General features: G+C 66.6%; 77 protein-coding genes. 39 read left to right on the top strand and 38 right to left on the bottom strand.

Annotated elements, in window-relative coordinates:
• Window positions 1–425: 425 nt before the first annotated feature.
• Window positions 426–3,194 carry a [protein-PII] uridylyltransferase gene (locus tag C6W92_RS11120; RefSeq protein WP_129433077.1) on the bottom strand — a complete coding sequence of 923 codons (2,769 nt, stop codon included), beginning with the start codon at window positions 3,192–3,194 and terminating at the stop codon, window positions 426–428.
• A 16-nt stretch (window positions 3,195–3,210) separates the two neighbouring features.
• Entirely contained in the window at window positions 3,211–4,380 is a 1,170-nt protein-coding gene (locus C6W92_RS11115) for a penicillin-binding protein activator (RefSeq protein WP_129433088.1), read from the bottom strand.
• 83 nt (window positions 4,381–4,463) lie between these two features.
• Here C6W92_RS11115 and rsmI point away from each other — a divergent pair, with 83 nt between their 5' ends.
• From rsmI to C6W92_RS11095, 4 genes are read left to right on the top strand one after another with little or no spacing between them, the layout of a single operon-like run.
• Complete coding sequence (rsmI, locus tag C6W92_RS11110; RefSeq protein ID WP_129433075.1) at window positions 4,464–5,342, top strand: 16S rRNA (cytidine(1402)-2'-O)-methyltransferase; 879 nt, start codon at window positions 4,464–4,466, stop codon at window positions 5,340–5,342.
• A gap of 39 nt (window positions 5,343–5,381) precedes the next feature.
• Entirely contained in the window at window positions 5,382–5,834 is a 453-nt protein-coding gene (locus C6W92_RS11105; protein ID WP_241691138.1) for a YraN family protein, read from the top strand.
• Between the two features lie 60 nt (window positions 5,835–5,894).
• The gene (gshB, locus tag C6W92_RS11100) at window positions 5,895–6,830 is read left to right on the top strand and encodes a glutathione synthase (RefSeq protein ID WP_129433074.1); all 936 of its coding nucleotides are present in this window, start codon (window positions 5,895–5,897) and stop codon (window positions 6,828–6,830) included.
• Window positions 6,827–7,705 carry an alpha/beta hydrolase gene (locus tag C6W92_RS11095; protein WP_129433072.1) on the top strand — a complete coding sequence of 293 codons (879 nt, stop codon included), beginning with the start codon at window positions 6,827–6,829 and terminating at the stop codon, window positions 7,703–7,705. The genes gshB and C6W92_RS11095 overlap by 4 nt, the downstream gene beginning before the upstream one ends.
• On the opposite strand, the gene C6W92_RS11090 is transcribed toward C6W92_RS11095, so the two are convergent.
• The 4 genes from C6W92_RS11090 to C6W92_RS11075 all read right to left on the bottom strand — a co-directional run bounded on the left by C6W92_RS11090 (window position 7,692) and on the right by C6W92_RS11075 (window position 11,507).
• Window positions 7,692–9,206 carry a YifB family Mg chelatase-like AAA ATPase gene (locus tag C6W92_RS11090; RefSeq protein WP_104019837.1) on the bottom strand — a complete coding sequence of 505 codons (1,515 nt, stop codon included), beginning with the start codon at window positions 9,204–9,206 and terminating at the stop codon, window positions 7,692–7,694. The genes C6W92_RS11095 and C6W92_RS11090 overlap by 14 nt on opposite strands.
• A gap of 88 nt (window positions 9,207–9,294) precedes the next feature.
• Window positions 9,295–10,269 (bottom strand): calcium/sodium antiporter, encoded by a 975-nt coding sequence (locus tag C6W92_RS11085; protein WP_129433070.1) that lies wholly within the window; start codon window positions 10,267–10,269, stop codon window positions 9,295–9,297.
• A 90-nt stretch (window positions 10,270–10,359) separates the two neighbouring features.
• A complete protein-coding gene (locus tag C6W92_RS11080) occupies window positions 10,360–11,091 on the bottom strand; it encodes a 2-dehydro-3-deoxygalactonokinase (RefSeq protein WP_129433068.1) in 732 nt (243 codons plus the stop codon).
• Window positions 11,088–11,507 carry a TIGR01244 family sulfur transferase gene (locus tag C6W92_RS11075; protein WP_129433066.1) on the bottom strand — a complete coding sequence of 140 codons (420 nt, stop codon included), beginning with the start codon at window positions 11,505–11,507 and terminating at the stop codon, window positions 11,088–11,090. Before C6W92_RS11075 ends, C6W92_RS11080 begins: the two co-directional genes overlap by 4 nt.
• A gap of 132 nt (window positions 11,508–11,639) precedes the next feature.
• On the opposite strand from C6W92_RS11075, the gene dapB reads away from it, so the two are divergent.
• Together dapB and C6W92_RS11065 are read left to right on the top strand one after the other, a co-directional pair.
• Window positions 11,640–12,458 (top strand): 4-hydroxy-tetrahydrodipicolinate reductase, encoded by an 819-nt coding sequence (gene dapB, locus C6W92_RS11070; RefSeq protein WP_129433064.1) that lies wholly within the window; start codon window positions 11,640–11,642, stop codon window positions 12,456–12,458.
• Between the two features lie 60 nt (window positions 12,459–12,518).
• Window positions 12,519–12,869: a dihydrodipicolinate reductase gene (locus C6W92_RS11065; RefSeq protein ID WP_129433062.1), complete on the top strand. Its 351-nt coding sequence runs from the start codon at window positions 12,519–12,521 to the stop codon at window positions 12,867–12,869.
• A 6-nt stretch (window positions 12,870–12,875) separates the two neighbouring features.
• Here the strand turns inward: C6W92_RS11065 and C6W92_RS11060 are convergent, their stop codons facing one another.
• The 8 genes from C6W92_RS11060 to C6W92_RS11025 all read right to left on the bottom strand — a co-directional run bounded on the left by C6W92_RS11060 (window position 12,876) and on the right by C6W92_RS11025 (window position 20,880).
• Window positions 12,876–13,571, bottom strand: a complete 696-nt coding sequence (locus tag C6W92_RS11060; RefSeq protein WP_129433060.1) for an ABC transporter ATP-binding protein — start codon at window positions 13,569–13,571, stop codon at window positions 12,876–12,878.
• On the bottom strand, window positions 13,555–14,280 hold the full coding sequence (locus tag C6W92_RS11055; RefSeq protein ID WP_129433058.1) for an ABC transporter ATP-binding protein: 726 nt from the start codon (window positions 14,278–14,280) through the stop codon (window positions 13,555–13,557). The genes C6W92_RS11060 and C6W92_RS11055 overlap by 17 nt, the downstream gene beginning before the upstream one ends.
• Window positions 14,277–15,209 carry a branched-chain amino acid ABC transporter permease gene (locus tag C6W92_RS11050; RefSeq protein ID WP_129433056.1) on the bottom strand — a complete coding sequence of 311 codons (933 nt, stop codon included), beginning with the start codon at window positions 15,207–15,209 and terminating at the stop codon, window positions 14,277–14,279. Before C6W92_RS11050 ends, C6W92_RS11055 begins: the two co-directional genes overlap by 4 nt.
• Window positions 15,206–16,132, bottom strand: a complete 927-nt coding sequence (locus C6W92_RS11045; RefSeq protein WP_129433054.1) for a branched-chain amino acid ABC transporter permease — start codon at window positions 16,130–16,132, stop codon at window positions 15,206–15,208. The genes C6W92_RS11050 and C6W92_RS11045 overlap by 4 nt, the downstream gene beginning before the upstream one ends.
• Before the next feature lie 16 nt (window positions 16,133–16,148).
• Entirely contained in the window at window positions 16,149–16,742 is a 594-nt protein-coding gene (locus C6W92_RS11040; RefSeq protein WP_241691140.1) for a hypothetical protein, read from the bottom strand.
• Window positions 16,743–16,779: 37 nt separating this feature from the next.
• Window positions 16,780–18,024, bottom strand: a complete 1,245-nt coding sequence (locus tag C6W92_RS11035; RefSeq protein ID WP_241691139.1) for an ABC transporter substrate-binding protein — start codon at window positions 18,022–18,024, stop codon at window positions 16,780–16,782.
• A gap of 137 nt (window positions 18,025–18,161) precedes the next feature.
• Entirely contained in the window at window positions 18,162–19,526 is a 1,365-nt protein-coding gene (locus C6W92_RS11030; protein WP_129433051.1) for a hypothetical protein, read from the bottom strand.
• 4 nt (window positions 19,527–19,530) lie between these two features.
• Window positions 19,531–20,880 carry an aminotransferase class III-fold pyridoxal phosphate-dependent enzyme gene (locus C6W92_RS11025; RefSeq protein ID WP_129433049.1) on the bottom strand — a complete coding sequence of 450 codons (1,350 nt, stop codon included), beginning with the start codon at window positions 20,878–20,880 and terminating at the stop codon, window positions 19,531–19,533.
• A 182-nt stretch (window positions 20,881–21,062) separates the two neighbouring features.
• Here C6W92_RS11025 and C6W92_RS11020 point away from each other — a divergent pair, with 182 nt between their 5' ends.
• Window positions 21,063–21,917 carry an SDR family oxidoreductase gene (locus C6W92_RS11020; protein ID WP_129433047.1) on the top strand — a complete coding sequence of 285 codons (855 nt, stop codon included), beginning with the start codon at window positions 21,063–21,065 and terminating at the stop codon, window positions 21,915–21,917.
• 109 nt (window positions 21,918–22,026) lie between these two features.
• On the opposite strand, the gene groL is transcribed toward C6W92_RS11020, so the two are convergent.
• Both groL and groES read right to left on the bottom strand, forming a co-directional pair.
• Window positions 22,027–23,673, bottom strand: a complete 1,647-nt coding sequence (gene groL / locus C6W92_RS11015; RefSeq protein ID WP_129433045.1) for a chaperonin GroEL — start codon at window positions 23,671–23,673, stop codon at window positions 22,027–22,029.
• 52 nt (window positions 23,674–23,725) lie between these two features.
• A complete protein-coding gene (groES, locus tag C6W92_RS11010; RefSeq protein ID WP_129433043.1) occupies window positions 23,726–24,037 on the bottom strand; it encodes a co-chaperone GroES in 312 nt (103 codons plus the stop codon).
• A gap of 219 nt (window positions 24,038–24,256) precedes the next feature.
• Here groES and C6W92_RS11005 point away from each other — a divergent pair, with 219 nt between their 5' ends.
• Together C6W92_RS11005 and C6W92_RS11000 are read left to right on the top strand one after the other, a co-directional pair.
• The gene (locus C6W92_RS11005; RefSeq protein WP_129433041.1) at window positions 24,257–24,862 is read left to right on the top strand and encodes an exopolysaccharide biosynthesis protein; all 606 of its coding nucleotides are present in this window, start codon (window positions 24,257–24,259) and stop codon (window positions 24,860–24,862) included.
• Window positions 24,863–25,438: 576 nt separating this feature from the next.
• Complete coding sequence (locus C6W92_RS11000; protein ID WP_129433040.1) at window positions 25,439–26,359, top strand: manganese-dependent inorganic pyrophosphatase; 921 nt, start codon at window positions 25,439–25,441, stop codon at window positions 26,357–26,359.
• A 104-nt stretch (window positions 26,360–26,463) separates the two neighbouring features.
• Here C6W92_RS11000 and ccrA read toward each other — a convergent pair whose 3' ends face one another.
• Both ccrA and C6W92_RS10990 read right to left on the bottom strand, forming a co-directional pair.
• Window positions 26,464–27,753 (bottom strand): crotonyl-CoA carboxylase/reductase, encoded by a 1,290-nt coding sequence (gene ccrA, locus C6W92_RS10995; protein ID WP_104019854.1) that lies wholly within the window; start codon window positions 27,751–27,753, stop codon window positions 26,464–26,466.
• 139 nt (window positions 27,754–27,892) lie between these two features.
• Window positions 27,893–29,272, bottom strand: coding sequence for a 1-acyl-sn-glycerol-3-phosphate acyltransferase (locus C6W92_RS10990; protein WP_129433038.1), 1,380 nt, complete (start codon window positions 29,270–29,272; stop codon window positions 27,893–27,895).
• A 291-nt stretch (window positions 29,273–29,563) separates the two neighbouring features.
• Here C6W92_RS10990 and C6W92_RS10985 point away from each other — a divergent pair, with 291 nt between their 5' ends.
• A complete protein-coding gene (locus C6W92_RS10985; protein ID WP_129433082.1) occupies window positions 29,564–31,531 on the top strand; it encodes a protein meaA in 1,968 nt (655 codons plus the stop codon).
• A 27-nt stretch (window positions 31,532–31,558) separates the two neighbouring features.
• Here the strand turns inward: C6W92_RS10985 and C6W92_RS10980 are convergent, their stop codons facing one another.
• Window positions 31,559–31,936 (bottom strand): DUF4168 domain-containing protein, encoded by a 378-nt coding sequence (locus C6W92_RS10980; RefSeq protein WP_164989218.1) that lies wholly within the window; start codon window positions 31,934–31,936, stop codon window positions 31,559–31,561.
• Window positions 31,937–32,118: 182 nt separating this feature from the next.
• Between C6W92_RS10980 and C6W92_RS10975 the strand changes: the two genes are divergently transcribed.
• On the top strand, window positions 32,119–32,559 hold the full coding sequence (locus C6W92_RS10975; protein ID WP_129433035.1) for a GNAT family N-acetyltransferase: 441 nt from the start codon (window positions 32,119–32,121) through the stop codon (window positions 32,557–32,559).
• Between the two features lie 12 nt (window positions 32,560–32,571).
• Here C6W92_RS10975 and C6W92_RS10970 read toward each other — a convergent pair whose 3' ends face one another.
• Window positions 32,572–32,760, bottom strand: coding sequence for a DUF1674 domain-containing protein (locus C6W92_RS10970; protein WP_129433033.1), 189 nt, complete (start codon window positions 32,758–32,760; stop codon window positions 32,572–32,574).
• Window positions 32,761–32,828: 68 nt separating this feature from the next.
• Here C6W92_RS10970 and C6W92_RS10965 point away from each other — a divergent pair, with 68 nt between their 5' ends.
• From C6W92_RS10965 to C6W92_RS10935, 7 genes are all read left to right on the top strand, one after another.
• On the top strand, window positions 32,829–34,097 hold the full coding sequence (locus tag C6W92_RS10965; protein WP_129433031.1) for a transcription antitermination factor NusB: 1,269 nt from the start codon (window positions 32,829–32,831) through the stop codon (window positions 34,095–34,097).
• Between the two features lie 174 nt (window positions 34,098–34,271).
• On the top strand, window positions 34,272–36,014 hold the full coding sequence (locus C6W92_RS10960) for a heparinase II/III family protein (protein ID WP_129433029.1): 1,743 nt from the start codon (window positions 34,272–34,274) through the stop codon (window positions 36,012–36,014).
• Between the two features lie 47 nt (window positions 36,015–36,061).
• The gene (purH, locus tag C6W92_RS10955) at window positions 36,062–37,651 is read left to right on the top strand and encodes a bifunctional phosphoribosylaminoimidazolecarboxamide formyltransferase/IMP cyclohydrolase (RefSeq protein ID WP_129433027.1); all 1,590 of its coding nucleotides are present in this window, start codon (window positions 36,062–36,064) and stop codon (window positions 37,649–37,651) included.
• A 9-nt stretch (window positions 37,652–37,660) separates the two neighbouring features.
• The gene (lspA, locus tag C6W92_RS10950; RefSeq protein WP_129433025.1) at window positions 37,661–38,131 is read left to right on the top strand and encodes a signal peptidase II; all 471 of its coding nucleotides are present in this window, start codon (window positions 37,661–37,663) and stop codon (window positions 38,129–38,131) included.
• Between the two features lie 56 nt (window positions 38,132–38,187).
• On the top strand, window positions 38,188–38,721 hold the full coding sequence (locus C6W92_RS10945; protein WP_241691137.1) for a DUF3035 domain-containing protein: 534 nt from the start codon (window positions 38,188–38,190) through the stop codon (window positions 38,719–38,721).
• Window positions 38,722–38,790: 69 nt separating this feature from the next.
• Window positions 38,791–40,116 carry a pitrilysin family protein gene (locus C6W92_RS10940; protein WP_129433021.1) on the top strand — a complete coding sequence of 442 codons (1,326 nt, stop codon included), beginning with the start codon at window positions 38,791–38,793 and terminating at the stop codon, window positions 40,114–40,116.
• Window positions 40,113–41,426: a pitrilysin family protein gene (locus C6W92_RS10935; protein ID WP_129433019.1), complete on the top strand. Its 1,314-nt coding sequence runs from the start codon at window positions 40,113–40,115 to the stop codon at window positions 41,424–41,426. Before C6W92_RS10940 ends, C6W92_RS10935 begins: the two co-directional genes overlap by 4 nt.
• Before the next feature lie 143 nt (window positions 41,427–41,569).
• Here the strand turns inward: C6W92_RS10935 and C6W92_RS10930 are convergent, their stop codons facing one another.
• The gene (locus tag C6W92_RS10930; RefSeq protein ID WP_129433017.1) at window positions 41,570–43,624 is read right to left on the bottom strand and encodes a hypothetical protein; all 2,055 of its coding nucleotides are present in this window, start codon (window positions 43,622–43,624) and stop codon (window positions 41,570–41,572) included.
• Between the two features lie 219 nt (window positions 43,625–43,843).
• Between C6W92_RS10930 and C6W92_RS10925 the strand changes: the two genes are divergently transcribed.
• The 3 genes from C6W92_RS10925 to C6W92_RS10915 all read left to right on the top strand — a co-directional run bounded on the left by C6W92_RS10925 (window position 43,844) and on the right by C6W92_RS10915 (window position 48,602).
• Entirely contained in the window at window positions 43,844–45,022 is a 1,179-nt protein-coding gene (locus tag C6W92_RS10925; protein WP_129433015.1) for an aminotransferase class I/II-fold pyridoxal phosphate-dependent enzyme, read from the top strand.
• A gap of 17 nt (window positions 45,023–45,039) precedes the next feature.
• A complete protein-coding gene (locus C6W92_RS10920) occupies window positions 45,040–47,919 on the top strand; it encodes a DNA translocase FtsK (protein ID WP_129433080.1) in 2,880 nt (959 codons plus the stop codon).
• Between the two features lie 77 nt (window positions 47,920–47,996).
• Entirely contained in the window at window positions 47,997–48,602 is a 606-nt protein-coding gene (locus C6W92_RS10915; protein WP_129433013.1) for an outer membrane lipoprotein carrier protein LolA, read from the top strand.
• 19 nt (window positions 48,603–48,621) lie between these two features.
• Here the strand turns inward: C6W92_RS10915 and C6W92_RS10910 are convergent, their stop codons facing one another.
• A complete protein-coding gene (locus tag C6W92_RS10910; RefSeq protein ID WP_129433011.1) occupies window positions 48,622–49,218 on the bottom strand; it encodes a lytic transglycosylase in 597 nt (198 codons plus the stop codon).
• A gap of 185 nt (window positions 49,219–49,403) precedes the next feature.
• On the opposite strand from C6W92_RS10910, the gene hspQ reads away from it, so the two are divergent.
• Window positions 49,404–49,730, top strand: a complete 327-nt coding sequence (hspQ, locus tag C6W92_RS10905; RefSeq protein ID WP_104019936.1) for a heat shock protein HspQ — start codon at window positions 49,404–49,406, stop codon at window positions 49,728–49,730.
• Window positions 49,731–49,758: 28 nt separating this feature from the next.
• Here hspQ and C6W92_RS10900 read toward each other — a convergent pair whose 3' ends face one another.
• The 3 genes from C6W92_RS10900 to C6W92_RS10890 form a co-directional block, all read right to left on the bottom strand.
• Window positions 49,759–51,336: a gamma-glutamyltransferase family protein gene (locus tag C6W92_RS10900; protein WP_129433009.1), complete on the bottom strand. Its 1,578-nt coding sequence runs from the start codon at window positions 51,334–51,336 to the stop codon at window positions 49,759–49,761.
• Between the two features lie 257 nt (window positions 51,337–51,593).
• The gene (locus tag C6W92_RS10895; protein WP_164989216.1) at window positions 51,594–52,013 is read right to left on the bottom strand and encodes an ATP-binding protein; all 420 of its coding nucleotides are present in this window, start codon (window positions 52,011–52,013) and stop codon (window positions 51,594–51,596) included.
• Between the two features lie 66 nt (window positions 52,014–52,079).
• The gene (locus C6W92_RS10890) at window positions 52,080–52,418 is read right to left on the bottom strand and encodes an STAS domain-containing protein (protein ID WP_129433005.1); all 339 of its coding nucleotides are present in this window, start codon (window positions 52,416–52,418) and stop codon (window positions 52,080–52,082) included.
• A 97-nt stretch (window positions 52,419–52,515) separates the two neighbouring features.
• On the opposite strand from C6W92_RS10890, the gene C6W92_RS10885 reads away from it, so the two are divergent.
• Complete coding sequence (locus tag C6W92_RS10885) at window positions 52,516–53,688, top strand: acetyl-CoA C-acyltransferase (protein ID WP_129433003.1); 1,173 nt, start codon at window positions 52,516–52,518, stop codon at window positions 53,686–53,688.
• Here C6W92_RS10885 and C6W92_RS10880 read toward each other — a convergent pair.
• The gene (locus C6W92_RS10880) at window positions 53,685–54,146 is read right to left on the bottom strand and encodes a GNAT family N-acetyltransferase (RefSeq protein WP_129433001.1); all 462 of its coding nucleotides are present in this window, start codon (window positions 54,144–54,146) and stop codon (window positions 53,685–53,687) included. The genes C6W92_RS10885 and C6W92_RS10880 overlap by 4 nt on opposite strands.
• A 116-nt stretch (window positions 54,147–54,262) precedes the next feature.
• Here C6W92_RS10880 and C6W92_RS10875 point away from each other — a divergent pair, with 116 nt between their 5' ends.
• Window positions 54,263–54,724 carry a GAF domain-containing protein gene (locus C6W92_RS10875; protein WP_129432999.1) on the top strand — a complete coding sequence of 154 codons (462 nt, stop codon included), beginning with the start codon at window positions 54,263–54,265 and terminating at the stop codon, window positions 54,722–54,724.
• Here the strand turns inward: C6W92_RS10875 and C6W92_RS10870 are convergent.
• Both C6W92_RS10870 and dapE read right to left on the bottom strand, forming a co-directional pair.
• Entirely contained in the window at window positions 54,657–55,292 is a 636-nt protein-coding gene (locus C6W92_RS10870; RefSeq protein ID WP_129432997.1) for a TIGR04282 family arsenosugar biosynthesis glycosyltransferase, read from the bottom strand. The genes C6W92_RS10875 and C6W92_RS10870 overlap by 68 nt on opposite strands.
• Window positions 55,289–56,440 (bottom strand): succinyl-diaminopimelate desuccinylase, encoded by a 1,152-nt coding sequence (dapE, locus tag C6W92_RS10865; protein WP_129432995.1) that lies wholly within the window; start codon window positions 56,438–56,440, stop codon window positions 55,289–55,291. Before dapE ends, C6W92_RS10870 begins: the two co-directional genes overlap by 4 nt.
• Window positions 56,441–56,728: 288 nt before the next feature.
• On the opposite strand from dapE, the gene C6W92_RS10860 reads away from it, so the two are divergent.
• Both C6W92_RS10860 and C6W92_RS10855 read left to right on the top strand, forming a co-directional pair.
• Window positions 56,729–58,309 carry a Hint domain-containing protein gene (locus tag C6W92_RS10860; RefSeq protein ID WP_129432993.1) on the top strand — a complete coding sequence of 527 codons (1,581 nt, stop codon included), beginning with the start codon at window positions 56,729–56,731 and terminating at the stop codon, window positions 58,307–58,309.
• 1 nt (window position 58,310) lies between these two features.
• Window positions 58,311–59,402 carry a Hint domain-containing protein gene (locus C6W92_RS10855; RefSeq protein ID WP_129432991.1) on the top strand — a complete coding sequence of 364 codons (1,092 nt, stop codon included), beginning with the start codon at window positions 58,311–58,313 and terminating at the stop codon, window positions 59,400–59,402.
• A gap of 176 nt (window positions 59,403–59,578) precedes the next feature.
• On the opposite strand, the gene C6W92_RS10850 is transcribed toward C6W92_RS10855, so the two are convergent.
• Window positions 59,579–60,280 (bottom strand): response regulator, encoded by a 702-nt coding sequence (locus tag C6W92_RS10850; RefSeq protein WP_129432989.1) that lies wholly within the window; start codon window positions 60,278–60,280, stop codon window positions 59,579–59,581.
• Window positions 60,281–60,434: 154 nt separating this feature from the next.
• Here C6W92_RS10850 and mce point away from each other — a divergent pair, with 154 nt between their 5' ends.
• Window positions 60,435–60,839 (top strand): methylmalonyl-CoA epimerase, encoded by a 405-nt coding sequence (gene mce / locus C6W92_RS10845; protein WP_129432987.1) that lies wholly within the window; start codon window positions 60,435–60,437, stop codon window positions 60,837–60,839.
• Window positions 60,839–61,120, top strand: a complete 282-nt coding sequence (locus C6W92_RS10840; RefSeq protein WP_104019883.1) for a DUF1467 family protein — start codon at window positions 60,839–60,841, stop codon at window positions 61,118–61,120. The genes mce and C6W92_RS10840 overlap by 1 nt, the downstream gene beginning before the upstream one ends.
• Here C6W92_RS10840 and C6W92_RS10835 read toward each other — a convergent pair.
• On the bottom strand, window positions 61,089–61,793 hold the full coding sequence (locus tag C6W92_RS10835; RefSeq protein ID WP_129432985.1) for an EI24 domain-containing protein: 705 nt from the start codon (window positions 61,791–61,793) through the stop codon (window positions 61,089–61,091). The two genes, C6W92_RS10840 and C6W92_RS10835, sit on opposite strands and share 32 nt — an antisense overlap.
• A complete protein-coding gene (locus C6W92_RS10830) occupies window positions 61,790–62,368 on the bottom strand; it encodes a nitroreductase (RefSeq protein ID WP_129432983.1) in 579 nt (192 codons plus the stop codon). The genes C6W92_RS10835 and C6W92_RS10830 overlap by 4 nt, the downstream gene beginning before the upstream one ends.
• A gap of 135 nt (window positions 62,369–62,503) precedes the next feature.
• Between C6W92_RS10830 and C6W92_RS10825 the strand changes: the two genes are divergently transcribed.
• Entirely contained in the window at window positions 62,504–62,947 is a 444-nt protein-coding gene (locus C6W92_RS10825; protein WP_129432981.1) for an NUDIX hydrolase, read from the top strand.
• On the opposite strand, the gene C6W92_RS10820 is transcribed toward C6W92_RS10825, so the two are convergent.
• Window positions 62,937–63,785 carry a DMT family transporter gene (locus C6W92_RS10820; RefSeq protein WP_129432979.1) on the bottom strand — a complete coding sequence of 283 codons (849 nt, stop codon included), beginning with the start codon at window positions 63,783–63,785 and terminating at the stop codon, window positions 62,937–62,939. The two genes, C6W92_RS10825 and C6W92_RS10820, sit on opposite strands and share 11 nt — an antisense overlap.
• Before the next feature lie 135 nt (window positions 63,786–63,920).
• Between C6W92_RS10820 and C6W92_RS10815 the strand changes: the two genes are divergently transcribed.
• The 7 genes from C6W92_RS10815 (at window position 63,921) to C6W92_RS10785 (ending at window position 70,473) form a co-directional block, all read left to right on the top strand.
• Window positions 63,921–64,403, top strand: a complete 483-nt coding sequence (locus tag C6W92_RS10815) for an RNA pyrophosphohydrolase (RefSeq protein ID WP_129432977.1) — start codon at window positions 63,921–63,923, stop codon at window positions 64,401–64,403.
• A gap of 153 nt (window positions 64,404–64,556) precedes the next feature.
• Entirely contained in the window at window positions 64,557–67,439 is a 2,883-nt protein-coding gene (locus C6W92_RS10810; RefSeq protein ID WP_129432975.1) for a monovalent cation/H+ antiporter subunit A, read from the top strand.
• A 1-nt stretch (window position 67,440) separates the two neighbouring features.
• Window positions 67,441–67,791 (top strand): Na+/H+ antiporter subunit C, encoded by a 351-nt coding sequence (locus C6W92_RS10805; RefSeq protein ID WP_129432974.1) that lies wholly within the window; start codon window positions 67,441–67,443, stop codon window positions 67,789–67,791.
• Entirely contained in the window at window positions 67,788–69,296 is a 1,509-nt protein-coding gene (locus C6W92_RS10800; protein ID WP_129432973.1) for a monovalent cation/H+ antiporter subunit D, read from the top strand. Before C6W92_RS10805 ends, C6W92_RS10800 begins: the two co-directional genes overlap by 4 nt.
• Before the next feature lie 13 nt (window positions 69,297–69,309).
• A complete protein-coding gene (locus C6W92_RS10795; RefSeq protein WP_129432972.1) occupies window positions 69,310–69,801 on the top strand; it encodes a Na+/H+ antiporter subunit E in 492 nt (163 codons plus the stop codon).
• Window positions 69,798–70,067: a K+/H+ antiporter subunit F gene (locus tag C6W92_RS10790; RefSeq protein WP_129432971.1), complete on the top strand. Its 270-nt coding sequence runs from the start codon at window positions 69,798–69,800 to the stop codon at window positions 70,065–70,067. Before C6W92_RS10795 ends, C6W92_RS10790 begins: the two co-directional genes overlap by 4 nt.
• Before the next feature lie 10 nt (window positions 70,068–70,077).
• The gene (locus C6W92_RS10785) at window positions 70,078–70,473 is read left to right on the top strand and encodes a Na+/H+ antiporter subunit G (protein ID WP_129432970.1); all 396 of its coding nucleotides are present in this window, start codon (window positions 70,078–70,080) and stop codon (window positions 70,471–70,473) included.
• Window positions 70,474–70,532: 59 nt separating this feature from the next.
• On the opposite strand, the gene ugpC is transcribed toward C6W92_RS10785, so the two are convergent.
• From ugpC to ugpB, 4 genes are read right to left on the bottom strand one after another with little or no spacing between them, the layout of a single operon-like run.
• Window positions 70,533–71,582 carry a sn-glycerol-3-phosphate ABC transporter ATP-binding protein UgpC gene (gene ugpC, locus C6W92_RS10780; RefSeq protein ID WP_129432969.1) on the bottom strand — a complete coding sequence of 350 codons (1,050 nt, stop codon included), beginning with the start codon at window positions 71,580–71,582 and terminating at the stop codon, window positions 70,533–70,535.
• A 5-nt stretch (window positions 71,583–71,587) separates the two neighbouring features.
• On the bottom strand, window positions 71,588–72,424 hold the full coding sequence (ugpE, locus tag C6W92_RS10775) for a sn-glycerol-3-phosphate ABC transporter permease UgpE (protein WP_129433079.1): 837 nt from the start codon (window positions 72,422–72,424) through the stop codon (window positions 71,588–71,590).
• A 20-nt stretch (window positions 72,425–72,444) separates the two neighbouring features.
• Complete coding sequence (ugpA, locus tag C6W92_RS10770; RefSeq protein WP_129432968.1) at window positions 72,445–73,326, bottom strand: sn-glycerol-3-phosphate ABC transporter permease UgpA; 882 nt, start codon at window positions 73,324–73,326, stop codon at window positions 72,445–72,447.
• A 42-nt stretch (window positions 73,327–73,368) separates the two neighbouring features.
• Window positions 73,369–74,682 (bottom strand): sn-glycerol-3-phosphate ABC transporter substrate-binding protein UgpB, encoded by a 1,314-nt coding sequence (ugpB, locus tag C6W92_RS10765; protein WP_129432967.1) that lies wholly within the window; start codon window positions 74,680–74,682, stop codon window positions 73,369–73,371.
• A 188-nt stretch (window positions 74,683–74,870) separates the two neighbouring features.
• On the opposite strand from ugpB, the gene C6W92_RS10760 reads away from it, so the two are divergent.
• Window positions 74,871–75,782 (top strand): LysR substrate-binding domain-containing protein, encoded by a 912-nt coding sequence (locus C6W92_RS10760; RefSeq protein WP_129432966.1) that lies wholly within the window; start codon window positions 74,871–74,873, stop codon window positions 75,780–75,782.
• On the opposite strand, the gene pdeM is transcribed toward C6W92_RS10760, so the two are convergent.
• Window positions 75,727–76,431, bottom strand: coding sequence for a ligase-associated DNA damage response endonuclease PdeM (gene pdeM / locus C6W92_RS10755; RefSeq protein WP_129432965.1), 705 nt, complete (start codon window positions 76,429–76,431; stop codon window positions 75,727–75,729). The two genes, C6W92_RS10760 and pdeM, sit on opposite strands and share 56 nt — an antisense overlap.
• 45 nt (window positions 76,432–76,476) lie before the next feature.
• On the bottom strand, window positions 76,477–78,165 hold the full coding sequence (locus C6W92_RS10750) for an acyl-CoA dehydrogenase family protein (protein ID WP_129432964.1): 1,689 nt from the start codon (window positions 78,163–78,165) through the stop codon (window positions 76,477–76,479).
• Between the two features lie 144 nt (window positions 78,166–78,309).
• Between C6W92_RS10750 and C6W92_RS10745 the strand changes: the two genes are divergently transcribed.
• Both C6W92_RS10745 and C6W92_RS10740 read left to right on the top strand, forming a co-directional pair.
• Entirely contained in the window at window positions 78,310–79,083 is a 774-nt protein-coding gene (locus tag C6W92_RS10745; RefSeq protein ID WP_129432963.1) for a sulfite exporter TauE/SafE family protein, read from the top strand.
• A 536-nt stretch (window positions 79,084–79,619) separates the two neighbouring features.
• Window positions 79,620–80,786 carry a HEPN/Toprim-associated domain-containing protein gene (locus tag C6W92_RS10740; RefSeq protein ID WP_129432962.1) on the top strand — a complete coding sequence of 389 codons (1,167 nt, stop codon included), beginning with the start codon at window positions 79,620–79,622 and terminating at the stop codon, window positions 80,784–80,786.
• The last annotated feature ends 87 nt before the right edge of the window (window positions 80,787–80,873 follow it).

Below are 80,873 nucleotides of genomic sequence, written 5' to 3'. Positions count from 1 at the left end.
CTTCTTCTTCATCGCATCACGCAGGCTGGGAAAGGCGGGCTGTTTCGGCATCGGCAGGACTCCTCTGGCGGACGCCCCAAACCTATCAGATTAGGCAGAAAGTCGCAGGTTTTTCAGACGTTCCTTGGCTAGGCGACCTCTAAGACTTCAGTACGCTGCACGAATGTCCGTAATGCGTGTTGCTACCGCAGCAATTTGAAGGAGGAACGAAGTCCGCTCAGGGCCGGTCACGTCATCAAGAACGCCGAGCGTTCACAACTTTGCACCGGCAGCCAGCGTAGCGTGGCCACCTCTGCCCACCGTTTCGGCGGGGGGTCACTCCCTTGCCGCCGCCCCGACGCACTTCCCAAACCCTTTTCTCTGCCGCGAAACATCGCCGTCGCCCATGGTGGGCAATATTGCCCACCCTACGGCGCCGATCCCCTTCACTCCCGCGCCCGCTCCACCCCCTCGTCGATGGCGGTGCGGAGTTTTTTCTCCAGCGCCACGCGCTTGCTCTCGGTGTGGAATTTCAGGCCGAACATGTCCTTGACGTAGAAGGTATCGACCACCTGTTCGCCATAGGTCGCGATCACCGCCGAGGCGATATAGACATTGGCGGCGGCAAGCGTTCGGGTCAGATCGTAGAGCAGGCCCGGGCGGTCGCGGGTATCGACCTCGATGATCGTGTAAATCTCGGACCCTTCATTGTCGAAGGTGATATGGGTTGGCACGCGGAAGGCGCGTTCACGCTTGCGCAGCTTGTCGCGGGACTTGATCGCGTCGCGCGGGACGACCTCGCCCTTGAGCGTTTTCTGGATCATCTGGCGCAGGCGGGGCAGGCGGCTTTCCTCGAACGGGTGGCCGTCGGCATCCTGTATCCAGAACACCGCGGTGGCAAAGCCGTCCTTGGATGTATAGGTGCGTGCATCGACCACGTTGGCCCCGACCAGCGCCAGCGCGCCCGCCAGCCGCGAAAAGATGCCGGGGTGATCGGCCAGCGCGAAACAGGCGCGGGTGGCGTCGCGGTCCGCATCGATGGCGAGATCAATGGCAATCTCGTCGGCATGCAGGTCGCGCAGGAGCCGGGCAAAGACCACGTGGGCGGTGACGTGCAGCCCCTGCCAGTAGGGGGCATAGTGGCGTGCGGTCTCGGCCTTGAGGTCGCGCGCGTCCCAATCGGGCAGCGCCTCGCGCAGGTTGCGCTTGGCGTCCGCGCCGCGCTGTTCGCGGGTGAGCGCCTCCATCCCGTCTTCCAGCACGCGCCGCGTCTGGCGATAAAGCGCGCGCAGCAGTGATGCCTTCCAGTTGTTCCAGGTCCCGGGGCCGACGCCGCGAATATCGCAGACGGTGAGCAGCAACAGCAGGTCGAGCCGCTCGCGGCTCTGAACCGCCTTGGCAAAGTCGCGCACGGTGCGCGGATCGGCGATGTCGCGCTTCTGGGCGGTGTCGGACATCAGCAGGTGATGGCGCACCAGCCATTCGGCGGTATCGACCTCGCGCGGCTTCAGCCCGAGGCGTGGCGCCACCTTGCGCGTGATGCGCGCGCCGAGGATCGAGTGGTCCTCGGGCCGTCCCTTGCCGATATCGTGCAACAGCAGCGCCACGTAGAGCACGCGGCGATTGATCCCCTCCTTGAGGATCGAGGACGACACCGGCAACTCCTCGATCAACTCGCGCCGCTCGATCCGGGCAAGGTGCGAGATACACTGGATGATGTGTTCGTCCACCGTGTAGTGATGATACATGTTGAATTGCATCATCGCGCGGATCGGCTCGAATTCGGGGATGAAGGCCGACAACACGCCAAGCTCGTTCATCCGCCGCAGCGCACGCTCGGGGTTGCCGTGTTTCAGCAGCAGGTCGAGAAACAGCTTCTGCGCCCGCGCGTCGTTGCGAAAGTCCTCGTCGATCAGCCCGAGATGGTTTGTGACCAGCAGCATCGCCTCGGGGTGGATGAGCAGCCCGGTGCGCAGCCCCTCCTCGAACAGCCGCAACAGGTTCAGCGGGTCGGAGAGGAAGTTGACCTCGTCGGCGATGGCGAGGCGACCGTTCACCTGCGCATAGCCACGGCGCAGCTTCTTGCGGCGCTTGAGCAGGCGTTGCAGCAGCGGCTCGGCCTTTTGCTGCGCGGCCTCGAGCTTGGTGAGGAAGATGCGCGTGAGGTCGCCCACGGCGGTGGCGTGGCGGAAATAGTCCTGCATGAAGATTTCCACGCCGCGTCGCCCGCCGCGGTCGGTATAGCCCATGCGCTCGGCCACCTCGACCTGCATGTCGAAGGTGAGTTGATCGTTGGCGCGGTTGGCGATCAGGTGCAGGTGACAGCGCACCGCCCAGAGGAAATTCTCGGCGCGGATGAAGGTGCCAAGCTCGTCGCCGGTAAAGGTGCCGAGCGCCACAAGCTCGCCCACCTCGCGCACGTGGTGGATGTACTTGGCAATCCAGAACAGTGATTGCAGGTCGCGAAGGCCCCCCTTGCCCTCCTTGACGTTGGGCTCGACCATGTAGCGCTCGCCCTGCTTCTCGTGGCGGCTGTCGCGCTCGGCGAGCTTGGCCTCGGTGAATTCCCGCTCGGTGCCGGTGAACAGCTCGTCGCGCAGGCGGCTGTCGAGCCGGGCGGCAAGCTCCGCGTCGCCGCCGAGGAAGCGGTTTTCCAGCAGCGCGGTGCGGATGGTGAAATCCTGCGCACCGAGCCGCAGGCAATCGCGCACGGTGCGGCTTGCGTGGCCCACCTTGAGGCGCAGGTCCCAAAGGATGTAGAGCATCGATTCGATCACGCTCTCGGCCCAGGGCGTGATCTTGTAGGGGGTGAGAAACAGCAGGTCCACGTCCGAGAAGGGGGCCATCTCGCCGCGTCCGTAGCCGCCGACGGCACAGACCGCGACCCGCTCTGATTCGGTGGGGTTGGAGAGCGGGTGCATCGTCTTGGTGGCCAGGTCGAGCGCGGCAAGCACCACGCTGTCGGTGAGCCAGCACCATGCGCGCGTGGCCGGGCGCGCGTCGAACGGGCGGGTGGCAAAGGCCGCGGCGATGGCCCGGCGACCGCCCTGCATCGCCTCGGTGAGAATCGGCACGGCGGCGCGCCGCAGGTCAGCGGCGTTCTCCGCGTGTGCGGCGGCGGCGGCGAGATCGTGGGCGAGCGCCTCCGCGTCGAGTATCTGCTCTTGCGGCAGGATCAGGTCGTCGGGTCGCGCGGGTGTATCCAGGAGTGTCATGCCAGGGCGGGGCGGCTCAGAAGCCCGCGCCGCCAAAGCTCTGTGGAGCGGGCGACAGGATGTTGACGGTACCGTCGGTTATCGTCGCCACCGCGAGGCCGCGCGCGTTGCTGCCATCGGGCAACAGCCGGAACACGCCGTTCACGCCCTGAAAGCCCGCCGGTTGCGTGAGATCGCCGCGTGTCAGCCCGCGCCCGGCCTTGGCCAGCGCGCCGACCGCGGCGATGCCGTCATAGGCCAGTCCGGCGATCGGGTGCGGTGGGTTGCCCTGCGCGGCCTCGAACCGGCGGGCAAACTGCGCCGAGCGGGCCGGGTCGGGCAGCGCGAACCAGCCGCCCTGCACCCCCGGCAATTCCAGCGTTTGCGGCGGCGTGTCCCAGCGCGTCAGGCCGATATACTGTACCCGGTCGGGGCCGAGCCCCGCTTCGGGCAGCATCTGCGAAAACAGCGGCAGCGCGCCCGCGGTATTGGCGGTGAGAAAGATCGCGTCGGCGGCGTTGGTTTCGGCGACGGTGCGGATCTCGGGCACGGCGTTTACCACGCCATCCTGCGAGAATTCGTAGGAAACACTGCCCGCGAGCGTGGCCCCCTCGGCCTGCACGGCGTTTGCGATCGCGTCGCGACCGAGGCGGCCAGCGAGGTTGTCGGAATGGACCGTCATGATCCGGCTCTTGCCCTGCCTGACCGCGTAGCTTGCGAGCCGGTCGGCGGTGGTGCGGAAGGTCTGGCCGAGCACGAACAGGTTGCCGCCCGCGATGGTCGGGTTGTTGGAGAAGGCCAGCACGTTGATGTTGCGATCGGCTGTGGCGACGGCGACGGCATTGGCCGAGGAGGCGTGCAGCGGCCCGATGATGATGCGCGCGCCGTCGGCGACGGCGTTGAGCGCGGCCTGCTGCGCCTGCGCGGGCTGTCCGGCGGTGCCGTAGACGCGCAGGTCGATCTCGACGCCCCCGAGATCGCTCACCGCGAGCCGCGCGGCGGCTTCCAGATCGCGCGCGAGGCTGGCCACCTGCGCGTCCGCCGTGCCATGCGGCACCAGAAGTGCCACCGGCACCGCCCCGCCGCGGCTCACCCCTCCGCCGGTATTGGCCAGCGGCACCGGCGCGCAGGCGGCGGCAGCCACGAGCACCACCAGTGCCGCGAGGCGGGCGATCGGCTTGCGAAGGGCGGCAGGAACGGCGAACATGGCAATCTCTCTCCGTGTTGTGGGCACCGGCGACAGGATACCTGTCGCCTCGATCATAGCCGTCATGTGAAAAGGGTCCAGAGATGATTGCCGAAACGCGCAAACCGGCGGCGGGTCTCCACCTGATCGCCACGCCGATCGGGACGGCGCGCGATATCACCCTGCGTGCGCTTGACCTGCTGGCGTCGGCGGACGTGCTTGTGGCCGAGGACACCCGCAGCCTGCGACGGCTGATGGAGATCCACGGCATCGGCTTGGGCGACCGTCCGCTCTGGGCCTATCACGACCATAACGGCGCGCGGATGCGTCCGCGCATCCTGGCGGCGCTGGCTGCCGGGCAGTCGGTGGTCTATGCCGCCGAAGCGGGCACGCCGATGGTGGCCGATCCCGGCTTTGATCTGGCGCGGGCGGCGGTGGCCGAGGGCTATCCGCTGGTCTCGGCGCCGGGGCCTTCGGCGGCAGTCACGGCGCTGACGCTGTCGGGGCTACCCACCGACCGGTTTCTCTTTGCTGGCTTCCTGCCCGCGACCGCCGGGCGGCGGCGAAAGGTGCTGGAGGAGCTTGCCGCCGTGCCCGCGACGCTCATTTTCTACGAATCGCCAAGGCGCGTCGCGGCGATGCTGGAGGATGCGGCCAAGGTGTTGGGCGGCGGGCGACAGGCGGCGCTGTGCCGGGAAATCACCAAGAAATTCGAGGAGATACGCCGCGACACGCTGTCCGGTCTCGCGACCCGATGCGCCGGGACGACCCTCAAGGGCGAGATCGTGGTGGTGATCGATCGCGGGGATCAGTCAAATGTTAAGGAAACGGATTTAGACAGTGCGCTGGAAGAGGCATTAAAAGAGGGATCGGTGCGCGATGCCGCCGATCTGGTGGCGGCGCGCCTCGGGCTGCCAAGGCGCACGGTCTATCAGCGCGCCTTGGTTCTGGCGGCACCCGGTGCCCGGTCGGATCGTGACTGAGCGCGCGGTCGCGGGGTGCTGGATCGAGAGGTGACGAGGATGGAAAGGGTGCGCAGGATGGAGACGCGGCAACTGGCATTCGATTTCGAGGGGGCACCACCATCGGTGTCGGCGCCTGGGCTGTCGCGCCGGCAAGAGCGCGGCCTGCGTGCCTGGCTGAGCGGGCAGGCCGCCGAGGAGAGCGTGGCGCGCCATTACGAGGCGCGCGGTGTGCGGGTCCTCGCCCGGCGCTGGCGGGGCGAGAGCGGCGAGATCGACCTCGTGCTGCGCGCGCCCGATACCTATGTCTTTTGCGAGGTCAAGCGCGCGGCGAGTTTCGACGTGGCGCTGAACCGGCTGCGCCACGGGCAGATGGAGCGCATTTATCACGCGGCCTCGGAATATATCGGTCTCACGCCCGAGGGGCAGCTTGCCCCGGTGCGGTTCGACGTGGCGGCGGTGGACGCGACCGGGGCCGTGCACCTGCTCGAGGCGGCCTTCGGTCATTTCTGAATTGCGCCCCGGAACGCGTTGGCCCATGAAAGGAAAGGACGCACAACCACGGGGAACGGGATGAAGGTCGCCTTTCAGATGGACCCGATCGGGCCGGTCGATATCGAAGCGGACAGCACGTTCAGGCTCGCGCTGGAGGCGCAGGAGCGCGGCCACGAGTTGTTCTACTACACGCCGGAGCGGCTGGCCTACGAGGACGGGCGGGTGACGGCGCGCGGCTGGCCGCTCCATGTGCAGCGGGTTGCCGGCGATCACTTCAGCCTTGGCGAAGAGAAGACCGTCGACCTGGGCGATTTCGACGTGGTCTGGCTGCGGCAGGACCCGCCGTTCGACATGTTCTACATCACCACCACGCACCTCCTGCAGCGGCTGGCGCCGGGCACGCTGGTGGTCAACGATCCGTTCTGGGTGCGCAATTACCCCGAGAAGCTCCTGATTCTCGATTTCCCCGACCTGATGCCGCCCACCGCCATCGCGCGGGATATCGGGACAATCCGCGATTTCCGTGCACGCCACGGCGACGTGATCCTCAAGCCGCTCTACGGCAATGGCGGGGCGGGTGTCTTTCACCTGCCAGAATCCGACCGCAACCTCGCGAGCCTGCACGAGATGTTCACCGGCTTCTCGCGAGAACCGCTGATCGTGCAGAAATACCTGTCCGATGTCAGCCGCGGCGACAAGCGGGTGATCCTGGTGGATGGCACGCCCATCGGCGCGATCAACCGGGTGCCGGCAGTGGGCGAGACGCGCTCGAACATGCATGTGGGCGGGCGCGCCGAGAAGGTCGAGATGACCGCGCGTGACCGCGAGATCTGTGACCGGATCGGCCCGCTTCTGCGCGAGAAGGGGCAGGTTTTCGTGGGAATCGACGTGATCGGCGATTACCTGACCGAGATCAACGTGACCTCGCCCACGGGCCTGCAGGAGCTGGAACGCTTCGATGGCACCAACGGGGCGGGCCTCATCTGGGACGCGATCGAGGTGCGGCGGCGGTGAGCTGGCAACTGGCGCTGCTCAACCGGCACCTGCGCTGGTTCGAGAAACCGGCGCTGGCCCGGCACCCGGTCGAGCGATTGCGGCGCTCCTTCGAACTGAAGTCGAAAGTCTATTTTCACGGCCCGTGGGGGCGCGTCTATCGTCGCGACACGCTCGCAGGCGTGCCGGTGCAATGGGCACAGGCGCGCGATGCCCGCGAGGAACCGGTCATCCTGTACCTGCATGGCGGGGCCTATGTGTTCGGCTCGTCGGACACGCATCGGGCAATGCTGGCGCGGCTCTCGGCGCTGACAGGCCTGCGCGCCTGCCTGCCGGATTATCGCCTTGCCCCCGAGCATCCCTTTCCCGCGCAGATCAAGGATGCGCTGGCTGTCTACCGCGCGCTCAGGACCGGGCACGAGGTCATCATCGGGGGCGATAGCGCGGGGGGCGCGCTGTCCTTCGCGCTCCTGCACGAGATACTGGCGAAGGACATCGCGCCGCCCAAGGGTGTCTTTGCCCTGTCGCCGCTTACCGACATGACGTTTTCGGGCGCGTCGATCACGGAGAATGCCGAACGCGACGTGGTGCTCGCCCCCGGCCGGATCGGGGAAATGTGCGAGATGTTTCTCGCGGGGCATGACCCGGACGATCCGCGCGCTTCGCCGCTCCGGGGGCAATACGACGGCGCGCCACCGGTGTGGATGGTGGTGGGCGATACCGAATTCCTGCGCGATGACGCGGTGCGGATGCAGGCCCGGCTGCGTGCGCAGGGGGTGTCGAGCGTGCTGCATGTCGCGCCCGATCATCCGCATGTCTGGCCGTTGTTTCACAATGTCCTGCCCGAGGCAAAGGCCACCCTGAACGACCTTGCGGACTGGATCAGGGCTCTTTGAGGGTGCTGATGCGAAAGCTTACCGCCTCGGCCACATGGGGGTGGCGGACGGTCTCGTCGCCGTCGAGATCGGCGATGGTGCGCGCCACGCGCAGCACCCGGTGATAGCCGCGCGCGGTGAGCCCGAAGCGGTCGGCCACGCGGGTGAGCAGCGCGCGGCCCTCGGCGTCGGGCGTGGCGATCTCTTCCAGGGCCTCGCCTTCGGCATCGGCATTGAGGCGCATGTCGGGCCGGCCCTCAAAGCGCGCCCGTTGCACCGCCCGCGCCGCCGCCACCCGCTCGGCCGCCTGCGCCGAGGTGGCACCCGAGGCGGGCAGGTCGAGATCGGAAAACGCCACCGGCGGCACCTCGATGCGCAGGTCGAACCGGTCCATCAGCGGCCCCGAGACGCGGCCCATGTAGTCCTCGCCGCAATTGGGCGCGCGCGCGCAGGCACGGGCCGGATCGGTGAGGTGGCCACATTTGCACGGGTTGGCCGCGGCCACCAGCAGGAAGCGGCACGGGTAGCTGACATGGGCATTGGCGCGGGCGATCATCACCTCGCCGGTCTCGAGCGGCTGTCGCAGGGTTTCGAGCACGGGGCGGGGAAACTCGGGAAACTCGTCCATGAACAGCACGCCGTTATGGGCAAGGCTGATCTCACCCGGCTTGGCGCTGCGCCCGCCGCCGGTGATGGCGGCCATCGAGGCGGTGTGGTGCGGCTCGCGAAAGGGCCGGGTGCGGCTGATCCCGCCCTCCGAGATGAGCCCGGCGACTGAGTGGATCATCGAGGTCTCGAGCGCCTCGGCGGCGCTGAGCGGCGGCAGGATGCCCGGCAGGCGCGCCGCGAGCATGGATTTGCCCGAGCCGGGCGGACCGGACATCAGCAGGTGATGGCGCCCGGCGGCGGCGATTTCCAGCGCGCGCTTGGCGCGTTCCTGCCCCTTGACGTCGCGCAGGTCGCGCCCGGGCGGCGGGGCCGTCACCTCGCCGGGCGTGGCCGGGGCGAGAGGGCGCTCGCCGGTAAAGTGGCGCACCACTTCCGCCAGCGAGGCCGCGCCGATCACCTGCGCCGCGTCCACCCACGCCGCTTCGGGCCCCGAGGCGCGGGGGCAAAGCAGCATCCGGTCCTCGGCGGCGGCGGCCATCGCCGCGGGCAACGCGCCCACCACCGGGATGAGCGAGCCGTCGAGCGACAATTCCCCGAGTGCGGTGGTGCTCTCGGCGGCGTCAGAGGGGATGATCTCGAGCGCGGCAAGCAGGGCGAGCGCGATGGGCAGGTCGAAATGGCTGCCCTCCTTGGGCAGGTCCGCGGGCGAGAGGTTGACCGAGATGCGCCGCGAGGGCAGCGCGATGGCGAGCGCCGAGAGCGCCGCGCGCACCCGCTCGCGCGCCTCCGACACCGCTTTGTCGGGCAGGCCCACGAGCGAAAAGCCCGGCAGGCCCGGCAGGACCGCGCATTGCACCTCGACATGGCGCGCCTCGACCCCTTCGAAGGCCACGGTGTAGGCGCGTGCGACCATGTGCTCCCCGCGAATGTGACGACAGGGTTAACGCCTAGCGCAACAGGCGTTTAGGAATGGTTAACGCTGGGCTTCGCGGGACGGCGGGTCAGGGCCAGAGCACCGCGAGATAGGCGACGTAACCCATCAGAAGCAGCGCCCCTTCCCGCCGCGAGACGCGCAGCCCGGTGGCCGCGAGCAGCACCATCAGAACCGTCGCCGCCAGCATCACCGGCGCGTCGAACCCGGCGATGGCGGCGGGCACGGGCACCGGCGCGATGAGCGCCGTCACCCCGCCGATCCCGAGGATGTTGACGATGTTGGAGCCGACGATATTGCCAAAGGCCACGTCGCCCTGCCGCCGGATCGCGGCCATCACCGAGGTCACCAGTTCGGGCATCGAGGTGCCGACGGCGACGATGGTCAGGCCGATCACCGTCTCCGGGATGGCAAGCGTCTGCGCCAGCGCCACCGCCCCGCGCACCAGCGCCGCGCCGCCGCCGATCACCAGCGCAAGCCCGCCCAGCGCGATCAGGAGCGGGACCATCAGGCCCCCGGTCCGCGCGGGCAGGGGCGCGAGCGCAGGGTCGAGCGCGGCGAGCGCGGCCTGTTTGTCGTGCAGCGCGCCGGCGGTGGCGGCGCGGTCGTTCCGGATGGTCAGGATCACGTAGACGGCGAGCGCCAGCAAAAGCGCCGCGCCGATCCCGCGCCCCATCGGGGAGAACGCCGCCAACCCGGAAAAGACCGCGGCCACCGCCAGCATCACCATCGCGTCGCGGCGCAGCGCGGGTTCGGTGACGGCGATGGGAAAAAGCAGCGCCGAGGCCCCGGCGATGAGCAGGATATTGGCGATGTTGGAGCCGACGATGTTGCCCCACGCGATACCCGGCGCGCCCGAAAGCGCGGCCTGTACCGAGGTCACCAGCTCGGGCGTGGAGGTGCCAAAGCCCACCAGCGTGAGGCCGATCACGAGCGGCGAGATGCCGAGCCGTTCGGCCACGCGCACCGCGCCCCGCACCAGCAGGTCTCCGCCGACGATGAGCAGCGCGAGTCCGCCCGCGAGGGGAAGCCAAATGTCGATCATCCTGCCGTCCTTTCGATGAGCGGGGCCGCCGATATCTGGCTCCGCGCCGAGGCGCGTTCAATGGACGGCGACGGAATATTTCCGGCGTGCTCAGGCGGTTCCGTCGCGCCGGGCGGCAAGCGCGGCGACAGCCGGGGCCAGCAGGTCGTCGGGGTCGTGCCGCGTGACCGGCACGCCCTGCGCTTCGAGCGCCGCGGCCCGCGCGCCGGTTGCCGCCTCGGGGCCGATAAGGTTGACCTCCTGCCCCAGCCAATAGGGCCGCGCGGCGGCCAGTTCGGCCCCCAGAAGGTGGCCGGTGAGGGCGGCGGGCGCACCCCGCACTTCGGCCACGCGCAGATGTGCGGCAAGGCGCTCGGGGCGGCTCAGCGTGTCGGCGAGCGCCTCCGCGTCGGCCTCTTCGGCGGCGCCGAGGGCGGTGGCGAGGCGGGGGGTGAGGAAGCTTTGGCAACTCACCGCCTCGCCCGCGCTCAGGTGCACCCAATGCGCGAGCGTGGGGGTCGCGACGCAGGCGATGCCGTCATGGTGCGGCGGCGTGCCGGCGAGGCCAATGAGCATCAGCCGCGTCCAGCCGTCGAGGCAGTCTGGCGGGGTCTCCTGCGTCAGGCCGGGCAGGCCGCTGCCCACGGTGTCGGGCAGCAGCGCGGCGGGCAGCGGCACGGCCACGCCGTCGCCGATGCGAAACACGGGGCCAGAGGTGGACCCGAGCGCGGCAAGCGCCGCCTCTGCCGTCTCGCCCCAGGCCTCGTCCCGGATGCGCGCGCCATCGAGCGTCAGCGCACGGCCCCCGGTGCCGTCATGGCCGCACAGGCGCCACGGGCTCATCGCCGGGCCTGAAGCTGCGCCACGAGGCCCGACATGTCGTAGCCTGCCGCCGATGTCGCGCGCAGGATGGCCTCGGCGCCGAGCGTGTCGTAATTGACAAGGCTCCACATCATCGTGCAGCGCGTACCGGTGCGGCAATAGGCGAGCATGGGCTTGGGCATGTCGTCGAGCGCCGCGCGAAAGGCCGCGACATCGGCCTCTGTCATGGTGGCCGAGGAAAACGGTACGCAGCACGTCTCGAGCCCGGCGGCGCGGGCCGCCTCGGTGACCGCGGACTCGTGGGGCTGGCCCGGCTCTTCGTCATCGGGGCGGTTGCACATGATCGAGCGGAACCCCGCGGCGGCGATAGCGGGGATGTCCTCGGGCGTGATCTGCGGCGCGACGGAGAAGTCTTCGGTGATCTGGCGCGGCTCCATTGGTGGTCCTTCTGGCTTGGGCGTGTGGCGCGGACTATGCGCGCAAGGACGGGGCGAGATCAATGCCATCCGCTTGCCGGTTGCGGGGGCGCGGGCTATGCAAGGGGCCAACGCAGGACAGGAGCGGGCGGCATGGGTGAACTTCCAGGCATTGTCATCAACGGCGCATCGGGACGGATGGGGCGGATGCTGGCCCGCGTGGTGGGCGAGAGTACCAAGGCGCGGCTCATCGGCGCGCTGGAGCGACCGGGCCACGACTGGATCGGGCAGGATCTCGGCCACGCGATGGGCGAGGCCGAGATGGGCGTCACGGTGAGCGACGATCCGCTGGAGCTGGTGGCGCAAGCGCATGCGGTCATTGATTTCACCGCGCCCGCGGCAAGCGTCGAGATGGCGACGCTGACCGCGCAGGCGCGGGTTGTGCACGTGATCGGCACGACCGGGTTCGACGACGCCGACCTAAAGCGCCTGACGGCCGCGGCGCGGCACGCGGTGATCGTGCGCGCGGGTAACATGAGCCTCGGAGTCAACCTGCTGGTGCAGATGACGAAAAAGGTGGCCGCCGCCCTCGATGAGGCGTTCGATATCGAGATCGTCGAGGCCCATCACAACCAGAAGGTCGATGCGCCCTCGGGCACCGCGCTGATGCTGGGCGAGGCGGCGGCCGAGGGGCGCGGCGTGATGCTGGACCGGGTGGCGGATCGCGGTCGCGACGGCATCACCGGGCGGCGCGAGCAGGGCCATATCGGCTTTGCCGCGATCCGTGGCGGCGACGTCGTGGGCGAGCATGACGTGATCTTTGCCGGCACGGGCGAGCGGATCATCCTGCGCCATGTCGCCACTGACCGGGCGATCTTCGCGCGTGGTGCGCTGCGCGCCGCGCTCTGGGGGCAGGGGAAAAAGCCTGGCGAGTATGACATGATCGACGTGCTCGGCCTTTCGCGCGAGTGATCCGGGCGGCACGCGCCCGCGTATCATGACCGGACACAGGAATGTGGAGGGTCGTGAGAGATGCGTCTGGTGTTTGTCCTGCTGGGTCTGCTCGTCGCGCCGATGGCGGCGCAGGCCGAATTCGCGCAGGTGACCGAGCGTGACCGATTCGTGTCGCTGATCGAGGGGCGCGACCTGACGCGCTTTGGCATCCGGCTGGAGGTGACGCCCGATGGCCGCATCCGGGGCCGCGCCTTTGGTCGTGACGTGTCGGGCGCGTGGCGCTGGGCGCAGGGGCACTTCTGCCGCGATCTCTACTGGGGCAGCATGGAACTTGGGGCAAATTGCCAGGCGGTGCGGCAGCGCGGCGATACCCTGCGCTTCATCTCGGACCAGGGAACCGGGCGGTACGCCGATCTTTACCTGCGCTGACGAGGGTCACACGCCCAGATAGCGATCGGCCACCGAGCGGTCGGCGCGCAGGGCGCCCGCGCTCACCACCGGGCCCATGCGCCCGTTTTCAAGGAACGCGACCCGGTCCGCGACCGGCAGCACCGCGTCGAGCCGCTGTTCGACCAGCAGCACCGCTACCCCCGCGTCGCGCCTGGCCGCGACCACCTCGCGGATGGCGGCGATCATCGAAGGCTGCAGGCCCTCGGTCGGCTCGTCGAGGAGCAGCACATCGGGGCGCAGGCACAGCGCCCGCGCCAGCGCGAGCATCTGTTGCTCACCGCCCGACAGCGTCTCGGCCCGCTGACCCAACCGCGCGGCAAGGCGCGGGAACAGGCCCAGCACCTCGTCGCGCAAGCCGCTGTCACCGCCGCGCGCCATCAGCCCGATCTCCAGGTTCTCGGCCACGCTCAGCCCCGCGAAGAGCCGCCGCCCCTGCGGCACATAGCCCAGCCCCGCACGCGGCACCCGGTGCGCGGGCAACCGGTCGAGCCGCTCATCTCCCAGCGTGATCGCCCCGCCCGACAGAGGCACCAGCCCCATGATCGCGCGCAAAAGCGTGGTCTTGCCCGCGCCGTTACGCCCCATGAGGCACAGGATTTCGCCCCGCTCCAGCGACAGCGATACCCCGTGCAGCACCTGCGACCGGCCATAGCCCGCCACGATCTCATCCAGCCGCAGCATCGCCCCCGCCCCCCAGATAGGCCGCCTGCACCGCGCGGTTGGCATGGATTTCCCCCGGCGTGCCCTCGGCCAGCACCCGGCCCGCGTCCATCACGGTGATCCGCCCGGCCAGCGCCATGACCACGTCCATGTTGTGCTCGATCAGCAGGATCGTCGTCTCGCCCGCCAAATCGCGCACCAGCCGTCCGAAACCCGCGATCTCGCCCTTGGCCAGACCCTGCGTCGGCTCGTCGAGGATCAGGAGGCGCGGGCGCTGCGCGATGCCCATGGCGATCTCCAGCAATCGCTGATGACCGTAGGCCAGGTCGCCCGCCATCTCGGCCCCGCGATCCCCGAGGCCGACCCGGTCGAGCGCCGCTGCCACCGCGGACCCGACCGCCGCACCCCGCGCCCGCCGCCGGGCGGCGAGCGCCACGTTCTCGACCACGGACAGCCCGGCAAAGACCGACGTGATCTGGAACGTGTAGGCCATACCCAGCCGCATCCGCCGGTGCGCGGGCATATGCGTTATGTCGCGCCCGTCGAACGTCACCCGCCCCGCGCTTGGTGCGATGCGCCCCGCGATCATGCCCACCAGCGTGGTCTTGCCCGCGCCGTTGGGGCCGATGAGCGCGCGTACCTCGCCCTCGACGATGTCGAGATCGACGCCATCCACTGCCCTCAGCCCGTCGAAATCGCGGGTCAGCCCCCGCACGCGCAGCAGGCTCATGGCAGCCCCCGCCACAGCCTGCGCCGCACCTCGCCCATCAGGCCCTGCGGCGCGTAAAGCGTGAGCAGAACCAGCGCCACCCCGGCGATCAGCATGTACGCGCTCGTCACCCCCGAGGCGAGGTCGATCAGGTAGAACATGAACAGCGCGCCGACGAACGGCCCCAGCACCGTGCCCGCCCCGCCCAGCAGCACCCATAGAAGCGGCAGGATCGAGTATTGCACCTCGGCAAAGCTTGCGCCGACATAGCCGAACAGGATCGCATAGGCCGCCCCCGCCGCCCCCGAGATCGCCCCCGACAGGATCATCGCCCCGCGCTTGTGCGCCTGCGTGTCATAGCCCAGCATCCGCGCGCGCTCCTCGTTTTCGCGGATCGCCACCAGCACCCGCCCGAACGGTGCGCGCGCCAGCGCGAGGCTCCCCACCAAGCAGCCCGAGAACAGCGCCAGCGCCGCGAGGTACCGCGCATTGGCGGTGCCAAGGTCGAGGCCCAGCAGCATCCGGCCCGCCTGCGGCAAAACGAAGCCCTCGTCGCCGCCGGTCCAGTCCCCGAAATACAGGATCGTCAGGTATCCCGCCTGCGCGAACATCAGCGTCACGATCATGAACGCGACGCCGCGCGTGCGCAACGCCACCAGCGCCAGCGCCGCCGCGACCACCGCCGCCGCCACCGTCCCGGCCAGCATCGCGGCTCCCGCGCCCGCGCCTCCATGCTGTACCAGAAGCCCCGCGCCATACATGCCCGAGGCAAAGAACAGTGCATGTCCGAGGCTCAGTAGTCCGGCATAGCCGAACAGCAGGTTGTAGCCGATGCCATAGCTTGCCAGCACCATCACCCGCGCGAGATTGCCGTGGTGATAGGCGGGCAGGGTGAAATGCAGCGCGCCCAGCACCGCCAGCAGGCCCAGGTGCAGCGCCAGAACCCTCATGGCGCGCGTGTCCCGAACAGGCCCTGTGGCCGGAACACCAGCACCAGCGCCACCATCAGCGTGGCGACGATCTTGGCCAGCGTCGGCGAGAAGAACACCGAGATGATCCCGTCCGACAACCCGATCAGTACCGCCGCAAGCAGCGTGCCGGGCAGGCTGCCAAGCCCGCCGATGATGACCACCACGAAAGACAGGAGCAGCGGATCGCCCCCCATCAGGTAATGCGCTTGCCGGATCGGCACGATCAGCACCGCGGCCAGTGCCGCCAGCCCCGCGCCCAGCCCGAAGGTGAGCGCGTAGACCCGCTCGACGGGGATGCCGAAGGCGGTGGCCATCTCGCGGTCGGCCTGCGTGGCGCGCAGCACGAGCCCCGCCCGCGTGCGCGACATGAACAGCCACAGCGCCCCCACCATTGCCGCCGCCGCGCCGATCACCGCCAGTTTCCAGGCGGTGGTACTGAGCCCCCAAGGCCAGCCGATCTGCCAACCCTCCGCGCCCCGCTCGGGCCAGGGCAGCGCGATGCGCGCGTCGAACGGGGCCACCACCGGTCGCGCCTCGGGGCCGTAGGTCATCAGTGTGAGTTGCTGGATGATGTAGAGCAGGCCGATGGTGGCCACGATGGTGCGCTCTGGATCGTAGGACAGTCGCCGCAGCACCGTGAGGTCCGCCGCCACCGCCAGCGCCCCCACCATCAGCGGCGCCGCCACCATTGCGGCGGCGAAGCCCCAACCGGGATGCCCGCCGATGCCTTGCGTGATCCACCACGCAATCACCGCGCCCAGCATGAAGAACTCGCCATGCGCGATGTTGACCACCCGCATCACCCCGAAGACGAGGCTCAGCCCCGATGCCGTCAGCGCCAGCACCGCCGCCGTTACCGCGCCTTCGATAAGCGCGAGTACGAGGTGAGGCCCGAATTCCATCAGCGGCGCGCCACGGTCATTCCGGGACGAACTCCGCGCCGCCCATCAGGATGCGCTGATCGTCGGTCAGCGTCACGATCTGCCCGTGCTTGCGCTCCAGCGCGCGCGCGACCACCGCGTTGCGCGGCTCCCAGTTATAGGCGTCGTCCTCGCGTACCGGCATCCATGTCAGCCGTCCGCCCTTGCGCCACGGATCGAGGATGATCCCGTCGTCATAATCTGCGCCCTTCGCGCTCACGATGGCGGTGGAGTGTTCCAGCCGAAAGGCGTTGTCGGCGTTGGCCACCGCGCGGTGCAGGTCGAGCGTGGCAAACCGCTCCTGCGCGAGCCGCTTTTCCATGTCATGCGCCCAGTGCCAGCACAGGCCGCGCGGCTTGATGCCGAGATTGACCTTGGTGTTGTGGATGATCGGCGGGTCGGTGATCTCGTATTCGAGGGCAAGGCGGTGGCTGTGCGCGTAGGAAATCTCCGCCGCACGTCGCGCCTCGTCGCGATCCACTTCCGGCCCGAGCGACGCGATTGCGGCGGCGAGCCGCGACACCTCGTCCGGCGTGGCGGCGGGTGGCGGCCCGCCGCAGGCGGTCAGCGCCACCAGCGCCAGCGCCCCCATCATGCGCAGGATGCCCGCCGTCACGCTCGGCCCTCCCTCAGAATGGCTGTGTCGTGTAATCCACCATGTCGGGATAGAGTGTATCCTCGATCGAGGTGCGATGCACGCGAATGAGCCGCCCGCCCTCGACCCGGCTGATGTTCTGGTGGCCAAATACCTGGTGCGTGCGCCCGTTGAAACGCTTGGCCCCCTGCGGGTGGGCGAGGCTCTCGGGCATGTCTTCCATCGCCTCCACCGCCTCGATCAGCGCGGCACGATCCTGCGGGCCAGCGTATCCCGCCGCCTCCATCCCCGCCTTGATGACGTGCAGCGTCTCCCAGCAGCCGAACATGTGGCCATAGGTGGACACGTCGCGCGCATCGCTCAGCGCCGCGCCGCGGTCGTCCACGCCCACCGCCGCGCGATAGGCCGCCGCGTGCTCGCTGTCGTCGGGCTGCGCGTGGCGGCACATGCCTTCCCAGAAGTGACTGCCCTCCAGGAATTCGAGGCCGGGGCTGTCGATCGCCACCGCTTCGAGGCTGTCGATGAAACCGAACAACTCCGGTCCCTGCCCGCCAAAGAACTCGCCCAGCTCCTTGACGAAGGTCAGCACGCCGGGGCCGACCATGACATGATACAGCACCTCGGTGTCGCGCGGGATGCGCGGGAAATAGCGGGTGAACGAGGTCTCGGTCGGCGGAATCGCGATCCGCTCTAGTATCTCGCCACCCTGCGCCTCGATGGCGGGGCCGAGCGCGTCGCGGTGGTCATAGCCGAACCCGTAATCGGGAAAGATCATCGTGACCTTCTTGCCCAGCGTTTCGGTGATGAAGGGCGCCATCGAGATCACCTGGCTCCTCACATCCGTGATGCCGGGCTGGAGCGTGTATCGGTTGAGCATCCCCGAGGAGACATGCGTGCCCTCCGAGACCACGAAATACGGCAGCTTCAGCTCGCCCGCGCGCGGGGCAGAGCCGATGACGACATGGGAAAACAGCGTGCCAAAACCCACGTCCACCTTGTGCTGATTGGCGAATTTCTCGACCACCTCGGCGCCGCGCTTGGGATCGGTGCCGTCATCCTCGGCGACGATCTCCACGGGCCGTCCGTTGATGCCGCCGCCCTCGTTGATGAGCTGGACCGCCGCCTCGGTCGCCCGACCGTACCAGCGCCCATAGGCCGCGCCGATGCCGGTGCGGTGCTGCTGAAACCCGATGCGGATGGGGGCCGCGCTCTGGGCTTGGGTGTAGCGCGCCCACATCGGCAGGCTCGCCGCGGCGATGCCGCCTGTCAGCGCGCGCATGGCGCCGCGCCGCGTGGTGGTGGCTTTGGTCTTGACGGTCATTGGCGGGTCTCCGCTTCGGTCTTTCGCACTTGCGGCAAGGATCACCGCGCGCGCAACATGCGCAAGCCCGCCCCCCCTGTCCAGCCTCTTTCGCCTCAGGCACCGCGCGGCGTGGCCAACAGCCACAGGCCGAATATCGTATAGCCCACCATGAACAGCGCCAGCGGTGCCTGCCCCAGCGTGGCCCGCCACGCCGACTGCCCGGCGCGCAGCGCGATCACATGCGCCAGCATCAGCGCGATGACATGCCCCACCACCACGGCTCCCGCCTGCACCAGCCAGATCGCGCGCACCGGGCCGGGGCTGCTCATGAACCCGGCAGTGACGTGGGGATGGCCGAGGTGCAGCGCCTCGGCGATCCCGGCCCACACGTACTGCCCGTCGAGCAGCAGCGACGGCAGGTAATGCGCGATGTGATAGGCCAGCGCGATCGGCAGCAGCGTGGGCGCAAACCGGCAAAACAGCGCGGCCACCCCCTCGCGCATGCCCGCCAGCCGCGCGCCCAGCCACAGCGCGCCGCTGAACACCAAAAGCAACGCGGCATTGGCCAGCGCGAGCCCGGCGAGATTGGGACCGATCACCGCCGACCGCCCCGGAAATTCCAGCGGGTTGATCGCCAGCAGGTCGAGCCACAGGAAGGTCTCGTTGAGCCCGTCGAAACTGCCGCTGCCCAGCAACAGCAACAGCAGTACGGCGTGACCCGGCGCAGGCCGCCGCCCCCGCGCGATCCGCCAGCCCGGCAGACCCAGCGCGCGCCGCCCGTCCCATCGGCCCACGGCGGCCACCCGCGCATAGGCTCGCATCAACAGCGTAAGCGCCTCGCCGCGCACCAGCCAGCGCCGCCCGAGCAGCACCACGCCGGCCAGCATCGCCAGCGCGTAGCCCCCCGCCACCAGCGCCAGCCGCGCCGGATCGGCGGGCGCGGGATCGGCCAGCAGGAACCCGGCAAAGCCGAGAAAGCCGATGACCCCCGGCCAGTGACCCATCGCGCGCGGATAGTGCAGCGGCGCGCGCCGGCGGACCCGCGCCAGCAGCAGCGCCGCACCGCCCCACGGGTTGATCCGCGCCCACAGGTCGCCGACCACACCTTGCGCGCTCACCAGCGCCATCCAGAACACCACCCACACCGCCAGCGTCAGCGGATTGCCCAGCGGGTCGCGCGATCCGGCCCAGCCCTGCCAGACTAGCCAGACCAGCAGCGGCACCGCCAGCACGCGGCCCGCCTGACCGGCCAGCCCCTTGCCCCGCGTGCGCCACAGCGTCACGGGCCGGAACGCCGCCGCCGCCACGCGCCCCGGCAGCACCGCCAGCAGCACCACGGTCAGCACCACCACCGCGCCACCGGCGGCGATGTAGATATCGGTGGGCAACAACAGCACAAAGCCCTGCTCGGTCGCATGGGCCTGCGCCGCCCGCGCCGTGGCGGTCCAGAGCACGACCGCTGCCAGAAGATGTTTCACCGCGTCAGGCCGCCGAGAACCCGGCATCGAGCGCCGAGAGGATCACGTCGATCTCGGCCTCGCTGATCACCAGTGGCGGCGACATCAGGATGTTGTGCGCGCCCAGCCGCACCATCGCGCCCGCCTCATAGGTGGCGGTGTGGATGCGTTGCATCGTCTCGGCGTCCATCGGTGTCTTGGCGTCGCGGTCCGACACGATCTCGATCCCGGTCAACAACCCGTGCCCGCCGCGCACATCGCCGATGATGTCGTACTTTTCGGCCAGTCGCCGCACGCCCTCGTAAAGCTGCGTGCCACGCTGGCCTGCGTTGGTCCTGGTATCCAGACGCAGCGTTTCGGACAGGCACGCCACCACCGCCGCCGACCCGACCGGATGGGCGGAATAGGTATAGCCAGTCCACAGCGTGCCGCGCGCATCCGCTGCTTCGAACACCTCGGCCACATCGCCCGAGACGAGCACACCGCCCACGGGGAAATAGCCCGAGGTCACGCCCTTGGCCATCGTCACCATGTCGGGCTGCACACCCCAGTGCCGCGCGCCGGTCCAGTCGCCGGTGCGCCCGAAGCCGCAGATCACCTCGTCGGAAATCATCACGATACCGTAGCGGTCGCAGATGTCGCGCATGCGGCCCATGAACGACGCGTCCGGCACGATCACCCCGCCCGCGCCGAGGATCGGCTCCATGATGAAGGCGGCGATGGTCGATGGATCCTGGAACTCGATCTCGTCCACCATCGCGGCGGCGATCTTCTCGGTCAGCCGCGCCGGATCGCTTTCGTCAAACGGATTGCGATAGGGGTAGGGCGCGGGGATGTGGAAACAGCCGGGCAGCAACGGCTCGTAATTGATACGAAAGCGATTGTTGCCGTTGACGCTCGCCCCGCCCCAATGGGTGCCGTGATAGCCCTTCTTGAGGCTGAGGAACTTGGTGCGCGTGGGCTCTCCGCGCAGGCGGTGGTATTGCCGCGCCAGCCGCAGCGCCGTGTCGACGCTGTCCGACCCGCCCGAGGTGAAAAACACCCGCTCCATCCCGTCATCAGCAAAGAATTCGCGCACAGCATAGGCGGCCTCGATCGAGGCCGGGTTGGTGGTGCCGCCAAAGCCCGAGTAATAGGGCAACTGCCAAAGCTGATCGGCGATCGCCTGCTTCACCGCGTCGTTGGAATAGCCCAGGTTCACGCACCACAGCCCGCCCACGGCATCGACCACCGAATGCCCGTCGATATCCGTCAGCCGCACGCCCTCGGCGCTCTTGATGATGCGTGGCGGGTTGGATCGCGCGTCGCCCGGGTGGCCCATCGGCTGCCACATGTCGCGGCCATTCATCTCGCGCAGGAAATTGTCGTCCTTCATGGGGCTGTCTCCGGCAAGGGTTACACGTTTGATCAAACCGTGCCACCGCCGCCGGGGGCTGTCCAGAGGCCGCGTCACCGGAACCGACGGACGGGCGAGGGCGTGCGCCCGGCGCGCTGCGGCCGCGGCGCAAGCGGGCGCCGCCTCTTGCCAATCGCGCCGCGCCGGGCGATGAACCGGGCATGGGCAAGGTGCTTCTCTCCTTTGGTCACGGCTATTCGGCGCGGGCGCTGGCACGGCGGCTCTTGCCGCGGGGCTGGCGCGTCTTGGGCACCACCCGCGACCCGGCCAGGGCCGATACCCTGCGCGCCGAGGGGGTCACGCCGCTCCTGTGGGACCGGGACGATGTGACCACCGCGTTGGGCGAGGCCACCCACCTGCTCAGTTCCGCAGGCCCGACCGAGGCGGGCGATCCGGTGCTGGCACGCCACCGCGACGCCATCGCCGCAGCCGCGCCCGGTCTGGAATGGGCGGGCTACCTCTCGACCACCGGCGTCTACGGCGACCATCAGGGCGGCTGGGTGGACGAGACCACCCCGCTCACCCCCTCCACCACCCGCGGGCAGCGGCGCGTCGCGGCAGAGGCCGAATGGCAATCCATTCCCGGCCTGCCGCTGCACATCTTCCGCCTCGCGGGTATCTACGGCCCCGGGCGCGGCCCGTTCGAAAAGGTGCGACAAGGCACCGCCCGGCGGATCGTCAAGCCGGGGCAGGTGTTCAGTCGCATCCACGTCGACGATATCGCTCAGGTGCTCGAAGCCTCCGTCGACCGCCCCCGCCCTGGCGCCGTCTACAATCTTTGCGACGACGACCCGGCTCCGCCCGAGGACGTGATCGCCCACGCCGCCGACTTGCTGGGCCTGCCGGTGCCCGAGGCAATCCCGTTTGACGAGGCCGAGATGACGCCGATGGCGCGTTCGTTCTATGCCGAATCGAAACGCGTCTCGAACCGGCGCATCAAGGAGGAACTCGGCGTGCGCCTCCTCCACCCCGATTACCGCAGCGGGCTGCGCGCGCTGCTGGCCGAAGAGGGCTGATCCGCCCCCTTCATCTTTCCTCAAATACTCAAACACGCCACGGCCCGAACAAAAAAAGGGCCGCGCACTGCGCGACCCTTTCCCTTGGCTTCAAAGGCCGGGGGCTGACTTACATCATGCCGCCCATGCCGCCCATGTCGGGCATGCCGCCGCCGCCGCCACCGGCGCCTTCTTTCTGCGGCTTGTCGGCCACCATCGCCTCGGTGGTGATCAGCAGGCCAGCGATCGAGGCTGCATCCTCGAGCGCGGTGCGGACCACCTTGGCCGGGTCGATCACGCCGAACTTGAACATGTCGCCATATTCGTCGGTCTGCGCGTTGTAGCCGAACTTGAGATCGTCGCTCTCGCGGATCTTGCCCGCGACAACCGATCCGTCCACGCCCGCGTTCTCGGCGATCTGGCGCAGCGGCGATTCGAGCGCCTTGCGCACGATCATGATCCCGGCGTTCTGATCGGTGTTGGCCCCGGTCAGCCCGTCGAGCGCCTTGGCGCCCTGCACGAGGGACACGCCGCCGCCGACGACGATGCCTTCCTGCACCGCGGCGCGGGTCGCGTTGAGCGCGTCATCGACGCGGTCCTTGCGCTCCTTCACCTCGGTCTCGGTCATGCCGCCGACGCGGATCACGGCCACACCACCGGCAAGCTTGGCCACGCGCTCCTGGAGCTTCTCGCGATCATAATCCGAGGTGGTGTCCTCGATCTGGGTGCGGATCTGGGCGACGCGCGCCTCGATCTCGTCCTTGCTGCCATGACCGTCGACGATGGTGGTCTCGTCCTTGGTGATGTTCACCGTCTTGGCCGAGCCGAGCATGTCCATCGTCACCGATTCGAGCTTCATGCCCAGATCCTCGGAGATCACCTGGCCGCCCGTGAGGATCGCGATGTCCTGAAGCATGGCCTTGCGGCGATCGCCAAAGCCCGGCGCCTTGACGGCCGCGATCTTGAGGCCGCCGCGCAGCTTGTTGACCACGAGCGTGGCGAGCGCCTCGCCCTCGACGTCCTCGGCGATGATGAGCAGCGGTTTCTGCGACTGGATCACCTGCTCGAGCAGCGGCACCATCGGCTGGAGGCTCGACAGCTTCTTCTCGTGCAGCAGGATGAGGCAGTCATCAAGCTCGGCGATCATCTTGTCGGAGTTGGTGACGAAATAGGGGCTGAGATAGCCACGGTCGAACTGCATGCCCTCGACCACTTCGGTCTCGGTCTCGAGGCCCTTGGCTTCCTCGACGGTGATGACGCCCTCGTTGCCGACCTTCTGCATCGCGTCTGCGATCATCTGGCCGATCTCGCTCTCGCCGTTGGCAGACACGGTGCCGACCTGCGCGACTTCCTCGGAATTCTCGACCTTGCGCGCCGCCGCCTTGATGTGCTCGACGACCTTCTTGGTCGCGAGATCGATGCCGCGCTTGAGGTCCATCGGGTTCATGCCCGCGGACACGGACTTGATGCCTTCGCGGACGATCGCCTGTGCCAGCACGGTGGCGGTGGTGGTGCCGTCGCCGGCCTCGTCATTGGTGCGGTTGGCCACTTCTTTGACCATCTGCGCGCCCATGTTCTCGAACTTGTCCTCAAGCTCGATTTCCTTGGCGACAGACACGCCGTCCTTGGTGATGCGCGGCGAGCCAAAGCTCTTGTCCAGCACCACGTTGCGGCCCTTGGGGCCGAGCGTCACCTTGACCGCGTCGGCCAGGGTGTTGACGCCCCGCATCATGCGGTTGCGGGCGTCGGTATCGAATCGTACGTCTTTAGCAGCCATGTTCGGATACTCCTGCTTATTCGTTGTTTCCGGGTCAGACGATGCGCGGCCTTCAGGCGGCCTTGGCGGCCTTGTCGTCGTCGATGATCCCGAGGATATCGCTTTCCTTCATGATCATCAGCTCTTCGCCGTCGATCGTGACCTCGGTGCCGGACCACTTGCCGAACAGGACCGTGTCACCGGCCTTGACGGCCATCTCGATCAGTTCGCCATTGTCCTTGCGCGCACCGTCGCCAACGGCGACGACCTGGCCTTGCTGCGGCTTTTCCTTGGCGGTTTCGGGGATGATAAGACCCCCGGCGGTTTTTTCTTCGCTCTCCACGCGGCGGACGAGCACGCGGTCATGCAGCGGTTTGAATGCCATCTTCGAGGCTCCTTGGCTCAAAGTTTCCCTATTGAATGATCCCCGGCGGGGATCATTAGCACTCACTCCATTCGAGTGCTAACGGCGCAGAAGTAGGGAGTGCGAGGAAGCCTGTCAACTCCTTCGTTCGAGAAAAAGAACGCGAAGCCACGACGCTGGATAACCCGCCCGCAAGCGGCTATTTCCCGGTCGACCGCCACCCGCCGCGAAAGAGGCCCGATGACCATCCGCCCCGCCCCTCCGAACGACAACCTGACCCGCCTGCTCGACCGGATCGAGGCAGAGACGGGCGACGGCGCGGTGTCGGTGCGCGAGGTGCTGGCCATCCTCGGCCCGCGCGCCTTCACGCCGATGCTTCTGGTGCCTAGCCTCGTTCTTGTCTCGCCCGCCTCGGCTGTGCCCGGCGTGCCGAGCATCCTGTCGGCGCTGGTGGGGCTGGTGGCGTTGCAGATGCTGCTGGGGCACGATCGGATCTGGCTGCCGCGCGTGCTCTTGGATCGCGCGCTCGACGCCGCGCGTTTCGCCCGCGTCCTGCGCGCGCTGCGTGGCCCGGTCGCGTGGATCGACCCGCTGATAAACGAACGGCTGACATGGCTCGCCGACAAGCCCGGCAACATCCCCGCGCTGGCAATCTGCGCCACCGTCTCCTTCTTCATGCCGCTGATCGAGTTCGTGCCCTTCCTCACCTCGATCCTCGCCTCGGCCACAGCACTCTTCGCCACCGGCATGTTCGCCCGCGACGGGCTGTTGATGTTGGTGGGCTACGGGCTGGTGGTGGGCGGCGCGGTGCTGGTGACAGGGGCGGTGCAGGCGGTGGCGTCCTGAGTGAATGGGGGGTGGTCTGTCTCTGCGGGACCGCCGGTCGCGCGCATGAAGGTTTGATGGGAGATGCGCGGGACGGAGCGGTCTGTGGCAGACAGAGACATGAGGGTGCGTTTGGCCTTGATCTGCCTTTGGATGAGCCGGGACATCGACAGGCCGCGGGCTGGCGATCCGACGGTTTTTCAGGGCACTTTATTTCTCAGAATCCGCAAGACCTTCAGGCGGTGTGTATACTTAACGATATCGCCAGTCCGGGGGGCGGCCTGGCGATGGCGCGGCGGGCTTCGCCCTCGATTCCGCGCCAGGGTCAAGTCCCGACCGTCCGCTTTAGGCCATTCCCCGGTAACTGCCCCGACCCGACGCAACACAGGTTTCGGGCTCCCATCCCTCACCTGACCGTTTCGCTCAAGGCTGGCGTGCCCGTGCCCGCCAACCTGCTCCCATCGGTTACCTCATGCTAGATGGCGTACACGAGCTGTGGTCAGACCCCCTTCGCCGCAGTGCAGCATTGGTGGGTGACAACCCGCCCCCACATCCCTATAAGGCGCGCGAAACACCCGCAGCATTCAGGACAGACCCATGACCACACTCGTCTTCGGCCACAAATCGCCCGACACCGATTCCACCGGCTCGCCCATCCTGTGGGCGTGGTATCTCAACGAGGTGCAGGGCGGCGATGCCGAGCCCGTCCTCCTCGGCGAGCCCAATACCGAGGCCGCCTTCATGCTCGACCGCTGGAACCTGCCCAAGCCGCGCATCATCGAGGGCGTCGAGGCCGGTCAGCCCTGCGTCATCGTCGATACCAACAACCCGGCGGAACTGCCCGAGGCGATCAATGACGCCGACGTGCGCGCGATCATCGACCACCACAAGCTCGTCGGCGGGCTGGAGACGAAAGGGCCCATCGACATCACGGTGCGCCCGCTGGCCTGCACCGCGACGATCATGGTCGACCTCATGGGCGACGATGCCGCGAAAATGCCCGAGGCGATGAAGGGCGCGGCGCTGACCTGCATCCTCAGCGACACGCTCGAATTCCGCTCGCCCACCACGACCGACCACGACAAGGCGGTGGCCGAGCGCCTCGCCGCCGATCTGCGTGTCTCGATCCCCGATTACGCCGCCGAGATGTTCGCCGCCAAGTCCGACGTCTCGGCCTTTTCCGATGCCGAGCTGCTGCGGATGGATTCCAAGGAATACGAGGTCGGCGGCAAGGCATTCCGCGTCAGCGTGCTGGAGACGACCGCCCCCGCCACCGTGCTCGACCGCAAGGCGAGCCTGATGGACAGCATGACGACCGTCGCCGCCGAGGATGGCGTCGATCAGGTGCTCTTGTTCGTGGTGGACATCCTCAACGAAGAGGCGACGCTCCTGGTCCCGAACGATCTGGTCAAGACCGTCGCCGAGAAGAGCTTTGGCGCCACCGTCTCGGGCGACGTGGTGGTCCTGCCCGGCGTGATGAGCCGCAAGAAGCAGATCATCCCCAACCTCGCGGTCTGAAATTGCACCGTCGGAATACCGACAGAATACCGACGTGATACCGACATGAAAAAAGGCCCGCGGTGGACACCTCCCGCGGGCCTTGTCATGTCCGGTTCGGCGGCTCAGCCGCGCCCGGCCTCGATCACGTCCTCGACCGTCCGAAGCCCGGTGCGCGGTGCCTGAACCAGCACCGCCATGTTGCCCGGCTTGTGCTCGTTGCGCAGCATCTTGGTATGCGCCCGCGGGATATCGGCCCAGGGAAAAACCTCTGACATACAAGGGTCTAGCCGCCGCTCGACCATCAGCTTGTTGGCCGCCGACGCCTGCTTGAGATGGGCGAAATGGCTGCCCTGCAGGCGCTTCTGGTGCATCCACATGTAGCGCACGTCGAAGGTGCAGTTGAACCCGCTCGTCCCTGCGCAGATCACAACCATGCCGCCCTTCTTGCACACCAGGCTCGACACCGGAAAGGTCGCCTCGCCAGGATGCTCGAACACCATGTCCACACTGACCCCTTTGCCGGTTATGTCCCAGATAGCCTTACCAAATTTCCGCGCTTCCTTGAGCCACGCGTTGTATTCTGGCGTGTTCACCTTGGGCAGTTGACCCCAGCAATCGAACTCTTTGCGGTTGATGACACCCTTGGCCCCCTGGTCCATCACGAACTGCCGCTTGCTCTCGTCAGAGATCACGCCGATCGCATTAGCGCCTGCCGTGTTGGCCAACTGGATCGCGTAGGAGCCGAGCCCCCCCGACGCCCCCCACACCAGCACGTTCTGCCCGGGTTTCAGATCATGCGGCGCGTGGCCGAACAGCATCCGGTACGCAGTGGCAAGGGTGAGCGTGTAGCACGCGCTCTCCTCCCATGTCAGGTGGCGGGGGCGCGGCATGAGCTGTTGCGCCTGCACCCGCGCGAACTGGGCGAATGAGCCGTCCGGCGTCTCGTAGCCCCAGATGCGCTGCGTGGGCGAGAACATCGGATCGCCACCGTTGCACTCCTCATCGTCGCCGTCGTCCTGGTTGCAGTGGATCACCACCTCGTCGCCGACCTTCCAGCGCTTGACCTTGTCGCCCACCTTCCAGACGATGCCAGCCGCGTCCGATCCCGCGATGTGATACTCGGCCCCGTGGCCGTCAAACGGGCTGATTGGCTGACCTAGCCCGGCCCAGACACCGTTGTAGTTGACGCCCGCCGCCATCACCAGAACCAGCACCTCGTGGCTGTCGATCTCCCAGGTATCGACCACCTCCTGTTGAAATGAGGTTTCCGGTTCGCCGTGACGCTCGCGGCGGATGGCCCAGGCGTACATCTGCTTCGGGACATGCCCCAGCGGGGGCATTTCGCCGATCTCGTAGAGGTCCTTCTCGGGCGCCTCGTAGGGCGCGATACCGGTATGCGTGTCCAAGGCCATCACCTGTCTCCTGTGCGCGGATGCCGCAATGCAGAATCGCGGCGGTCTGACCACGGGATACTGTCGGAGAGGTAATATTGCAATAGCGTCAGGCTATGTTTTTGTAATTTTATGACCTTGCGAATGCAGAATACCTGTATCAATCCTCGCTGCACTCGCGAAAGAGGTGGGCGATAGAGGCCGCGTAATACCGCACCATCGCGCGCTCTCGGGGAACGATTTGGACCTGGTCGTCCTCCTGCGAAACGATGCCGCGGTCGGTCAGCGCACGCAGGCCAAACCGCGCCACCGCCGTTGCGCCGTCTTCGTCATCCTCTTCCGGACGAGGCACTGCCCGGGGCACCTGCGCAAGCATTCCGGCCACCGCCGTATCGAGCGCCGCGCGGTCGAGCGTGCCACCCGCGCAGATGAGCGCCCGCGCGACGAGCGGCACCGGCAGTACTGGCACCTCGGCGCCGATCCGTGCCATCAGAGTCTCGGCCAGTTTTTCGACCCCTCCGCCGGGGTCGTCACGCTCGAAAGCCGCAAGCGACAGCGGCGCGCCGAAGCTGACGGCGGCATAGCCGTGCCGGTGATAACGGCCCCGCAGCCGGAGCCAGACTTGCCAGAGCACGAATCGCGCCACCACCGAGATGCGCGCGGGAAATCGCCGCGCGCCTTTCTCTGCGGCTGCGACCAGCAACCGGTCCTCGAACACCCGGTCGTAATTGAGCGCCACCGGCACGAACACCACGTCGCGCGCATCTGGGCTGCGCTCTTCCACGAGGTATTTGAGCAGGCCCATCTTCGGCGGCTGTAACATGCCGGTGAGGCTCAGCCCGCCCTCGGGGAACACCGCCTGGGTCACGCCGCCGTCGGTCGCCAGCCCGACATAGCGCGCCAGCACCCGGCGGTAGAGAGCCCCGCGCGACCGGCGCCGGATGAAATAGGCCCCCATCGCCCGGATCATCCGTGACAGCGGCCAGACCCGTGCCCATTCGCCCACGGCATAACTGAGGGCCGAGCGGTCGGCAGCCAGCCACGTGACCAGCACGTAGTCCATGTTGGAGCGGTGGTTCATCACGAAGACCACAGTCGCCTCGCGGTCGATGCCGCCGAGCTTCTCGTCGAAATTCCCTAGCCGCACCCGGTAGAGCGTCCGGCTCAGCACCCGCGCCGCGCGGATGGCAAAGCCGAAATAGAGGCTCGCGCTGAAGCTCGGGACGATCTCGCGGGCGTAGCGGCGGGCGCGCTCGAAAGCGACGTTTTCGGGAATGCCCTCTGTCTGTGCCTCTGCTGTCACCGCGCGCAGCACCGCCGGATCGTAGATGAGCCGCTGAATCATGTCATGGCGGCGGGCGAGCTTGAACGGCTCGATGGGTCGCTCCAGCCGCGCGTTGAGCCGCGCAACCGCGCGCTCCATCCGGCGACGAAAGAACCAGCGGACGGACGGGAACAGGAAATGGCTTGCGAAGGTAACGGCGGCAAAGGCCACCAGCAGGATCAGCGCCCAAAGGGGCATTTCAACCGTTTGCGCCATGCGGCCAGATAAGCAGGGAACGTAGCCTCGGTAAATGCCCGTGCGTGTCGTCCGCACCCATTGTCGTCATTTGGCTTGACCGGACGATTTCGTGCCCATGAGGTTCGCGCGTCGAGACCGAGGGAGACGGGGCAGGCGGCTCTTGCGCGCTCTTGCCGCGTTGCAGCGAATTGACAGCGTCCGTTTGTTGCTTTATCCCCGTCCCGAACGTAAGAAAATTGCGCAACCAATTCCCGAGGTCCGCCCATGTCGCAGACGCAGCAAGCCCCCAAAGGGGACAACAAGACCGGCATGTCCGATCGCCAGGCCGATCGTCCGTGGCTCATCCGCACCTATGCGGGCCATTCGACGGCGCAGGCTTCGAACGCGCTCTACCGGTCCAACCTCGCACGAGGGCAGACCGGGCTTTCGGTGGCGTTCGACTTGCCTACCCAGACGGGCTATGACAGCGATCATGTGCTGGCGCGCGGCGAGGTGGGCAAGGTGGGTGTGCCAGTCTGTCACCTTGGCGACATGGAGACGCTGTTCGACCAGATCCCGCTGGATCAGATGAACACCTCGATGACGATCAACGCCACCGCGCCGTGGCTCTTGTCGCTCTATATCGCCGTGGCCGAGCGGCAGGGAGTGGACACGACCAAGCTGCAAGGCACGGTGCAGAACGACCTCATCAAGGAATATCTCAGCCGTGGCACCTATATCTGCCCGCCCGCGCCATCGCTGCGAATGATCGGCGACGTGGCCGAGTACTGCTACAAGCACATCCCCAAGTGGAACCCGATGAACGTGTGTTCCTATCACCTGCAAGAGGCAGGCGCGACGCCCGAGCAGGAGCTGGCCTTCGCGCTCGCCACGGCCACCGCCGTGCTTGACGAGCTGAAACCGCGCGTCCCGGCAGAGGACTTCCCGGTGCTTGCCGGGCGGATCAGCTTCTTTGTCAACGCCGGTATCCGCTTCGTCACCGAGATGTGCAAGATGCGCGCATTCGTCGATTTGTGGGACGAAATTTTGCAGGAACGCTATGGCGTCGAGGACCCGAAGTTCCGCCGCTTCCGCTATGGCGTGCAGGTGAATTCGCTTGGCTTGACCGAGCAGCAGCCGGAGAACAACGTCTACCGCATCCTCATCGAGATGCTGGCGGTGACGCTGTCGAAGAAAGCCCGCGCGCGCGCCGTGCAACTGCCCGCCTGGAACGAGGCATTGGGCCTGCCGCGCCCGTGGGACCAGCAGTGGTCGATGCGGATGCAGCAGATCCTCGCTTACGAGACCGACCTTCTGGAATTCGACGACCTGTTCGACGGCAACCCTGCCGTTGATGCCAAGGTCGAGGCGCTCAAGAACGGCGCGCGGCACGAACTGGCGAATATCGACGGCATGGGCGGGGCAGTGTCGGCCATCGAGTACATGAAATCGCGGCTGGTGGAGAGCAACGCAGACCGGCTGGGCCGCATCGAGGCGGGCGAGACCGTGGTCGTGGGCGTGAACAAGTGGCAGGAAGGCGAGCCCTCGCCGCTGCAATCCGAGGATGGCGGGATCATGGTGGTCGATCCGGGCGTCGAGGCCGATCAGATCGCAGGGTTGGAGGCGTGGCGTGCGGCGCGAGACGCAGATGCCGTGCAGCAGGCGCTCGGCACACTTCGCGCGGCGGCGCGGGAGGGGCGCAACATCATGCCTGCTTCCATCGCTTGCGCGCGGGCGGGCGTGACCACCGGCGAATGGGCTGCCGAGATGCGCGCGGTGCATGGCGAGTATCGCGGACCCACCGGCGTTTCTGCAAGCCCATCGAACCGCACCGAGGGGCTGGACGATCTGCGCGAGGCGGTAGATGCGGTGTCGGGGCGGCTCGGGCGGCGGCTGCGTTTTCTCATGGGCAAGCCGGGGCTCGACGGGCATTCGAACGGGGCCGAGCAGATCGCCTGCCGCGCCCGCGATTGCGGTATGGACATCCGCTACGAGGGCATTCGCCTCACGCCCGAGCAGATCGTCGCCGCGGCAATCGAGGACGAGGCGCATGTGGTCGGCCTGTCGATCCTGTCGGGCAGCCACATGCCGCTGATGGAAGAGCTGATGGAGCGGATGCGCGCCGCTGGCCAGGGCCACGTGCCGGTGATCGTCGGCGGTATCATCCCCGAAGAGGACGCCGCGCGTCTCCGCGAAATGGGGGTGGCGCGGGTCTACACGCCCAAGGATTTCGAACTCAACACCATCATGATGGACATCGTCACACTTGCCGATCCAAAGGCGGTGGCGGCGGAATAATCCGCCGCCCTGCCTGGTCAGTCGGAATCACTGCTCGCGAACCTCGGTGATGCGCGCGATGATCCGCTGGTTGAGCGTGTCGCTCTCGCCCGCGGCATTGGCGATGGCCACGTAGCTGTCGAGATCCATGTTCTCGACCCCGTCCACGGCGGCCGCGGCGGCGGTGTTGGCTTCCTCGGCGAGCGCCTGCTGCTGCGCCTCGTCCTCGACTGCGTCGATCCGCGGGCCGTAATCCTTGCGCACCTCTTCCACCGCGAGAATGGCATCGACAAAGGCCACGACCTGCGCTTCGGTCACATCCTCTGCGGCAATCTGCGGCGGTGGCGTCTGTTGCGCAGCAAGCGGCGTGGCGAGGGCGAGCGCGGTGGCACCCAGAATGCTGGCAAGTCGGGTTCTGAACGTCAAGATCGTCTCCTGTCTGTTATCGCTGCTGTCACCCTTCGCGGGCAACACTGCCCGTGACGTGCACGCTCGGGTCGCGCACGGCAACCCATTGAGCAAAAAAATGCCGAGAGCCGCGGCATTTCCCGTTGCCGCGGCGCGGTCGGACGGTGCAGGATGGGCGCTCTCGCGCGAGGAGCTGCCCCATGTCCCTGACGATCCGTCCCCTGGAGACCGGCGACAAGCCCGCTTGGGTGCCGCTCTGGCGGGCCTATCTCGATTTTTACGAGACCACGTTGCCTGATGCTGTCTATGATGTGACGTTCGCGCGGCTTACCTCGGCCGACCATCCAGACCAGAATGGTCTGATCGCGCTGGAGGACGGGCGCGCTGCGGGGCTGGTGCATTTCATATATCATCCGCACAACTGGCGGGTCGAGAAGGTGTGCTACCTGCAGGACCTCTTTGCCGCCCCCGAGGCGCGCGGGCGCGGCGTGGGACGGGCGCTGATCGAGGCGGTCTATGCGCGTGCCGACGCGGATGACTGCCCCTCGGTCTATTGGCTGACGCAGGATTTCAACACGAGGGCGCGGCAGCTTTATGACCGGATCGGCAGGCTCACGCCTTTCATCAAGTACAGCCGTTAGACCGGCTCGGGCTCAGAAATCGATGGCGAGGCCCTTCTTCTCCCAATCGCCGTAGCGCACAGGCTCGAGCCCCTCGCGCCGCCCGCCAAGTTCGGGTGGCAGGTTGGGATCGCCGGTGGCTTTGCGGCGGCGTTCCTCGGCTTCGGCAAGCGCGCGCTGGGCGGCGGGGGGCAGGTCGCGGGGGTCGTCGTCGGTGCTCATGCTTGGCCTTTCCCATCCTGGTCGGGCTTGATATATCGCGCCACCTGCCAAAGGCCAAGGATTTGACCATGCCTGCCTCCCCCTGCTCTGCCCGCGCCGCGGCCGCGCGCCTGCTCGACCAGGTGCTGGTCGAGGGGCAGCTGTTGTCCGAGGCACTGGCGCAGGGCACGCTCGACGCGCTGTCACCCGCTGACCGGGCGCGCGCGCAGCGGCTGGCAATGGAGACGTTTCGGGGGCTGGAACGCGCCGACCGGCTGATTGCGCGACACACCCGAAAACCCCCGCCCTTGCCTGTGCGCAATGTATTGCGGCTGGCGGTGAGCGAACTGGCGCAGGGCGGCGAGGCGCACGGGGTGGTGAGCGAGGCGGTGGCCATCGTGGGGGCGCGCGCCCGGCACAAGCGGCTTTCAGGCATGGTCAACGCGGTGCTGCGCAAGCTCGCGGACGAAGCCCCGCGCGTGTGGAATGACCTGCGCGTGCCGCGCCTTCCCGGCTGGCTGCGTGAGCCGTTGGTGGCGGCCTGGGGCAAGGGCGCGGTCGCGGCGATGGAGCGCGCGCATCTGGCGGGCGCACCGCTCGACCTGACGGTGAATGGCGATGCGGAGGACTGGGTCGCGCGGCTGGGCGGTGAGGTGCTGCCGACGGGGTCGGTGCGGCTGCGCGAGGCGGGGCAGGTGACGGCGTTGCCGGGCTATGACGCGGGCGCGTGGTGGGTGCAGGATGCCGCGGCGGCGATGGCGGCAAAGGTGCTGGCCCCGCAGCCCGGCGAGACGGTACTCGACATGTGCGCCGCGCCTGGCGGCAAGACCCTGCAACTGGCAATAAGCGGCGCGGCAGTGACGGCGCTCGATATATCGGCGCGGCGAATGGAGCGGGTGGCGGACAACCTCGCGCGCACCGGGCTGAGCGCGACCTGTGTCGTCGCCGACGCGCTGACGCATGAGGGGGGCTATGACGCGGTGCTGCTGGACGCGCCCTGTTCGGCTACCGGCACGATAAGGCGGCACCCCGATCTTCCCCACGCGCGCGACGGTGCCGGGATCGGCGAGTTGATCGGGATGCAGGCAGCAATGCTCGATCACGCGCTTTCGCTCCTGAAACCCGGCGGGCGGATGGTTTTCTGCACCTGCTCGCTGCTGCCCGACGAGGGGGAATGCCAAGTGGACGAGGCGCTGGCGCGACACACCGACCTGACCGTCGATCGCGCATCGCTCGATCTGCCGGGGATTGAGCCGGGATGGATCACCGAGGAGGGTGGGCTGCGCCTGCGCCCGGACTACTGGCCAGAGCGCGGCGGCATGGACGGCTTCTACATCGCCTGCCTGCGGCGCGGGTAGGCATGTCCCGCGTCACCCTCCGGCCTTATTGGATATCTTTGGTCCAAGAGGCCCCCGGATCAAGGTCGAAGGACACCGAGAGGCGGCTGCGGGCACCCACAATCGGGCGGTGACTTGGGCACGCAGCCCCATTATAGTGCTGCCACGAGCGCCGCAAGAAGCGTGCAGAGGCACATGTCGCATTCCGAATCCCTGTCCGCGCGCTGGGCGCGCCTGAGAAACTGGCTGGCCGCGCGGCGGGCGGGGCGCGGCCACCCGGTGACCGCCTTCGTGTCGCAACCCGAGCCGCGCAGCATCGGCTACCTCGCGCGGGGGCGGCAGCTTTGCGCAGGGAATTTCGTCTTTGCGGGCCATCTCGTGGAGGCCCCTGACACGATGATCTGGGATATCGTCTCGCCGGACGCTGATTTCGCCGCCGAGATGCACGGATTCGGCTGGCTCGACGATCTCGCGGCGGCAGGGGATGCTGCGGCGCGTGCCAAGGCGCAGGCGTGGCTCATGGAATGGATCGCGCGCTACGGGCGCGGGCGCGGGCCGGGGTGGACGCCGGACCTTGCGGGTCGGCGGCTCATCCGCTGGATCAGCCACGCGCTGTTCCTCATGCGCGGGCAGTCGGCAGAGGAGTCCGAGGCGTTCCTGCGCGCGCTGGCGCGACAGGCGCGGTTCCTGTCGTGGCGTTGGCAGGCGGCGACGCCGGGGCTCAAGCGTCTCGAGGCGCTCACCGGGCTGGTCTTTGCCGGGGTGTCGCTCGAGGGGATGGCGCCACTTGCCGACGAGGCACGGGCGGCGCTGGCGCGCGAATGCAAGGCTTGCGTCGATGACGAGGGCGGCATTCCAGGGCGCAATCCCGAGGCGTTGCTGGAGGTGTTCACGCTGCTCACCTGGGCGGCGCTGGTGCTAAGCGAGAATGGGCGCACTGCGGCGGACGCGCATTGGCGCGCGGTGGAGCGGATCGCGCCGTGCCTGCGTGCGCTGCGCCATGCCGATGGCGGGCTGGCGCGGTTCCACGGCGGCGGAAAGGGCCTCGACGGGCGGCTCGACGCGGCGCTGGCGGCAAGCGGGGTCAAGGGACAGGCGCGGAGCGGGCGCGCGATGGGTTATGCGCGGCTGGCGCGCGCGCGCACGAGCGTCATTATAGATGCTGCGCCGCCCGCGATGGGGGCCGCCGCCGACGAGGCGCATGCCTCGACGCTGGCATTCGAGCTCACCTCGGGACGGCGGCCTCTGATCGTGAATTGCGGCTCTGGGGCGAGTTTCGGCCCCGAATGGCGGCGCGCGGGGCGCGCGACACCGTCACATTCGGCGCTGGTGGTGGCGGGCGGGTCGAGCGCCCGGCTGGGCCGCGACCGCCTCCATCCCGGACGGCTGGAAGAAGCGCCGCGCGACGTGCCGGTGCAGATGTCGCGCGCGCCCGACGGGGTGCGCTTCGAGGGCGGGCATGACGGGTATCTACGCAGCCACGGACTGATGCACGTGCGCAGACTCGACCTGTCTGGCGATGGCAGGGCGCTGGTGGGCGAGGACATGCTGCTGGCACTGGAGGACGATCACAAGGCGCGATTCGACCGCGCGCTCGATGCCACGCGCCTGCATGGCGTGCCGTATGACATCCGTTTTCACCTGCACCCGGACGTGGAGGCATCGCTCGACATGGGCGGTGCCGCGGTGTCGCTGGTGCTGCGCAGCGGTGAAATCTGGGTGTTTCGGAGTGATGGTGTGGCCGCTTTGGCCTTGAACCCGAGCGTCTATCTTGAAAAAACGCGGCTCAAGCCGCGTGCGACACGGCAGATCATTCTCTCGGGTCGCGCGACGGGCTATGCGACCCGTATCCGCTGGTCACTGGCCAAGGCGCAGGAAACCCCCGTCGGCATCCGCGATGTCACGGAGGAGGCGCTCGACCCAGTGGCTGAGGAGTGATCCGCCGGACTCCCGTTCGGCATCCATTTTGACAGGACCCACAACCAATGACCGATCTCGCGCCAGTGACCCGCGCCCTTCTCTCCGTTTCCGACAAGACCGGTCTTGTCGATCTTGGCCGCGCATTGGCGGAACGTGGCGTGGAACTCGTCTCGACCGGTGGTACCGCGCGCGCCCTGCGCGAAGCCGGGCTCGCGGTGCGCGACGTGGCAGAGGTGACCGGCTTTCCCGAGATGATGGACGGGCGCGTCAAGACGCTGCACCCGATGGTGCATGGCGGGTTGCTGGCGCTGCGTGACAACCCGGGTCACGTGGCGGCGATGGAGGCGCATGGGATCGCGCCAATCGACCTCCTGATAGTCAATCTCTACCCGTTCGAAGAGACCGTGGCCAAGGGTGCCGACTACGATACCTGCGTGGAGAATATAGACATCGGCGGCCCGGCGATGATTCGTGCGGCAGCCAAGAACCATGCGCATGTGACCGTGGTGGTGGATGTCGAGGATTACGATAAGGTGCTGGGCGACATGGATCAGCATGGCGGCGCGACCTGCCCGAAATTCCGCCGCAAGCTGGCGCAGCGCGCCTACGCGCGCACGGCGGCCTATGACGCGGCGGTGAGCACCTGGATGGCAGAGGCCATCGACGAACCCGCCCCGCGCCGACGTGCCTTTGCCGGGACGCTCGCGCAGGTGCTGCGCTACGGTGAGAATCCGCATCAGAGCGCTGCGTTCTACACCGACGGCTCTGATCGCCCCGGCGTGGCCACTGCGCGGCAGGTGCAGGGCAAGGAGCTGAGCTACAACAACATCAACGACACCGACGCCGCCTTCGAGGTGGTCAGCGAGTTCGCGCCTGAAGACGGCCCCGCCTGTGCCATCATCAAACACGCCAATCCCTGTGGCGTGGCACGCGGCGCGACGCTGCTCGACGCCTACAAGAGCGCCTTCGACTGCGACCGCACCTCCGCCTTCGGCGGTATCATCGCGCTGAATCATTCGCTTGATGCGGCAACGGCGGAAGAGATCGCCGGGATTTTCACCGAAGTGGTGATTGCACCCGGGGCCGATGAGGCGGCAATGGGTATTTTTGCCAAGAAGAAGAACCTGCGGCTCTTGCTGACCGGCGGACTGGCTGATCCGGCGGCACCGGGGCGGATGATCAGGCAGGTTTCGGGCGGCTACCTGGTGCAGGACAAGGATGCGGGACGCCTGAGCGCCGATGATCTGCGGGTGGTGACGAAGCGCGCGCCGACGGATCGTGAAATGTCGGATATGCTATTTGCCTGGACGGTGGCCAAGCATGTGAAATCCAACGCCATCGTTTACGTCAAGGATGGCGCCACGGTTGGGGTCGGCGCGGGCCAGATGAGCCGTGTGGACAGTTGCCGGATCGCCGCGCGCAAGGCGCGTGACATGGCCGAGACGCTGGGATTGCCCGTGCCGCTGACTGAGGGCAGCGTAGTGGCGTCGGACGCGTTCTTTCCCTTCGCCGACGGGCTGATGACGGCCGCCGATGCGGGGGCCACCGCGGTCATCCATCCCGGCGGGTCGATGCGCGACGACGAAGTGATCGCGGCGGCGGACAAAGCGGGGCTGGCGATGGTGCTGACCGGTCAGCGCCATTTCCGGCACTGAGGCGGGCCGATGCGCACTGTTTTCTGGGTGGCCTTCTGGGTCTTTCTGCTCGACCAGGCCACGAAATACCTCGTGGTCCACATGCTCGATCTGCGCAGTTTGGGATGGATCGAGGTCTGGCCACCGTTTCTCAACCTGCGCATGGCGTGGAACACGGGAATCAATTTCGGGATTCTCTCTGATCACGGTGCGGTCATGCGCTGGGCGCTTATCGCTGTGGCGCTGATGATCGTGGCGGCGGTGCTTTGGTGGGTTCATACTGAGCGCCCCGGGCGGCTGCAGCGGTTCGCGGCGGGGGTGCTGGTGGGTGGCGCGCTGGGCAATGTCGTTGACCGGTTGATATATGGCGCGGTGGCGGATTTTCTTAATATGTCGTGCTGTGGCATCGACAACCCGTTCGCGTTCAACGTGGCCGATTTGGCGATCTTCGCCGGTGCCTTCGGCATTGTGTTGCTGCCCGGCACGAAAAAGCCCTCGTGACCTCGGCGGACGCATGCGGTAAACCACCCCAAAGCGCAAGGAGTGTGGCTATGTGGATGCCGCGGAAAACCGTTCTGACGCTGTTGGCTGTCGTAATCGTGGCGGGCTGTGGAGGCGCGCGCGACGACGAGGTGTCGCTCAGGAAGATCAGGCACAAGGGCAACGGGCCGGACGAGTTCTCGATCATACCCGGCAAGCCGCTGGAAATGCCCGAGGACGTGGCCGCGCTACCCGAGCCAGTACCGGGGGGGGGCAACCGCACCGATCAGGATCCGGTTGCCGACGGGATCGCGGCGCTGGGCGGGAACGCGGGCGCGCGGCGTACCGGGGCGCCCTCCGCGGCCAATGCCGGACTGTTGAACCATGCCGCGCGGTACGACCGGAATCCGGCGATCCGCCAGACGCTCGCCGCCGAAGATCGCGAGCTACGCCGTGACTACGGAAACGTGAACATCCTGCGCATACTGCCCTCCGACGATTACACCCAGGCCTACAAGGACCAGTGGCTCGATCCCTATGCCGAGGAGCAGCGTCTGCGCCGCAGAGGCGTGCGCACCCCGGCGGCACCGCCGGCGCCCAAGGATCAGTGATCGCCGCTTGAAACGCGGCGCGCGGGCCGTATCTAGAGATCAATCGTTTCTCGAACGCGGAGGCCCGTCATGCGCCGTCTGATCGTCGCGCTGCTTCTGGTGATCCCCTTCGGCCCCGCGTGGGCGGGGCCGGTGACCAACTTTACCCTCGATAACGGTATGGAGGTGGTGGTGATCGAGGATCACCGTGCCCCGGCGGTGACGCAGATGGTGTGGTATCGGGCCGGATCGGCGGACGAGCCGCCCGGCATGTCGGGGGTGGCGCATTTCCTCGAACACTTGCTATTCAAGGGCACCGAGACGCTGGAGCCAGGCGAGTTCTCGGCTACAGTGGCGCGCCATGGCGGCACCGACAACGCCTTCACCAGCTATGATTACACGGCCTATTTCCAGCGCATTGCGGCTGACCGGCTTGGCCTCGTGATGGAGATGGAGGCCGATCGCATGGCCAATCTGCGCCTCTCCGACGACGACATCACCACCGAGCGCGATGTGATTCTCGAAGAGCGCAACCAGCGGGTCGAGAACAGCCCCGCAGCGCTCTTTCGCGAGCGGATGGGAGCGACGCAATATCTCAACCACCCCTACGGCGCGCCGATCATCGGCTGGCGCCATGAGATGGAGGCGCTCGACCGCGTGGCCGCGGTGGAATTCTACAGCACATATTACGCGCCCAACAACGCCATCCTGATCGTCGCCGGCGATGCCGACCCCGAGGAAGTGCGCGCGCTGGCAGAGAAACATTACGGCCGGATCCCGGCCAACCCGGACCTGCCCGAGCGCATCCGGCCGCAGGAGCCGCCACAACTTGCCGAGCGGCGGCTGAGCTTGCGTGATCCGCGGGTGTCGCAGCCCTACGTCGCGCGCTCCTACCTCGCGCCCGAGCGCGACAGCGGCGCGCAGCGCGAGGCGGCGGCACTCACGCTTCTTGCGGCGCTTCTGGGCAACGGACAGACATCGGTGCTCAACGAGGCGTTGCAATTCGAGCGGAGCATCGCGGTACAAGTGGGAGCGTGGTATTCGGGCATGTCGCTCGATGACGCGAGCCTCGATTTCGTGGTGGTTCCCGCCCCCGGCGTGACGCTGGATGAGGCCGAGGCCGCGCTCGGCGAGGTACTGACCGGGTTCCTGGAAACGGGCCCCGACCCCGAGCATCTGGAGAGGATCAAGAGCCAGTTGCGCGCGCAGGAAATCTACGAGCGCGACGACGTCACGGCGCTGGCGCAACGTTATGGGCGCGCGCTGACACAGGGGCTGACCGTGGCGGATGTGCAGGCATGGCCTGACATCCTGCAGGAGATCACGGACGAGGAGATCATGGACGCGGCGCGCAACGTGCTCGACCGCGAGAGATCGGTAACGGGCTACCTGATGGCCCCGGAGGTGACGCAATGATCCGGTTCGCCCTTGTTGCAATCATGGTGTTGGCGGCGCTTCCCGCGCGCGCCGCGGTGGATGTCGAGCAAGTCACGAGCCCAGGCGGCATCGACGCGTGGCTCGTCGAGGATCACTCGATCCCCTTTGTCGCGCTCGAGCTACGGTTCCGCGGCGGTACCTCGCTCGACCGCGAAGGCAAGGCGGGGGCGGTCAACCTGATGACCGGGCTGCTGGAGGAAGGAGCGGGGACGCGCGATGCGCAGGAATTCGCGCGCGCCTCCGAGGCGCTGGCGGCGCGGTTCGGCTATGGCGCGGGCGACGACACGGTGAGCGTTTCGGCACAGTTCCTGACCGAGCGGCGCGCGGAGGCGGTCGATTTGCTGCGCGACAGCCTGATCGCCCCGCGTTTCGACCCCGAGGCCATCGAGCGGGTGCGCGCGCAGGTGCTTTCGGGGCTGCGCTCGGATCAGACCAACCCGCGCAGCCTCGCCGGACGCGCGGCATCGCGGCTGATCTACGGCGATCACCCCTATGGGCGCCCGGGCGAGGGTACCATCGAAAGCGTGAGCAGCCTCACCCGAGAGGACATCGTTGCCGCGCACCGCGCCGCACTCGCGCGCGACCGTGTTCATATCAGCGCTGTGGGTGACATAACCGCCGAAGAGTTGGGCGCGTTGCTCGACCACCTGCTGGGCGACTTGCCTGCCACCGGTGCGCCGCTACCCGGCGAGGCCGATCCGACCCTACCTGGTGGCATCAAGGTAGTCGAATTCGAGACGCCACAATCCATTGCGCTATTCGCGCAGCGCGGCCCCGACCGTGACCATCCTGATTTCCTCACCGCCTATGTGCTCAATCACATCCTCGGCGGGGGCGGGTTCGAGAGCCGCCTGATGACCGAGGTTCGCGAGAAGCGGGGGTTGACCTATGGTGTCTATTCCTACCTCGCCAACAAGGACGCGGCCGATCTCTGGATGGGCTCGGTCGCCTCGGCCAACGGGCGCGTGGCCGAGGCCATTGCGGTGATTCGCGACCAATGGGCGCGGCTGCGCGACGAGGGGGTGACGGCGGAGGAACTCGAGGACGCCAAGACCTACCTGACCGGTGCCTACCCGCTGCGTTTCGAGGGCAACGCACAGATCGCCTCGATCGCCGTGGGGATGCAGGTGGACGGACTGCCTGTCAAATACATCGCCAACCGCAACGAGATGATTGAGGAGATCACGCTTGAAGAGATTAACCGCGTGGCACGCGAGTGGCTCGACCCCGATCGGCTGACCTTCGTCGTGGTCGGGCAACCCGAAGGGGTGGAAAGCACGGTGAACTGAGTCCGGGCGAGGGACGGTTCTTTATTTTCCGGCGAAAGTCTAAGGACGTTTGACGATCCGCAAACGAGAATGCACCGGGAGGCATCGCTTCCGGCCAGCCTGTGCCCAGCCTGTGCCCAACGCCACTGCTTCGGGGCATAGCCCTAGATCAGGTCAGCGAGGGCATGAACCTGACCCGGCGCGCCACTGAACTCGACTGCTTCGATGGCAACCATCGTAACGATGTTACCGCGTCCCCGCAGGATCACCCGGGCCCCTTCGTGCGCGAACTCGTAATCCGTGCGGAGCCCCGGCACGATAGCACGATCCTTGCCCGCCCCGCCGTGAAGCCGGTCGTCGCCGTCCTGTCCGATAAGTACGTCGTCGCCAGGGCCGCCAATCAGGATATCCGCCTTGGCCGTTCCCGCGAGCCGCGCCGCCTTGTCGCCCGCGCGCTGCAGCACCCCGTGCAGGAACGTGCCGGGCGGGCGCGGGTCGTCCCAGTGGGGTGGCGTGGCATTGGCGCGCATGAGCACATTCCAGCGGGGCGTGTCGTCGTCGAGATGGCGCAGCGCGCCCCAGCTTCCCCACCGCGAAGCCGGGGCCACGTCGACGAAGACGTTGAAGAGCGTCCCGCCCGCTGCGCGCCAGCCGGCGAGCAGCTCCTCGTAGAGCGCGCCCATCTGCGGCGCGTAGTTGAACGCGGTAAAGAAATCGGTGAGTGCGGCGTTGCCGGTCACGGCACCGTTTCCCACCACATGGGAGCCACCGCCATACATGACCAGTTGCAGATCATGACGCGCCGCCACCTCGGCGTGGTAGGGGAGGATTTCGCCCAGGAGCGCGCTGAGCGAGCCCTGCCGCAGCGCCTGTGCCGCGAGGTCGAAGGCAAGCTCGTAGCCATGCGCGGCGACCGCCGCCTCCGGGTTGGCCCCGGTCTCGACAGCGCGGGCGCGGGCCACGGCGCGGCTCGCGGTGATCCAGCTCTCCACCGTGGTTGCCATATTCTCGGCCCCCAACTCGTGACCGAAAAAGCCCGAGACGGCGTAGGCGTCGAAGCGCGTCACGGGGGGCGCGTCGATCTGCCCGGCCGCCACGGCGAGCGGTGCTGTGAGCATCGGCACCTCCAACCCCGGCCAGGCAGTATGCACGCCGGCGACCAGCGACAGACGCCCCGGCGCGTCGGCAAAGACCGTGCGCCAGATATCCGCCATCTGGGCCGCGCGCATCCCCGCGAATTGCAGCCAGCCATCGTCGGGCGCGTCCTCGCCCCAGAGCGCAGTGGCCGCCTCCTGCGCCCAGATCGCTTGTGGAAAGGCCACGTTCCACATCTCGTTGGAATATTCCACGTGCACCCTGAGGCTCGGATCGAGATGCTGGTGCACGTGGCGCGCGAATGCGCGCATATAGGCGTCATCGGCGGCATGGGGCATGTTGACCCACGGATCGGCCCCGATCCTGTTGGCGAGCGCCACCATCACCTCGACCGGCACCCCGCGCCAGCCATAGGTGGCGTCCAGCGGCGTCGGGCGGTCCGCCCATGTCACCTGGTCCGAGCCGTTGGTGAGTTGCCAGTCGGTAAATCTCAGGAGGCGAAGGTCAGCGATGCGGTCGATCCAGAGCGGGTTGAAGATCGCCCCCGCAGCGTGGGGCGCGAGATGATCCTCGTGGACGATGGTGATGTCGCGCAGCGGGTCTTTGGCATCGGTTTCCCGCAGCCGCAGCACCACGGAGCCGTCGCCGGGGATGTAATCGAAGCGGATTTCGCGCGTGTCGTAATTGTAGCGAACGTTATCGGCGCGCCCGGTGACGCGCAGCACGCCGTTGCCCGCGTAACGCAGAAGGTAGCGGCCCCGCAGGTGCGTGGCGCCCTCCGGCTGATCGGTCAGCACGTAGCTTTCGAGAGCCCTCGCCCCCTCGGGCAGGGCCGTCGGCCAGCCCCTTTCATCGAGATAGCCGCCCGCGTGTAACGCAGCCGTGGAAAAGGCGGCGCGTTCCTGTGCGCTGTGCCCGATCCAGGGGCTGGCGGTCTTCATCACGTTGATGAACGGGTGCTGGCTGCTCCGTTCGACGATCCCGTTCAGCCCCATGGCGAGGCTGGGAGCGGCAAGCCCGGTTCCGGGCAGGGGGGCATCCGCGGACCGGGCCATAGCGACCGCGACGAACAGCCCGACCATCATCGCAGGAATTGCCGGGACGAGCCGAAGTCCTGTGTGCATGGCGGGCCGCTCTCCTTGCCAAGTGCCGATGCGCCTCGCCGCACTATAGGGCGCGGCAGAAGCCTTGGCCATCGCTGCGTGCGGCTGTGGCTGTGCGCAAATGCCACAATTCGCCTGTCAAGCCATTGGTTTTTCTGGACCTGAACCCGTGGACTGGAGTAGATTCATTGAAAATGGGGATAAAATGCCCCGCATTCGAGGCAGCAGAGCAGATATCCGATGTATCCCGAGCGGTTTTCGAACCTACCGGCCTATGCGTTCCCGCGCCTGCGGGCGCTGCTCGACGCGCATGCGCCGGGCGGCGAGGTCGTGCACATGACCATCGGCGAGCCGAAACACGCCTTTCCGGAGTGGATCACAGAGGAGATCGCGGCCAATGCGGCGGGCTTCGGGCAGTATCCCGTGAACGAGGGAATGCCCGCGCTGCTGGAGGCTGCCGCCGACTGGCTGGAGCGGCGCTATGGCGTGCAGGCCGATCCCGAGACGCGGCTGATGGCGCTCAATGGCACGCGGGAGGGGCTGTATAATGCCATGATGGCGCTCTGCCCTGAAACGAAGCGGGGCAGGCAACCCGCGGTTCTGGTGCCCAACCCATTCTACCAGGTCTACATGGTCGCGGCGCTGAGCGTGGCGGCGGAGCCGGTGTTTCTCAACGCCACCGCCGAGACGGGCTACCTGCCGGATTTCGCCTCGGTGCCGCCGGAGGTGCTCGACCGGGTGACGGTGGCCTACCTTTGCTCGCCGTCCAATCCGCATGGCGCGGTGGCCTCTCGGGAGTATTGGGCGCAAGTGATCGGGCTGGCCGAGAAGCACGATTTTCGCATCTTCGCCGATGAATGCTATTCCGAGATCTACCGCGACGGCCCGCCACCGGGCGTGTTGGAGGTGGCAGAAGAGATGGGGGCCGATCCCGAGCGGATCGTCGCGTTTCACAGCCTGTCGAAGCGGTCGAACGTGCCGGGGCTGCGCTCGGGCTTCGTGGCAGCGGGACCCGAGAGCATCCGTCGCGTGCGGCAGTTGCGTAACTACGCCGGTGCGCCCTTGCCTATGCCGTTGCAGCACGCGGCGGCAAGGCTCTGGGCGGATGAGGTGCATGTGGTGGAGAATCGCCGCCTTTACGCGCGAAAATACGCACGCGCCGACGAGATCATGGCGGGCGTGCCCGGCTATCGCCCGCCGGAGGCCGGTTTCTTCCTGTGGCTGCCGGTGGCGGATGGCGAGGCGGCAGCACTGCGGCTGTGGCGCGAGACGGGGGTGCGGGTGCTGCCCGGGGCCTACCTCGCGCAGGAGGCGGGCGGGGTGAACCCCGGAAAGGGATTCGTGCGGGTGGCGATGGTGGCCCCCGAGGACGAGATGGCGCACGGGCTGAGCCGCCTGCGCGGCTGTCTCTACGGATGAGCGGAGACGAGGACGAGATGGCATACCAGACACGTGGGCGCGAGCCGCTTATCGACAGCACTGTGGCACAGGCCCTGGGCAAGCGCGGTAGGGAACTGATCGGTCTCATGCTGCTGGGCTTCGCGGTGGTCGTCGGGGCGACCGTGTATTCATACACTCCCACAGATCCGAGCTGGATGGCGGCGACCGACGGGCCGGTCGACAACCTGCTAGGCGCGCCCGGGGCGTCGGTCGCGGCCCCGCTCTACATGATCATCGGCCTTGGGGCCTGGGGGCTGGTGATCCTGCCACTTGTCTGGGGGGCGCGGCTCGTGATGCATCTGGGTGGCGAGCGCGCGCCCGGTCGACTCATCTTCGCGCCGGTCTGGGTGGCGATTCTGTCGCTCTACTGCGCGACGCTGGCCCCGTCCGAAACCTGGGCCGCGCATCACAGCTTTGGCCTTGGCGGGTTGTTCGGTGACACGGTCCTGGGTACGCTGCTGGGCCTCCTTCCGGTCGGGCCGGGGCTGGGTCTGCGGCTCTCGACGCTGGGGCTGGGCGCGCTGGTACTAGCCGCAGGTTCCTTCGTGCTGGGCTTTGATGGGGGCGAGCTGCGGCGGATTGGGCGGTTCCTCGTGCTTGGATCGGTGCTGACCTACGCGGGGCTGCGGGCCATGGCCGCGCGTGGCATTAGCGGCCTCGTCGGCGCCGGTCAGGCTGTGCGAGCCCGCCGCGCGGAGGCCGCGGCGCAGGCGCAGGAGAATCGGGTGGAGGCCGCCCCGCAAGCCGGGCAGGCTCAGGCTGCGGCCCGCGTGCGCCGCGCCGAGCCAACCCTTGGCGGTACCGCCACCGCCGCCGCAACGGAAAAATCCGGTGGGCTACTGGCGCGGATGCCCGGCTTGTTACGCAGGCCCGAGGCGATGCCCGAACCAGAGCTTGTAGAGCGCGAGGCCGGGGCCGAGGCGGCCGATGCCCCGCCCGAAGACCGCATTCGCGCGCGCATCGCAGACGTGATCCGTACACGCATGCGGAAGAATCCGGCGGTGCAGGTGGAATCGGTCGCGCCGCTGACCATGGGCCGCGGTCGCGGGCCCGACCCGCTGCTCCTGAACGGCGCACCTCATGCACCGCTGCCGCCCGAGCCGCCGCTCACGGCGCGCGAGGCCACCGGTCTGACTATGCCGCCCGCGCCCGAAGAGGAAACCACGCTCGTCGAGCCGGACATGCCGGAGATGGGTATGTCCGAGATGGACGCTACGCCGGGTTCGGCGGAGCGTCCGCGCATCCCCGTGCCCGAGCCGCGCAAAGTGGTGCAACACCCGCCGCGCAAGGCTCCGCAGCCCTCGGCGCGCGCTATGGCCGAGGCGCAGCCTGCGCTGCCCTTTGCCGCCGAGGCACCGGATTACGAACTGCCGCCGCTGTCGCTTCTGACCGATCCGGCGACCGTGCAGCGCCATCACCTGAGCGACGACGCGCTGGAGGAAAACGCGCGGATGCTGGAGAACGTGCTCGACGACTACGGCGTCAAGGGCGAGATCGTTAGCGTGCGCCCCGGACCCGTGGTCACCATGTACGAATTGGAGCCCGCGCCGGGCCTCAAGGCGAGCCGGGTAATCGGGCTCGCCGATGACATCGCGCGGTCGATGGCGGCGCTGTCGGCGCGGGTTTCGACGGTGCCGGGGCGGTCGGTGATCGGGATCGAACTGCCCAATGACAACCGTGAGATGGTCAATTTCCGCGAGATATTGTCGAGCCGCGCCTATGGCGACGGTCATCAGAAGCTGCCGCTGGCACTTGGCAAGGATATCGGCGGCGATCCGATGGTCGCCAACCTCTCCAAGATGCCGCACCTCCTGATTGCTGGCACCACCGGCTCGGGCAAGTCCGTGGCGATCAATACGATGATTCTGAGCCTGCTCTACAAGCTCACGCCCGATGAATGCCGGCTCATCATGATCGACCCCAAGATGCTGGAGCTGAGCGTCTATGACGGTATCCCGCACCTCCTGAGCCCCGTCGTCACCGACCCCAAGAAGGCCGTGGTGGCGCTCAAATGGGTGGTGGCCGAGATGGAGGACCGCTATCGCAAGATGTCCAAGATGGGGGTGCGCAACATCGACGGCTACAACGCCCGCGTGGACGAGGCGCTGAAGAAGGGAGAGATGTTCAGCCGCACGGTGCAGACGGGCTTTGACGACGAGACCGGCGAGCCGGTTTTCGAGACGGAAGAGTTCGCGCCCGAGCGGATACCCTATATCGTGGTGATCGTCGACGAGATGGCCGACTTGATGATGGTGGCGGGCAAGGAGATCGAGGCCTGCATCCAGCGCCTGGCGCAGATGGCGCGGGCAAGCGGAATCCACCTCATCATGGCCACGCAGCGCCCCTCGGTCGATGTGATCACCGGCACGATCAAGGCCAATTTTCCCACAAGAATCAGCTTTCAGGTGACGTCGAAGATCGACAGCCGCACCATCCTGGGCGAGCAGGGGGCCGAGCAACTTCTGGGCATGGGCGATATGCTCTACATGGCCGGGGGCGGGCGGATCACCCGTTGTCACGCGCCTTTTGTCAGCGACGAGGAGGTGGAGGAGGTCGTGAGCCACCTCAAGGCCTATGGCCCGCCGGAATACGTGGGCAGCGTGTTGCAGGGCCCCGATGACGATACGGCCGATTCCATCGACGCCAAGCTGGGGCTTGCCACTGGCGGCAATACCGACGGCGAAGACGCGCTCTATGATCAGGCGGTGGCGATCGTGGCGCGCGACCGCAAATGCTCGACCTCGTATATCCAGCGCAAGCTGGCTATTGGCTATAACAAGGCTGCGCGGCTGGTGGAGCAGATGGAAGACGAGGGCGTGGTCAGCGCCGCCAACCATGTGGGCAAGCGCGAGGTGTTGGTGCCTGAGCCGCAATAGGCAGGCTGCCGCCAGCGCGCGCAGAAATTCCGCCCCGCGCAGGTGTAATCCGGCGCGGGGCCGCTTATCTGGAGGGCATGAGACAGTTGCGTATCCTGATGGTTCCCGTCCTCTGGGCGGCGATGGCGCTGCCGGCGGCGGCGGAGAAGCTCTCGCTGGGTGAGATTTCATCCTATCTCAACGGTCTGCGGACCGCAGAAGGGCAATTCACGCAGGTGAACGAGGATGGCTCGATCAGCACCGGGCGCATCCTGCTCAAGCGCCCGGGGCGCGTGCGCTTCGAGTATGACCCGCCCGAGGAGGCACTGGTAGTGGCCGATGGCGACACGGTGGGCATCGTCGATCCACGCTCAAACGAGAAGCAGGGCTACCCGCTCCACCGTACGCCGCTCAAGATCATCCTCGCGCGCAATGTCGATCTCACGCGCGAGCGCATGGTTGTGGGTCATGCAAGCGACGGGGTGACCACCACCGTGCGCGCGCAGGATCCCGCTCATCCGGAATACGGCAGCATCGATCTCGTCTTTACCGCCGATCCGGTGGAGTTGCGCCAATGGGTCATCAACGATGCCAATGGCGGCAGCACCACAGTGATCCTGGGTGACCTGAAGCGCGACGTGCGCCTGGCCGACGAGCAATTTGTCATCCCCGGCACCAGCGATACGCCGCGCATCCAGCCCTGAACGCGCGCCGCCCGCGCCCTCAGACGAGGCCGCGCCCGGCACGGCATGCCGACATCTGCGCGCGGTAACGCTGGGCCCGTGCGTCGACCTCGGCGGCGACGCGCAAGAGCCACGGCTTGGAATTGTGGTTGCCGCGGGAAAACCCGGTGCGTCCCTCGTGATAGGCGAGATACTGGCTGCGCGCGTCGGCGCGCGAAATCCCTAGCCTCTCGGAGGACTTGGCCATGTACCAGCCGATGAAATCCGCCGAATCGAAGATATCCGTGCGCCGCGCGCCCCAGCGCCCTGCATCGCGCTTGTATTCTTCCCACGTCCCGTCGAGCGCCTGGCTGTATCCATAGGCGGAACTTATCCGCCCCCGAGGAATCACGCCGAGCGTCCAGCGATAGGGCGTGCGCGCGTCGCTGATGAACTTGCTCTCCTGGTAGATCGTTGCCATCTGCACATGCGCGGGGATTCCCCAACGGCGCGCGGACGCCTGAAAGGCGCGGGCGTACTCGGGCCGCTCGCCCAGGATGGCGCAGGCATTGTCGAGATTGCGCGGTGCCTCGCCGTAGCCGCCGCCACAGGACGCCAGCACCAAGAGCGCCAGAAGCGCACCGAAAATCCTGCTCATCTGCCTCTCGCTTTCGATTTGACGTTTTTTGTCAATGTAGCCGAATTGCGCATCCGGGGGAATCCCGAATTCCCCGTGCCCAAGGCCTGTCGCACGGTCGTCCACAGACTGTTTCCGGCTCGTTTCGGCGCATGGTTGGACAAAGCCCGCTTGCAGCGGTAAATATCTGTGTTAGGGCAATGGCGATGATCAAGACTCAGGCGAAATACGCGCTCGGACAGGTGGTTCGGCACAAGAAGCATCCCTTTCGGGGGGTGATCTTTGACGTGGATCCGGAATTCTCGAATACCGAGGAATGGTATGCCGCTATCCCCGAGGATAGCCGCCCGTCGCGCGAGCAACCCTTCTACCACCTGCTCGCCGAGAACGATCAGAGCTATTACGTGGCCTATGTGAGCGAGCAGAACCTCGTCGCTGACTATTCCGGCGAGCCGGTGGACCATCCCGACATCCCCGACCTGTTCGGGCCGTTCGAGGACGGATACTACCCGTTGCATTTCCAGCTGAATTGAGGCGCGGGCGGTATATCCGCCCTATCGCTCAGTATCCCAGCGCGCAGCCGTCCTTTCGCGCGTCGCTGCCGCCCTCGAGCACTCCGCTGTCATGGATGCGGATCGCCTGCGCTCCGCCCAACGGCTCGCGCGGGACGATTACCTCGTGCCCGAGATCAGCGAGCGCCTGCGCCACGCCCGGCGCGTGCCCGCGCTCGAGCTTGAGGCCGGTGGGATCGGCAAAGGCGCGCGGCGCGTCGATGGCGGCCTGCACGTCCATGCCGAAATCCACCATGTTGGACACCAGCCGCGCGTGGCCCGCGGGCTGATAGCCGCCACCCATTACGCCGAAGGGCATGGTCACGCGCCCGTTCTCGGCCAGCATGGCGGGGATGATCGTGTGCATCGGGCGCTTGCCGCCCGCCATCTCGTTGGGGTGGCCAGCCTCGAGCGAGAAGCCCGCACCGCGATTCTGCAGCAGGATGCCGAATTTCTCCGACGCGATGCCGGACCCGAAGCCGTGGAAGATCGAGTAGATGAATGACACTGCCATGCGGTCGCGATCAACCACGGTGATGTAGACGGTGTCGCGGTGCACGGCCTCCGTCAGCGGTGCAGCGGCCGGCATGGCGCGGCGCGGGTCGATCAGCGCGGCGAGGCGCGCGGCGGTCTCGGGGGCGAGCATGTGGTCGAGCCGCGCGGTATGATCGGGATCGGCGATGAACCGGTTGCGCGCGTCATAGGCGAGCTTGGTGGCCTCGGCCTCGATATGGATGCGCTCGGCACTACCCAGATCCATCGCCGCGATGTCGAAATGGCGCAGGATGTTGAGCAACAGGATCGCCGTCGCGCCCTGCCCGTTGGGCGGGTGCTCGACCAGCGTCGTGCCCTTGTAATCACCGTTCACCGGGTCGGAATAATTGCTGGCGGCGGCCGCGAAATCTTCTTGCGTGTGGACCCCGTCCAGCGCGTGGAGCGCGGCGAGCATGTCGTCGGCCACCTCGCCCTCGTAGAAGGCGGCGCGCCCGTCACGGGCGATGCGGCGCAGCACCTCGGCCTGACCCGGGGCATGAAAGATATCGCCGGTCGCCAGCGGTTGCCCGGCTTTCATGTAATGCGTCATCGCGTGCCCCTGAAGCGCTTTGCCCGCCACTGGCCAGTCGAAAGCCACGCGCGGCGCGACCGGCACGCCCTCCTCGGCATAGTGGATCGCTGGGGCGAGCAGCGTGTCGAGCCCGAGACGACCGTGATCCGCGCTCAGTCGGCAGAATGCGTCGATGGCACAGGGAACGGTGACGGCATGGGGGCTATGGAGCGGCACGCTGGTGTTGCCTTGAGCGCGCAGCGCGGCGGCCGAGGCCGCGGCGGGCGCGCGCCCGGAGCCGTTGAGCCCGCGGACGCGCGGTTCGCCGGGGTTGGTGAAGAGTACAAAGCAGTCGCCGCCGATCCCGGTCATCTGCGGCTCGCAGATGCCCAGCAGCACGGCGCCGGCAATGGCGGCATCCATCGCGTTGCCGCCGCGTTCGAGAATGTCTATGGCGGTGCGCGCCGCGAGCGGGTGCGAGGTCGCGCACATGCCGTTGGCCGCATAGGTGCCCGAGCGCCCTGGAAGATGGAAGTCGCGCATGGTCTGCCTCCCCGATTTTGCGATTCGGACGCACCCTAGGATGGGTCGCGAAGAATGCCAATGCCGTGTCGGGAGAGTGAAGACCTCGACGTCGCGCACTGGGTGGGGGCAATGACACGCGACGCCGAGGGAAGCCATATGAAGCTACCCTGCCCTTGTCCGATCCGCGTGCGGCGGCAGTTGGGTCTGAATAAGGTGATATTGAGACGGACACACGCGACAGTTGCGCAGGGTTGGGGCGTCAGCGATACCCGCCGTCAGGTTCCGGCAGATCGAAACACAGCGTAAGTCGGTTGGTGTCGACCTCGCGCGCGTAGTGCACGTCGCGCGTCAGGCTGCGGATCAGAAACCAGCCAAATCCACCCTCGGGAAGCGCATCCGCGCGAGCGCCCATATCCGGCGGGCAGGTGCGGCGCTGGCAGCGCCGCGCCCTGATCGCTTAGCGTGCAAGTGAGGCTGTCGGGGGCGAGCACGGCGTGCAGGCCGATCTCGCCTGCACCCGCACCGGTATAGGCATGTTCCACGATGTTATTGAGGGCTTCGGCGAGCACGATTTCCACCGTGCTGCACGCGGCCTCCGTTAGTCCGTGCTCACGGAGCCGCGCGCGCATGTCGACCAGCAGGGCGCGCACCGACATCTCGTCGGCCACCGCGTTCATGTGGAACCCCGCGCTCATGCGCTGGTTCGGTCCCGGTGCCGCGCGGGCGCGCATTGTGCTGCCGCCCCCGCCGCACCGCACCGCTCAGCCCGCGTCACGCTGCGTCGCGCCATCGACGCGGTCGTGGATGACAAAGACGGTGTCCATCCGTGTCAGCCGAAAGACCTTGGCCACGTCCGGTGTCATCCCTGCGAGATCGAGCCGCCGCCCCTGTCCCATTTGCTTCATCGCGGCGACGATGGCACCGAGTCCGCTGGAATCGACGAAATCCACGTTCGACAGATCGAGCACGACGTGGTCTGGGCCGTCGGCGGTAACTGCGCGCATGGCGTCCTTGAAGCGGATGGCGGCGGCGGCGTCGATCCGCGCCTCCGTGACGGAGACGGTCTTGAACCCATCATGGCAGGTTTCGTGCAGTTCCATCGTTCCTCCGGTACGCTACGTAGTATTACACGGGAGGCTAGACCCGATTCCTTTCCATCCGGTAAGCACGGGTCGGGGTTCCCAAGGAGGAGTGACAATGCGTGAAGTTGTGATCGCCGGTGCGGCGCGCACGCCGATGGGCGGATTTCAGGGCGATTTCGACGGGGTGCCTGCCGCCGAACTGGGAGGCACCGCGATCCGGGCCGCCCTGGCTGGGGCCGGAATAGAGACCGTGGACGAGGTGCTCATGGGCTGCGTGCTGCCGGCAGGGCAGGGGCAGGCTCCGGCGCGGCAGGCGGGCTTTGCCGGGGGCTTGGGCCAGGAGGTGCCTGCCACAACGCTCAACAAGATGTGCGGTTCGGGGATGAAGGCGGCGATGATGGCCTTTGACCAGATCGCCCTCGGTCACGCCGAAACCATGATCGCGGGTGGCATGGAATCTATGTCTTGCGCACCTTACCTGCTGCCCAAGATGCGCGGTGGCGCGCGGATCGGGCACGCGCAGGTGGTAGATCACATGTTTCTCGATGGGCTCGAGGACGCCTATGACAAGGGCCGCCTGATGGGGACCTTTGCCGAGGACTGCGCCGAAAAGTTCCAGTTTACCCGCGAGGCACAGGACGAGTACGCCATAGGCTCGCTGCAAGGAGCGCTCGACGCGCAGAAATCCGGCGCCTTCGAAGGCGAGATCACTCCGGTAACGCTCAAGACCCGAAAGGGCGAGGTGGTGATCTCCGCCGACGAACAGCCCGCCAAGGCGCGGCCCGACAAGATCCCGCAGCTCAAGCCGGCGTTCCGCGAGGGCGGCACGGTGACGGCCGCCAATTCCTCCTCGATCAGCGACGGAGCGGCGGCGTTGGTGCTTGCCTCGGCGGAGTCGGCGGAGTCGCAGGGTTTGAACGTTCGCGCGCGCATCCTCGGTCACGCGAGCCACGCGCAGGCGCCGGGCTGGTTCACCACCGCGCCGGTGCCGGCGGCGCAGAAGCTGCTCAAGCGCCTGGGCTGGGGCGTCGAGGATGTGGATCTGTGGGAGGTCAACGAGGCGTTTGCCGTGGTGCCGATGGCGTTCATGCACGAGATGGGGCTGCCGCGCGAGCGGGTCAACGTCAACGGCGGGGCCTGCGCGCTGGGCCATCCGATCGGGGCTTCGGGTGCGCGGATCATGGTGACGCTGCTGAATGCGCTGGAAACGCGGGGGCTGAAGCGCGGCGTGGCCGCCATCTGCATCGGTGGGGGCGAGGGCACGGCCATCGCCATCGAGCGCGCCTAACCGTCCAGATCGCGCCGCATCGTGGCCATGCCGCCGCGGCGCGACAGTTCCTCGTATCCTGCCTTGCGGTAGAGGTTGAGCGCCACTTCGTTCTCCAACTCGACCTTGAGCGTTATCGACAGCGCGCCGAGGTCCTGCGCCGCCTCCTCGGCGAGTCGGGCCAGTTCCTCACCCGTGCCGCCCCTCATCCGTTCCTCGACGAAGACGTAGGTCAGGTGCCGCACCTCCGGGCCGATGCCCACGCGCAGCGCGAAGAAGCCCACCTCGCGCCCGTCCTCGTCGAGCAGGTAGAAGGTCTCATCGTCGCGCTCGCCCACCCATTTCATCGCCCATTCGCCCGGATCGAAGGGATGAGCGGCATGCGGATTGACGAGGGTCAGGTCGTCGGGATCGCTCAGAAGGCGGGCCAGCGGGGCAAGATCGCGGGTCACGTTGCGCTGGAGGGTCAGGCGGGGCATGGTCACTCCTTGGATGGGCATCGGTTCGGTTCTCGGGGCGCGGGCCTGCCACGGGAGAGGGCCGGGAAGCAACCGGGTCACTGGCGCCCTCGCGCGCGACATGGCATACCGCCGCAATGACCATAGATTACGACAGCATCATCAAGACCATCGCGGCGCTGACCGAGGGCGAGACGGACGCGGTCGCGCTCATGGCTACCCTGGTCTGCGAACTGCACCATGCCGATGACCGGTTCGACTGGACGGGCTTTTACCGCGTCACCGGGCCGGAAATGCTCAAGATCGGGCCCTACCAGGGCGGGCATGGCTGCCTGCAAATCCCGTTCTCGCGCGGGGTCTGCGGGGCGGCGGCGCGGACCGGCGACGTGCAGCTTGTCGATGACGTGGACGCCTTTCCCGGCCATATCGCCTGCGCTTCCTCGACCCGTTCGGAGATCGTGTTGCCGGTACGAGATGGGTCGGGGGATATCATCGCCGTGCTGGATATCGACAGCGATCGGCCCGCAGCCTTTACCGGGGCGGACGCGCAGGGGCTGGTGGAAATCTTGCGGCTGGTCTTTGGGCGGCTGCGGGGCTGAGGTCGCGGGCCTCATCCACGTCGCTCAGCGTATCGACGAGCGCCACACGGCATCGCCCCAAGCTTGCGACCGTATCGGCGCGGGCATGAGCACTCGACCATCGCACACCCTCGAACAGCCGGGCGGGCACCGTCGTCGTCCGCTTGAGCCCGATAAGCCAGTAGCCGCCATCCGGTGCCGGGCCGATCACCGCGTCATGCCCCCCGAGCGCGGCAAAGGCGCGGGCGATGTGTGGCCGGTCGATTCCGGGAATATCTGCGCCGACGATGCACACGGGCCCCGGCGGCAGGCTACGGAAGATGCGCCGCATCCGGTCCCCGAGATCGCCCTTGCCCTGGGGCATGCGCGGCAGGTGCGCGGGCCAGACGCGGCTCGCCAGCCCCTCCGCATCGGGGCTGACCGCCAGCACCAGTCGCCAGCGCGGGTCTTCCACCCGGCGCAGCAGGCGGGCGACCTGATGGCGGAACCACCAGGCGGCGGCGATCATCCCCAGCTCACGCCCCAGCCGTGTCTTGACGCGGCCCGGGTGCGGCTCCTTGACCATCACGACGAGGGATTGTCGCGTCATGTGAAGTAATCGCGTAAAATCTGTGTATAGATTGCCTTGAGTTGGTGTATCTGGTCAATCTCCACCCGCTCGTCCACCTGGTGCATGGTCTGGCCGACAAGGCCGAATTCCACCACCGGACAGTGATCCTTTACAAACCGCGCATCCGAGGTGCCGCCAGTGGTCGACAGCACTGGCGTGGCGCCTGTTTCCGCCTCGACCGCGCGTGCCACCAGATCGGAGAGCGGGCCGGGGGGCGTGAGGAACGACTCGCCCGAGACCTTGACCTGCATCTCGCCAGTGACGCCGAATTCAGCCGCCACTCGCCCGATCTCCGCCTGTATCCAGGCGATGAGGCTTGCACTGTCATGGGCGTCGTTGAAGCGGATATTGACCGTGGCGCGGCATTGGCCTGGGATCACGTTGGTGGCCGGGTTGCCGGTGTCGATGGTGACGACGGCCAGCGTCGAGGGGTCGAAATGCTCGGTGCCCTCGTCAAGTGTGTGCGAGGCCAGCCGGTCCATCAATCGGGCCATGGCGGGCAGGGGGTTCTTCGCCCGGTGCGGATAGGCGGAATGGCCCTGCACACCGGTGAGCGTGATCCAGGCCGAGAGCGAGCCGCGCCGCCCGATCTTGATCATCTCGCCCATGCGATCAGGGCAGGTGGGCTCGCCCACGATGCAGGCGCTCATGCGCTCGTCATTCTCGTCCATCCAGTCGAGCAGGGCGCGCGTGCCGTCCACGGCGTCCCCCTCCTCGTCGCCGGTGATGGCGAGGATAACCGCGCCGTCGGGTGGCGTCTCGACCACGAAATCCACAGCCGCGGCGACGAAGGCAGCGACGCCGGACTTCATGTCTGTCGCCCCGCGCCCCCAGAGCATCCCGTCCTTTTCCACCGCGCCGAACGGCGGCACCGACCACGCAGCCTCGTCGCCCACGGGGACCACATCGGTGTGCCCATTGAACCCGAACGACCGCTCCGCGCCCTTTGGCCCCCAGCGGGCGAACAGATTGGCGATCCCGCCGCGGTTCACGCGGGTGCAGGCAAAGCCCGCGCCGGTCAGGATATCATCCAGTAACCGCAACGCACCGCCCTCTTCGGGCGTAACCGAGGGGCAGCGAATGAGATCGGCGGTGAGGCGCGCGGGATCGAGAGGGGACGAAGACATGGCCGGACCTTTGCTTGCGATGCGCGTCGCCTAGCGCGGATCGCGCGTTGGTGCAAATGGCAAGACGAACGGATAAACCTTAACAATACGGGAAAGATTTGCTATCACTTGATAAAACAAAGACCGAGGCAGGTCGAGACGAGCGGAGACGGGGTTCGAAGATCCGGAAAACGGACGGGCGGACCCAGATTGGATAGACCGGCGGCACGTCATCCTGGCGATGCGTTGCGGCATTCTGGACACGTCAAAGCCGCGCATCCTGCCTCCCCTGAACGAGGTGGGCAGGACATGGTTGCAGGTGTAGAACTTCCGATTGATCGCAAGGCCTCCGACATGGAGATGGCCGAGACCATCTTCGGTGACGGGGTCACGATCCTCAGCGCGAATTACACCGGGGACCGTGATTCCTCGGGCATCTACACCGACGGCAACGCGATCTCTCCGGGCGTGGTGCCGGGCGATACGGGCGTGATGTTCTCGACCGGCGACCTGCGCGGTTTCACCAACGACAACCCGTTCCAGTCCAACCTGTCGAGTAGCGCCACGACCAACTCCAGCGGGCCGAACGGCGTGAGCGATTTCAACGCCGCCGCGGGCACGTTCACCTATGACGCCTCCTATCTCGACGTTACCTTCGTGCCCACCGGTAACGTGATGACGATGCAGTTTGTCTTTGCCTCGGAGGAATACCCCGAATTCGCATCGAGCGCGTTCCAGGATTTCTTTGGGGTCTGGGTCAATGGCGATCTGGTGCCGCTGTCTCTGGGGAATGGCGATATCGACCCGGGCAACATTAACGGAGGTACCAACGGGAACCTTTTCCAGGACAACACCTCCGACCAGTTCAACACCGAGATGGACGGGGTCACGCTCACCCTCTCGCTAACCATCCCCGTCAATGCGGGCGAGGAGAACGATATCCGCATCGGCATCGCCGATGTCGCCGACAGCAGCTACGATTCCACCGTGCTGATCGCGGCGGACAGTGCGCAGACCGCACTGGTGGCGCAGGATGACAGCGCCACGCTTTTTCCCGACGGATCGCGCGTCATCGATGTGCTGGGCAATGATGTCAACGACACCGGCGGCACGCTGACGATCACCCATCTCAATGGGCAGGCGGTGGCGGCAGGTGACGTGGTGACGCTGTCCTCGGGGCAGCAAATCCAGCTCAACGCCGATGGCACGGTAACGGCGATCGGCGATGGCGACACCGAGCAGTTTACCTTTACCTACGGGGTGGAGAGCAGCACCGGACCGTCCGATACCGGGTTTGTCACGGTCGATTCGGTGCCTTGCTTCGTCGCCGGAACGCGCATCCGCACGCCAGAGGGCGATGTGCCGGTTGAGGAATTGCAGCCCGGCGATCTGGTGCTCACCCGCGACCAAGGGGCGCAGCCACTGCGTTGGACCGGCAGCCGGACAGTGGCGGCGACGGGCGCGTTCGCGCCGATCCGCATCGCCGCAGACACGTTCGGGCGGCATGACGAGACGTGGCTTTCGCCGCTGCACAGGGTGCTGGTGCGCGATGCGCTGGCCGAGCTTTTGTTTGGTGAGAGCGAGGTGCTGGTTGCGGCGCGCGACCTGGTCAACGACCGAACGGTGCGTCGCGTCGCGGGGGGCGAGGTCACCTATGTTCACCTGATGTTCGACCGGCATCAGGTGATCTGGTCGGGCGGACTCGCTACCGAGAGTTTCCTGCCGGGGCCGCAGACGGCGCAGTGTTTCGAGGCCGGCATCGTCGCCGAGATATGCGCGCTCTTTCCCGAGATCGACCCGGCGACCGGGGCGGGCTACAGCCCGGCAGCGCGGCGCACGCTGCGGCCCTTCGAGGCGCGACTTCTGTTGCATCCGGGGCAGGCGGCCTGAGATGGGCTGGATCGCGCTGACCGGTCGCGATGGCGGGCAATTTGCCCCCCGCGGGATCGGCGATACGGGGCGTCAGGGGCCGCAAACCGCCGATCCGACCGCGCTGCTGCCGCGCGGCACGCTGCTTCTGGAGACACGCCCCGCGATCGGTCGGCGGCCGCAGACGCTCTTGTCCTTCGGGCGCACGCATCCGTGGAACGGTGGCTTCTCGCTGCAACTCTTGCCATCGGGCGGCGTGGCGCTTGTCGAGACGCAGGAGCGCGACGTCCGCCACGCCATCCTGCCGTTCCGGCCCGATGACCGCAGCGACAGCCTGCGCATCAGCTATAGCTGGGATGCCCCGGGGCGTTGGGGGCGGCTGTCGCTGGAACGGCCCGGGATCATCGGGGTGCGCAGCATCACCGTGCCGCCACCGCATCCCATGCCGCTAGCCGACCTGCGCACGGCGTTCACCGACCCACGGCAGCGGCATCTTGACCCGGAAGTTATCTTTGCGGCGCTCTCCGACGAGGTCGAGCCGGTCGGGCCGATGCCGGGGCTTGTGGGCGAGGTGCCTGTGCGCACCCCGGGGGGATATGTCGAAGCGGGACGGTTGCGGCGTGGCGATTGCGTGCGCGGCACCGGCGGGGCGGTGGTGCCGGTGCTGCACCGGCTGTGGCGCAGCGTGCCGTCAGCGGGCAGTTTTCGGCCCGTGCGGTTGCGCGCGCCATATTTCGGTCTGCGCGCCGATATCGTGGTTGCGCCGCATCAGAGGCTGGTCATCGGCGGCTCGGACGTGGAATACCTCTTCGGCTCGGAGGCGGTGCTGGTCGCGGCCTGTCACCTCGTCAACGGATCGGCCGCCGTCTATGCAGAGGCGGGGCCGCTCACCTGCTATCACGGGCTGGTGCTGCCGGAACACGAGGAGATCGAGGCCGTGGGGACGCGCACCGAGAGCCTGTACCTGGGGCGGATACGGCGCAAGCCCGAGATCGTGTCGATGAGCCTTCTGGCCGGGCTCAACCGCGCGCGCCTTCCCGAACATCCCCGCCCGCTCTGGCCGGTTTTGAAGTCATACGAGGCCACTGCGCTGGCGATGACGCGTGCGGCATGACAGCGGCATGAGGGGTGTGAGACGTCGTCGGAGACGATCTCCCTCGGAGGTGGATTTGACCTGGCGCAGTCGTACTATCCGGCGCTGAGCCGTGCGGGGGAGTGTCCTGAAGGTCCGCTCAAGGCCACAACTGACCGGGGGTCGACACCTCTCCCCTTGCGCCGCGCACCATCAGCTCAGAGCGCGGCCCGTTCGGCGAGCCGCCGGTCAATCAGACCCATGACATGGGCGAGGCAAGAGGTTGCGTCGGGGCCGGTGAGCCCTCTGGCCGCGCGGGCGAGCGTGCTGTCGCCCGCATCGCGCGCCACGCCAGAGAGGAACTGCGCGGCATAGCTCAGCGCCGCATCGTCGGGTTTGTCGCCGAGCAGGTCGCGCATCTGGTCAAGGTCGTCGCGATAGGCGAGAGGGTCCGGTGCGATGCGATCAGGTGCGAGCGCGCGCGGCCCCGGCGTGCCATGACCCGGCGGTAGATGCTGCAGGATTTCGGCCTGAAACAGATCAAGGCGGTCGAGCGGCTTGGCGAGGAACCCGTCCGCCCCCGACTCCCGCGCGGCCTCGGCCATGCCGGGTGTGCCGCTCATCGCCAGAATCGTGCCGATCCGCGGCCTAGCCTGTGCAAGCGAAGCCACGAGACCCAACCCCGACCCGTCAGGCAACCCGGCATCGACGAGGATGACCGAGGGGCGGTAGACCTGCAGGTGGCGCCACGCCGCCCCGAGGCTGTCGGCGCGGCGGATGCGCGCGCCGCTGCGCAGGCACATGATCCGCAGCGCCTCGGAGGCGAAGCGGCTGTCCTCCACCACGAGGACGGTCATGCCCAGAAGCGGGCGCGCGGTGCCCTGTGCGGGGCGGGGGGCGAGACTGTCGCGATCGCGCATGCTAGTGATCCCTTCTTGCTCCGTTTGCCGGAAGCATGGCCCGGCATTGGTGAACGTGTGGTTAATGGGCGGCTGCGGCGGCTCGTCCGCTTGCCAGCCGCGCCTATCATCCCCATAACGTGCCCCAGCCCCGGGACCACAGGAGAGCCAGGAAATGATCGGACGTCTCAACCATGTCGCCATCGCCGTGCCCGACCTCGAGGCCGCGAGCGCGCAGTACCGCGATGCGCTGGGTGCCAATGTCGGCGCACCGCAGGACGAGCCCGATCACGGCGTGACGGTTGTGTTCATCGAATTGCCTAACACCAAGATCGAGCTTCTTTATCCGCTCGGCGAGGACAGCCCGATCCAAGGCTTCCTCGACAAGAACCCCGCGGGCGGCATCCACCATGTCTGCTACGAGGTCGAGGACATCCTCGCCGCGCGCGACCAGCTCAAGGCCAGCGGTTTGCGAGTGCTGGGCGATGGTGAACCGAAGATCGGTGCCCACGGCAAGCCGGTGCTGTTCCTGCATCCCAAGGACATGAACGGCACCCTGACCGAGTTGGAGCAGGTCTGATGGGTATTACCTCGGCCATCGTGCTCTACGTGGTGATCTGGTTTCTGACCTTTTTTGTGGTGCTCCCGGTCCGCATCCAGACGCAGGGCGATCTGGGCCGCATCGTGCCCGGCACGCAGGCCGGATCGCCCGAGCATCATCACCTGAAGAAAAAGGCGTGGATCACCACCGGCATTGCCGCGATCCTGTGGGCGATTTGTGCATACGTGATCCTGTCGGGGATGATATCGGTGCGCGATATCGACTTGTTCAACCGGATGGGCCCGCCTTCCGCCGGATAGCGTGGTAGATATGGGTAAAGGTGGCGGCCCCGAGGATCGGGATCAGCAGGTTCACCACCGGCACCGAGAGTGGCATCGCCATCAGCACCCCCGCCGCCCAGATCGTCAGCCGGTTTTTCTTGCGAAGGCGGATCGCGGCGACGCGCCCTTCGCGGCGCATGGCGGCAAGGGTGAAATACTCCATCCCTAGCAAGTAGCCGTTGAGCCCCCAGAAGATGAACACCGCGAAGGGCGTGAAGATCGCGTAGAGGATCAGCGCCAGCGTGTTGGCGAGGATGATGACCCCAAGGAAATTGACGGTGTCCTTGAGCCCTTCGCCGAAAGAGGCGCCCGCCACCGGTGGCAGGCCGGGATAGTGGCGGTCCTCCACCGCCGCTGCCACCTCGTCGAGAAACATCGAGGTGATCGCCGAGGCCACCGGCACCATCAGGAACACAGACAGCACCATCATAAGGAACAACGACGCCCCGCTCAGCAAGTCGCCCAGCCATGTCACCTCGCCGATCACGGGCAGCACGGCGGTATCGCCCACCATCCCCTGAATGAGCCATATGACGGCGACATAGGCGGCGATCAGCACCGCGAGGGTGAGCCCTATCCCCAGAAGCAGCACCCGGCGGAAGCGTCGGTCGCCGATCTGGCCAAGTGTCTTGAGAAAGGCGGTGAAGATCATGCGTCCATCCAGGTGGTGAGGGCGTTGGTGTCGGGGCGCGGGCGTTCGGGCGGGGCAGCGGTTTCAGTGCCGATGTGGATGAAGCCGACGATCCGCTCCTCAGTCTCAAGCCCGAGTGCTTCGCGGGCAAAGGTAGTATCGTGGCTGGCCCAGCCGGTGAGCCAGTTGGCCCCCCAGCCCGCCGCGAGCGCCGCGTTCAGCAGCCCGTAGGCCACGCAGGCGGCGGAATGGCCCTGTTCGACGGCGGGCACCTTGTCGGAGGGCTTGGGCGAGAAGATCACTGCTACGGCGAGATGCGCGTCGGCGAATTGAGCGCGCTGTTTGTCGATATCGGCCGCGCTCTTCCCGAGCCGGTTGCCGCAGCTCTCCACGAGCCCGGCAATGCGCTCAAGTGCCGCGCGGTCGAGCACGATGAGCCGCCATGGCTCGAGCTTGCCATGATCGGGGCAGCGCAGCGCCATTTCGAGCAGCGGCCGCAGGGCTACGCGATCCGGTACCGGCAGGCCGAGTGTCTTGGCCGGACGCGACCGGCGGGTGCGCAGGAAGTCCAGCGCGGCGGTATCAGGGGCTGGCATCGGGCATCTCTCCGGTTGGGGTGCGGCGGTTACCGGCAAGATGTCGACAACCGAGCGCGCGTGGTCAACCCCTTGCTTGCGCGCCGCACGTCGCCTGCTAGTCTCCGGTGGCCCCGCAACCGGAGTGTCTGTATCATGCCCGAGCCCCGCTTGGCCGTGCGCGCCGTGATCGTCGAGGACGGGCGGCTATTGTTGGTCAACGCCTTCAGAGATGCCGCGAGCGCCCTGTGGTGCGCGCCCGGCGGCGGGGTCGAGACCCATGCCTCGCTGCCCGAGAACCTGATGCGCGAGGTGTACGAGGAAACGGGGTTGGTAATCTCGGTGGGTGCGCCTTGCCTCGTCAACGAGTTCCACGCGCCCGAGAGTGGCTTTCACCAGGTCGAGGTGTTCTTTCGCTGCCGTCTCGTCAGCGGGGCGCTCCGTGACGACTGGTGCGACCCCGAGGGCGTGGTGAGCCGTCGGTCCTGGGTCACGCGCGAGGAGATGGCGGCGCTTCGGGTCAAGCCCGACAGCCTTGCGCGGGTCGCCTTTGCACGGGGGATGGGCTACGATCCTTTGGAACGCCTCGTCAGCCCCTGAGTCGCAGCACCGAAACCGCTACGCCGCCCAGCACCAGTGCGCTGGCGAGCAGGGTTTGCAGTCCCATACTCTCTCCGAGGAAAATCATGCCACCCGCCACAGCGATCACCGGCACCGTCAGTTGCGCCACCGCGGCGACCGCCGAGTCGAGCCCCGGCAACACGCGATACCACAGCGCGTAGCCGAGGCCGGACGTGACCGCCCCCGACAGGATGGCGAGCGCAATGCCCTCGGTGCCGGCATGCGTGCCGGACGCGCCCGCAGGCAGGGCGAAGCCCACGACAAGCCCCAGCGGCGCGGCGAGGATGAAATTGGCCGCCGTGGCCTGAAGCGCATCGGGTTCGCGCCGTCCGGCCAGCGAGTAGAGGCCCCAGCCGACGCCCGCGGCGGCCATCGACAGGCCGTGCAGCACGCTGACCTGCGGTCCCGCTCCGGGCCAGAGCAGCCAGGTAAGGCCTGCAAAGGCCAGCGCCGCCCCGATCCAGCGGCGTGTCGGCGTGGCCTCGCCCGCGACGAGGCCGCCCGCGAACATGGTGATCTGCACCACGCCGAACAGGATGAGTGCGCCGAGCCCTGCATCGAGCGCGATATAGGCAGCGGAGAAGCCGTAGATATAGACGAGGAGCGCCAGCACGCCGATCGCCCGCCCCGCCCCGCCAAGCCTCAGCCCGCCGCGCAGGGCGATGCATAATCCCCCTAGCATCACTGCCCCTGCAATAAGCCGGATTGTGCCGAAGCTTGCCGCGTCAATGCTGCCGCCGGCAAGCGCCATGCGGTTCAGGACCGAATTGGCGGCGAAGGCGATCATGGTGAGCGAGGTCAGAAGGAAAAGGCGCATGGCTCCCCATAGCGCGCCGCGCGCCGGACGTATAGTCACGGATGGGTGTCCGGGCAACGGGGGCGCGCCGGGCTGTCTTGACCTCTGCGGGGCCGCCCCGCACTGTGCCCTCCAAAGCCACCTTACAGGATTGTCATGACCCCTGAGGAAATTGCCCGCCTGCCGTATCGCCGCTGTGTCGGTGTCATGCTCGCCAACCGCGCGGGTGAAGTCTTTGTCGGGCAGCGCATCGACAACGATTCCCCCGCTTGGCAGATGCCGCAGGGAGGTATCGACGCGGGCGAGACGACGCGCGACGCGGCGCTGCGCGAGCTGTGGGAGGAAGCCGGCGTGACGCCCGATAAGGTGTGTGTAGAGGCCGAGACCGCGGACTGGCTGCGCTATGACCTGCCCCACGATCTGGTTCCGCGGATCTGGAAGGGGCGCTTTCGCGGGCAGGAACAGAAATGGCTGCTCATGCGGTTTCTGGGGGAGGACGCGGATGTGAACATCGCCACCGAACACCCGGAATTTTCCGAGTGGCGCTGGCTGCCGCCCGAGGACCTGCTGACGCATATCGTGCCGTTCAAGCACGCGGTCTATGCTGCCGTACTCGACGAATTCTCTGACAGGCTCTGAACCGTGCGCCGATTCTGCAATCTGCAATGTCGGAATCGGCTTGTTGCGTGCCGGTCCATGCCTATACTTGCTTCCTAACGCGAGAGGGTCCGACCTGCGCCGGTTATCAGGCGCGGCTTGAGGAGCGGGCCACGGGACAGGGGGCAGGCCGCCATGGAAAGCGCCGCAGGGTTCTTGCCGATCATCGCGGCGCTGCCGTTTCTGGGCGCGCTGCTTCCGGGGTTGATGATACAGGCGGGGCGCAACACCTGCACCGCCTTCACCGCCGCGCCGACCATTCTCGCGCTCACGCTGCTCATGCTCTGTGTGCCATCGGTGATGCGCGGCGAGGTGCTGACCTTTGGCATCGACTGGCTGCCGTCGCTCGGCCTCAACGTGAATTTCATGCTCGACGGGCTGGGGCTCTTGTTTGCCGGGATGATCCTCGGGATCGGGCTTCTCATCATCCTCTACGCGCGGTTCTACCTGTCGCGCGAGGATCCGATGGGGCAGTTCTTTACTTACCTGCTGCTATTCCAGGGCGCGATGGTGGGAATCGTTCTCAGCGACAACATCCTGCTTTTGCTGGTGTTTTGGGAGCTGACGTCGCTCTCGTCCTTCCTGCTCATCGGCTACTGGAAGCACCTACCCGAGGGGCGGCAGGGCGCGCGCATGGCGCTCGTGGTGACGGGGCTTGGCGGGCTGGCGATGATCGCGGGGATGCTGATCCTCGGCAATATCGCCGGAAGCTATGACCTGAGCGTGATCCTGACGCAGAAGGACGCCATTCAGGCGAGCCCGATGTACCTGCCCGCGCTGATCCTGATCCTGCTGGGCTGCTTCACCAAGTCGGCGCAGTTCCCGTTCCACTTCTGGCTGCCGCACGCCATGGCCGCGCCGACGCCGGTCTCGGCCTATCTGCACTCAGCTACGATGGTGAAGGCGGGGCTGTTCTTGATGGCGAGGATGTGGCCGGTATTGGCGGGGACGCCGGAATGGTTCTGGATCGTGGCCTCGACAGGTCTGATCACAATGGTGATCGGTGCCAAGATCGCGCTCTTCAAGGACGATCTCAAGGCGCTTCTGGCCTTCTCCACGGTCAGTCATCTTGGCCTCATCACCATGCTTCTGGGGTTGGGGACCAAGGCGGCGGCGGTGGTGGCGATGTTCCACATCATCAACCACGCGACCTTCAAGGCCGCGCTCTTCATGACCGCGGGGATCGTCGATCACGAGGCGCATACCCGCGACATCAAGCGGCTGGGTGGGCTGCGGCACCTGATGCCGATCACCTTCACCATCGCCACGGTGGCGGCGCTGTCTATGGCGGGCATCCCACCACTCAACGGGTTCCTCTCCAAGGAAATGATGCTCGAGGAGGTGGCCCATACGTACTGGATTGGTCCGGCGTGGATGATGGGGGCGGTGGCCACGCTCGGCGCGTTGTTCTCGGTGGCCTACTCGTTTCGCTACATAGCGCACGTGTTCCTTGGGCGCAGGCGGCACGATTATCCGGCGCCTCCCCATGATCCCGGCTTCGGCATGTGGGCCGCGCCCGCGTTTCTGACAGTGCTGGTGATCCTCATCGGTTTCATGCCGATGACATTCGCAGGCGATCTGGTAAAGATCAGCGCTCAGGCGGTTACGCAGGCGGACCCACACGTCAAGATATATCACTGGCACGGGTTGGTGCCCGCCTTCTGGATGTCAGTGATCGCGGTCGCTGGCGGGGCGGTGCTGCTGGCGCTGCACGCACCCCTTATGCGGATGTGGAACGCCACCCCACGCCCCGAAGCCAAGACCATGTTCGACGCCGTGACCCGTACGGTGACGCGGGCGAGCACGGCACTTACCGACGGGGTGCACGATGGTAGCCTGATGCGCAACGCCGTCGTGTTCTCGGTGGTGGTTCCAGTGCTGGGCTGGTTCGCCTGGCAGGCCGGCGGAATGGCACCGCCCACGCGCGAGCCGTTGCCGGTAGCGCTGGTGCCGGCAGTGGGCTGGGTGCTCCTGCTGGTGGCGACCGCGCTCCTGGTGGTCTATCATCGCGCCCGCTTTACGGCACTGGTGCTTCTGGGGATCGTGGGGTTGATGGTGTCGCTGAGTTTCGTCTACTTCTCGGCCCCTGACCTCGCGCTTACGCAGATTTCGGTGGAGGTGGTAACCATTATCCTGCTGTTGCTGGCGCTCAACTTCCTACCGCGCGAGACCCCCGCCGAGAGCCACCCTGCACGGCGGCTGCGCGATGGGGCGGTCGCGGTGATGGGCGGTGTGGCCGTGACCGGGCTCACCTATGCGATCCTGGTGCGTGATTTCGCCTTCGAGAGCATCTCGGCCTTTCACCTCGCCAATTCCTACAAGGGCGGCGGTGGCACCAACGTCGTCAACGTTATCCTCGTGGATTTCCGCGGCTACGACACGTTCGGCGAGATCATCGTGTTGGGCATCGCGGCGCTGATCATCTTCGCGCTGACCGACACGGTGCTGCGCGGCGAGGGCGGGCGCTGGCTGGCGAACTGGGGCCCGGACACCAACCCCGAGGGGCAGGCGGGCGACCGCCACCCGCTGATGATGGTGGTGGCAACCCGCGTAATGATGCCCATCGCGCTGATGGTGGGGGCTTACATCTTCCTGCGCGGGCATAACGAGCCGGGCGGCGGCTTCATCGCCGGGCTGATCGTGGCCATCGCGTTTCTCATGCAATACATGGCCTCGGGCTATGGCTGGGCGGAGGCGCGGCAGCGCGTAACCTATCACGCCACCATCGGCCTTGGTGTGCTGATCGCAGCGCTGACCGGTGTCGGTGCGTGGCTCGCCGGGCGGCCATTCCTGACCTCGGATTACGGCTATTTGCATTACCCGCCCATAGAGGAATTCGAATGGGCTACTGCGATGGCCTTCGACCTGGGCGTGTTCCTCACGGTGGTGGGGGCCGTGATGCTCGCGCTTCAGAGCCTGTCGAGCATGGCGCGGCGCACCGGCGAGACTGTCAACGTCTTGCCGATGGACGTCGACCCGGCACGCGAAGAGACCGGCGAGAGCGGCGGGGGGGGCTGATATGGAACTGCTCATGGCAACGACCATCGGGGTCCTGACGGCGGCGGGGCTGTATCTCGTGCTCCGGCTCAGGACCTTTCCGGTGATCATCGGACTGTCGCTCCTGACCTACGCTGTCAATCTCTTCCTGTTCGCGACCGGGCGGCTTGTCGTCGATGCACCGCCTATCCTGCGCAAGGGTGTCGAGATCTATACCGATCCGCTGCCGCAGGCATTGGTGCTAACCGCCATTGTGATCTCCTTCGGAATGACGGCCGTGGTGGTGATACTGGCGCTGGGGGCCTACCTGTCGTCGCGCTCGGACGATGTGAGCCTGCCCCCCGAGGATGAGAGCCGGGAGGGCGAGGCATGAGCCACTGGATCATCGCGCCCGTGGTTCTGCCGGCGATCATGGCGGCGATATTGACACTGGCGATGCGGCATCATCCGGCGCTGCAACGGGTGTTCTCGGTAGCGAGTTGCGTAGCGCTCCTGGCCATCGCGCTGGCGCTGGCCGTGACGGCCGCAAGGGGCGGCATCAGTGTCTACGAATTGGGCGACTGGCCAGCGCCCTTCGGGATCGTACTGGTGCTCGACCGGCTGTCGGCGATGATGGTGCTGCTGACGGCGGTGCTGGCTCTCGTCGTGCTGCTCTATGCCATCGGGACGGGCTGGGATCAGCGGGGGCGCAATTTCCACGCACTGTGGCAGTTTCAGCTCATGGGAATCTGTGGCGCGTTCCTTACCGGCGACGCGTTCAACCTCTTCGTATTTTTCGAGGTGCTGCTCATCGCCTCTTACGGGCTGATGATCCACGCGGGCGGCGCGCGCAGGCTCAAGGCAGGGGTGCAATACGTCATCTACAACCTGCTGGGCTCGACGCTGTTTTTGTTCGCGCTTGGCACGCTCTATGCCGTGACTGGTACGCTCAACATGGCCGACCTTGCGGTGCGCGCGGCTGAAATCCCTGTCGAGGACAGCGCGCTGTTGCGGGTCGGTGCGATGTTGCTGTTCCTCGTCTTCGCGATCAAGGCGGCGCTCTTGCCGCTGCATTTCTGGCTCCCCAACACCTATGCGGAGGCGCCCGCGCCGGTGGCCGCGCTCTTTGCCATCATGACCAAGATCGGCGCCTACGCGATCCTGCGCTTCTACACGCTGATTTTTGGCCCCGATCTCGACGTCACCACCAACCTGATTGACGACGTGTTGCTTTATGGCGCACTTCTCACCCTGGCGGCGGGGATGATCGGCATTCTCGGGGCTAGGCGACTGGGGCGGCTGGCGGCCTTTGCCTCGATCGGGTCGATGGGAACACTGTTGATCGCGGTGGCGGTATTCACACCGCAATCGACGGCAGCGGCGCTTTACTACGCGATCCATTCGACACTGGGCGGGGCGCTCCTGTTTGTGGTTGTCGATCTGGTGCGCGAGCGGCGCGGCGTGCTGGCGGGCGCGCTGAAGCCGGGGCCGCGGATGGCGCAGCACGGGATGCTGGCGGCGCTGTGGTTCGGCGCAGCGATCGCCGTGGCGGGGCTGCCGCCGTTTTCGGGCTTCGTCGGCAAGTTGCTGATCCTGGATGCCACCCGCCAAATGGCAGATGTCTGGCTGATCTGGGGCGCGGTGCTGGTTACCTCGCTGGTGGCCGTGCTGGGGTTCGCGCAGGCGGGCAGCGTCGTGTTCTGGAAGGTGAATGGGGGCGAACCGGAAACGCACCCCGTGCCGCAACCGGCACTGCCGCTGGTCGCGGCCTTCGGACTACTGGCCGGGATCGTGGCGCTTTCGGTATTCGCGGGGCCGGTGATGGGCTATCTGGAGGCGACGGCGGCGCAGTTGCACGCGCCCGCCGTCTATATCGAAGCCGTTCTGGGACAGGGCTGAGGGAGGAGAGACGATGCTGCGCAAGATCCTGCCCCATCCGTTCCTGACGTTGCTGCTGATCGTGGTCTGGCAGATGCTGGTCAACAAGGTAACGTTGGGGAACCTCGTACTCGGTGCGATCCTCGGGCTGATCATCCCGCTCGTAACCGCGCCCTACTGGCCCAACCGGCCCAAGCTTCGCAGCCTGCCGCGGATCGTGGAGTACATCTTCATCGCGCTCTGGGATATCTGCGTGGCCAATGTGCAGGTGGCCTACGTGATCCTGTTCAAGTCCAACGCCAACACGCATCCCGCCTGGATTTCCATTCCGCTCGAGCTGCGCTCGCCTGAGGCGATTACAGTGCTGGCGGGTACCATCACCATGACGCCTGGCACCGTGTCGAGCGACGTGGCGGCGGATGGGCGCAGCCTGTTGGTGCATTGCCTCGACGCGCCCGATCCCGATTCCGTGCGCGACGGTATCAAGGCGCGCTACGAGACCCGGCTGAAGGAGATATTCGAATGATCGGATACGCGCTGACCTTCGCTTTCGCCTGTTTCGGCCTCGCCCTGCTGCTCAATATCTATCGGGTCGTGCGCGCGCCCACCAAGGGTGACCGCATCCTCGCGCTCGATACGATGGTGATCAACGCCATCGCGCTCCTGGCACTCTTCGGCATCCTCGAGGGCACGACGATGTATTTCGAGGCGTCGATGATCATCGCCATGACCGGCTTCATTTCCACAGTGTCCTACACGCGCTTCCTGCTGCGCGGGGACATAATCGAATAGGGAGGGCGCGATGATCGTCGAGATCGTGATATCGGCCTGTCTGGTCATCAGCGGCATCTTCGGACTGGTGGGTTCTTTCGGGCTCATCAAGCTGCCCGACCCGATGATGCGGTTGCACGCACCCACCAAGGCCACGACGCTGGGGGTGGGAGGAGCGCTGATCGCGTCCATGCTGTATTTCTATTTCGTGGTCGGACAGTTCTCGTTTCACGAGCTGATGATCACGCTCTTCCTGTTCCTGACCGCGCCGATCACCGGGCATTTCGTGGCCAAGACGCATCTGCACCTTACCCGCAAGCCCGGTGACCTGCCGCCCACTGCTACTGACCGACCCTGGGCCAGCTACGAGAGTGACGCCGAGCGCGCACGGATCGAGGCGGCGGCAGAGGGCGAAACGGCGGGATAGCCGAGGCGGGCTTTACTCCGCGCCGGGGCCAGAGACCGAACGGTAGCTCAAGGCCAAAATCATCCCAGCCGCCGCTCCGTCTCCCTGTCAAAGACATGTATGTTTTCAGGCGGAATCGACAATCGCAGTGTCTCGCCCCCTTGGCCTGCGCGGTGCACCCCCGGGAGGCTTGCCGTGAAGCTCTGGCCATTTGCGAGCCTGCCGTGCAGCAGCGTGTTGGCCCCGAGCGGCTCGGCGAGCAACACCTCCATGGTGATCGGGCCGCCAGGGTCGGGCGAGAGATGCTCGGGGCGCAGCCCGAGCATCACGGGGCCATGCGCACCGGTAGGGTTGGGCAGGACCATATCGCCCAGATGCAGACCGTTCTCGCGCCCCTCGGCCGCCACGACATTCATAGACGGGCTGCCGATGAACTGCGCGGCAAAGAGGCTTTCGGGCCGCTCGTAGACGTCGAGCGGGGTACCGACCTGCTCGGCGCGGCCCTCGTTCATCACGATCATGCGGTCGGCCATGGTCATCGCCTCGACCTGGTCGTGGGTGACATAGAGCGACGTGATGCCAAGCTTCGCCTGCAACTCGCGGATCTCCAGCCGCATCTGCACCCGAAGCTTGGCGTCGAGGTTCGACAGTGGCTCGTCGAACAGGAACACAGACGGCTCGCGCACAATGGCGCGGCCCATGGCGACGCGCTGCCGCTGCCCACCCGAGAGCTGCCGGGGCTTGCGGTCAAGCAACTCAGTCAGTTGCAAGAGTTCCGCCGCGTCTTGCACCTTGGCGGCGATCTCCGCCTTGGGAAGCCCCTTGATGCGAAGGCCGTAGCCCATGTTCTGCGCGACGCTCATATGCGGATAGAGCGCGTAGTTCTGAAACACCATCGCGATGTCGCGGTCCATCGGCTCACGCTCGTTGGCGCGGGTGCCATTGATGCGCAATTCTCCGTCGCTGATAGTTTCCAGCCCTGCGACCATGCGCAACAATGTGGACTTGCCACAGCCCGAGGGGCCGACGATGACGATGAATTCGCCATCGGCCACGTCGAGGCTGACGCCCTTGATCACCTCGGTCGGACCGAAGCGTTTCCTGATATCGTCCAGTTCTACGGTTGCCATGTCGCCTATTTCTCGCTGTCCACGAGGCCGCGGATAAAGAGTTTCTGCATCGAGATGACCACCACCACCGGCGGGACCATCGCAAGGATCGACGTGGCCATGATCACCGGCCAGTCGGCCACGTCGTCACCTGACGGAAACATCTGCTTGATGCCCATCACGATGGTGTTCATCGACGGATCGGTGGTGATCAGCAGCGGCCAGAGATACTGGTTCCAACCGTAGATGAACAGGATCACGAAGAGTGCTGCGATATTGGTGCGGCTCATCGGCAGGAGGATATCCCAGAAGAACCGCATCGGGCGCGCGCCGTCCACGCGGGCGGCCTCGGCCAATTCGTCCGGCACGGTGAGAAAGAACTGCCGGAAAAGGAACGTCGCGGTGGCCGAGGCGATGAGGGGAAAGATCAGGCCGGAATAACTGTTGAGCATGCCGAACCCCGCGATCACCTCGTAGGTGGGTACGATCCGCACCTCGACTGGCAGCATCAGCGTGATGAAGATGAGCCAGAAGAAGAAGTTGCGCCCCGGAAAGCGGAAATAGACGATGGCAAAGGCTGACAGAAGCGAGATGATGATCTTGCCCACGGCGATCCCCACCGCCATGATCAGCGAATTGCCCAGCATCACCGCAACCGGCACGTTGACACCGGAAAAGAGCGCGGCCGTGTAGTTCTCAAGGAACTTGTCGCCGGGCCAGACAGGCATCGGTGGCTGCACGATCTCGGGTTGGCTGACGGTGGAGGCGACGAAGGCCAGCCAGATCGGGAAGAAGATCACGAGGACGCCGGTGATCATGGCCACATGCGTGAGCCAGAGGCCCATGCCGCGCTTTTCCACCATGCCCGTGATCTCGGTCGCCATCAGTAATGCACCCGCTTTTCGATGTATTTGAATTGCAGCACCGTGAGCAGCCCCACCACAATAAGCAGGATTACCGATTGTGCGGCGCTCGATCCCAGGTCCTGCCCCACGAACCCGTCGGAAAAAACCTTGTAGACAAGGATCGTCGTGGCCTGTTGCGGCCCACCCGAGGTGATCGTGTGAATGACTCCGAACGTCTCGAAGAAGGCATAGACGATATTCACCACCAGCAGGAAAAACGTGGTGGGCGACAGCAGTGGCAACACGATAGTGAAGAACCGCCGCCAGAACCGCGCGCCGTCGATGGCGGCGGCCTCGATGATCGAACGGGGCACCGCTTGCAGGGCTGCGAAGAAAAACAGGAAGTTGTAGCTGATGCGCCCCCAGGCCGAGGCGACGACGACGAGCCCCATTGCCTCGCCCTCATTGAGCACATGATTCCAGTCATAGCCCAGCTGCCCCAGATACCATGCTATGACACCCACGCGCGTGTTGAACATAAAGAGCCAAAGCACCCCTGCGACCGCCGGGGCCACGGCATAGGGCCAGATCAGCAGTGTGCGGTAGACGCTCGCCGATTTCACCAGCCGGTCGGCCATGACCGCCAGAAACAGCGCCGGGATCATCGCCGCGAGCGTCACCAGCGTCGAGAAGATCGCGGTCGTGACAAATGAGGCGCGGTAATAGGGGTCGCCCAGCAGGTATTCAAAATTCTCCAGGCCGACGAATTGCGACGAGAGGCCGAACGGGTCGGGGATGAACAGCGACTGCCACACCGCCTGTCCGGCGGGATAGAAGAAGAACACCGCAGAGATGAACACCTGCGGCGCGATCAGGCAGAGCGGCAGAAGCCAGCCCTTGAAGGTGACACGTTTTTCCATGCTTGGCGGCCCCGGGGGCCGGTTGCCCGGCCCCCGCGATCTTTAGTTGCTGGCGCGCTCGAAACGGCGCAGGAGCTGGTTGCCGCGCTCGACCGCGGAGTCCAGCGCCGCCTGCGCGTCCTTGTCGCCTGACCAGACGGCCTCGAGCTCTTCGTCGATAATGCCGCGGATTTGGTCAAAGGAGCCGAGTCGCAGGCCCTTGGAATTGGCCGTGGGGGCCTTTGCGGTCATTTGCTTCACCGCCACGTCGGTGCCGGGGTTCTCTTGGTAGAAGCCCTGTTCGCGGGTCAGCTCGCCCGCCGCCGTGGTGATCGGCAGATAGCCCGTGTCTTGGTGCCATTTGGCCTGGATTTCGGGCGACGACAGGAAGTTGAGAAATGCCGCGGCGGCCTTGTACTCGGCGGGCTCATGCCCTTCCATCACCCAGAGCGAGGCCCCGCCGATGATGGTGTTCTGCGGTGCGCCCTCGACGCCCTCCCAATAGGGCAGCGGGCGCACATCGAACTCGAACTGTGCCTCGGATTTGATGCCCGCATAACCTGCCGAGCTTTCGGTGAAGAGCGCGCATTCGCCGGCGCGGAAATTCGCCCCGCCCTCGTTGCGGCGGCCGGCATAGATGAACTTGCCCTCATCGGCCCATTCGCCCATCTGCGCGATATGCTGCACCTGCACCGGGCCATTGAAGGCAAGCTCGGTGTCGAGCCCGGCAAAGCCGTTATCCTGCGTGGCGAATGGCACGTCGTGGTAGGCCGAGAGGTTCTCGAGGTGAATCCAGCTCTGCCACGCTGTGGTGAGCGGACATTCATGCCCCGCCTCGGCCAGTTGATCCAGAACCGCGTCTACATTCTGCCAGGTGCTCAGGTCGGTATCGGGGTCGATGCCCGCACCCTCCAGCGCATCGCGGTTGACCCACAGGACCGGGGTGGACGAGTTGAACGGCAGCGACAGCATCTGGCCGTCGGTGGTGGTGTAATAGCCCTTGACCGATCCGATGTAGGCGTCGGGGTCGAAATCCGCGCCTGCCTCGTCCATCACCTCGTAGACCGGCTTGATTGCGCCCTCGGCCCCCATCATCGTGGCCGTTCCCACCTCGAACACCATCAAGATATGCGGCTGCTCGCCCGCGCGGAAGGCGGCGATCCCGGCATTGAGCGTCTCGGAGTAGTTGCCCTTGTGCGTGGCGTTGACGCTGTAATCGCCCTGGCTTTCGTTGAAGGTCGCGACCTGCTCGGCCACAAGCTCACCCAGCCGCCCGGTAAAGGCGTGCCAGAACTGGATTTCGGTCTGGGCCGTCGCGGCAAGCGGCGACAGCGCGGTGGTGGCGGCCAGAAGCGCGCCAAATGCCGTTTTCTGCATGGTATCCTCTCCCATAAAACGAGCGCAGCCGAACATCCCCTGTCGACCGCGGCGATCACGCAAGCTCTACGCTACACGGAAATTGACATAATACAACCGTGCAAATATACGCTCTAATATAATATCATATTATTGTTACAAGCCTTCTGCGACCCTGCCCTCACACCATTTCACCGCCGGAGCTGCCCATGTCCGCCCGCCTGCGCCTGCGTCAACTCGAAGCGCTCGAACGTGTCGCCGTCACCGGCTCGATGACCCGCGCGGCCGAGGTACTCGGCATAACGCAGCCCGCCGTGAGCCGGCTGCTGGCCGATCTCGCGGCGGAGACGGGGTTGGCGCTCGTGGAGCGGCGCGACGGGCGGCTGGTGCCGACACAGGAGGCGCGGTTCCTGCTGCCCGACATCCACCGCGTGCTGGAAACGCTCGACCGGATCGGCGAACTGAGCCGCAGCCTCAACGACCGCAAGGCCGGACACCTTCGACTTGCCTGCCTACCGGGGTTTTCGACCTCGCACCTGCCCGATGTGCTGGCGCGGTTCATCGCCGACCGGCCCGGCGTCACGCTGACGGTGGAGCCTGACCGCCCCGAGCGCATACTCGAATGGATCGTCGGCGAACAGTTCCATTGCGGCATCACCGACGGATTCGAAGGGCACCCGGCGGTCGAGGCCGAGATCGTGCCGGTGCGCACCGTCTGCATCCTGCCGCCCGGTCACCCACTGGCCGAACGCGAAGAGATCGGCCCCGCCGACCTCTCAGGGGAGCGGATGATCCACACCCGGCGCGACAGCGCGTTCTTTCGCGCGCTGGAGGAGACGTTTCTCGGGGCGGGGGTGACGATGACGCCGATCCTGGAGATACGCCAGTTCACTGCCGCCTGCGAGCTGGTGCTGCGCGGTGCGGGTGTTTCGGTGGTAAGCGCGCTCGACGCCGAGGGCTATGCCGCGCGCGGCCTCGTCCACCGCCCTTTCGTGCCGGAGGTGCCGCACCGGCTCGCGCTGGTCCGGCCGGTGCACGGGGCGCCGTCGCTCCTGACGCTGGAATTCATGGACGCCTTTCGCGAGAGCCTTCGCCCGTTCGAGGCGCGTCCCGACGCATAGGCAACACGTGGGTCACGGGGCCGGTGAGCACCGCGAGCGCCTCGGGGCGCATCAGCCCGGTGAGTGCCGGGTCGTCGCAGGACAGCCCGCCGGTACAGGTGCCGTAGGCGGGCAGGATCACCCGGTCGCCGTCGATGAGAAAGGCCGGGCGGCTGATCGATTGACCGCGCAAGCTCAACCGCATCTTGGGGTGGTAATGGCCCGATACCTCGCCAGCTTGGCCGCGTCGGGCGATGTGGCGAAAGGTGAAGGGGGGATTCGGTAATTCGGCCAAGTGCGCGCCGCCGAGATCGACCGGGCCGGGATCGTGATTGCCCTCGATCCAGACCCAACGGCGGCCGGCCTGCAGGCGTGTGACCCACAGCTTTTCCGCCTCGGGCAGGGCATCCGCGGCCTGGGCGTCGTCGAAGCTGTCGCCAAGGCAGATGACTGTGCCCGCCCCGGTGCGACGCAGGTCGGATTCGAGCCGGGTCAGGGTATCGCGCGTCTCGTAGGGCGGAAGCGGCGGCTCGCCCGCCCGCGCCCGGCGCAGCGCCTTGCCGAGATGCAGATCGGAGACGCAAAGCAGATTGCGCGCCTCCCAGTAGAGCGCGCCCGAGGGCAGCGCGATGAGAGATGCGCCCGCGAGGGTGAAGGCATGGCCGTCCATGCCCCTTTGTTGGCCCCTCCCGGGCGGATTGGCAAGGGTCGCGCGTCAGCCCAGCAGGCGCCGCGCCACCACCTGCGCCTGGATTTCCGCGGCACCCTCGAAGATATTGAGGATGCGGGCGTCACACAGGATGCGGCTGATCGTGTACTCCAGCGCAAAGCCGTTGCCGCCGTGGATCTGCAGCCCGTTATCGGCCGCGGCCCAGGCCACTCGGGCGCCCAGGAGCTTGGCCATCCCGGCCTCGAGGTCGCAGCGGCGGCCATTGTCCTTTTCCCAGGCCGAGAAATAGGTCAGTTGCCGCGCCACCATGATCTCGACCGCCATCATCGCGAGTTTGCTGGCGACGCGGGGGAATTCGATCAGGGACCTACCGAACTGTTTGCGGTCCTGCGCGTAGCGCATAGATACGTCGAGCGCCGATTGCGCCACGCCGATGGCGCGCGCCGCGGTCTGGATGCGGGCGGCCTCGAAGGTCTCCATGAGCTGCTTGAATCCCTTGCCTTCCTCGCCGCCCAGCAGGTTCTCGCCCTTGACGTGGAAATCGTCGAAGGCAAGCTCGTATTCCTTCATGCCGCGATAGCCCAGCACCTCGATCTCGCCGCCGGTCATGCCGGAGGTGGGGAAGGGGGCTTCGTCGGTGCCGGGCTCTTTCTCCGCGAGGAACATCGACAGGCCACCGTGATCGCTGGTGTCTGGCACCGTGCGCGCCAGCAGCGTCATCAGGTGGGTGCGGGCGGCATGGGTGATCCAGGTCTTGTTGCCGGTCACCTTCCAGTCGCCGTTCCCGTCACGCACGGCGCGGGTGCGCAGGCTGCCCAGGTCCGAGCCGGTATTGGGCTCCGTGAATACCGCCGTCGGCAGGGTCTCGCCGCTGGCGATCTTGGGCAACCACTTTTCCTTCTGCTCCTTGGTGCCACCGCAAAGGATAAGCTCGGCGGCGATCTCGGAGCGGGTACCGAGGCTGCCCACACCGATATAACCGCGGCTCAGTTCTTCGGAGACCACGACCATTGATGCCTTGCTGAGGCCGAGCCCGCCGAATTCCTCGGGGATGGTCAGGCCGAAGACGCCCATCTCGGCCAGTTCCTCGATGATCTCCATCGGGATGAGCTCGTCCTTGAGGTGCCACTCATGGGCATAGGGCTCGACCTTTTCCACCGCGAAACGGCGGAACTGTTCGCGGATCATTTCGAGCTCGTCATCGAGCCCGGTGCGGCCCACGGTGATCTCGGCGGCGCGCTCCTGCATCAGGGCGACGAGCGCCAGGCGCGCGGCCTGCGTGTTGCCGCGCGCGATCAGCGTGGTCACCTCGGGCGTGCGAAATGCGTCGAGCGCAGCCTCATCGAGCCCCATCTCGGTGGGGCGTGCGATCTCGCCCTGGTTCATCGCGATCCCGCCCGCGATCTGGGCGAGATACTCGCCGAACGCGATCTGAAGGATCAGTTGCTCGACCTCTCCGAACTGCGCCTGTTCGTCGAGCCGCGTGGCCCAGCCCTGCATCTGGCGCAGCGATTCGACATAGGTGGCCAGCCACGCGAGCCCGTGGGTCGCACCTTGTGCTGCGTCCATCGCCGCGCCCGAGACGCGGCCATCCACGGTGACCTGCGCGCGAACCGCCTCGCGCGCTTGCGACAGCAGGGCTTCGGCGGGCGCGAGTGCGGCTTGGGTGAGCGCCGTGAGGTCGCTCAGGAGGATCGGCTCCGACATTGCAATATCCTGTCCGTCATGTGCCATGAAACGTATCCTTTCCTGTTCCGGGGCCTTTTATCCATGATGCAGGTGCAGCGCAACTATTATGCCAATTGTCGCAGGTTTTTGTTCTAAAGTTGCGTTTTGATTTCTTGTGTTGTGGCGCAAATCCTGTGCTAACACTCGGGTATGGAAGCGTTTTTCGATATTGGCCCACTCTGGGGCTGGAGCCTCGCCCTTGGCGTGGCGGTCTGCGCGGGGCTGGTCAAGGGGGTGGTGGGGTTCGCCATGCCGACGGTGCTGATCGCGGGGCTGAGCACGATGATGGCGCCGGACCTGGCGTTGGCGGGGTTGATCTTGCCGACGTTGGCGACGAACTTGTGGCAGGCGTTGCGGCAGGGGGTGGGCGCGGCGCTGGCGTCGGTGGCGCGGTTCCGGGTGTTTTTGCTGGCGGGGGGCGCGGTGATGGTGGTGGCGGCGCAACTCGTGCCGCTCCTGCCGCCCGCCGCGATGTTCCTGTTCATCGGGCCGCTGATCACCGCCTACGCGATGTCGACGCTGCTGGGCCGGGGGTTGCGCCTGTCGCCCGAGGGTGGTGCGCGGGGCGAGGCGGGGATGGGCGCGCTTGCCGGTCTTTTCGGTGGATTATCAGGGATTTGGGGGCCGCCCACCGTGGCGATGCTGACCGCGCGCGGCACCGAGAAGACCGAGCAAATGCGCGTGCAGGGGGTGATCTATGGCCTCGGCGCGGTGCTGCTGCTGGCCTCTCATGTGGGCTCTGGCGTGCTGCGGGCGGAGACGGTTCCGCTGTCGCTGGCGCTGGTGCCGCCGGCGCTCTTGGGGATCGGGCTGGGCTTCTGCTTGCAGGACCGGTTCGACCAGGAAACCTTTCGCAAGGTGACGCTCTGGGTGCTGCTACTGGCGGGGCTGAATCTGATCCGGCGGGGGGTGATGATGCTGTGACGCGGGCGCGAACCGCACGGTTCAGCGCACGAACCGCACGGTTCGGGAGGGGCACCGTGACGGTGCCCGTTGGGGTGGGGTGCGGGGCCTTCGGGGCACCCTGTCCCCGTGCCGTCCGACCGACAGGACAGGCCCAGGGGATGGGCGGTATGGGTCAGGGGTAGGCCCTCCTTGACCGAAATGGTCGGAGGAGAGGGTGGGGCAGGACGGACCGTTTAGTCTTGGTTAGGATGCTGCAAGTGCGAGAGGGTGGGGGGCTTTTGCGGCTGGTTGTCGCCCCCTGAGGTGTGGTTCGGTTGGCGGAGAGCGGATTGTTGCCGCGCCACTCATGAATGGCGGCGACACGCAGGAAAATCGCGGCCAGTCGACGCTCGACCGTGGTCCGAGAAGCCAGCGAAGAGCGGGGACCGGAGCGGAGCGGCGAAACAGTTGGCTGAAGCTAGATATCCTACCACGGGATGCGAGCATAGCAACCCAGCGCGATGAAATGCGCATTTTTCAATTGCAGTGCTTAACATTTTGGGCTCAGTACGCTTATGGGATCTTATGCTGAATTATACGTTGGGCGGCTACTTGCAGTCTCCTCAAAGAACGACGTCATTCCAGATGTCGTCGGCCTCTTCCAAAGGGATGAGTTCCACTCGGTCGATCCGGGAACTCCCGGCGTTCCCGTACCGCTTCGGGAGCATTATCTGGATGCAACCGAAGACGCTGAGGTCGAAGAGGGCTTCATCTCAGAAATTCACTACTACGCAACAACTCTCTCAGAGATCAGCGAGCGCTTGGAGTACCTCGGATACTCAAGCGAGAATGTTCGCACGGCATTTTATGCATGGCGAGACCGGAACGTCGCGTGGAAAAGAGAGATGGCGGACAAGTATGCTGGCCCGAACTATGAGACCCTTCGGAAAATGAATCAACGGGAAGCCGAAGAGTTGTCTCGCATCTCCGTGGAAGACTGGGTCAAAGCGACTAAGGAATTGATCGCTTGCGGTAATCGCAAGAATGTATCAAGTGAAGCAAGCAAGGTTTTAGAACTTGTTGGCGGAGACTACGAGCTCGATTATGGTCCAAGCTACGACTTCCTAATTTCACTAAGGATCATGTGCGATTTCGCGAGCCCTAACGAGGTGGTTTGCTATGATGTAACCGATCTGGTTCAAAGTGAGTATTTAGTGATTGGTGACGACCCTGTTGGGGTTTTGTTAGAGCATGAGTTCGATAGCGCTGCGGACATCTTTAGAAACTCGAAGACGATTGTCTTGGTCGAAGGAAAAAGTGACATACGGATCCTCAAGGCGGCAATGACCGCAATTTTTCCGCGGCTTGCGGACAGGTTTGTTTTTTTTGACTATGAAGAATTCGGCATCCCGGGAGGGGCGGGAAACCTCGTCAATCTTGTGAAGTCATTCGTTGCAGCGGGAGTTGCCAACCGTATTGTCGCCTTATTCGATAACGATACTGGAGCTGAGGAAGCTCTGCTTTCGTTGAAGGGACTCAATCTACCAAGAAACCTCAAAGTGATAAAGCTGCCCGATATCGAACTACTGCACGACTACCCAACCATTGGCCCCAGCGGGAATGCTCGAATGAACATCTCAGGGCTCGCCGCGGGACTTGAGCTCTATCTCGGCTCTGATATCCTCACGAGAAGTGATGGTACAGGAACGTCTGAAAAACCTGCGACTTTCTGCCTAATCTGATAGGTTTGGGGCGTCCGCCAGAGGAGTCCTGCCGATGCCGAAACAGCCCGCCTTTCCCAGCCTGCGTGATGCGATGAAGAAGAAGGT

Source organism: Roseovarius sp. A46, assembly GCF_004126395.1.
In the GTDB taxonomy this organism is placed as follows: Bacteria; Pseudomonadota; Alphaproteobacteria; order Rhodobacterales; family Rhodobacteraceae; genus Roseovarius; species Roseovarius nitratireducens.
This window is presented reverse-complemented; position numbering and strand designations above follow the sequence as displayed.

Excerpts from the sequence above, each read along its gene's own strand:
- C6W92_RS11120 (WP_129433077.1), bottom strand. The coding sequence starts at position 3,194 with ATGACACTCCTGGATACACCCGCGCGACCCGACGACCTGATCCTGCCG.
- C6W92_RS11115 (WP_129433088.1), bottom strand. The coding sequence starts at position 4,380 with ATGTTCGCCGTTCCTGCCGCCCTTCGCAAGCCGATCGCCCGCCTCGCG.
- rsmI (WP_129433075.1), top strand. The coding sequence starts at position 4,464 with ATGATTGCCGAAACGCGCAAACCGGCGGCGGGTCTCCACCTGATCGCC.
- C6W92_RS11105 (WP_241691138.1), top strand. The coding sequence starts at position 5,382 with ATGGAAAGGGTGCGCAGGATGGAGACGCGGCAACTGGCATTCGATTTC.
- gshB (WP_129433074.1), top strand. The coding sequence starts at position 5,895 with ATGAAGGTCGCCTTTCAGATGGACCCGATCGGGCCGGTCGATATCGAA.
- C6W92_RS11090 (WP_104019837.1), bottom strand. The coding sequence starts at position 9,206 with ATGGTCGCACGCGCCTACACCGTGGCCTTCGAAGGGGTCGAGGCGCGC.
- C6W92_RS11085 (WP_129433070.1), bottom strand. The coding sequence starts at position 10,269 with ATGATCGACATTTGGCTTCCCCTCGCGGGCGGACTCGCGCTGCTCATC.
- C6W92_RS11080 (WP_129433068.1), bottom strand. The coding sequence starts at position 11,091 with ATGAGCCCGTGGCGCCTGTGCGGCCATGACGGCACCGGGGGCCGTGCG.
- C6W92_RS11075 (WP_129433066.1), bottom strand. The coding sequence starts at position 11,507 with ATGGAGCCGCGCCAGATCACCGAAGACTTCTCCGTCGCGCCGCAGATC.
- dapB (WP_129433064.1), top strand. The coding sequence starts at position 11,640 with ATGGGTGAACTTCCAGGCATTGTCATCAACGGCGCATCGGGACGGATG.
- C6W92_RS11065 (WP_129433062.1), top strand. The coding sequence starts at position 12,519 with ATGCGTCTGGTGTTTGTCCTGCTGGGTCTGCTCGTCGCGCCGATGGCG.
- C6W92_RS11060 (WP_129433060.1), bottom strand. The coding sequence starts at position 13,571 with ATGCTGCGGCTGGATGAGATCGTGGCGGGCTATGGCCGGTCGCAGGTG.
- C6W92_RS11055 (WP_129433058.1), bottom strand. The coding sequence starts at position 14,280 with ATGAGCCTGCTGCGCGTGCGGGGGCTGACCCGCGATTTCGACGGGCTG.
- C6W92_RS11050 (WP_129433056.1), bottom strand. The coding sequence starts at position 15,209 with ATGAGGGTTCTGGCGCTGCACCTGGGCCTGCTGGCGGTGCTGGGCGCG.
- C6W92_RS11045 (WP_129433054.1), bottom strand. The coding sequence starts at position 16,132 with ATGGAATTCGGGCCTCACCTCGTACTCGCGCTTATCGAAGGCGCGGTA.
- C6W92_RS11040 (WP_241691140.1), bottom strand. The coding sequence starts at position 16,742 with ATGGGGGCGCTGGCGCTGGTGGCGCTGACCGCCTGCGGCGGGCCGCCA.
- C6W92_RS11035 (WP_241691139.1), bottom strand. The coding sequence starts at position 18,024 with ATGCGCGCGCTGACAGGCGGCATCGCCGCGGCGAGCCTGCCGATGTGG.
- C6W92_RS11025 (WP_129433049.1), bottom strand. The coding sequence starts at position 20,880 with ATGAAGGACGACAATTTCCTGCGCGAGATGAATGGCCGCGACATGTGG.
- C6W92_RS11020 (WP_129433047.1), top strand. The coding sequence starts at position 21,063 with ATGGGCAAGGTGCTTCTCTCCTTTGGTCACGGCTATTCGGCGCGGGCG.
- groL (WP_129433045.1), bottom strand. The coding sequence starts at position 23,673 with ATGGCTGCTAAAGACGTACGATTCGATACCGACGCCCGCAACCGCATG.
- groES (WP_129433043.1), bottom strand. The coding sequence starts at position 24,037 with ATGGCATTCAAACCGCTGCATGACCGCGTGCTCGTCCGCCGCGTGGAG.
- C6W92_RS11005 (WP_129433041.1), top strand. The coding sequence starts at position 24,257 with ATGACCATCCGCCCCGCCCCTCCGAACGACAACCTGACCCGCCTGCTC.
- C6W92_RS11000 (WP_129433040.1), top strand. The coding sequence starts at position 25,439 with ATGACCACACTCGTCTTCGGCCACAAATCGCCCGACACCGATTCCACC.
- ccrA (WP_104019854.1), bottom strand. The coding sequence starts at position 27,753 with ATGGCCTTGGACACGCATACCGGTATCGCGCCCTACGAGGCGCCCGAG.
- C6W92_RS10990 (WP_129433038.1), bottom strand. The coding sequence starts at position 29,272 with ATGGCGCAAACGGTTGAAATGCCCCTTTGGGCGCTGATCCTGCTGGTG.
- C6W92_RS10985 (WP_129433082.1), top strand. The coding sequence starts at position 29,564 with ATGTCCGATCGCCAGGCCGATCGTCCGTGGCTCATCCGCACCTATGCG.
- C6W92_RS10975 (WP_129433035.1), top strand. The coding sequence starts at position 32,119 with ATGTCCCTGACGATCCGTCCCCTGGAGACCGGCGACAAGCCCGCTTGG.
- C6W92_RS10970 (WP_129433033.1), bottom strand. The coding sequence starts at position 32,760 with ATGAGCACCGACGACGACCCCCGCGACCTGCCCCCCGCCGCCCAGCGC.
- C6W92_RS10965 (WP_129433031.1), top strand. The coding sequence starts at position 32,829 with ATGCCTGCCTCCCCCTGCTCTGCCCGCGCCGCGGCCGCGCGCCTGCTC.
- C6W92_RS10960 (WP_129433029.1), top strand. The coding sequence starts at position 34,272 with ATGTCGCATTCCGAATCCCTGTCCGCGCGCTGGGCGCGCCTGAGAAAC.
- purH (WP_129433027.1), top strand. The coding sequence starts at position 36,062 with ATGACCGATCTCGCGCCAGTGACCCGCGCCCTTCTCTCCGTTTCCGAC.
- lspA (WP_129433025.1), top strand. The coding sequence starts at position 37,661 with ATGCGCACTGTTTTCTGGGTGGCCTTCTGGGTCTTTCTGCTCGACCAG.
- C6W92_RS10945 (WP_241691137.1), top strand. The coding sequence starts at position 38,188 with ATGCCGCGGAAAACCGTTCTGACGCTGTTGGCTGTCGTAATCGTGGCG.
- C6W92_RS10940 (WP_129433021.1), top strand. The coding sequence starts at position 38,791 with ATGCGCCGTCTGATCGTCGCGCTGCTTCTGGTGATCCCCTTCGGCCCC.
- C6W92_RS10935 (WP_129433019.1), top strand. The coding sequence starts at position 40,113 with ATGATCCGGTTCGCCCTTGTTGCAATCATGGTGTTGGCGGCGCTTCCC.
- C6W92_RS10930 (WP_129433017.1), bottom strand. The coding sequence starts at position 43,624 with ATGCACACAGGACTTCGGCTCGTCCCGGCAATTCCTGCGATGATGGTC.
- C6W92_RS10925 (WP_129433015.1), top strand. The coding sequence starts at position 43,844 with ATGTATCCCGAGCGGTTTTCGAACCTACCGGCCTATGCGTTCCCGCGC.
- C6W92_RS10920 (WP_129433080.1), top strand. The coding sequence starts at position 45,040 with ATGGCATACCAGACACGTGGGCGCGAGCCGCTTATCGACAGCACTGTG.
- C6W92_RS10915 (WP_129433013.1), top strand. The coding sequence starts at position 47,997 with ATGAGACAGTTGCGTATCCTGATGGTTCCCGTCCTCTGGGCGGCGATG.
- C6W92_RS10910 (WP_129433011.1), bottom strand. The coding sequence starts at position 49,218 with ATGAGCAGGATTTTCGGTGCGCTTCTGGCGCTCTTGGTGCTGGCGTCC.
- hspQ (WP_104019936.1), top strand. The coding sequence starts at position 49,404 with ATGATCAAGACTCAGGCGAAATACGCGCTCGGACAGGTGGTTCGGCAC.
- C6W92_RS10900 (WP_129433009.1), bottom strand. The coding sequence starts at position 51,336 with ATGCGCGACTTCCATCTTCCAGGGCGCTCGGGCACCTATGCGGCCAAC.
- C6W92_RS10895 (WP_164989216.1), bottom strand. The coding sequence starts at position 52,013 with ATGAGCGCGGGGTTCCACATGAACGCGGTGGCCGACGAGATGTCGGTG.
- C6W92_RS10890 (WP_129433005.1), bottom strand. The coding sequence starts at position 52,418 with ATGGAACTGCACGAAACCTGCCATGATGGGTTCAAGACCGTCTCCGTC.
- C6W92_RS10885 (WP_129433003.1), top strand. The coding sequence starts at position 52,516 with ATGCGTGAAGTTGTGATCGCCGGTGCGGCGCGCACGCCGATGGGCGGA.
- C6W92_RS10880 (WP_129433001.1), bottom strand. The coding sequence starts at position 54,146 with ATGCCCCGCCTGACCCTCCAGCGCAACGTGACCCGCGATCTTGCCCCG.
- C6W92_RS10875 (WP_129432999.1), top strand. The coding sequence starts at position 54,263 with ATGACCATAGATTACGACAGCATCATCAAGACCATCGCGGCGCTGACC.
- C6W92_RS10870 (WP_129432997.1), bottom strand. The coding sequence starts at position 55,292 with ATGACGCGACAATCCCTCGTCGTGATGGTCAAGGAGCCGCACCCGGGC.
- dapE (WP_129432995.1), bottom strand. The coding sequence starts at position 56,440 with ATGTCTTCGTCCCCTCTCGATCCCGCGCGCCTCACCGCCGATCTCATT.
- C6W92_RS10860 (WP_129432993.1), top strand. The coding sequence starts at position 56,729 with ATGGTTGCAGGTGTAGAACTTCCGATTGATCGCAAGGCCTCCGACATG.
- C6W92_RS10855 (WP_129432991.1), top strand. The coding sequence starts at position 58,311 with ATGGGCTGGATCGCGCTGACCGGTCGCGATGGCGGGCAATTTGCCCCC.
- C6W92_RS10850 (WP_129432989.1), bottom strand. The coding sequence starts at position 60,280 with ATGCGCGATCGCGACAGTCTCGCCCCCCGCCCCGCACAGGGCACCGCG.
- mce (WP_129432987.1), top strand. The coding sequence starts at position 60,435 with ATGATCGGACGTCTCAACCATGTCGCCATCGCCGTGCCCGACCTCGAG.
- C6W92_RS10840 (WP_104019883.1), top strand. The coding sequence starts at position 60,839 with ATGGGTATTACCTCGGCCATCGTGCTCTACGTGGTGATCTGGTTTCTG.
- C6W92_RS10835 (WP_129432985.1), bottom strand. The coding sequence starts at position 61,793 with ATGATCTTCACCGCCTTTCTCAAGACACTTGGCCAGATCGGCGACCGA.
- C6W92_RS10830 (WP_129432983.1), bottom strand. The coding sequence starts at position 62,368 with ATGCCAGCCCCTGATACCGCCGCGCTGGACTTCCTGCGCACCCGCCGG.
- C6W92_RS10825 (WP_129432981.1), top strand. The coding sequence starts at position 62,504 with ATGCCCGAGCCCCGCTTGGCCGTGCGCGCCGTGATCGTCGAGGACGGG.
- C6W92_RS10820 (WP_129432979.1), bottom strand. The coding sequence starts at position 63,785 with ATGCGCCTTTTCCTTCTGACCTCGCTCACCATGATCGCCTTCGCCGCC.
- C6W92_RS10815 (WP_129432977.1), top strand. The coding sequence starts at position 63,921 with ATGACCCCTGAGGAAATTGCCCGCCTGCCGTATCGCCGCTGTGTCGGT.
- C6W92_RS10810 (WP_129432975.1), top strand. The coding sequence starts at position 64,557 with ATGGAAAGCGCCGCAGGGTTCTTGCCGATCATCGCGGCGCTGCCGTTT.
- C6W92_RS10805 (WP_129432974.1), top strand. The coding sequence starts at position 67,441 with ATGGAACTGCTCATGGCAACGACCATCGGGGTCCTGACGGCGGCGGGG.
- C6W92_RS10800 (WP_129432973.1), top strand. The coding sequence starts at position 67,788 with ATGAGCCACTGGATCATCGCGCCCGTGGTTCTGCCGGCGATCATGGCG.
- C6W92_RS10795 (WP_129432972.1), top strand. The coding sequence starts at position 69,310 with ATGCTGCGCAAGATCCTGCCCCATCCGTTCCTGACGTTGCTGCTGATC.
- C6W92_RS10790 (WP_129432971.1), top strand. The coding sequence starts at position 69,798 with ATGATCGGATACGCGCTGACCTTCGCTTTCGCCTGTTTCGGCCTCGCC.
- C6W92_RS10785 (WP_129432970.1), top strand. The coding sequence starts at position 70,078 with ATGATCGTCGAGATCGTGATATCGGCCTGTCTGGTCATCAGCGGCATC.
- ugpC (WP_129432969.1), bottom strand. The coding sequence starts at position 71,582 with ATGGCAACCGTAGAACTGGACGATATCAGGAAACGCTTCGGTCCGACC.
- ugpE (WP_129433079.1), bottom strand. The coding sequence starts at position 72,424 with ATGGTGGAAAAGCGCGGCATGGGCCTCTGGCTCACGCATGTGGCCATG.
- ugpA (WP_129432968.1), bottom strand. The coding sequence starts at position 73,326 with ATGGAAAAACGTGTCACCTTCAAGGGCTGGCTTCTGCCGCTCTGCCTG.
- ugpB (WP_129432967.1), bottom strand. The coding sequence starts at position 74,682 with ATGCAGAAAACGGCATTTGGCGCGCTTCTGGCCGCCACCACCGCGCTG.
- C6W92_RS10760 (WP_129432966.1), top strand. The coding sequence starts at position 74,871 with ATGTCCGCCCGCCTGCGCCTGCGTCAACTCGAAGCGCTCGAACGTGTC.
- pdeM (WP_129432965.1), bottom strand. The coding sequence starts at position 76,431 with ATGGACGGCCATGCCTTCACCCTCGCGGGCGCATCTCTCATCGCGCTG.
- C6W92_RS10750 (WP_129432964.1), bottom strand. The coding sequence starts at position 78,165 with ATGGCACATGACGGACAGGATATTGCAATGTCGGAGCCGATCCTCCTG.
- C6W92_RS10745 (WP_129432963.1), top strand. The coding sequence starts at position 78,310 with ATGGAAGCGTTTTTCGATATTGGCCCACTCTGGGGCTGGAGCCTCGCC.
- C6W92_RS10740 (WP_129432962.1), top strand. The coding sequence starts at position 79,620 with ATGGGATCTTATGCTGAATTATACGTTGGGCGGCTACTTGCAGTCTCC.